86 protein-coding genes, 1 tRNA gene and 1 pseudogene (1 of these 88 only partly in view) are annotated in these 115343 nt (G+C 54.9%); 52 read left to right on the top strand and 36 right to left on the bottom strand.

Features of this window, described 5'->3' with window-relative positions; genetic code table 11:
• Window positions 1–205 precede the first annotated feature (205 nt).
• The 6 genes from Poly59_RS17730 (at window position 206) to Poly59_RS17705 (ending at window position 8138) form a co-directional block, all read left to right on the top strand.
• On the top strand, window positions 206–880 hold the full coding sequence (locus Poly59_RS17730; RefSeq protein WP_146535465.1) for a hypothetical protein: 675 nt from the start codon (window positions 206–208) through the stop codon (window positions 878–880).
• A gap of 801 nt (window positions 881–1681) precedes the next feature.
• Window positions 1682–3184: a vWA domain-containing protein gene (locus Poly59_RS17725; protein WP_146535464.1), complete on the top strand. Its 1503-nt coding sequence runs from the start codon at window positions 1682–1684 to the stop codon at window positions 3182–3184.
• 18 nt (window positions 3185–3202) lie between these two features.
• Window positions 3203–4840 (top strand): sensor histidine kinase, encoded by a 1638-nt coding sequence (locus Poly59_RS17720; protein ID WP_146535463.1) that lies wholly within the window; start codon window positions 3203–3205, stop codon window positions 4838–4840.
• Complete coding sequence (locus tag Poly59_RS17715) at window positions 4837–5544, top strand: response regulator transcription factor (protein ID WP_146535462.1); 708 nt, start codon at window positions 4837–4839, stop codon at window positions 5542–5544. Before Poly59_RS17720 ends, Poly59_RS17715 begins: the two co-directional genes overlap by 4 nt.
• Before the next feature lie 702 nt (window positions 5545–6246).
• Window positions 6247–6909, top strand: coding sequence for a PEP-CTERM sorting domain-containing protein (locus Poly59_RS17710; protein ID WP_146535461.1), 663 nt, complete (start codon window positions 6247–6249; stop codon window positions 6907–6909).
• 755 nt (window positions 6910–7664) lie between these two features.
• Window positions 7665–8138, top strand: a complete 474-nt coding sequence (locus Poly59_RS17705; protein ID WP_146535460.1) for a Crp/Fnr family transcriptional regulator — start codon at window positions 7665–7667, stop codon at window positions 8136–8138.
• Window positions 8139–8175: 37 nt separating this feature from the next.
• Here Poly59_RS17705 and Poly59_RS17700 read toward each other — a convergent pair whose 3' ends face one another.
• The 5 genes from Poly59_RS17700 to Poly59_RS17680 form a co-directional block, all read right to left on the bottom strand.
• Window positions 8176–9678, bottom strand: coding sequence for a TonB-dependent receptor (locus tag Poly59_RS17700; RefSeq protein WP_146535459.1), 1503 nt, complete (start codon window positions 9676–9678; stop codon window positions 8176–8178).
• A gap of 196 nt (window positions 9679–9874) precedes the next feature.
• The gene (locus tag Poly59_RS17695) at window positions 9875–12976 is read right to left on the bottom strand and encodes a DUF5060 domain-containing protein (protein ID WP_246151744.1); all 3102 of its coding nucleotides are present in this window, start codon (window positions 12974–12976) and stop codon (window positions 9875–9877) included.
• Between the two features lie 113 nt (window positions 12977–13089).
• The gene (locus Poly59_RS17690) at window positions 13090–13812 is read right to left on the bottom strand and encodes a 3-keto-disaccharide hydrolase (protein WP_246151743.1); all 723 of its coding nucleotides are present in this window, start codon (window positions 13810–13812) and stop codon (window positions 13090–13092) included.
• 105 nt (window positions 13813–13917) lie between these two features.
• The gene (locus Poly59_RS17685) at window positions 13918–15270 is read right to left on the bottom strand and encodes a replication-associated recombination protein A (protein ID WP_146535458.1); all 1353 of its coding nucleotides are present in this window, start codon (window positions 15268–15270) and stop codon (window positions 13918–13920) included.
• 64 nt (window positions 15271–15334) lie between these two features.
• The gene (locus tag Poly59_RS17680) at window positions 15335–15550 is read right to left on the bottom strand and encodes a hypothetical protein (RefSeq protein ID WP_146535457.1); all 216 of its coding nucleotides are present in this window, start codon (window positions 15548–15550) and stop codon (window positions 15335–15337) included.
• A 133-nt stretch (window positions 15551–15683) separates the two neighbouring features.
• Between Poly59_RS17680 and ygfZ the strand changes: the two genes are divergently transcribed.
• From ygfZ to Poly59_RS17665, 3 genes are read left to right on the top strand one after another with little or no spacing between them, the layout of a single operon-like run.
• Complete coding sequence (gene ygfZ, locus Poly59_RS17675; RefSeq protein WP_222436130.1) at window positions 15684–16676, top strand: CAF17-like 4Fe-4S cluster assembly/insertion protein YgfZ; 993 nt, start codon at window positions 15684–15686, stop codon at window positions 16674–16676.
• An 18-nt stretch (window positions 16677–16694) separates the two neighbouring features.
• Entirely contained in the window at window positions 16695–17342 is a 648-nt protein-coding gene (locus Poly59_RS17670; protein WP_146536071.1) for an ECF-type sigma factor, read from the top strand.
• Window positions 17339–20005 (top strand): protein kinase domain-containing protein, encoded by a 2667-nt coding sequence (locus Poly59_RS17665; RefSeq protein WP_146535455.1) that lies wholly within the window; start codon window positions 17339–17341, stop codon window positions 20003–20005. The genes Poly59_RS17670 and Poly59_RS17665 overlap by 4 nt, the downstream gene beginning before the upstream one ends.
• A gap of 11 nt (window positions 20006–20016) precedes the next feature.
• Here the strand turns inward: Poly59_RS17665 and Poly59_RS17660 are convergent, their stop codons facing one another.
• Entirely contained in the window at window positions 20017–21231 is a 1215-nt protein-coding gene (locus Poly59_RS17660) for a class I SAM-dependent methyltransferase (RefSeq protein ID WP_146535454.1), read from the bottom strand.
• 178 nt (window positions 21232–21409) lie between these two features.
• Between Poly59_RS17660 and Poly59_RS17655 the strand changes: the two genes are divergently transcribed.
• Together Poly59_RS17655 and Poly59_RS17645 are read left to right on the top strand one after the other, a co-directional pair.
• A complete protein-coding gene (locus tag Poly59_RS17655) occupies window positions 21410–22189 on the top strand; it encodes a DUF6690 family protein (protein ID WP_246151742.1) in 780 nt (259 codons plus the stop codon).
• Between the two features lie 410 nt (window positions 22190–22599).
• Window positions 22600–24507 carry a DUF4129 domain-containing protein gene (locus Poly59_RS17645; protein WP_146535453.1) on the top strand — a complete coding sequence of 636 codons (1908 nt, stop codon included), beginning with the start codon at window positions 22600–22602 and terminating at the stop codon, window positions 24505–24507.
• A gap of 48 nt (window positions 24508–24555) precedes the next feature.
• Here Poly59_RS17645 and Poly59_RS17640 read toward each other — a convergent pair whose 3' ends face one another.
• Entirely contained in the window at window positions 24556–25950 is a 1395-nt protein-coding gene (locus tag Poly59_RS17640) for a sulfatase family protein (RefSeq protein ID WP_146535452.1), read from the bottom strand.
• A gap of 356 nt (window positions 25951–26306) precedes the next feature.
• Between Poly59_RS17640 and Poly59_RS17635 the strand changes: the two genes are divergently transcribed.
• Both Poly59_RS17635 and Poly59_RS17630 read left to right on the top strand, forming a co-directional pair.
• Window positions 26307–26885, top strand: coding sequence for a hypothetical protein (locus tag Poly59_RS17635; RefSeq protein ID WP_146535451.1), 579 nt, complete (start codon window positions 26307–26309; stop codon window positions 26883–26885).
• Between the two features lie 283 nt (window positions 26886–27168).
• Entirely contained in the window at window positions 27169–32466 is a 5298-nt protein-coding gene (locus Poly59_RS17630) for a bifunctional serine/threonine-protein kinase/formylglycine-generating enzyme family protein (RefSeq protein WP_246151741.1), read from the top strand.
• 27 nt (window positions 32467–32493) lie between these two features.
• On the opposite strand, the gene Poly59_RS17625 is transcribed toward Poly59_RS17630, so the two are convergent.
• The gene (locus tag Poly59_RS17625; RefSeq protein ID WP_146535450.1) at window positions 32494–33981 is read right to left on the bottom strand and encodes a C1 family peptidase; all 1488 of its coding nucleotides are present in this window, start codon (window positions 33979–33981) and stop codon (window positions 32494–32496) included.
• Between the two features lie 206 nt (window positions 33982–34187).
• Between Poly59_RS17625 and Poly59_RS17620 the strand changes: the two genes are divergently transcribed.
• The 4 genes from Poly59_RS17620 (at window position 34188) to Poly59_RS17605 (ending at window position 37247) form a co-directional block, all read left to right on the top strand.
• A complete protein-coding gene (locus Poly59_RS17620; RefSeq protein ID WP_146535449.1) occupies window positions 34188–34655 on the top strand; it encodes a hypothetical protein in 468 nt (155 codons plus the stop codon).
• Window positions 34656–34680: 25 nt separating this feature from the next.
• Window positions 34681–36048: a glycosyltransferase gene (locus Poly59_RS17615; RefSeq protein WP_146535448.1), complete on the top strand. Its 1368-nt coding sequence runs from the start codon at window positions 34681–34683 to the stop codon at window positions 36046–36048.
• A 77-nt stretch (window positions 36049–36125) separates the two neighbouring features.
• Entirely contained in the window at window positions 36126–36797 is a 672-nt protein-coding gene (locus Poly59_RS17610; RefSeq protein ID WP_146535447.1) for a glycosyltransferase family 25 protein, read from the top strand.
• Window positions 36798–37061: 264 nt separating this feature from the next.
• Window positions 37062–37247 carry a hypothetical protein gene (locus Poly59_RS17605; protein ID WP_146535446.1) on the top strand — a complete coding sequence of 62 codons (186 nt, stop codon included), beginning with the start codon at window positions 37062–37064 and terminating at the stop codon, window positions 37245–37247.
• 120 nt (window positions 37248–37367) lie between these two features.
• Here Poly59_RS17605 and Poly59_RS17600 read toward each other — a convergent pair whose 3' ends face one another.
• Window positions 37368–38627, bottom strand: a complete 1260-nt coding sequence (locus tag Poly59_RS17600) for a DUF1559 domain-containing protein (protein ID WP_146535445.1) — start codon at window positions 38625–38627, stop codon at window positions 37368–37370.
• A 374-nt stretch (window positions 38628–39001) separates the two neighbouring features.
• The gene (locus tag Poly59_RS17595; RefSeq protein WP_146535444.1) at window positions 39002–42073 is read right to left on the bottom strand and encodes an FG-GAP-like repeat-containing protein; all 3072 of its coding nucleotides are present in this window, start codon (window positions 42071–42073) and stop codon (window positions 39002–39004) included.
• A gap of 489 nt (window positions 42074–42562) precedes the next feature.
• Between Poly59_RS17595 and Poly59_RS17590 the strand changes: the two genes are divergently transcribed.
• On the top strand, window positions 42563–43630 hold the full coding sequence (locus Poly59_RS17590; RefSeq protein WP_146535443.1) for a 3-deoxy-7-phosphoheptulonate synthase: 1068 nt from the start codon (window positions 42563–42565) through the stop codon (window positions 43628–43630).
• A 3-nt stretch (window positions 43631–43633) separates the two neighbouring features.
• On the opposite strand, the gene Poly59_RS17585 is transcribed toward Poly59_RS17590, so the two are convergent.
• The 3 genes from Poly59_RS17585 to Poly59_RS17575 form a co-directional block, all read right to left on the bottom strand.
• A complete protein-coding gene (locus tag Poly59_RS17585) occupies window positions 43634–44107 on the bottom strand; it encodes a hypothetical protein (RefSeq protein WP_146535442.1) in 474 nt (157 codons plus the stop codon).
• Window positions 44108–44233: 126 nt separating this feature from the next.
• A complete protein-coding gene (locus Poly59_RS17580; RefSeq protein ID WP_146535441.1) occupies window positions 44234–45826 on the bottom strand; it encodes a vWA domain-containing protein in 1593 nt (530 codons plus the stop codon).
• A gap of 78 nt (window positions 45827–45904) precedes the next feature.
• Complete coding sequence (locus Poly59_RS17575) at window positions 45905–47062, bottom strand: lysylphosphatidylglycerol synthase transmembrane domain-containing protein (protein WP_146535440.1); 1158 nt, start codon at window positions 47060–47062, stop codon at window positions 45905–45907.
• Between the two features lie 138 nt (window positions 47063–47200).
• On the opposite strand from Poly59_RS17575, the gene Poly59_RS17570 reads away from it, so the two are divergent.
• From Poly59_RS17570 to Poly59_RS29645, 3 genes are all read left to right on the top strand, one after another.
• Window positions 47201–48796, top strand: coding sequence for an AI-2E family transporter (locus tag Poly59_RS17570; RefSeq protein ID WP_146535439.1), 1596 nt, complete (start codon window positions 47201–47203; stop codon window positions 48794–48796).
• Window positions 48797–48916: 120 nt separating this feature from the next.
• Window positions 48917–50134 carry a DUF1559 domain-containing protein gene (locus Poly59_RS17565; protein ID WP_146535438.1) on the top strand — a complete coding sequence of 406 codons (1218 nt, stop codon included), beginning with the start codon at window positions 48917–48919 and terminating at the stop codon, window positions 50132–50134.
• Between the two features lie 124 nt (window positions 50135–50258).
• Window positions 50259–50417: a hypothetical protein gene (locus tag Poly59_RS29645; RefSeq protein WP_186776357.1), complete on the top strand. Its 159-nt coding sequence runs from the start codon at window positions 50259–50261 to the stop codon at window positions 50415–50417.
• 17 nt (window positions 50418–50434) lie between these two features.
• On the opposite strand, the gene Poly59_RS17560 is transcribed toward Poly59_RS29645, so the two are convergent.
• Window positions 50435–51430, bottom strand: coding sequence for a metal ABC transporter permease (locus Poly59_RS17560; protein WP_186776356.1), 996 nt, complete (start codon window positions 51428–51430; stop codon window positions 50435–50437).
• Window positions 51427–51783 carry a hypothetical protein gene (locus tag Poly59_RS29640; protein WP_186776355.1) on the bottom strand — a complete coding sequence of 119 codons (357 nt, stop codon included), beginning with the start codon at window positions 51781–51783 and terminating at the stop codon, window positions 51427–51429. Before Poly59_RS29640 ends, Poly59_RS17560 begins: the two co-directional genes overlap by 4 nt.
• Before the next feature lie 271 nt (window positions 51784–52054).
• Here Poly59_RS29640 and Poly59_RS17555 point away from each other — a divergent pair, with 271 nt between their 5' ends.
• The 5 genes from Poly59_RS17555 (at window position 52055) to Poly59_RS17535 (ending at window position 59860) form a co-directional block, all read left to right on the top strand.
• Window positions 52055–55417: a PVC-type heme-binding CxxCH protein gene (locus tag Poly59_RS17555; protein ID WP_146535436.1), complete on the top strand. Its 3363-nt coding sequence runs from the start codon at window positions 52055–52057 to the stop codon at window positions 55415–55417.
• Window positions 55418–55598: 181 nt separating this feature from the next.
• Entirely contained in the window at window positions 55599–55931 is a 333-nt protein-coding gene (locus Poly59_RS17550) for a hypothetical protein (protein WP_146535435.1), read from the top strand.
• Window positions 55932–56110: 179 nt separating this feature from the next.
• A complete protein-coding gene (gene cysC, locus Poly59_RS17545; RefSeq protein WP_146535434.1) occupies window positions 56111–56776 on the top strand; it encodes an adenylyl-sulfate kinase in 666 nt (221 codons plus the stop codon).
• A 164-nt stretch (window positions 56777–56940) separates the two neighbouring features.
• Window positions 56941–57210, top strand: coding sequence for a 30S ribosomal protein S15 (gene rpsO / locus Poly59_RS17540; RefSeq protein WP_146457964.1), 270 nt, complete (start codon window positions 56941–56943; stop codon window positions 57208–57210).
• Between the two features lie 346 nt (window positions 57211–57556).
• On the top strand, window positions 57557–59860 hold the full coding sequence (locus Poly59_RS17535; protein ID WP_146535433.1) for a polyribonucleotide nucleotidyltransferase: 2304 nt from the start codon (window positions 57557–57559) through the stop codon (window positions 59858–59860).
• Between the two features lie 267 nt (window positions 59861–60127).
• Here the strand turns inward: Poly59_RS17535 and Poly59_RS17530 are convergent, their stop codons facing one another.
• The 8 genes from Poly59_RS17530 to arfB all read right to left on the bottom strand — a co-directional run bounded on the left by Poly59_RS17530 (window position 60128) and on the right by arfB (window position 68250).
• The gene (locus tag Poly59_RS17530) at window positions 60128–61363 is read right to left on the bottom strand and encodes a M16 family metallopeptidase (RefSeq protein ID WP_146535432.1); all 1236 of its coding nucleotides are present in this window, start codon (window positions 61361–61363) and stop codon (window positions 60128–60130) included.
• A gap of 96 nt (window positions 61364–61459) precedes the next feature.
• The gene (locus Poly59_RS17525; RefSeq protein ID WP_246151740.1) at window positions 61460–62728 is read right to left on the bottom strand and encodes a M16 family metallopeptidase; all 1269 of its coding nucleotides are present in this window, start codon (window positions 62726–62728) and stop codon (window positions 61460–61462) included.
• Window positions 62729–62855: 127 nt separating this feature from the next.
• Window positions 62856–64274, bottom strand: a complete 1419-nt coding sequence (miaB, locus tag Poly59_RS17520) for a tRNA (N6-isopentenyl adenosine(37)-C2)-methylthiotransferase MiaB (RefSeq protein ID WP_146535431.1) — start codon at window positions 64272–64274, stop codon at window positions 62856–62858.
• A gap of 51 nt (window positions 64275–64325) precedes the next feature.
• The gene (locus Poly59_RS17515) at window positions 64326–64529 is read right to left on the bottom strand and encodes a hypothetical protein (RefSeq protein WP_146535430.1); all 204 of its coding nucleotides are present in this window, start codon (window positions 64527–64529) and stop codon (window positions 64326–64328) included.
• A gap of 133 nt (window positions 64530–64662) precedes the next feature.
• Window positions 64663–65286: a response regulator transcription factor gene (locus Poly59_RS17510; RefSeq protein ID WP_146535429.1), complete on the bottom strand. Its 624-nt coding sequence runs from the start codon at window positions 65284–65286 to the stop codon at window positions 64663–64665.
• A gap of 84 nt (window positions 65287–65370) precedes the next feature.
• Window positions 65371–66801 (bottom strand): sensor histidine kinase, encoded by a 1431-nt coding sequence (locus Poly59_RS17505; RefSeq protein ID WP_146536066.1) that lies wholly within the window; start codon window positions 66799–66801, stop codon window positions 65371–65373.
• Window positions 66802–66922: 121 nt separating this feature from the next.
• Window positions 66923–67660: a UvrB/UvrC motif-containing protein gene (locus Poly59_RS17500; RefSeq protein ID WP_146535428.1), complete on the bottom strand. Its 738-nt coding sequence runs from the start codon at window positions 67658–67660 to the stop codon at window positions 66923–66925.
• Between the two features lie 158 nt (window positions 67661–67818).
• Window positions 67819–68250 carry an alternative ribosome rescue aminoacyl-tRNA hydrolase ArfB gene (gene arfB, locus Poly59_RS17495; RefSeq protein WP_146535427.1) on the bottom strand — a complete coding sequence of 144 codons (432 nt, stop codon included), beginning with the start codon at window positions 68248–68250 and terminating at the stop codon, window positions 67819–67821.
• A gap of 69 nt (window positions 68251–68319) precedes the next feature.
• Between arfB and Poly59_RS17490 the strand changes: the two genes are divergently transcribed.
• From Poly59_RS17490 to Poly59_RS17410, 18 genes are all read left to right on the top strand, one after another.
• Window positions 68320–69702 carry an outer membrane protein assembly factor BamB family protein gene (locus Poly59_RS17490; RefSeq protein ID WP_146535426.1) on the top strand — a complete coding sequence of 461 codons (1383 nt, stop codon included), beginning with the start codon at window positions 68320–68322 and terminating at the stop codon, window positions 69700–69702.
• A gap of 157 nt (window positions 69703–69859) precedes the next feature.
• Entirely contained in the window at window positions 69860–70507 is a 648-nt protein-coding gene (gene folE / locus Poly59_RS17485) for a GTP cyclohydrolase I FolE (RefSeq protein WP_146535425.1), read from the top strand.
• A gap of 129 nt (window positions 70508–70636) precedes the next feature.
• Window positions 70637–73630 carry an FAD-binding oxidoreductase gene (locus Poly59_RS17480; protein WP_146535424.1) on the top strand — a complete coding sequence of 998 codons (2994 nt, stop codon included), beginning with the start codon at window positions 70637–70639 and terminating at the stop codon, window positions 73628–73630.
• Window positions 73627–73875 (top strand): MoaD/ThiS family protein, encoded by a 249-nt coding sequence (locus Poly59_RS17475; protein ID WP_146535423.1) that lies wholly within the window; start codon window positions 73627–73629, stop codon window positions 73873–73875. Before Poly59_RS17480 ends, Poly59_RS17475 begins: the two co-directional genes overlap by 4 nt.
• A gap of 29 nt (window positions 73876–73904) precedes the next feature.
• Window positions 73905–74354 carry a molybdenum cofactor biosynthesis protein MoaE gene (locus tag Poly59_RS17470; protein WP_246151738.1) on the top strand — a complete coding sequence of 150 codons (450 nt, stop codon included), beginning with the start codon at window positions 73905–73907 and terminating at the stop codon, window positions 74352–74354.
• Between the two features lie 7 nt (window positions 74355–74361).
• Window positions 74362–75525, top strand: coding sequence for an aminotransferase class V-fold PLP-dependent enzyme (locus Poly59_RS17465; protein WP_186776354.1), 1164 nt, complete (start codon window positions 74362–74364; stop codon window positions 75523–75525).
• Between the two features lie 25 nt (window positions 75526–75550).
• Window positions 75551–76003 (top strand): YkgJ family cysteine cluster protein, encoded by a 453-nt coding sequence (locus Poly59_RS17460; protein ID WP_146535421.1) that lies wholly within the window; start codon window positions 75551–75553, stop codon window positions 76001–76003.
• A 104-nt stretch (window positions 76004–76107) separates the two neighbouring features.
• Window positions 76108–76722 carry a hypothetical protein gene (locus Poly59_RS17455; protein ID WP_146536064.1) on the top strand — a complete coding sequence of 205 codons (615 nt, stop codon included), beginning with the start codon at window positions 76108–76110 and terminating at the stop codon, window positions 76720–76722.
• Window positions 76723–76802: 80 nt separating this feature from the next.
• A tRNA-Asn gene (locus Poly59_RS17450) sits at window positions 76803–76875 on the top strand.
• Window positions 76876–77301: 426 nt separating this feature from the next.
• Window positions 77302–77610: a VF530 family protein gene (locus Poly59_RS17445; protein WP_146535420.1), complete on the top strand. Its 309-nt coding sequence runs from the start codon at window positions 77302–77304 to the stop codon at window positions 77608–77610.
• Between the two features lie 936 nt (window positions 77611–78546).
• Window positions 78547–79200: a hypothetical protein gene (locus Poly59_RS17440; RefSeq protein WP_146535419.1), complete on the top strand. Its 654-nt coding sequence runs from the start codon at window positions 78547–78549 to the stop codon at window positions 79198–79200.
• On the top strand, window positions 79193–79846 hold the full coding sequence (locus tag Poly59_RS17435; protein WP_146535418.1) for a hypothetical protein: 654 nt from the start codon (window positions 79193–79195) through the stop codon (window positions 79844–79846). Before Poly59_RS17440 ends, Poly59_RS17435 begins: the two co-directional genes overlap by 8 nt.
• 378 nt (window positions 79847–80224) lie before the next feature.
• Window positions 80225–80887 carry a hypothetical protein gene (locus Poly59_RS29635; RefSeq protein WP_186776353.1) on the top strand — a complete coding sequence of 221 codons (663 nt, stop codon included), beginning with the start codon at window positions 80225–80227 and terminating at the stop codon, window positions 80885–80887.
• Window positions 80888–80925: 38 nt separating this feature from the next.
• Entirely contained in the window at window positions 80926–81237 is a 312-nt protein-coding gene (locus tag Poly59_RS29990) for a hypothetical protein (protein ID WP_222436129.1), read from the top strand.
• Window positions 81238–81306: 69 nt separating this feature from the next.
• Entirely contained in the window at window positions 81307–81513 is a 207-nt protein-coding gene (locus Poly59_RS29985; RefSeq protein ID WP_222436128.1) for a hypothetical protein, read from the top strand.
• Complete coding sequence (locus tag Poly59_RS17420; RefSeq protein ID WP_146535416.1) at window positions 81510–83540, top strand: nucleoside hydrolase; 2031 nt, start codon at window positions 81510–81512, stop codon at window positions 83538–83540. The genes Poly59_RS29985 and Poly59_RS17420 overlap by 4 nt, the downstream gene beginning before the upstream one ends.
• A gap of 94 nt (window positions 83541–83634) precedes the next feature.
• Window positions 83635–86604 (top strand): DUF7133 domain-containing protein, encoded by a 2970-nt coding sequence (locus tag Poly59_RS17415; RefSeq protein ID WP_186776352.1) that lies wholly within the window; start codon window positions 83635–83637, stop codon window positions 86602–86604.
• Between the two features lie 41 nt (window positions 86605–86645).
• The gene (locus Poly59_RS17410; RefSeq protein WP_186776351.1) at window positions 86646–87935 is read left to right on the top strand and encodes an outer membrane protein assembly factor BamB family protein; all 1290 of its coding nucleotides are present in this window, start codon (window positions 86646–86648) and stop codon (window positions 87933–87935) included.
• 693 nt (window positions 87936–88628) lie between these two features.
• On the opposite strand, the gene Poly59_RS17405 is transcribed toward Poly59_RS17410, so the two are convergent.
• Entirely contained in the window at window positions 88629–89015 is a 387-nt protein-coding gene (locus Poly59_RS17405) for a hypothetical protein (protein WP_146535413.1), read from the bottom strand.
• A gap of 256 nt (window positions 89016–89271) precedes the next feature.
• On the opposite strand from Poly59_RS17405, the gene Poly59_RS17400 reads away from it, so the two are divergent.
• Together Poly59_RS17400 and Poly59_RS30715 are read left to right on the top strand one after the other, a co-directional pair.
• The gene (locus Poly59_RS17400; RefSeq protein WP_146535412.1) at window positions 89272–89778 is read left to right on the top strand and encodes a TIGR02453 family protein; all 507 of its coding nucleotides are present in this window, start codon (window positions 89272–89274) and stop codon (window positions 89776–89778) included.
• A complete protein-coding gene (locus Poly59_RS30715; protein ID WP_390621492.1) occupies window positions 89750–89968 on the top strand; it encodes a hypothetical protein in 219 nt (72 codons plus the stop codon). The genes Poly59_RS17400 and Poly59_RS30715 overlap by 29 nt, the downstream gene beginning before the upstream one ends.
• 641 nt (window positions 89969–90609) lie before the next feature.
• On the opposite strand, the gene Poly59_RS17390 is transcribed toward Poly59_RS30715, so the two are convergent.
• From Poly59_RS17390 to Poly59_RS17380, 4 genes are all read right to left on the bottom strand, one after another.
• Window positions 90610–91602, bottom strand: coding sequence for a DUF6807 domain-containing protein (locus Poly59_RS17390; protein WP_146535410.1), 993 nt, complete (start codon window positions 91600–91602; stop codon window positions 90610–90612).
• A gap of 324 nt (window positions 91603–91926) precedes the next feature.
• Complete coding sequence (locus Poly59_RS30710) at window positions 91927–92082, bottom strand: nucleoside hydrolase-like domain-containing protein (protein WP_390621504.1); 156 nt, start codon at window positions 92080–92082, stop codon at window positions 91927–91929.
• A gap of 42 nt (window positions 92083–92124) precedes the next feature.
• Entirely contained in the window at window positions 92125–93510 is a 1386-nt protein-coding gene (locus tag Poly59_RS17385; protein ID WP_146535409.1) for a DUF1593 domain-containing protein, read from the bottom strand.
• Between the two features lie 157 nt (window positions 93511–93667).
• Window positions 93668–94039, bottom strand: a complete 372-nt coding sequence (locus Poly59_RS17380) for a hypothetical protein (RefSeq protein WP_146535408.1) — start codon at window positions 94037–94039, stop codon at window positions 93668–93670.
• A gap of 134 nt (window positions 94040–94173) precedes the next feature.
• Here Poly59_RS17380 and Poly59_RS17375 point away from each other — a divergent pair.
• From Poly59_RS17375 to Poly59_RS17355, 5 genes and pseudogenes are all read left to right on the top strand, one after another.
• Window positions 94174–94537, top strand: a pseudogene (locus tag Poly59_RS17375) (transposase); the annotation flags it as partial.
• A 429-nt stretch (window positions 94538–94966) separates the two neighbouring features.
• Window positions 94967–97690, top strand: coding sequence for a c-type cytochrome (locus tag Poly59_RS17370; protein ID WP_186776350.1), 2724 nt, complete (start codon window positions 94967–94969; stop codon window positions 97688–97690).
• 60 nt (window positions 97691–97750) lie between these two features.
• Entirely contained in the window at window positions 97751–100216 is a 2466-nt protein-coding gene (locus tag Poly59_RS17365) for a ThuA domain-containing protein (RefSeq protein ID WP_146535406.1), read from the top strand.
• 33 nt (window positions 100217–100249) lie between these two features.
• On the top strand, window positions 100250–102295 hold the full coding sequence (locus Poly59_RS17360) for a S9 family peptidase (protein ID WP_146535405.1): 2046 nt from the start codon (window positions 100250–100252) through the stop codon (window positions 102293–102295).
• 120 nt (window positions 102296–102415) lie between these two features.
• Window positions 102416–103954: a sulfatase family protein gene (locus Poly59_RS17355; protein ID WP_246151737.1), complete on the top strand. Its 1539-nt coding sequence runs from the start codon at window positions 102416–102418 to the stop codon at window positions 103952–103954.
• A 113-nt stretch (window positions 103955–104067) separates the two neighbouring features.
• Here Poly59_RS17355 and Poly59_RS17350 read toward each other — a convergent pair whose 3' ends face one another.
• From Poly59_RS17350 to Poly59_RS17325, 6 genes are all read right to left on the bottom strand, one after another.
• Window positions 104068–105450 (bottom strand): outer membrane protein assembly factor BamB family protein, encoded by a 1383-nt coding sequence (locus tag Poly59_RS17350; protein WP_146535404.1) that lies wholly within the window; start codon window positions 105448–105450, stop codon window positions 104068–104070.
• A 26-nt stretch (window positions 105451–105476) separates the two neighbouring features.
• Window positions 105477–107396, bottom strand: a complete 1920-nt coding sequence (locus Poly59_RS17345) for a YHYH protein (RefSeq protein WP_146535403.1) — start codon at window positions 107394–107396, stop codon at window positions 105477–105479.
• Entirely contained in the window at window positions 107396–108067 is a 672-nt protein-coding gene (locus tag Poly59_RS17340; RefSeq protein ID WP_246151817.1) for a hypothetical protein, read from the bottom strand. The genes Poly59_RS17345 and Poly59_RS17340 overlap by 1 nt, the downstream gene beginning before the upstream one ends.
• Before the next feature lie 63 nt (window positions 108068–108130).
• Window positions 108131–109144 (bottom strand): hypothetical protein, encoded by a 1014-nt coding sequence (locus tag Poly59_RS17335; RefSeq protein WP_146535402.1) that lies wholly within the window; start codon window positions 109142–109144, stop codon window positions 108131–108133.
• Window positions 109141–109662, bottom strand: a complete 522-nt coding sequence (locus Poly59_RS17330; RefSeq protein WP_146535401.1) for a sigma-70 family RNA polymerase sigma factor — start codon at window positions 109660–109662, stop codon at window positions 109141–109143. The genes Poly59_RS17335 and Poly59_RS17330 overlap by 4 nt, the downstream gene beginning before the upstream one ends.
• Before the next feature lie 277 nt (window positions 109663–109939).
• The gene (locus Poly59_RS17325; RefSeq protein WP_146535400.1) at window positions 109940–111049 is read right to left on the bottom strand and encodes a Ca2+-dependent phosphoinositide-specific phospholipase C; all 1110 of its coding nucleotides are present in this window, start codon (window positions 111047–111049) and stop codon (window positions 109940–109942) included.
• A 327-nt stretch (window positions 111050–111376) separates the two neighbouring features.
• On the opposite strand from Poly59_RS17325, the gene Poly59_RS17320 reads away from it, so the two are divergent.
• The gene (locus Poly59_RS17320; protein ID WP_246151736.1) at window positions 111377–113020 is read left to right on the top strand and encodes an alkaline phosphatase; all 1644 of its coding nucleotides are present in this window, start codon (window positions 111377–111379) and stop codon (window positions 113018–113020) included.
• A 52-nt stretch (window positions 113021–113072) separates the two neighbouring features.
• Here Poly59_RS17320 and Poly59_RS17315 read toward each other — a convergent pair whose 3' ends face one another.
• Together Poly59_RS17315 and Poly59_RS17310 are read right to left on the bottom strand one after the other, a co-directional pair.
• The gene (locus Poly59_RS17315) at window positions 113073–114251 is read right to left on the bottom strand and encodes a Gfo/Idh/MocA family protein (RefSeq protein WP_146535399.1); all 1179 of its coding nucleotides are present in this window, start codon (window positions 114249–114251) and stop codon (window positions 113073–113075) included.
• A gap of 53 nt (window positions 114252–114304) precedes the next feature.
• Window positions 114305–115343 carry the final stretch of an Ig-like domain-containing protein gene (locus Poly59_RS17310; RefSeq protein WP_146535398.1) on the bottom strand. Its footprint extends 11450 nt past the window's final position, so 1039 of the gene's 12489 nt are visible here — the last part of the coding sequence; the start codon falls outside the window, past its right edge — the gene reads right to left on this strand; it ends in the stop codon at window positions 114305–114307.

Below are 115343 nucleotides of genomic sequence, written 5' to 3'. Positions count from 1 at the left end.
CACAAACCATTTCGGGTACCAAAACCGTCGATGCAGAAGGCACTGTGATTGCAAACGTTTGCTATGGAGCGATCACCCGCGCACCGCCATTCGGTCGATATTGCGTGATTCGATTGAGATTCACTATGAACAACAAGCGACTTAGCGCCAGATCCAAAACTGGAAAGTTCTGGAACGGCAATTCGATCCCAGGAGATGTGACGCGATGCACCGCCCCGACAAGACACACCCCAAGAATGATGCGGATCACTCTACCGCAGCGAAAACTGAAACCGTCCATCCAAGCCAAGGAACGCTCACTCGCGTTAAATCATGGCTAAGTGACGGAAACGTTTTGGCCGCGCTGGTAACCGGTATTCTTGGGCTGGCGGGCTCCGCGTTTACGATGCTTGTATCTGATCGCGAGCCGAAGACCGTGAACGTCGTGCTTTCACGCGCAGCAGGAAACACAGTAGCTTCGGACGGACCTTCTCTCGAGCCCCCGACAATTCAAGATCAAACGACGGCCCACCAGCCCAACCTAGTCTTGAATTTTTCCGAATTTCAACACCAAGTGACGGATGCTACGTTGCAGGCAGACGACCGGTCTCGCCTAGTCAGTAAGCTAATAGGGCGACAGGTGATCTGGAAAGGTTATGTCGATGAAGTGGTCAACTCAAAAGAACCGACTGACGAGTTTGCAGTGACCGTGTCTCTCGTGGAGAACCAAGCCAAGACAGCTCAGTCAATGTTCAAGACGCCGGCACTATTCCGATTCAACCGCGACAGCTCTGGATCAGTCCAACATCTTCGTAGCGGTGATCCTGTCACGTTGTCGGGAACGTTCGTCGAACATTCGCTCGTCGCAACGGTTGTTGAAGATGGGCATCTGTTGCGATAGCCAAAAACCGATGCCATCGTTATTGCGTCTCGCCAGCAAACTCAACGCATGAAACGAGGGGCACAGAGCACGAATCGTGCACACAAAAACAAATTGGCGAATGAGGCTGGCAATAAGGCATCACAACCGCAGACACATCGTGAAAGCTACTTTGCTTGGCTGATGATGATTGCTTGTTCAAATCAACGAGAAGACGTCCACCACGACAGCAACTCGGATAGCCAGAATCATTCGGGAACGGCATCACCGAATGCGTCGCACTGCGTGACACAACCAACGGCATCGCCGGAGTTGCCAGCACTTTTCCCGACAATTGTTTACGAACAAAGCAGGCGGTGGAAATCAAACAGAGGACTTGGGGGCTTAACGGCTTCGGCAGTGCCCAAACAAAGACACGGATGGACTCGTCGACTTCAGCAACTTCGACCACCTCTTCGACTTCTACGCGACTTCAGGGATCAGGATGGCTCCGCCACACTAGGGGCACTTCCCGCGTCTGCCTGCCACTTCCTTGGCAACGCGAAGCGCGGCGTCACAGTCGCAAGCGATTTGCATCATCGCCAAAGCTCTCAATTCAGTCTGCATCCACATCAAAGCAAGACTGAACCGTAATGGATCGGCAGTTGCGAGTGGGTTTTGGTCCGGCCATATCGGTGCACCTCAATCGCACGCAATTCGCAAACCTAACGATTCAGGACATTTCTTTTACATTGTTTTGAAATCATTCGCACCTTTGAAACCACTTATCATCGTCCAATGGACGAGTCAAACCTCTCTCGTCCGTTTTAAAGGAACCCAGCGATGAAAACTTTTCGTTTAACCAGCCACCTAAGCCTGATCGCATTGACGTGCGTGATCGTCTCTCAAACTGCCAATGCCCAGATCTTCCCTGCCCTAAACGCTCGTGAAGGAAAAGGCAACCAAGACAGCAGCAGTGAACAGGTCAAGGAAGCCAACTCTGTCGACGTTCAAGTTCGGTTGTCAAACCCGACCATGTTGTCAGGCAAAAACGAAATTAACTATGTCCGCATCACTCTGACAGGCAGCGAACCAGCCGAAGCGCCCGCCGCACCTCCGGTCAATGTCGCCATCGTGATCGACACCAGTGGATCAATGCAGGGCAGCAAGATTGTGCAAGCCAGAAATGCCGCTATCGCCGCGATCGATCGATTGCGAAACCAAGACATTGTGTCCGTCGTGCTTTACGACTCGGTCGTTACCGTACTAGTTCCCGCCACCAAGGCGTCCGATCGGGAACTGATCAAATCGAAGATTCGTTCCATCAAGGCCGACGGCAGCACCGCGCTGTTTGCAGGCGTCGCGAAAGGGGCCGCCGAAGTTCGAAAATTCCTTTCCAACGGCAGCGTCAATCGAGTGATCCTGCTTTCCGATGGGCAAGCCAACATCGGACCAAGCAGCCCACGTGAATTGGAGCGTCTCGGCGCATCGTTAGTCAAAGAAGGCATCAGTGTTACGACGCTCGGACTGGGACTCGGCTACAACGAAGACTTGATGAGTGGCTTGGCGGCAACGGGCAGCGGAAACCACATTTTCGTCGAAGAAGCACAAGACCTAGTCGCTGTATTCAACAATGAATTCAACGACTTGATGAGCGTCGTTGCAAGTGACTTCAAAATTAAGGTTACGACGAACGACGGCGTGCGCCCAGTTCGTGTATTGGGCACCAAAGCTGACATCGTCGGTCATGACGTTTACCTTCCGCTTGCCCAACTGTATTCCAACCAAGAACGTTACTTTGTGCTGGAAGTCGAAGTGGATTCGGCTGAGAATGCCAAGCAAGCAAATCTATTATCAGTCAACGTCGACTACCAGGATATGATCAACGGATCGTCCGCAAGCTACAAGACCGACGTGGGCGTCAAATACACTCGCGATATCGCGGAAGTCAAAGCCCATCGCGACCATGAAACGTACGCTTATTGCAGCGTACAAATCGCCAATGAAAAAAACGTTCGTGCCACGGCGCTACGGGATGCAGGACAGATCGAGGAGGCGCAACAACTGCTGACCAGCAATGCCGCGACGCTAGAAGAAGTGATGAGAGAGTGCCAAGAAAACGATGCGTTAGGCGTATTACCCGAGCTTGAAATGAACATGAATTACAATCGCGACAGTGCAGAACTGGTCAAGAACAAGGACTGGAATCGCAGTCGAAAAGTCATGCGAGGAAAGCAAAATGAAATCCAATCCCAACAAAGCAGTGGCATGATGGACTACATCTTCGGTGGCAGCAAAACTCGTTCGAAGTCTGACACGAGTTCGGGTTCGAGTTCATCCAAGTAACGCTGCTGCTAGTCACCGATGCCCAAACTCCTATTCCTCGCACTGACCCTGCTCGTTGCCGCACCGCTGGTGCTGTTGGGATGGCTGTCCGCATCACAGTACCGTTCACAAGCGACGCTGGCACGCCAACGAATTGACGAATTGATGCAATCGCAGCTGGCGGATCTTGATTCGTCCGTTGCGGTTGTATTTGACGGTTACGAAGCAGCGTTGAAAGACACACCGACATTGATCAATGCGATCAGCCAGTTCGATCGTAGTATGCCGATGGTCCGCACGAGCATGGTCGTCGATCGACGAGGCAACTTGTTGTACCCGCCACCACCGATCATGAATTCGGGTGACGAAGTGATGCGGTACCGAGCATTGCCCGCGATCATCGAAAGTCGTCCACCGATGGGCGATGATGACAGCGCCAACACAAAAGCAACCGCCAACTACGCGACTTCTGCCGCGGTCAATTCGGCGTGGCAAGTTTGGTTCTTGGATGAAGGCATGCAACTGATCTACTGGCGACGTTCTGCCAATGGCAAGTCGGACATCGGCACGCTGCTGGAACGATCTCGCTGGATCGCCGACTTGACCGCAGCACTTCCAGATCGTGCGAAACAACCCGCGAGCACGTCTTCGCTTCGCAGATCGACTTTCCCCAACGGTGTGATCACTAAAATTCCATCATCGAAAGCAACCAACGCCCAAGGCTTTGTTGGTTTGGTCGATGAACGCCAGCGGATGATTTATCGCTGGGGCGATCGCTCGGATCGACGTCCGCGTCCGATCGCGTCGCGAAATTTGCCGCCGCCGCTGTCCGCGTGGCGATTCGAACTTCACGACGATGACCCGATACCTGCGGCCGGCTTGGTATCGACACTCGCGCCGCTGGCCGGTGCCGGAGTCGTGTTGTTGGCGCTGGGCGGTTACGTCCTGAGCAGTGTTCGTCGCCGAATGAAACAGGCCCAGGACCGCGTCAGCTTTGCGTCCCAGGTGTCGCACGAACTGCGCACGCCGCTAACCAACATCCGGCTGTACGCAGAACTCGCTGAAGCCGACTTAGAAAAATTGCCAGCGGGTGAGGTTCGCGAGAGTCTGGGCAAACGCCTGGGAGTGATCGATAGCGAAAGCCATCGATTGGGTAGGTTGGTATCCGGCGTCTTAGAAGTCATTCGTGATAGCAAAAAGCTAAGACCGCCACGACTTGTGACTGCCAATCCTGACGAGATCATCCATCAGACATTGACTCAATTTTCGCCGAGCTTCGTCGGCTCGGAAATCGAAATCGATTCGCAACTGCAATCCGATCGGGATGTCCTGATCGATTCAGACTTGGTTGAGATGATCTTGGTGAATCTGTTTTCGAACGTCGAAAAGTATGCAGCTGCGGGGCGTTACTTGGGCGTTCGCTCTCGGTTCGACGAAGATGACTTGATCATTGATGTCATCGATCATGGCCCGGGGATCGCACCGCGTCACCGGAGAATAATTTTTGACGCGTTCACCAGACTGAATGATTCAACAACGGCACCAAGTGGCACAGGCATCGGATTAACGATCGCACGCCGGTTGGCTCATCGTCACGGTGGCACGTTGAACTATTTGAATCATGACCAGGGTGCTGCCTTCCGTCTCCGTATTCCGACTAGTGGAACATCACAATGAAACTCACCATTTTGGTCGCCGAAGATGATCCACACACCCGAGCCGCCCTTTGCGAAGTGCTTCGTAGGGAAGGGCACAGCGTCATCGAAGCTGCTGACGGTAAAGAAGCACAGTTTCGATTCGACAAGAAGGCGCCAGACTTGGCGTGCCTCGATGTGATGATGCCCGGTGTTAGTGGTTTCGACCTGTGCCGCCACTTTCGCAAGACCCATCCAAAACTACCGATCCTATTCATCACCGCCAAGAGCGAAGAGATCGACAAGGTGGTCGGACTGGAACTAGGTGCGGATGACTACATCGTCAAACCATTTGGCACTAAAGAAGTGATCGCGAGAATTCGCGCTGTCGGGCGGCGCTGCATCAATGGCTTCGCCAACGAAACCGATGAAATTAAATTCTCACAAAATGATTTCGAGATGGCCGGCTTGATCGTGATGCCGCGCCGCATGCAAGCGTCACGCGATGAAACGACGATCAATTTGACGACCAAAGAGCTACGAATATTGCAGGCCTTGCACAGTCGTCCCGGCGAGGTGATTGACCGCGAAACAATCTTTCGGATCGGATGGCAAGAAGGACCGCCACCAAGCACTCGAACTCTTGACCAAACGATCAGCAACCTCCGCAAACGCATCGAACTTGATCCAAAGCACCCCGACATTATCGAGACCGTTTACGGAGTGGGCTACCGATACGAGCCTTAGTCGCGAGCACACTGCACCAGCAGAATTCGCAAAATAACGACCAATCACTTCAGCAACAGCACCGCAGGGATAGCCGTCAGAACGCTTAACGATTTCCGGTTTCGGTTACTTCGCACGAAGCTGCCTGCGTCCGCTACGAAACCTCCGCTACCTGCTCATGTCGGCTTTACGGCCCGATTTGCGAGCTTCCGTCAATAAGCACCCGCGACATCTCGGGACTCGACCCCGTACCTGTCAATCGGAAAGTATTCGGGAGGAGGCCCGTATGCAACCGGTTTCAAATGTCGCAAGCGCCAGCCACGGCCCCTGTTTTATCGCTGGCCGCGCGTCCCTGATCCAAATCTACTAAAAAACCTGTGTTCCGGGCTATTTCGGCAGCCGCCAGGGGCGCACGAAAACGCGTTAAAGGGCTTGTATCTGCAGGCCAGTCACGAAAAACCAATCACCGCAGCATCGTGAAGCTAGCAAATAAGTGCCGATTATCTCCCGTTAACAGCTTTTTTTGGTTGACACCTGAGCCAAATGTCTTGAACATGACCGAACTGCAACCGGTTTCATTTACAGATCTTCGATTGGCGGAATTACCCCGCAACGAAGTCGATCGCTAAAAATCGTTGCACTGCGGATCTCAAGATTATTCAACGAGTCCTTGTTGAGTCTTGCGGTCGCATGGTTTTCATTCGGTGAATTTAGAAATTCGTTATGAAGAAAAAAATGTTGATGACTTTCGCGGTCATCGTGTCTGTGGCTTTCCTTGGTGACTCCATCAATGCCGCAACTGTCAACGGCTTTGCCAACGGCGGATTCGAAACCCCCGGCGTCGGCACTCCAGCCGAATCATGGCCATCTGCCGCCGCGGGTTACACGCTGTCGTCTGATTCCCATACCGGTTCGTTCGCCGCTCAATTGGCATCGCCTGAGCTCAATGCCGCAGTGATCTTGCAAAACTCGATCGAACAAGGGGGGCTGCCGCCGCTAACCCCAGGCGACCACCCTATTTTGACGTTCCAGTCAAAAGGTTTTGCTGGCACAACAGGCAACGCGTTGTTTGCGCTGCGATATTTGGATCAAAGCGGTGCGATCCTGGCCAGCAGCGGAAACCAGTTCTTTCAGAATTTGATTAACCCCAACACGTGGACAGAGATCAGCTTCGACCTCGGCGTCGTGCCCGCCGGCGCGGACGCTGCATTCATCGAGTTCAGTCAAGGCATTGGTCCGATCGATCCCGGAAATGGCCTGCTCGCGGGACTCGTGCTGATCGACAACGTGAACCTGAGCGTTGTTAGCGCGGTCCCCGAACCAACCTCGGTCGCCATGCTGGGCTTGTGTGGCTTTGGAATGATTGTGCGTCGTCGCCGTCGCTAGACCGTGACCATGTCAAAGTGAGAGAAGATAGAATCCGGACGCAATCAAGTGCTCGAAACTATCAAGGACCAATGCTCCGACGAAGCCAACCCCTGCGATGTCGGAGCCTAGAGATTTTAAGTACAGCACAGTAAATACAGCACAGAGCGACGACGTCTGACGCCGCGCATTCCGAAGCGAGCCAAGTCGGCGATTGAGACTGGCATTCCGAATACGCTCTGCTGTACCAGAACAATTATTTGAGTTTTCGCCAGCACTAACTTCAGCGAAGAAGAGCTTAATCAACGAGCGGGGCATCGAGCGATGCGCATAATCCTTGAGCCACTTCGAGCGGTGCAACCGTCGTAGCGGAAGGCTTCGCTGAAATCTTTGCGGCGGCGGGCTGGCGATAGCCAAAGAAACCACGTTTTTAAATCAGCTCGGCAACTTCCGACGGCAGATGATCGATCCAGTTCGAGTTGCCACTTTCGATTTGCCGAAGCACTTCGCGAGAGAATGTCGAAAAGTGCGACGGATCGTGCGTGTCAAGTTGCTCGATGCCCCCTTGTCGACCAAGTACGGGCACAAGATGCGAATCTCATCGCCGACCTGCAAAACCGCATCGAGCTGAGACGCTGAACATGGATGCCTAGGACGACGTTTCAAAGAACACGCACGGTGCGGGGAACGTTCCGCCGCATTGCTTGGCCAATTTCGCAAGCAAAAAAGTGCAACCGAGCTGCCGGAGTGGTACGATTGCAAGCGGAGCACTGGACATGGTCGACGCTAAAATCGAGCTGCTAAGACGAATGCCGGCATTCGGCGGATTGAAGCCGCCGGTGATCGACTGGATCTACTGTCAATCAAGCGTCATCGCGGCAACGGCGGGCGAGTACTTTTTTCGAGAAGGCGAACCCGGTGAATCCCTGTTCGTCTTGCAGTCCGGTACGGTGCTAGTAACTCGCCAATGCTTGAGCGAATCGATCGAGCTTGGCAGACTACGTGAAGGCGACTGTTTTGGAGAAATGGCATTGATCGACTTCCGGCCAAGGTCGGCGACCATCATTGCAGAAACCGATTGCCAAGCCATCAAGGTGCCACGTCAATCGCTCGCATCACTCTACCAACAAGATGTTGAACAGTACGCGATCATCATGATGAACCTTGGCCGCGAAGTCAGCCGCCGCTTACGAATGGCGGACGACTGCTTGTTTCATCTTCAACATCGCGGCTTGATTCCAACGGTATGAAAGCTAGCCGATCAGTGCGCCGCTACCACGGCGATCTCTAACCAACGACCGGTGCATCAAGCGATGCCAACAAACCTTGAGCCACCTCGAGTGGCGGAACCGTCGTAGCGACTGGCTTGGCAGCAATCTTTGCGACCGCTGGTTTGCGATAACCAAAGAAACCACGTTGTTGAATCAGCTCGGCGACTTCCGACGGAACATGATCGATCCAGTTCGAGTCACCGCTTTCAATTTGTCGAAGCACTTCGCGAGAGAACGTCGATAAGTGCGATGGATCATGCGTGTCAAGTTGCTCGATGCATCCCTTGTCAACCAAGTATTGGTACAAGGTGCGGATTTCTTCGGCGACTTGTAAAGTATCGACAGTTGTCAGTTTGCCCGATTCGCGATCCAGCAGCGGGTAGATATACAGTTTCAAATCGTTCTTGAATAAGCGGCCAAACGATTCAAGGATCCCACCATCAAGCGTCGTGTAGTATTTTTCATCGAACAGTTCGACCAGGCTGGCCGCCCCCATGGTGATGCCAATCTTTCGCCTCGAATAGCGAGACAGGTACGCTGCCAAGCGATAGTATTCAAAGTAATCCGAAATCAACACCGTCATTCCGCAAGCTGCCAGCATGTCGACACGAGCCAAGAAGTCTCGCAGGTCGATGTCGCCGTTCGCTTTGAGATTACGCATCGTGATCTCAGCCAAGGAGACCACTTGATCGGCGTCAACGCCTTCCTCTTTGACGAACTTCGCCTTCGCTGCTTCCAACATGTCGACGTTGACGTTCGTGACAGGACGGAAACTGCCGCGTTCAACCAAAATCGGCTTCTTGTACAAAACTTCCGATGGCTGCAACACCTCGCCATCGGCCGAGAACATCGCGGCGCTGCTGAGTCCGAGTTGGACCAACCGCAAACTCATCACACGATTGTCGACATGACGGAACGCGATTCCCGAAAACTCGATCATGTCGATTTCGATACGGCGCGTACTCAGGTTATCCAATAGCGACTCGATCAATTGATCGGGTTCGTGATTCAAGAAGAACGCACCGTACAACAAGTTCACGCCAACGATGCCAAGCGCCTCTTGTTGCAAGGCATTTTCAGTGTCCAGCATTCGGACGTGGATGATGATTTGGCTGTCTTGATCGCGTGGATGGGCTTGAAAGCGAATCCCCATCCAACCGTGGCACTCGTTGGTGCCGTGAAAATTTCGAGCCGAAACGGTATCAGCAAACGCGAAGAACGCAGTCGTGTCGCCACGGCTTTCCTTCAAGCGTTCAAGATTCAGCGCATGTTCGCGATCGAGCATGTCTTGCAACCGTTGGCGACATACATACCGATCGCAATGACCGTAAATCGCATCGCTAACCGACATATCGTACGCCGACATGCTCTTGGCGATGGTCCCAGCCGCCGCTCCAACGCGAAAGAACCAACGAACAACCTCTTGTCCGGCGCCAATTTCTGCAAACGAACCATAGCGACGAGCGTCCAAATTGACAGCCAGCGCCTTGCGTTCAGTGTTTGGTCGTTCCGTGGTCATATCGCTATCCCCGTTAATGCTCTTTGAGTGAATCCAACGTGAATGAATGGACTACGCAAAGAGCCGGAGTTAGGAAAAACCAACGGTTCGCACCGAAAAAAACAGATGTGATCCCGCAGAATCGGCACACTCGGTTCTCCCCCGCCTAACCGCGCCGTCTAGATGGCGTTTCTAGACGACGCGGCTACCGCGAAATTTATCGGCGAAGGACCACTACCCAGTCTTCTTTCAAGTCGCTTGGTGGCAAACCGAGACTGGCACTGGCCCCACCTTCAACGGTGGCAACCGAACCAGTTTGCATGTCGCCACCGCTTCTTGGATTGAACCACTCGACTTTGAAAATTCCGGTTGCTTCGGAAAGATCAATGGCTGCCGAACCGCCCGATGACAGGTACACCACATAGACATCGTTCTGCTTTGCGAGGCAAAACTTTGAATTGTCGTGCTTGGCGTTTCCTACCAAGACATCTTGGTTGGTCATTTCCCAAAACGGAATCTTGTTGTTGCTGAAGAAGTTGATCGCGATCCGGCAGTAGTCCCAACTTTGGTCGCGACTGCGCCAGTCTTCGCACAACAGATCGTTCTCTTCGTATTGATATCCAAAGTAATACTCGACACCGGCACCACCGCCCATCAAGGTGCCCCAGAGCGTTTGCTTGCGAACTTCGTGCTGGGTGTACGTCATCTTGCCAGTTTTGTCGTGACCGTCAAAACCACGGTACCCAAGGTCTGGCGACTGGCCATGTCCAGCAGTCCCCGATTCGTCAAACGCGACAACCCACGGCTTGCCGGCCGCCGCGGATGCTTCGGTCCATTTCACAACTTGCCAGTGCGTGTCGGCGATCGCACTATTCTGTAAAGACACACCGGTCAGTGACGACTTTTCGCCGAGCAGCGGGACGTACTGTTTGTCTTGCTCGTTCGGGAATGTGTGCGTTACTCGGTTATGTTGATACGCATCGAGCCCGGCGATGTAATCAAGCATGGCGCGGATCTGTGCAGTCGACTGGGTGTTTTCTTCGCTGATGTTCCAGTTGAGCGCCAAGTTGTGCGCGTATCGAGCAATCAGTTCACGGCAATAAAGCTTTCGTTGAACGCCGAGATCGCCACCGTCGAGCGATTCTGGAATCTTGTCGTCATTTTCGGTTTCTTGCATTTTGAAGTGCAAGTACATGCCTTTGGCGGTACCGTGATCAAACACCACGCCCCATTGGTCAAGCTTGCTGCAGTCATAATGCAACTTGTCATCACGATGAATGAAGGGCCAAACATTGTCCCCGTCACCGCCTGCGTTGTAGGTCAAGAAAGAAAACGCGTTGCACCCCTTTCCGGATAGATAGTTGATTGCACCAATCAGCCCTTTACCCTTGTCACCTTGCCAAGTTGGATCGCCCGCCTGCCAATCCTTGACGTGCGGTGCCCATGTTTTCAGCGGCACTTTCTTCTTAATCTTGCTGGCGATCGTGTTGTCAAAATCGGCATAGCCGAGCAACGTCTCGGGCGCGTCCGCACCAGCTTTCAAAAAGTACTCGCCGCTTCCGGCGAACTTCAAATAATGTTTGCCGATGTAATCCAAACGGCCATGCGCGCGAAGGTCACGTCCCGACTTGTCCGACTCGGTGATCGTCAGCGTCCCCGACTTTGAGTCGAACGGCGCAAATGATTTACCACCGCCATTGAGCGCCGCCAACTTCCCGCTGCGGAACGAAACCGTGTAATTCCAAGTCCCAGTACGATCTGGCGCAAAGTGAGCTCGCCAAGCGGTACCGAATTCGGCGGATGTATTCACCGCGTCACCATCAGCGGCAAAATAACCGGGAACGGTGTACTCGGTTCCGTCGGAGTGCTTGAACGTTACCGACATTGAATGATCGGTGAAAGGATTCGGCGCGTTGTCTTGCTCGTGCGCATATGGGCCGTTCATCGTCAGCGTGACCTTGTGCCACTGTTTGGTTTCGCCGCTAACGGTTACCGAACCGTCACCGTCGCTTGACCGTGGCAGCATCAAAGGCAAATCGCTGACCGACTTTGTCGGACTCGATTTCCTTTCCGCCGACACATTGGGTGCATTTGGCTTATTGTTCGCCCGAGCGAGCGCCAACAGCGAGGCAGCAACCTTCCGAGTCGCATCATCAGCCGGCTTGAAATCGACCGCGGCCCATCGAGCACGACTGTACTCTTTGCCGTCATCCGAGGCGATCGTCGAAGTGACCGACAGAACCGTACCGTCAGTGACTTCAATGTTCTTCCACGTCGATTGAAAGCTTGAACCCTCTTCATAGGTTTGTGTGCTAAGCGGACAAGTGAAATCGCCCAAGACCTGATCATCCAGTTTCAACGTGTAGGTCGACTTGCCGTCGCTTTCCCCCACCGCGCGTAGCGTAACGTCATATCGGCCAGTGGGATAAGGAAGCGTCATCGATGCAGTACCGCTTTGACGCTTGTCCGGATTGATCGCCATCCATTTGCCTTGGTCCAGGTAGTAACCGGTGCCTTCGATGTTGAAATCCGCCGCTGCCAGAGTCAGTGTGCCGCCGATGTTTTTGGCTGGGTTCTGGGTGGCAGCAGTGTCTCGAACAGGCTTGGCAACAAGCGTTCCCGGTGCGGGCAACGTTCCCGAATGAAGCTTGGTTGCTGGACCGGCATCGTCAGGTCGCGCAAAGTCGCGATCCATGGTCATCAACCACTTATCAAATTCGAAACCGTCTTCTCGCATCGAAAATGAAATCGTATGTTCGCCTGCCGTGGCAACGTTCAAAAACAACTTGTAGGGTTCGCCACAGTGATCCTTTTCGGTCCGCTGCTTGCTTTCCCATCGCCAGCTATTCTTTCCCTCGCACCACTGCATGCGTTGCCCACTTTCGGGCCAATCACCGTCAATGCCAACGTGCAGTCCGTTATCTTCGCTGCCCGTGGAATAGGCGCGCACCCAAACGTAGTACTTACCGGGCGTTGCGAAATTCACCTTGTAATTCAGGACGGCCAACTTACCCGGCATCGGTGCGAAGTTCGTTCCGCGGATCAGTTTGTCCCCGTGTGTTCGCCGGGTATCGGGCAACACCTCTAAGTACGCACCACCGCTAGCGCCGGCAGCGTGCGATGGGTCTCCGTCTGGTTCGATTCCCGAATCTTCGGTTTCGCTAAATAGATAAAACGCGCGTGTATCGACTTGCGTTTGATCGGCGTAATGTTCCGCCTCAACAGCAACGATCCCACCGGTCTCTTGAAAAACCACATCGTCGGCGTGTGCCGATGTAGCCAGAACGAACATCGATAAAAATAGTCGCAAGCGTTTCATGCGTGAGTATCTCGGAGTTTGAAGTTGCAAAAATCAGAAGGCCATGGACGACGCCCGGTTGTTCGACACCGCGACGCCGTTGATCGCGATCAATGGTCAGAAGTCCAACGCGATCACTCAGCAAATTCCTTGATGAATAGATTGCGGAACTTGTAAGTCTGTCCCTTCTCGCCGTGGTGCTGGATGGCGATGTAGCCTTCCGCATCGGTTGCGTCATGCAAGTCGGTGACCTTAACGTCGTTCAACTTGATCACGATGTGATCGCCGCGGCAGATAACTTCGTAACGATTCCAATCGTTGCGTTTTAGGGCTCCGGCAATTTCAGGCTTCTTGAAGTAATCTTGCGACTCTTGCTCGTATTTCAAGAACTCGTCCTTCGATCGCCCTTTACGACTTGGCCAAATCCAACCACGTCGTCCTTCGTCAAATAGTCCTGCCGACCAGCATCGGTCCGAACCATCACATTCGGCTTGATAGCCGAACACCTTGTTCGGTTTGACATGACACCGAAACATTACACCCGAATTCGCCGGGCCTTCGGGAAGCTTGATTTCCACGACCACGTGAAAATCTTTGTAGGTCTTTTCGGTGACCAAGAAAAACTTTTTGCTGGCCAGCAAATTGATTTCACCGTCAACGACTTTCGCCTCGCCATAGTCGAAGGGATTTCGCCATCCGTCCAAATTTTCGCCATTAAACAGAGGCGTAAAGCCGTCGGCTATCATCTTTGTGCCGGCTTCGTCAACGGTCGCGGCCGACGCGTCATCGGCCACGACCGCGGCGGCAGATAGGACAAGAAAAGTCAGGACCGCGGCAGCATTGAGAACAATTTTCATTCGTCGATTCTTGGAGAGAGGCAAGGTTCCAAACGGAGGGAAGCGAACAAGTATATCTAATGAAGCGTTTCCGGTCGCAAACAAGCCAAACTCAATCTACTTTTCTCAATCTTGCTGAGAATCACCTTGGCTGCAGCCCTTGCCTTCATCCAGAATTTTCCGGATGCCTTCCATCCGCACCTTCAGCTCGGCTTCGAAGCCTCGATCGACCGGCTTGTAGTAACGTCGATCAACGCCCAGATAATCCAGCGCCACGACACCGCCTTCGACTTTATGAGCAGACCGATAGCCATCGCCGTTCCCGAGTTCCGATGCGCCTGCATAATGGGCATCCCGCAAGTGCTTTGGCACGGGCACGATTTTGTTTTCACGGACATCAGTCCGAGCATCGGCGATCGCTTTGGTCGCTGCGTTGCTTTTCGGAGCTAGCGCTAGATAGGCAACCGTTTGGCTGAGCGTAAGCTGCGCTTCCGGCAATCCGATGAACTCGCACGCTTGCATCGCCGCGACTGCGATCGACAATGCTTGCGGATCGGCGTTACCGATATCCTCGCTCGCCAGGATCACCAACCGGCGACAAAGAAAACGGATGTCTTCGCCACCTTCAAGCATTCGGGCCAACCAATAAATCCCAGCGTCGGCATCGCTGCCGCGGATGGATTTGATCATCGCACTGATCAAGTCATAGTGGTCGTCACCGGTGGCGTCGTATCCGCCCAAGCGACTGCCGAGCGATTCTTTCACGATGTCTCGCGTGACCGATCCTTTACCGCAACTGCGAACCGCAATTTCCAGCGCTGATAGTGCGCGACGTGCATCGCCTTCGCTTGCGTGCGACAGATACTCGATCGCGTCTTCGTCAACTTTCACGCCGATGTCCCCAAGTCCATATTCCGCATTGGTGATAGCACGGCGAATCAGACCTTCGATGTCGTCCGGCGATAGGGCTTCCAATTGGAACAACTGACTTCGGCTAAGCAGCGCTGCGTTGACTGCGAAGTAGGGGTTGCTAGTCGTTGCGCCGATTAACGAAACCACACCGGCTTCGACGTCGGGCAACAACGCGTCCTGCTGGCTCTTACTAAAACGATGAATCTCGTCGATGAACAACAAAGGCCTCGGACCGCCTGAAGCGATCAAGTCGCCGGCCCAAGCCAAGACATCTCGCACATCCTTCACTCCGCTGGACACCGCACTGAGGGTTCGCAACTGGCTCTTCGTTTCGATGGCCAACAGGTGCGCGAGCGTTGTTTTGCCAGTGCCCGGCGGTCCCGAAAAGATGACGCTGCCTAATCGCCCCGCGTCGATCATCCGCCGCAGCAGCTTGCCTTCACCCAGGATGTGCTGCTGGCCGACGTAGTCCGCTAACCGAGTCGGACGCATGCGTGCAGCTAACGGCTGTGCTTGCTTGAGGTTATCTTCTTCGGCGTCCGCAAACAGGGATCGGTTTGTGTTCATCGCCAGGCTTTGTGATGGACAGAGTTCGGTTAAACAACAAACCCGAAGCCTAGCTCAAGGACAATCAGTCGGCGACCGGATGAGTCGCGGGAAAAGCATCCGGTCCTTGTACGGTGACGGTGTGCTTGTCGCCGATTTCTATGGACGAGTGCTGCGATGCCTGGCGCTGTCGTAGATTTCGGATCAACCATGGCAACGGATCAGCCGTGATCGCATCGACTTTGAATTCCGATGGAACATCGGAAAAAGCGTCCGTTTCTGTTTGTTCTGGCGTCGTCATCAGTGTCTCCTGAATTTTAGAGATTGCGGCCACTCCGCTAACCAAAGGAACGACGTTCCCCCCAAATTTAAGACGCGTCAAATCGACGACATCCCCGCAGTCAGATTGGGGAGAAGTTGCTATGTTTGGCATGATGAAAACTTCATCCATCTATCGAATCAGCCCGCTTTCAATCGTCGATACGACCGGCGCCGACTCGGCGGCGATCGTGCACAACATCACCACGAATGAAGTTAAAAAACTTGTCGTCGGCGAAGGACGCGAAACCTTCGTGACAGATGTTCGCGGCAAAACCATCGGGCACGGCTTTTTGTATCGTCTCGAAGACCGGTTCCGCTTGATCGGAGCTGGCGGACAATCTGATCGAATCGTCGCTCACATTGATCGGTACACCATTCGAGAAGACGCCGTTCCGACGATTCGCGACGCGGATTTCGTTGCCTTGGTCCTTCGTCCCGGCGTTGCAGACGAATTAGGTATCAAACTTGACTCTTGTGACACCAATGCCATCACCACCGACGCTGCTGTGATCGGCGATGTCACGATTGGCAACATAAGGGTACAGCGATACCGAACTCGATGGCTTGGCGAAGGCACAGATGTCATTTTGGTTGCACCGGATGACATCGACCAACTGGAACAATGGCTAGCAAGCAAGGCAATTGACATTGGCGACGAAGCCGCCCTTCACGCTGCCCGAACGGCGGCAGGATTCCCTTGGTACGGTATTGACTTGACGGATGCCAACCTGCCTCAAGAGGCGGACCGTGACGATCTAGCGATTTCTTTCACCAAGGGCTGCTATCTGGGTCAGGAAACCGTGGCCCGGCTGGATGCACTCGGCCAAGTGCAAAAAAAATTGGTGCGTTGGTCCATTTGCGGTGCGACGCCCGAAAAAGATGCGACGCTGGTCGCTAACGAAAAAACGGTCGGCCGATTGACCAGCATTGCCGTGCTGACGACGAACCGCGACTCCGGCTCTAATTCCGCCCCGCCCATGGATGCAATTGCGATCGGATTTGCCCGCCGCAGCCATTTTGATGCCGCTGCGACGGCCAAAGGCACCACGGCGGAAGGCAAGGACTTTAACGCCACCGTACTGGACGCCAACGTACTGCGCGAATAAATCACTATCATGGTGAACATGGAACACTCACCCGAAGCCTTCGCCGAACTGTTGGAAAAAGTTCGCGACGGAGACGAACAGGCAACAACTCAGTTATGGGAAAGCTATTTCCAACAACTCGTTCGGGTCGCCGCCAAACGATTGCCCTTGAATCTGCGTCGCAGCGGGGACGAGGAAGACATCGCAATCTCCGCTTTTCATAGCTTCATCGCTGGAATCCGACGCGACCAGTTTCCTGATCTTTCCGGCCCCGAGAATTTGTGGGGACTGCTGATCACGTTGACCAGTCGCAAATCCCAAGCGCACCTGCGCCGCCAAACTCGTCAAAAAAGAGGCGGCGGAAAAGTCAGAGGCGAATCGGTGTTTCTGAACCATGCCGGCGAGCTTACGTCGGGTGGCATTGGTGGTATCACCGGCGGATCGGATGCAGCCGACATACACGCAGAATTAGCCGAGGCATGTGACGGGTTGCTCGACCAACTTGAAGACGAACAGCTAAAGCAAATCGCGATCATGCGAATGGACGGCTACTTGGTGGACGAGATTGCCACACGACTAGAGCTGTCCAAGCGCGCGGTTGAACGTCGACTGCAATTGATCCGGCGAACCTGGACAGAACAAGCTGACGAGAATAACAGTGACGACGAAATCGAGTCAAAAGCATGAGCCTGGAAGATCTGCCAGCAATCGAACTTGCACGCATTGATGGGGTCTGCTTGCAATACGAATCCGACCTGCGACGTGGTGAGTCACCGTCGATTGATTCGCTTGTTGACCAACATGGCGGCGAAAGCGCATTGGAACTCCGCCGTGAGTTGGAATTGGTTCGCGATGAATTGACCGAGAACCAAGGTTCGACTTTGCCGCCGACATCGATTCCCTTCGGATCAATGCCTACCCTGTCGAAAGGAACACCCGGCGATCAATCGATGGTGCTTCCAACGCCGGGCACAGTGATCGGTCCCTATGTGATCGAAGGCACACTCGGCCATGGTGGCATGGGCGTCGTTTTCAAAGCGATTGACCAACGGCTCGGTCGATCCGTTGCGATCAAAATGCTAGCCGGAAAAATCGCTCGTCGCCGCGACTTGAACGAACGATTCCAACGCGAAGCGCGAGCCGTTGCCAGTATCAGTCACCCTAACATCGTCGAACTCTTTGACGTCGGTTCGTACCAAGGACTTCCGTATGCAGTGATGGAACACTTGGATGGCGAGTCATTCGATTCGCGATTGGAACGACAACCGCTTTCAATCGACGAAGTCCGACGCTTCGGTGCTCAAATTGCCAGTGCGCTGGCAACGGCTCACGCAGCTGGCGTTGTTCACCGAGACTTGAAACCGCACAACATCATGCTGGTTCGGCGTTCTAACGCTACCGAAGACGCATGTGCCACGATCGTCAAACTGTTCGACTTTGGTCTATCGCGAGTGCCTCCCTCGGCCCTCGATGCCGATTCGGAACAAACACACGAAGGCATGATTCTTGGCACGCCGGGGTACATGGCGCCCGAACAGGCACGCGGCGAGCCCGTCACACCGATGGCCGATATCTTCTCGCTCGGTTGCATTTTGTACGAGTCCTTCTATCGAAAGTATGCGTTCGAAGGGACCACCAAAGCATCTCGAATCACAGCGACGTTGAATGATGATCCGCCAGTCGACCCGAGTCGCCGGCGCGACGATATCGACTTATCCAATCTGATCAGCCAATGTTTGCGGAAAGATCCTACCCAACGCCCCGCCTCGGCTGCCATCATCGCCGATCAACTGCGAGCCAATTTGGATTCTGATTCCATCCCCGGCGATCCATCAAAGCGCGTTGCCAGCCGACCATCAACCAACGCCATTCATTTCATCAGAATTGCTGCCGCAGCGTGTCTAGTCTTGTTCGGCATGGGAACGGCAATTTGGTACATGCAACAACCACGCACGGAACTTGGCGAAATCGAATCGCTTGCGGTCCTGACGTTTACCGATGCATCAGCGGCAAGCAGCGACGAGACCGACGCAAGCGAAAACGGCGAGCCGATGGGTGACAAGCCAATGCACCGGGGCGAAGAACTGTCGGCTTTGTTGGTACACGAATTGTCACGAATGCCAAGCGTGCGAGTCCCTCGATTCCGGCCGCTGACCGCGGACACGCCCGAGCAATTGCGCAGTATCGGACGCGAACTTGAAGTCGACGCATTGTTGAGCGGCAATGTTCAAAGCGTCAAGATTGGCGAAAAGCCTTTCGTCGAACTCGACTTGCAAATGATTTCATCGAGAACGGGTTCGCAGATTTGGGGCCGAAAAATCCAACTTCAGGCCGGCGACAACTTGCTGGAACAAAGTCGATTGGCAACCGAGATCGCCGCTGTCATCAACCAAAGCCTAACCTCAACGGCCGCCGACGTGACTCCACCCACTACGGAATCATTTCGATGCCTGGTCGATGGCGAAACACGATCTGACCCCGACAGCGTTTGTGGCCTGGCGATGGCACTTAAATGCTTTCAACGAGCACACAAAGCGGACCCTCGATTCGTTGATCCGCTAGCCGGCATCGCGTTAACATCAATCACGCTTGCTGGACAATCGCCAACCACTGAGACCGCGGAATTGGTACGCCAATCGCGTGCCCGTGCCGACGACGCTCTCAAACGAGACCCGACGTCAATCGATGCTCGACTAGCGATTGCAATGATGGATTGGCAAACACTCGGGCGATACAAACAAGCCGAGCAAGCGTTCCGTGAATTAGCAACCGTTGCACCCAATCGATGGCAAGTCCAACACCAGTATGGATTGCTGCTACTGGCTCTGGGACATCAACGGGAAGCCACCGTCGCGCTGCGCGAAGCGTCGCTTCTAAACCCTCTATCCATGACCGTAAAAGTTGACCGAGCCAGATCGGCGTGGTTCGCGGGTAACACCAAACGGGCGATTGCGGATGCGATGTACTTGATCGACCGTTACGACAACCATCCACTTGCCCGCGGGCTTTTAGTCGACATTTATGAATCACAAGATCGATTCGTCGAAGCCGCCGCGCTGCACGATTCATTTGCGACGAATTCGGTAAACAGCGGCACCCCGTTGTCAGCGGCCGACTATTTCAATGAACGAAAAAAACACCTTGCTTCGCTGCCGTATGGTCCGTTCGGCGAACAAGCCAATCAGGCGATTTGGCAAACTCGGAACACGCCCGGGATCGATGACACCGCACTCGCCGAATTGATCGACCCGATGCCTCCGATGATCCCGCTACTGTTGGCAGTTCACCCCAGCTTCTCGGCTGTCCGATTGCTTGACCGAGCGGCTGAGATTCTGCCGCCGCGGATCTAAAGATCCAGAATCTAAGTTGCCAAAATGGGTTCGGTGATCGCCGCGTAGACTCGCTCGCCCGCACGACTGAGCCAAAGTGTGACCGGACGTTCGCCGGTCGATCGATACCGACGCGTTAACGCGAGGGGATCGTGCTCGCTACCGCGCACTTTGATCGTCTCGGGATACACGTTGCGACTGCGAAGCTCGCGGCGCAACTTTCGATCGTCGGCCGCCCCACTCCAAATAACACGGCCCACCAACCCCATTCCCGAATTCAGAATCAAGGAAGCGACCGACTCGTCGCCGGTTAGAAACCCGGATGGCTTGCCTACCAACCGCAATCGGTTTTGATTGGCGAACGCAATCGTTAGACCGGCTGCACGAATTGCGCCATCAGGGTCAATCAAGCACTCGCCGATCGCCTGCGCGCCGTTTGATTTGCCTCGGTAGTGCGAAACTTCGTCAATCTGATCGTGCGAAACTACAAACCGAGACCAGACACCGTCCTGTCCGGCACGGTATGCCGCACGATGTCCAGATTGCAAACCTGATTGCCCGATCACCTCGCCCAACAGTAACGACTGTTCGCGAACCGATCCGGACAATGAAATCCAAAGCCGTGCGGTGTCCATCGTCGACGGTATTTCAGGCATTGCGGCGGGTGCCAGCTTGATGATCGCTGCCGGAACATGATCGATCATACGCAACACTTCCGACCAATCCGGTTCGTATTGATCCGGGTCGGATGTTCGTCGTCCTCCCGCTCGGCGATCGGGGTCGACATGAATCGCGGCGTCCGCCGGTACGTCAACTTGCGTCACATCATCACAGCGAGCTGACGCGTTTTTTACGTCACCAAGGCGACCCAGGTTCACCGCTGCCATCGCAGCCACCGTTTCATCGCGATCGACCGCAACGACTGGACCGCGGCGAGCCAACTGAAACGCATCGCCACCGATGCCGCAGCACAAATCGTAAACCGTCCGATCGCCAAACCATTGCGATTTCAACTGTGCAACCTGCCACGGAGTTGACTGTTGCAACGATTTTTCGCTGACCCACCATGGCCCGGGCCCCAGCTTCGATTCAGCTTTCGATTGCAGCGCGGCCGACGTGGTCATCAATTGAGCCAGATCGTCGCCCCATTCGCGCCGCAGTCGCGTGATCGTTTTCGCATCCGGCGCGGCGCCAGCCAGACCCTGCATCGCCTGTTCGCATTGAACCAATCGGTCGTACAAAGTCATGGTCGAGATATTCGGGGTTAGAACGATTGGCAGTTGGCCGCGGATTGTAAGCGATGATCCGGTACTTCGGGCGCGGTAGACGCCGGCAGCTTCAATCAAGACTAGCGCCGTGAATGTGCCGATAAAACAACGACAGTCGTTTCTCGCTCGTTTCTGCTTTCGAAACCAAGCCATCATCATGTTTTCACGAATCCAAACTGCCGCGCTGCTAGCCGCTGCTGCGGGCGGCCCCTACGTCGCTTCGGAAACGGATTGGGGACGCAGCGCGATGGGCATCCTAGGCGACACGACCAATGTCTCATATCACGGCGGAACCACCGCCCCGGCGTATAACGGTGCATCGCACGCTCACCACGAAGTCGAAACTTTGCGCGGGTCTGACGCCAGCCGTTATCGATTGGACGAAGACCTCGCCAGAAAACTTGGAGCGATCCCAGTCAATCCGGCCGCCGCACCGACGCTAGCGGGAACTCGCGTCAATGATCTACGTGAAGTAATACGGTTTGACATTTCACCGGACTGGGTCATCCAACGTTTCTCCCGCGTCAGCACAGTGCTAGCCGATCTGAAATTGGAAGGCCTGCGAGTCCCGATCGTCACTGGCATCCGGGCTGACGATATCGCCGGCACGTTGACCTACTACTTTGACCATCAAGGCAAGTTACAGCGTTGCTCCTTCCATGGCTTCACCGGCGATCCCAACAAGCTAGTTCAGACCATGACAGCAAACTATGGACTGGCCGCCGAGCCAGCGCTCGAGGCAGGCGTTTTCACCAAACGGTGGAACGGAATCCCCGTCCACTTCCTGCGATTGACGCACGCACCGGTCGTCTATTCCAACGCCGTCCATCAGAAATACACCGTCTTTATGGAACTGAATCAGCCCAGCTTGGTCTACGGCATCAGCGCCGAGGCCCGGCGAATCGTCGATGCCGACCGCCATAGCGGACGCTGGTAGGGGGGCATGATTGCCCAAAAACGCCCCCAAACGAGCCATCAGAACATTTAAATCGGTCTCAATTCGTATCCGTGCTGCACAATTGCCTTCCAATTACGACCCGAATCACTGTAAAGTGAGTGGTGAGGTTTGTCGGATTTCTGGGAGAATTGACGATGAGTGCGGGATGGTATTACATGGCTAGCGGCTGGCTCCGCAAAGGTCGAAGACTAGGTCCAATTACCGAACACGATTTGCTATTACGCATCGATAGTGGCAAAATCATGCCTCAGACGCTTCTACAAAGCGCTAAGACTAAGGGTAAATGGGTGCCGATGAAGTCGATCGGCCCCGCGATGGAGCGGTGGCGAAAGCTGCACCCCGAAATAAACGAGTAGGCAACGATCGAAACGTCTCAGTCACCTGCTTCATTGTCGGCATCCGCCAAACCATTACCCGCCAAGACAACGTCAGACTACGCGGCGATCGCCGTTGCACCGATTCTGATCTTCGTGATGATCAGCAGCTTGGCAAATTTCTTGATGCTTGTGCTGTATCACGGCGGCCATCCGGGCCGCGTATCGTGGACGCTATTGATGTTCACCATGGGCGCCGTTGGTATCGCCCGAGTCGCGATCGAAAAAGATCGCATGTACTCCCTTGGCTATGCTGGCATCTTAGGCTTGGTTACGTTCGCATCGATGCTGAAGTTCGTGGACTCGCCAATTTTTTCAGCCGCCATCTTAGTCGTGATCGCTTACCTAGCGGATCGAATCGTTCGCGACTGCACGTTGATCGATGACGACGTCGACGCCAGCGGCCAAGGCTTGATCGATTCAGGACGACTGTTCGTTCGCAAGAAAGTCCAGACGCCAGAGGTCGCAGTCGTCGGCTTTGAGAACTCCGATGCATCAAGTCGCAAGCTGGTTCATCAGCCCGGGCGAACGGTGATGTACTTGGCGATGGGCGCCTTGCCCTTGTTTGGTTTGGGCCAATTTTTTCTTCGCGAAGATCCTGCGACGTGGGATCGCGCCCAAAAACTGTTGGCGTTCTATCTGTTCGCTAGCCTGTCACTGCTCGTAACGACCAGTTTTTTGGGACTTCGCCGCTACCTTCGTCAACGCAAAGTTGAAATGCCCGCTGACGTCTCAGTAGCCTGGTTGGCAGGCGGACTCGCGCTCGTCGCATTGATCCTGTTCATCGCATTCATGGCCCCCGTGCCGGGCGAACTGTTAGCGTCGTTCGAATTGCCCAAGTTCTTGGACTCGCCCGGCGACACCGTCGCCAGCAAGAGCGGGAGCGGTGAAGACGCCGCCGATAAGACGAGTGAAGGAGCTGCGACGACGTCCGAGGACAAGAATAGCGCCGACAAAGAAGTCGAAGACATCACCGCTGGCGAAAATGCACCACCCGGAGACGTTGGCGACGGCAAACGCGACGACGGACCGACCGGCAAGCAGAAAGGCGATAAACCGTCACAGTCTGGCGACCCCGAATCGGGCGAACCCAAGAGCCGCCCATCGGAACAAAAGTCCGATCAATCCAAGCCGGAGGGTTCGAAACCGGATGATTCAAAGCCACCGGGCAATTCACCGAAGTCGGATTCCAACAGCGAATCGCAACCGAACGAAAGCGACAAACCCAGCTCAGACAAACCCAACCCAGACGAGTCCAATTCAAAAGACGATCCGAAATCAAAAGCGGAACCGCCAACCGATCAGTCTGAGCAAAAAAACGAAGAAATTGAATCGAAACAGGATTCGCAACCACCCAAGAACAAATCCAACAACTCGAATCCAGCAACAGGCAAGCCAAAGTCGTCTGGATCGCCGCCGCCCAATCCAGCCGAATCGATCGCCAATTCTCTGCCCGCGCTTTCCGATCTGTTGAAGTTCGTCATATTCATCTCGCTGGCGGTGATCGTTGGCTTTTTCGTCTGGGCCCACCGACACGCCATCTCGCTTTGGTGGAGCCAACTTTTTGAACGAGACGCGCCCGCAAACGAAACCACGTTTGATGAATTTCTAGCTGCAGAAACCCGAGTGCCGCCGCGGTCGTTTTCGTCGTTCACCAATCCGATCGGCCGCGAAAACGATCCACGACGAGTTATCGTGATCACGTTTGCCGCTTGGGAAGCATGGTGCCGTGAACAGGGCATTAGCCGATCACGCGAAGAAACGCCCAGCGAGTTCTTAGCCCGAACGGCCAAAGCATCCGGCGTGACGTCCGCACCGACTCGCCGATTGGTCGACGCCTATAACCGAATCGTTTATGGCCGAGGAAATGCATCGCAAGACGATGTCGCAGCCGCCAGCGAAGTTTGGGGCACCATGCGATAGCGCATCGCCGAGATCGTTATCGCCAGCACAGCCAAGCAAAGTCCTTGCTTAGTTCTTCTTTTTCTCGCGTTTCTTGTTCCCTCGTTTCATGTGTTCAAGGGCTGCCATTTCCGTGGCTTGACCTTCATCACCGCAGCGGTCCATCCAGTCGTCAAGTTTGCGTTTTAGGTTTTCCTTGATCTCGTCATACTGAGGATCACCGGCGATGTTGTGCAGTTCCAGTGGATCACTCACAACATCATAAAGTTCGACCTCGGGCCGATACTGATACCGTCGCACTTTTGCCGCGGCATCCTGGTCCCCTGCCTTGGCTTGTACGATCCAACTTTTAAACTCGGGCGATTCAGTACAGGCATTCTTAAACTGTTCGTTCGGCGTCAAATTCCAAATGTATTTGAACTTATCCGATCGGACTGACCGAATCCCAAAGTGATCCGACCCACTGTTGATCCCACGTGTCGTCATGATACCGAACACGTGCTGTTTGTGACTCTGCTTGCCCGCAAGCACGGCCAACAAGCTTTGGCCTTGCAGTGACTCATCCGGCGTTCCGCCCGCGGCTTCGATAAAGGTCGGCAACAAATCGATGTACTCGACCATCGCCGGGTTCACCGCGCCGGCTTCGATGTGACCGGGCCAACGAGCAATCATGCCCGACTGCAAACCATTGTCATAACAAGTCCATTTCGCAAATGGGAACGAGCTTCCCTGTTCGCTTACCACGACCAGCAGCGTGTCATCTGCCAGACCGTGTTTGTCGATCAAACCAACAGCTTGCCCAACTTGATCGTCGTAATAGGTGATCTCGGCCAAGTACTTCGACATGCTCGCCCGTGTCTGGTCGGTGTCGACGAAGTACGGCGGCAACTTGATATCGCTAGGCGGATATCGCGAGGCGTCACCTTTATTCCAAGGCGTGTGCGGTTCGTTTGAACACAGCAACAAACAGAACGGTTGCTTGGCCTGTGCACAGTCGCCAATAAACATGTCGACCTTATCGAATTCGGGATTGCCTGAACCAGGAATCTCCTCCCAATCAAACACTGCGGTCGGCGAGACGTGGCTCTTGCCGCTGTGGGCAACTCGGTACCCGAGTTCTTTCATGTACTGTGACACACACCGAGTTTCATTTTCGACAAAGGTGTGGTTCGGATAGGCTCCGCTAGTGACTGGAAACAGACCCGTGTAGATATTGTGACGCGTGGGCGAACACATCGGCGCGGACTGAAAGCACCGGGTGAACCGCATACCTTGATCGGCTAACGCATCGATATTGGGTGTGTGAGCTTGTCCGCCGTAACACCCCAAATCTCGAAAAGTGCAATCGTCAGCGATCATGAAAACGATGTTCGGCTTCGCAGAATCTGCGACAACCGCATTCCAATTTGCCTCACTGAAAAGGCAACTCGCAAGGAACAGAACGGGAAAAATAAAGCGACTCATGGAACTGTCTTTTTCAGAAAGGAACGTCACGCAAGGAAGTCACGCGAGGAAATGGTCATTGGCGATAAACAGCACGTCGGGCGGAGCATTCTACGCGACAAAGCGATCGCCAACAAAACGAAAGTGGATCCAATCGCATCTGAGCGGATGTTACCTGCGTTCGACCAACACGCAGCGGAAAGAGAGGAAGACGCGAATCGGAAAGAGACTCGCCTACATGCTTCAGAAAACCCCACCGGTCAAAATAAGATCGGCCCTTGTCATTGTTTCCAGAAAATAACGTTAAGGGCTCATGTGGTGCTTTTCGCATGGTCTGGTGGAAACAGAATTCGCCCCCACCGAACCGATGCAATTCAATGAAATCTTTCTACCTTTTCGCCGCTCTGATCTTTACTTCTGTTCTGGCAAGCGGCGTTGATGCGATCGGACAATCACCAGGATTTTATGGAGACTTGGTATCGCGAAATCCCAAGCCGGTCACTGCGGTCGTGATTGGCCCAAGCAATCCCGTCAACGCAGAGTTGATCGGGCGTTGGGAACTTGCAACTGTCGCTCAAGATAAGAAGCTAATCGGTGTCGAAATCACCGCTTCAGGTTTAACCAAAATCCTCATCCAGAACGAGGAAAAGCGAAAAAACAACGAAGTGACGCCGAATCAACTCTCAGACAAATCCTCTCAAATTGTTCCTTCGTTTCGGAACCCACAGTGGACTTACGATGAAGAGTTTAGCGAGTTTCGATCTCCTCGCGCCATGGCAGCAGGGTTGCATTCGTATCAGCCGATCATCCGTTTCGAATTGATTGGCGACCAACTGATCCTGTGCCCAGGAACCCTTTCAGTGACCAGAAAATCGTACCGTAACGACGGCGCACCCGCGTATGTACATCGAAGGTTCGGCGATGAGAAACTAACCCTTCGCCGCGTTAGCAAGTAGCAGCCGAAATCAACGCCAGCTTGATTCAGTTTAGAAACGGTCGTGACGCGAGATCCGATCCCAGATAGCCACGCTACTGGTCCACCATGCGACTTGCCAGGCAGGTTGTCGTATGTACAGTCACGCCATGGATCAAAACAGGTTGAGCTAACCAGAACGTCCGGATCGAGACTATTTGTGCAAGACGAACGCCGCATTGAAGTCCAGTGAATGCTGCAGCCGGGTACACTCACTTTCAGGGCAAACGTCTACAGCCAACCAGGTCGAGCAAGGATTCAATTTCGTGTCGGACGATAGCGAGACTACAAAACACGCCGACTTCACATCTGATGCTGCAGCGTCGGCCAAAGAAATCCCAATGCCGGACATGATTGGTCGCTACCGGGTTTCCGGAGTCATAGGTAGGGGCGGATTCGGAACCGTATTTCGCGCGACCGATGATTCGCTCGCGCGTGAAGTCGCGATCAAAGTTCCCCGTCGATTCACTAAGGAACAAGCACAAGCGTCTCATTGGAATGCCGAGGCAAAGATGGTTGCGATGTTAGACCACCCCAACATCGTGCCGGTATACGACGTCGGATCAACCGATGAGTTTCCGTTCTTTGTCGTATCAAAGTTCATCGAGGGCATCGATCTTCGCGAGCGACTGCAACGACGCAAACCGTCAATCGAACAGAGCATCGCCTGGATGCTTGACATGGCCGAAGCGTTGCAACACGCGCACGAAAAAGGCCTCGTGCATCGCGACGTCAAACCAAGCAACATTCTGATCGAAAAGAACGATCGGCCGTGGTTAACGGACTTTGGCTTAGCAATCCGCGACGACGACATCGCGCGACAAACCAATCGAAAGCTTTTGGTCGGCACGTTTTCCTACATGAGCCCCGAGCAGGCTCGAGGTGAAGGCCATTTGGTCGACGGCCGCTCGGATGTTTTTGCGTTGGGTATCGTACTTTATGAATTGTTGCTCGGCAAAAGGCCTTTCACTGGTGGATCGAGCCAACAACTGCTGCAAAATATTGTCCGTGCCGAACCGCGACCGCTACGACAATTGGATCCGACGATCGATGGGGAGCTAGAACGGATCTGCATGAAAGCGCTCGCGCAGCGATTGTCGGATCGTTACAACAGCGGACGCGATATGGCCGACGATCTTCGCCGGTTCGCAAACTGCGGTAGCACCGTCGACCATAGCGCTGACTTTTCGCTTTCGCTGCCAATGGAATCGGCGGCGTCGCCATCGCCTGGCAAAGTTGTGGTCGATACACGCGTAATCCCAAAGGGTCTACGCGCGTTTGACGAACACGACCAGGACTTCTTTCTGAAGCTGGTTCCTGGCACACGCGATGCCAACGGAATTCCCGAAGTCATCCGCAGACTAAAAATCCGAATCGAGTCACGCAACCTCGAAGAATCTTTTCGGGTCGGACTAATTTATGGTTCATCGGGTTCGGGTAAATCATCATTGATTCGCGCCGGATTGGCGCCATTATTAAACGATTCGATTCATGTGGCCTACCTAGAAGCCAACGCTAAGCACACGGAATCACGAATGCGAAGTGTGGCATTGCCGTTGCTGTCCGACCAGCAGCAGGATCTTTCATTGGTCCAGTGCATGGCTGCTATTCGAAAAGGCGCGGTCGCGGACGGGAAAAAGGTCGTCATATTCATTGATCAGTTCGAGCAGTGGCTTCACTCGCATCCCATCATGGAAGACACCGAACTTGTCAATGCAATTCGTCAATGCGATGGTATCCACCTGCAATGCATCGTGCTGATTCGCGATGATTTTTGGATGCCGGCAACGCGTTTCTTTCACGAACTTGATATCCGCTTAGTTCAAGACGTCAACAGCACCGCGGTCGATCGGTTCGAGCTCCGTCATGCACGATACGTGCTTACTGAGTTTGGCCGTGCCTACGGGTGCTTACCGGATGATCCGAGCGAACTTTCCAGCGAACAACAACAGTTTATCCATACGTTGGTCGATTCGGTTCAAGAAGACGGCAAAGTGATTTCCATTCACTTGGTGGTCTTGTCTCAAATGCTAAAAGGACGTGAGTGGAATCTTAAAACGCTCGCAGAACTGGGTGGCGCCGAGGGCGTCGACATAAACTTTTTGGATGCCACTTTCAATAACTCGATAGCATCGCCCCATCACCGATCCATGCAAAAACCGGCTCGCGCAGTTTTGACTGAGCTGTTGCCTGAGGTCGGTACCAACATCAAAGGCCAAATGAAGGATGCTGCGAGGCTGCGTGAAGTCTCGGGATTGAACCAGCGAGAGTTTGAAGAATTGCTCGCGGCGCTCGATGGAGAGCTACGAATGATTACCCCCACGGCAGCCGACGGAGACGCAGAAACATCGGCGAGATCGTACCAACTGACGCATGATTTTTTGGTTCCGCCGCTGCGAGAATGGCTGACCCGAAGCAATCGCCAAACCCCTCAGGGGCGAGCAAAGCTACGGCTCAGTGAACTGACACAGTACTGGCGTCGCAAAAAGGAAAAACGCTTTTTGCCAAGCGGCTTGGAATACTTAAGAATCCTGGCTTTCACCAGTGCGTCGAATCGCACTGCGGACGAGTCGAGCCTTGTGGCGGCGGCGACTCGATATTACGGATCGCGGTGGGCGATCGCCGCAATGATCGCGATGCTGATCGGATGGGGCGGCACGCAGATCAACGAGAACATTCGCGCGAACCTTGCCGAACAAGAAGTGAAGCTACAAGTGCAAAGGCTGTTGGCCGCCGATACCGATCATGTTCTCGATGAAATTTCAAGGCTGCAACCGATACAAAGTCAAGCGGAACCGCTATTGCAGTCGGTGATCAAAGACACAGATCGCCCCGACGACGAAATCCTTGCCGCACGCCTTGCATTGATTGGTAGCGACCCCACTCAAACCGAGCCGTTGATCGATGCTTTAATGATCGCCGAAGTCAATCAAATCTCGCTGATCAGTGATCGACTGGAACTACGTCAAAAGCCGGCGGTAAAGAAGCTCTGGGAAATTGTCCAATCAGGATCCGTCGACGAGATGCATTGGATTAAAGCGGCTTTCGCGACGGCACAGCTCGATCCTGATAATCAGCAATGGGAACATCTTGCGGAACGCTTGGCTGGAGTGATCGTCAACCAAAGCACGCCGCTTGTCGTCGAAATGGCCCCCGGCTTCGCAAAATTGTCAGCCTACCTGTCTAAGCCGACGCAAGCATTCTTTCGCGTTCCAGAACAAGGCGACGTGCGTCTCAATTCTGCAATCCTACTTTCAAAGTGCCTGAAGCCGACCGACACAGAACTGAAGGACTTGCTGAGCACTGCATCACCGGACCAATTCGAATTGCTTTTGCCGGTTGCAGCGCTTGACTCCCATGCGGTCGTTGCGGCACTCGAACAGGAATTGACAAAAGCCGCCATGCCGAAATGGCCCAAACTTCGCAACCGCGCCGCGAATGAAACGAACGTCGATGCGGCGACTCTTAAATCCATCAAAAACTTTGAAGGAATTGCGTCGGATGCCTTCATTTTCTGCCAACGATTGCCTCTAGATCAGTTCGAAGACTTTGCCGATCATCTTGACAGGTTCGGCTACCGCCCCAGTTGTGTTCGCGCTTACCGATTCGAGGATGCGGACTTCGTCACCGCAATCTGGATACGAGACGGATTGAAATGGAAATTCACTCGGCATCAGGGACACCAGAACGTGCCTGATGTTCAAGAACAAATGCACAAAGCAGGTCTCTTTCCAGCGGACTTCACTGCGATTCCTGCGTCGGACACCAACCTTGACGAAATCGGATTTGGAATCCTTTGGACTCAGGCGGTCGAGTCGATGATTGATTCAAGAATCTATGTCGGATTGAAGGAAGAAGACCATCAAAGCAAGGGTTGGGAACCACTCAACGATGGCGGATACGTGCCAAAGTCCAACCTAAAGCTTCGTTATCCAGATGGAACGGATCGGTACAGTTCCGTCCGCTGGCGAACGGTATCGAAACCGCGCTGCAACGACGCCTGGAACGATTCGGCCTACGCCTACGAATCGAGATTGCTCGATGGATGGCACCAAACGGATGTACGAATCAACCCTGCCGGCGAATTTGACGAGCAAGAAATCAGCTTCGCCGCGGTTTGGTGGAACGGCGGCACGATGCAATCGCAATCGTTAAACCGTGTCGATCACCAGGAACATCTACAACTATCGCAGAAACTTATCGAAAGAGATTTCCGGCCCGTCAGTATCTCTGTGGTCTTTGATGACAACACTGACAAATTGATCGTCGCATCCGTCTGGCATCGTCCAATCGTCTCCGATGAAATCAAGGATGAACTGGCAAGTCGGCAAGCCAATGCCGTGGTTGCGTTGCTGCGACTCGGCTCATCGGAAAGTCTCTGGCCGCTTTTGCAAAGCCGACCCGATTCTCGACTACGTTCTTACCTTATTGATCGAATGGCGTCACTTGGTGTCGACCCAGAAGTTCTCGTTCGACGTCTAATGATTGAACCCGATGAGTCGAGACGCGTCGCCATCATTGCCGCACTCGCCCAATATCGCCCGGAACAACTGCCATCCGACATTGCAATCCAACTGCGTGACGCAATCGGCCAGTGGGGATCCAATGATCCATCGGCTGCGATTCAATCAATTTGCAAACACCTTTGCGTACGATGGAAATGGCCGGAGATTCAAAATGAAATCGATCTCGCGCGGTCCCCCTCAGTCAAATCCAAATCATCGATTCCAACTTGGTACCGTAACACTGAGAACCAAACCATGGTTGTCGTCGCTGGCCCGGTTGAGTTCCGCATGGGTTCACCAGGCGATGAAGCTTTTCGCGATCATCACTTGGAAGTATCGATCAACTCACGCATTCCTCGAAGTTTCGCGATCGGTTCGACGGAAGTTACCGTAGCGGAATTTCAGCGTTACAACCCAACCGCTTTGTACGCAACGGAGTACACCCACAGCAAAGACTGTCCAATCACGGCCGTCAGCTGGTACGACGCGATGTTCTACTGCCGCTGGCTAAGCGAACAGGAAGGGATTCCCGAAGACCAAATGTGTTATCCGCCGATCGATCAAATGATCACTGGACTAGAAGCGTCCGATGGATTTCAGTTGCCGAACGACTTTCTAAAACGGATCGGATATCGGTTACCAACCGAAGCGGAATGGGAATATGCCAGTCGGGCGAAGACCACAACTCCGCGACACTACGGCAACGACGCCAAACTGTTACCCAAATACGCCTGGACGACCGAAAGCTCGGCTACAAACTCGCAGGTCCGCTTCCATCCGGTCGGGCAGTTATTGCCAAACGGATTTGGACTCTTCGACACCCTTGGTAACGTCATGGAATGGTGCGAAGCGTCACCGCCAAGGGACTTTAATTTGTCTGTGGTCATGGATGACTATGTGAATCCAAGTCGTTCACGCGCAGACATCAACATTCAACGCGGCAGCGCCGTCTTTTATGTTCCAACGACGATGCGAAACGCCAAACGCGAATTGTCACGAACAACATCGCATCATCCCTATTCAGGATTTCGTGTAGCGCGAACGATGCCCAATCAATAAAACGCGACAAATGCAAAGGGCATCGATCTACGGTGCCAGCGACCAGTGATTGCTCTGATCAAGAGTAAAAACGTCCCCAACGGATGTCGTTGCACAGATCTTACCCGCGGTGATGCGAACATCGACCGGTTCGGCATCCTTTTTCGGCAGCTTCACCAAATCCCAGCGTCCGGCACGCTGATCATACTGGAACATTTCCTGCCCATCCGTAAGAACCAGCAATTCAGTCGAGTGGTCCCCTGCCATCATGGTGACTTTTTTATTCGCCATGATGCCACCATCAAGGTGAGTCCAGCTATTCCCATACGCTTCATCGTTCAATCGATAAACCGTCTGATCGCGGCCAAGGGCATAAAGATTGTTACGGTTGCATGTGATGTCATCAAAAACCCATTGGTCAGGCGAAACGACTCTGCGTCCTTCGTAAATTTTTCGATCAGTACCGAGCCGAAATGTTCGCCCCGAGTAGTAGCTTGAACGCCCAAAACGCGATCGCCTACCTCCGCTCGATTCCATCGAAACGTAAATCGGAGCATAATTTTTTACACCAACGACGTGAGCTTCCGCACACCAACTTTGATCATCGATCTGGTCAAAGTTTTCATAGGACACCCAACAAAAACCACAGTCTTTCCACTGAGTCCCCCACGAATTCATAATCAAAAAAGCCTTTCTCGCATCATCGAAACCGACTGCGGCGATGGCGTGATAACCGGTTAATTTGTTTTGTTCGTCTCGCCAGTTGTACGGTGCATTGATTTTTGCATCGGACTGAAAGTCGCCTCCCATTTGAACGATCAACACGACGGGATAACCTTCATAAATATAACTCTTGATATCGCCAATTGAGGCAGCACGTTCGTGTCGCTGTGCCTTGAAGTTGTTCGCTTCGACACGATCTTTTCCGCCGACCTCACTTTTTGACAACGACATCGATGCCATGGTCGCGCATCCGGTGTTCTGCACAAAATTGATCACCTGCATTGCGTGAAGCCCGTTCGGATTTCCCCCAAGCTGTTCAAAAATGAAAGCCGGGCTGAACAGGTCACAGTCACTCGTCGGCCGCTTCCGACGCTCTTGTCCAATTTGACAAGAGTACGCCGAATGCGCGATCGCCCAGGCAACACAGTCATTGCGTGTCTGCTCGCCCGGCGTTGGTAAGTAATCGACTAAGTCAAACTGAGCCGGCAACTTGATTTCAGAGTCAGGTCCCCATCGCGGATCAATTTCAGGCGGTATGCTCTGCAGCAGGGGAGCTTCATCCACATTAAACTGAATTTCCGCATTATCTTGCAATTCACTGGGCGTTTGAGTTGAGGCCGTCTCTTCCGCCACCGGACTGGCGATTTCCAAGTTGAGTGGTTCAGATTCCGGTGACACCTCGCGTGCGGCTCGAGTAGGAATCGTTTGATAGAGCTGTGGGGGCGTTAGTTTTGCGCCTTGTCCTGCCACCTCATGCGCTGAGTATCCCGATAGAAATGCAATCGTCAGAATCATGTAGCTGAGATAGTTCATCAGTCTCTTCCCGGTTTATTGCTCAATCTTTGTTCTGGCAGCTCGCCTTTGATGATACACACGGTTAACTAGCGTGTTGGACTGAATAAACATGCTGTTTTATGAAAGAGACGCGAATGAAAACTTGCGTTTGGATTCGCGGAGACCTAGGTTGGTGTCGGGGCAAGAGGAAGATCCATTTGCAACCGACTCGATAGGCCAAAGACATGAGTAAGACTGAACAGCAACTTCGTTCGATGTATTTGTCAGGGACGGTTTCAATCCCGCCTCGCTTCCCTGACGTCGCAGAGATTTCGTTCAGCCAAATCAATCAAATCAATGGCCAGATCTTCATCACGGCGACTCAAAGACTTTCACCCAAGCTAGTGATCAAACGATCATTCTTTGCCGATGATGTGACGTCTCTTTTTATCCCCGAGTGCCCCAAACAGGTCGATCTTGATAAGGGAACCTGGTTGGAAGGAAAGGCGCTTGCCGACAAGGTGTTCCATTCGATGGACAAGGACGTTGTCCAGGGAATCATCTACGTTCGCGAACACGCCCAATCGATGCTTGAACTGGAAGCTGGTTTGACGGCAGCTGAAAGCGCCCAATACTATCCGCCGCTTCCAGAGGACCGCAGTGTCGATCACTACAGCATGAATCCGACAGGAAAATTGGCTGGCTGTTACTAGGTCGCTTCAGATCGGGAACGTTGCCATGCCACATGACGCACCGACGATCGACGTCGTAATTCTAACGCGGGAAGAGACGCAATTGCCGGCAGCGGTCGTTGACTCGCTTCGCGCTCAGGTGGGTGTTCACATCCAATTGCATCGCGTGGTGGGCACACCATCAACCGACGATGAAAATCGAATCGCCACGATCACGCGGGCGAGAAATGAGGCGATCGAAGTTACGACCAGCCCGTGGTTGATGTTCTTGGATGATGATGTCACGCTCGCACCCGATTGCATCACCCGATTGCATCATGCGCTAGCTTCACGTCCTGAATACGCCGCTTTTGCTGCCGATTATTTAGGGGAAGCCGCACGTCACGGATCGTCGCCGCATGTTTCGATGGGTGCAACTCTGTTTCGTCGACGGGCGCTCCGCCGCGTTCCCTTTCGTTGGGAGCCAGGCAAGTGCGAATGCCTCTGTCGTTGCGAGGACACACGCCGATCGGGATCTCGAATCGAGTACTTGCCCGGTGCGAAAGCATTTCATCTTGCAGGGGAGAATTCCGCGGACGCGTGCAACGACCATCTGCCGGCAACTGACTCGGCTGCAAATCCATTAGCAACAGACGATGCAAAAGTATTGGTCGCATTCAATCGTCGTGATGTGAACCGGTTTCGCGATGTCTTTCTACGAATGATGCGTGCGTCTGGCAACGAACAGGAAGTGATTGCCGTGGGCTACGGACTGTATCCAAGTGAAAGCCGTTTGCTGGCTGCCTGTCGTGGCGTGCGTGTAATTCACAAAGTCGCCAACGGCCAAATGCCGCCGGTTCGCCGATTGGCCGATTTTGCGGAAATCACGGCATCGCTCGATCCGCAGGTCCCGGTGGCCTATTGGGATGCCAGTGACGTGATTATCCAAGCGAAACTGGATCCGCTTTGGCGATTAGTACAGAGACATCCGAAAAAAATCTTTGGTGTTCGCGAACCTCTGGGCTATCCCCACAATGTGGCGATCGTCGGTTGGACTCGCACGATTCAACATCCAGCGATGCGACGTCGAGCATTTGAACTGTTTTCGACTCGTCCGTTTCTCAACAGCGGGTTTAGCGCTGGAACGGCCGGATCGATGCACAGTTACTTCAAAGAGGCCGCCCGTCTTCGTGACTCTTCAGAACTAAAGGGCACGACAGACTGGGGTGACCAATCGGCGTTTAACCTTTACTGCCACAGCGATCCCGAGCGGTGGAAAGAGATTCCCGAGAGCTGGAATTACTGTGTCCACGACCGGCCGGTCGGCGAAGTTCAAGTGATGCCGGACGGACGTATCACCTGTCGCAGCGGTACTCCGATCCATATCGCGCATGGCAATGCGCGTTCGCTGGCAAAATTGGCGATCGTTCATTAGCGATCTTGAATTGCAAATCCCAAGCAACCTTTTGCCCTCCATCCCATGTCGAGCACGGCTAGATCGGATGACCAATAATGAAGAACATCGACGCGAATACTCGGACCTTCGTGATCAGCACGCTGGACGATCGGGCGAGAGAAAGAATCAGACGCATCAGCAAGCACCTTGCACGTGCCGGATTTCAAAACGTCGATATCGTCCAGGCTCGAACACCCGAAACCGAAGACTTCGAGAATCAAGGGCTGCCGCCGGTGCTACAAGGAAGATGGCACACTGATTTGAGAGACTGGTGGGGAACCGCTGCTTGCGCCCTTTCGCACCTCGATTTCATGAAGTTAGATCCATCCGAATTTCCGATCATGGTGTTCGAAGACGACGCGATCATCGATTTCAACTTCTTCCGTTACTTAGCCGAGATCGATTTTCCCGAAGGCGTCGCATGGGACATCTGTCACCTTTCGTACTTCAACGAAAACCTCAGCAGTGCCAAATATCCGCAAGGAGTCGTTCATGAGAATCTCTTGCGCTGCGCTCCCAACGAAATCACATGTACTTATAGCTACGTTCTCAACCGACCGGTGTTCGATCGCCTTGTCCCACTTAACGAAGAGATCGATTGTCAACTGGCGCGCATGACCGACACCATCCAAAGCTTTGTCATCGAGCACCAACCACCACTAACCGCACCCGACTTTGCATTGCAAAGTGTGCGAATGGAACTGGACGACATCAGCTTGGCTGAATGAAATTAAATGAGTTGCCGGCCAAACAAGCAGTCCGATTCTACGTAGATACGTTAGTTGACCGATTGGCTGAGCTTCAATTCTCAGCTTTTCAATACGCCTGGGTTGTGCAAGTGAGAAATGAAAACGTTGCATCGAGAGGCAGACGTATAGCCGCGAACAAATTCACAACCAAAGCTACCGATGAATGTCCTCCCCTCGATCATCGCCTGCGGTATAATCGGGAGGTAGTTTCTCCCTCCGCCATTCCTACCGACAGGACATTCCATGAACCGACTATTCTTTAGCACACTTTTCGCATCAATTTTAGTTTTCAGCGTGACCGGTTGCGGCAAAGAATCGAACACTAGCATTGTTGAAAATGCGGACCAGACTGCAATCGAGAAGTACCAAGCTGCCGAAGCCGCCGAACAGGCTGCACTTGCTGGCACGATGGAAGATGGAAGCAAGTAATCCTTGCTTCGAAACTCGCGAACTTCAAAAGAAAGAAGCTCGCTTTCCAGCGGGAAGCGAGCTTCTTTGCATTTTAGGACGAGCGGCCGTTCCATCGAGCGGCCACTCGGATTTCCATGATCAGAATTCTTCGCTGATCACTTCCTTGCTGGCCTTTGTTCCAAGCGCACCCCAAAGCCCATAAGGACTGGCCGAGCCTGGCGGCGTCACGGTGTTGTTTTGCCAAACATTCGCTGCCCGTTGATTTCCGGCTTCGATGGAGCTGGTAATGAACTTGATTGCTCCGTCGCCCATCAAGATGTGGGCGCCACCTTGGTGACGACTTGATGGTGGAAACATACCGGTTTGTCCTGCGTTGTTACCACCACCAATTGCTGCGTTTGGCGGCGCAATCGTGTGAATGGCGGACCAGTTAGGACGGAAGTCGGCCCACTTGTAACCGCGGCCGTTGTTAGCACCCTCAGTGTTTTGCCCCGGCGCCCAGTACTGCGGACGAAGCGGGTCGACTTGGTTATTGTCAAGACAATACGAAGGGTTATCGCGGATCTCGTTTGGTGGGTTACCGTTGATTGACTGAGTTCCCCGCGTATCGCGGTCACCAAGGTCGGTGATCAATTCGCCCATCGCAATGGTGTTCGAAAGTCCGTCTAAAATGTCACGGAACTTTGCGTCGCCGTGAGGCACAAAAATGCCGCGGTCAGCGGCGCGTGAACGCTGGGACCATCCGCTGTGGTATTGCCATTTCCAGGCTGGCAATGCACCACCACCGGTTCGAGTTGGGTTATTTCGCGGACCGCGAACGGACCAATCGATCGAGTCCCCCATGCACAGACCGTAATTTGTACGTCCTTGTGCAGGCAGACCTTGACCGGGATCGCTAGGGCAACGCAGCATAGGCAGGTTTGTTACCCAAGGTTGGTACTGAAGAAACTGGACTGTCGGCCCCATCGCAGGCCACGGAGTCGTCAGTGGAGTGCTTGGGTCAAGCGCGTTAACAACGCTGGGATTGCTAATCTGTTCCCATAACGCTTGCTGTTCCATGAATGGAGTCAAACCAACCAGGGCACTCAAACGCCAGGCGTTGTTGCTGCCGTAGTTAGTCCACCAGTTAGTTGACGCACCCGCGTTGCCAAACGGTACAGGAGCGCCAGGTCCATCAGTGCCACCACCGTGAATCGGCAATTGCTTGTAGGCACTGTGGTAGTTGTGCATTGCCAAGCCAAGCTGCTTGAAATTATTACTGCAGCTCATTCGTCGAGCCGCCTCGCGCGCTGCTTGAACTGCGGGCAGCAGCAAGCCCACCAGGACGCCAATGATGGCGATGACAACCAACAATTCCACCAGGGTGAAACCGCGGGATGCGTTTGAACGCTGTCTCATACTTTGAAACCTCAAAAACAAGGAAAAACAACCCTTTTCATGATTTGCGAAAAGGCCGCAGACCATTGTTGCCGAATACGAGCTTCGATTACCACCTTAAAATCATTTCCAATCTCATTTACAGCAGTTTTTTGATCGCGAAAAGTTGCCAACGGAAATTTGCGCAAGCATGCTGACGCTCGCTCGAGAAGGATTCTCAATTCCACCGGCGATTTCTCAACGATTCGCAGTTGGCATCAGCTCAAACACTGGGTGGCATCGTGGCAAAAGTCGTCAAGACTTTCGGCGAATCGCCAACCAGGTCGAAACTCTTGACGAGCTTCGCTACCTCCGAAAACCAAGTTGATGCAGGACAGCCAGTGCGATTAATGCGGCTAGGGAAGTTGGAACGCGGTTTCGTCCATTTCGGTTACCGAATAGGACGCGTCAACGGCCAAACCAGGGTGCACTTGGCGTGATCCATCGGGCCACTGGATTGTCACGTCGCAAACCGGGCCGCTTTCCGGTTCGGCCAGCCCCAAACCGACGTGCAGGCCTCGTTGGTTGCTGCACATGTACCCATCGCCAGCCGATTGGAAGGTCGTTCGAGTTTGGCCACCGAACGCGACCGTGACAGTCGCGCCGATGGCGTCGCGGCCACACGTCCGTCCGCTCAATCGAATGTCGATCCAATGGCCGGCCGGTTCGCAGCGATTGATTAGCAACGAAACCGGCTCGGTTTGATGAGTCACGGCCAAATCCATACGCCCGTCGCGATCAGCATCGATCGTCCAGAGGGCTCGCCCAACGTGCGAATTTCGAAGGTAATTGCCGGCCACACTTGTTTCGGTTGCCGCAAAAAGTCCCGACTCGAGCCGCTGAAAAATTTGCATCGGTTGAGCGTACAACGCACGATCTTCTCCACGCGAAAACAGGTCAACGTGTCCATTCGATACGACCAGTTCCAAATTGCCGTCGTTATCAAGATTAATGGCTTCGGTTCCAAAACCGACCAACGGCATGGTCGGTTTGACCAAACCGCGACTGGACGTCTGGTCTTGCCACATCCCGTTGCTTCGTTGCTCGTGCAGAATGTTGTACTCGTTGTCGAAGTTGGTGACGTAAAAGTCCGCATCGCCATCGAGATCAAAGTCACCGGTTGCGATCCCCATGGACCCTTGGGCCAATGATCGATCGTCAGCGCCGACGCCACGCACCATCGCCGACTCGATCATCAACAACTCGGTCATCGCTTCCGACGATTTATCCGAATTCGTTTTACTGCATGACCAGTAATGGTTGTTGGTCATGTCGTTGGTGATCAGCACGTCGATGCCCGTGGTCGAATCAAGTTGCCCAACGACCACGCCCAAGCCTCGTCCGACAACGTCGGGTGCCATCGACCAAGCTTCGGTTTGATTGACGAACGTGCCGTCGCCGCGGGTTTTCAAAATCCAGTCGACATGACCAGGAAACTTTACCGGCGAACACGAACGAAAACTCTCGGAGTCAGCCATCGGACAAGTCTCGATTGATGGTTCCAATCCAGCGCAATAATTGACCACCACGACGTCCGACAACCCGTCACCATCGACGTCGGCGATCGCGCCGCTGGTGGACCAAGTGATCTGTGTATCAGCATCAAAGTTTAAATTCCACCGATCGGTTCGATCGCTGAACGAACCATCACCGTTGTTGATCAACAAGGCGTTGGGACCGTAGTTGAGCAACAGCAAATCGGGGAACCCATCTTCGTTGATATCGCCGACCGCGACGCCTTGCCCGAACCCGCGATGTCCGGTTTGCGACTGGCGCGTGACCTCGCCAAATTGTCCGGAATAATTACGAATTAATGCGTTGGCGGCGGAGTCCAATTGGCCCGGTTTTCCACCGGCTGCCATCAAATAAAGATCGCTCCATCCATCCAGATCAAAGTCGATTGTTCCACCACCACAGCCGAGCGTTTCGTGCAACATGATGCCGGCCTGGTCCAAATGGTCGCTCGTACGGCCAAAGAAATCCAAACCTCGCGCCGACGCCTCGTCTTCCAGTCGCCACGCTCGATTGATCAGGTCACCATCCCCAGATGCTTGCGAACCGGGCATTTGCGAAGACGATCCGTTCGATTTCGCCACATCGGCATTCCGATCTGAATTGATTCTGGCGATGCTCGGCAACCTAAAACGAGTCAGGTCGAGCTGCAATTCGGGGCGGTTGGTCGCGATCTGCCACGGTGTTTCATTGGTCAATTGGCGGATGACCGAACCTCGCAGTTCTGCCAGTGGTATGTCATCGTTTTCGGGTAATGACATGGCCACCGATGCCCAAGCTTCGGCTTCCCAAAGTCGTCCTAGATCGACCAAGATGCGAATGATGTCGGCAGCAATTTCTCGCGAAATGTTACCGGTCCGTTCGAAACGATTCTTCAGTTGGTTGAACTTGCTAAGCAGCGTATTGCGACGCTGAATCGCATCGAAGACATCATCCGAAATGGATGATGCGGCGGTCGAATCTTCGTCTCGCAATTGAGCGATCGACGTGCTCAGTTTCGACCACGATTCCATTGCATCGGGATCACGACGGGCTGCTTCCCAGTAGGCACGCATGGCCGGCTGGATCATTCCTTTGCCACGAGCCCAGTCGCCTAGAGCGATCCAATAACCAGGTGCAGCCTCGGTGCCAGGCGGCTGTGAGGCCGCCCACCTTTCGAGTTCAGCGAACCGATTGGATGCCGCATAGGATCGCCCCAACAATGACTGGGCAGGAACATAGTCGGGATGCCTTTCCGTGATCTTCTTCAGCTCGTCAATGGCGGCTTGATAGTCGCCTTCGTCAAACTTGGTTTTCGCGCTGCCGACCAATGGCCGAAGATCGTCGGCGTTTCGCGACGTCATCGTTTCCAGGGGAGCAGCTTCTAAAGTCCGCCTTTCAGTATTGCTAAGCGTCGTCAGAAGTTCCAAATCAAACTGTCGCTGTCGCACCAAGACACGCCCGTGATTGAGACCTCGCAGCCGTTCTTCGGTTCCCATCGTCAAATCGAACAGCAGCCGGCGGGTTCCCTGTTGATCGGGATTTCGCTGGACGGCTGTTTCCAACAACTGCATCGCGTCATGCAGCCGGCCGACACCAACGAACGCGATCATGGCTTGTTGGACACGCGAGGGATTCGCATAAGCTTCGGCCTCGCACGCCTGAGCTAACAGCTTGGCGGTCTGGTCCGGTTTCTTAATCTCGTACGCCAACTGCGCGATGCTAGCGATCACGTCGGCATCGTCGCCGTGAAGTTTCAAAACTTCTGGCGAAAGCTGCCAAGCTTGTTCGTAGAGGCCGCGTTTTAACAACGACTTCATCTTTCTCAGCGGCCGCTCTGGCAACTTTTGCGTTTCGCTTTGACTACCGCAGCCAACGATGCAGATCGCAACGACGGTGACCATCACGACCGACAACGAAGAGGCTAAACGAACCACGAGGTAATTCTCTTTCCAATTGATGGGAAGCTCGAACGATATGACGCAACCAAATATCAAGTTGGCACGCAATCCACTGCGGCGCTAAACATGTGACGGCCAGAGCATCCGGCCGTACCAGAATACTAACGTGAATCGCGGCGACGTGACGAACCGGTAAACAAGGATTCGTAATGGGTTGCTGCCAATTGCCGCGCCGCGAAATTTCGCCTGAAAACGGCAAAACCGAGTCGCAGCCACAGTTGTCTTCCGGCGACAGTCGCCACGTCGAACGTCGAACTGGCAAATCGAGCAATTCCGAATAAAAAAGCGACTCCCGCGGACAAAGTGGCTGGCCGAGCGTCACTGCTTAACTCGGTCGTTGCTCGCGTTTTCGGGTGTTCTGGGGGCCGAAAACGCAACTCGCAATCCGAACCCCGATTGATCTTTTTCGATCATCAACGATAGTCGAAGGACAGAATTCGACTCCAAAGCCAACCAGGCCCCGCGATGACCACTCCCCCCCCCACTGCGACGACCGATGACCTACGTATTCGGGCTATGAAACCGCTGATGCCTCCGATGGAGCTGATGGCCGAGATTCCGGTTGAAGCGGAAGTCGCCGAAACCGTCGCCAAGGCTCGCGGTGGAATCCAGAAAGTCCTTGGCGAAGAAGACGATCGCTTGGTCGTCGTTGTCGGCCCCTGCTCGATCCACGACCCCGAAGCGGCGATGGAATACGCTGGTTTGCTGGCTGCGGAACAGAAAAAGCATCAGGGTGAACTGCTGATCGTCATGCGGGTTTACTTCGAAAAGCCTCGAACCACGGTCGGCTGGAAGGGATTGATCAACGACCCTGGCCTCGACGACAGCTTCGAAATCAATCGCGGACTTCGCACCGCGCGAGGCCTGCTGAGGGATATCAATCGGATGGGTTTGCCGACCGGAACCGAGTTTTTGGACCTGATCAGCCCCCAATACATCGCTGACTTGGTCGGATGGGGCGCGATCGGTGCTCGCACGACCGAGAGCCAAGGGCACCGGGAACTGGCGTCGGGACTGTCTTGTCCCGTCGGATTCAAGAATGGAACCAGCGGTAACGTTCAAATCGCCGTCGACGCGATCTGTTCAGCTCAGCGTCCGCACCATTTCTTGTCGGTCACCAAAGAAGGCACGTCGGCCATTTTTGCGACCACCGGAAACAGTGATTGCCACGTCATCATGCGAGGCGGCACGCACACCAATTACGACGCCGCCAGCATTGATGCAGCATCCCAAATGCTGGAAAAAGCGAATCTTAAGCCGCGAATCATGATCGACACGTCACACGCCAACAGTTGCAAGAAACACACTCGCCAGCATTACGTGTGCCGCGATGTTTGCAGCCAAGTTGCAGATGGCGATTACCGCATCATGGGTGTGATGGTGGAAAGCAATTTGGTCGAAGGCAACCAGTCACTTAGCGACGCAGAACTCGTTCGCGGCAAGAGTGTCACCGACGCCTGCATCGGATGGGACGAAACAGTCGTCATCCTGCAAGACCTCAGTGACGCGGTCGTCGCTCGCCGGACCAAATGATTGCTAACGCAGCAACGATTCGAGTCCCTGCATTTCATGACGAAAGTCAAACTGCAGGTCGGGATGAACTTTGTCGATCGCTTTCTCGATCTTCTTCATCTGCGCCGCATACATGTTGGCGCTGACGCGGCAATTGCCGAATCGAATCCCACGGTCGACGAATTCACGACAGAAATGGATTCGCACATGCAACTCGGTTTCTTTGTCGCCCGAATAACGCAAACACTTTTCCATCGAGCGCACGATCTTGCGCATCGTTTTTTTGTGAATGGATCTAGCTGGCGGAATCTGTTCGTCGATGTCATCACAGACTTCGCGGGCGTACGCTTGCTCGTCAGCCGACTTCATCAGCAGGTACGTCAACAGTTCTTTATTGTCGACTTTGAACTTGGCCAAACGCAAACAAGCGTCTAACAGATCGTCATGATCCAGACGAACCAAAGCTTTCTTTAACTCGCTGACGGTGGCCGCTTTCATGATGTGTCTTTGCCAATTCGCTTTGGGTTTCGAAGGGGCCAATCGTAAGCCGATGGATCCCGACCAGCCAACCGGCCACCTTTTAAAGACTTGCAGCGTTTGAACGTTCGCGCACAGAGCCTCGCGTTAGGGCTTCGGCACGTATCGGTACTGACCTTGGTTCTGTTTGGCGATTCGCTGCATCCGACTTTCACCCACTTCGCTGTAATAGGCAATCGTGTGAACGATACTGATCGGGTTGCTTTCGCCGAAAAGATTGGTGACTTTGTTTTCTTCCTTTAGCAAGTCTTCGATGCCTTGCGGGAATTCGCCATCCGACAGCAAGAAGATCACGTCGGGGCGAAGCTTCAGCGCAAAACGCAGCGGGTCGTAGGGAGCCTTGCCGCGATCCTCGGTGATTCGCATCGCCCAACGTCTCAGCGCAGCCTTGTTTTCGGCCGTCGCAAAGACGCTGCGAGGCTCGTCTTGATTGGCGTTACTTAGCCGCATGTAATCCGGGTTGGCATCGAAGAACACGACGTAAAACCGCTGCTCGGGCGTCAACAGGTCAATCGATGCGAGCAGTGCCGCTCGGGCCGATTCAAAACCGTCGCCCATGCTGCCCGAACTGTCGACCAGGTAAACAAAGTGATTGCCGCCACCTTCGACGCCACAAAACTCCATCTTCTTGTTCGACACCGACTTCATCGACATCGCCGACGCAGCACTGGTGGAACTGCTAGACATGACGGCCGCCATCGCAGTCGGTGGTGCGGCCGGCGCATTGGGCGAGAACTTGGTGGCCGCTAGTTCGCCGATCGGGCTCAGTTCATATTCGGTTTCGCTTGGCACCGGTTCGGTGACTTCCACCTCTGGCATCGACTCACTGGTTTTGATTTCGAATGTCTCGACACTCTCTTCATTGGCCGACGCGGCTGATGCAGATAACGCGACTTGGTCTTTGGGAACGTGAGTCGAAAATCCGATACCAGCTAGCAGAATCAATACGACGACATGAACCACGGCACTGACCAGAAACGCGGCCGGCCGACGACGCTGTGTCTCGTCCTCCCGAGCGTCGTCATCGTCTTCTTCGATTAAGACGGGGGACGCGTCGAGCGATGCACCGAGTGCTGGCCGCGACTCGGCATCGACCACGAATGGCAACTCGGCGGGCTGATCATCGACGTTGGTTTCAACCTCGTCTTGATCGCTGGCCAAGAACCGCGGCCGGCGGACGCTGGCCGAACCCGCATCGTATCGAACGATTGGCGAGCTCGATTCAGGCTGTCGGTTAGGTTCGCGTTTGTCTCTGGGCGGCGATGGCAGAACCGGCGGAGTGACAACATCGCTAGCCGCGGGGACGATTGGTGAATCCGACTGCAGCGACCCCGCAGAGTGCGACATTGCCGATGCGATCGACTGGCCACGTGCCGCGCGGACGGCGTTCCAGCTCTCAAACCGCCGAGGCGTGGAAACTTGCAAATCGGGTGAATCAATCCGGCGAATTGACGCCGGTGCTGCGGCCGGAACCGACGCGTCGCCGGTAGGTTGATTCTGGCGTAAACGCTGAATCATCAACTCAATTTCGGCAGCTCTGGCCTCCAAACGTGCGGCAGAGGCTTCGCCGCGAATTTTGGCGAGCTGCAATTCGAGCATCCGCCGTATTTCATCGTTTGACATCGAACCCTCATCACGGCCACGGGCGTCGAACGGTTCGGGGCTCAGATCGTCAAACATTCAAACACAACGGCTCATTTCGAATACGGGCGAAATGCGATTATAGAGGCGCGCAGTTCAGCTTGCAGGAAATAACGATCAAGTTTTGATCCCGGCCTCAATCGAAACTCGCCGATCGTCATTTTCCGGCTTAAAACCGCTGGGATCCAGACGCAGATAAACCCAGCACAAACCGGCCAGCACCGCTTCGACAGCGATAAACATCAGTCGGGCGGCGATCGCTGCGAGCAGCCCGTGAGCCGTTCCGATCGCAATTCCCAGCACCGACGTCAGCACCAGCTCTCGCACGCCCGCGCCGCCCGGCAATAGCGAGGCGAAACCGATCACCATCGCCAAACAGATCGCTGCGGTTGCGATCGGATACAGCGTCGCGATCGGCGGCAACGGATCGGCCGACGGAACGGCGGTGATCAACACGGTGAACGAAGCGCCAATGAAAAGCCAAGACAACAACGACCACGCCCAACCGGCAAAGAACAACCGCCAATCGATGTCGGCCGCCAACGTCGCGGGATCCGCCCTGGTCACTTTCGCGGCCACAAATCGCAAGATCGGCGGCAACGTCGGCCCACCTGCGGCCACGCCCATCGCGACGGCAGCAACTGTAATCCAAGTCGGCACCGGCAAACCAGCGGTCGCGATCGCGGCGACCACCGCGCCGACGGCCATCATCAAGAACGTTTCTAAGAAGACACTGATCGCGGAAGTCATCGGCTTGACGCCGTCGCGTGCTAACACGCCACCGCGCAGCACCAACACCATCGCCTTGCCCGGCACATACTTACCGACATGACCGATCGTTTGGGCCGCGATGGCGGTGGACCACCGGGGACAACCGCCGAACGAAACGACCGCTCGCCGCAGCAGCATTGCCGAAGGCAACAAACCGATCGCATACAAAACGGCAGCAATCGCCATTCGCGACCAATGTAAATTTTCAGGGTAGGGCAGTGCGGACCGCAGTACCGCTTGCTCGTTCAAGATCGCTTCGCGGTGGTCACCGGAGGTCGCTTCGCCTTTTTCACCGGCGGCTGCCAATTCGTTGCCGAGAGCCTCGATTTGCGTTTCGATCTTTCCCGTTTCAGCCTGCCACTGTTTGATCGCTGACTTTCCGGCTAGGCAAAGCCCCACGACCACGACGATTGAAATGACCAGCTTGGCCAAGCGAATCCCAATCGACGCACCGGAGCGGCGAGGGACGGAATCGTCAGAAAGTAGATCTGGATCGGCAGTCAATTCTGATTCCTCGACAAGAAATTCGGTTGGCCGTCAGCAGGACGACAAAGGCTGGTCAAATACGGGCCGATCCGCCACAATCCCTGCGAATCCATCCTACTTCCTCGGCCCCGTTTCTTCCGTCCAGAGTTCGCCCCGATGACCAACCGACGACGCAAGAAATCGCCCGAAGCAAGTCCCCCCGAAGCAACGGCACCTCAAACCGCACCGTCGCCACCCCCAACGCTGGGTTCGAACACGACCACCGAATCGGACAGCGTCCCGAACTCGTTGAAGCTGATTGACCAGCTTCCGTCGCTGTCGCGAATTCTGTCGGTCGTGATGCTGATCCTGGGGATCATAGCGGTCGGTGCGTTGTTCTACAAAGTGATGGCAGGATTCTTTGTCCCTCTGTTCCTAGCTGCACTGCTGGTCGTGATCTTTCGTCCGGTTCACCAGTGGATCCTGATAAAGACAGGGCGTCGTCCTCGCGTTTCGGCTTTGGCGACGACGACTTTGGTGCTGGCCGTCGTGTTGATGCCGCTGATTTTGATCATCTCGGTCGCCACCAGCCAATTCACCGCCATGGTGAGCCAAGTGAATTTCCAAGACTTGAAGAAGGCCTTGGATCGTGGCCGCGACCAGTTGGGGATCTCGCTGCCACATGCCGAGCAATTCAGGCGTCTGGATGAACTGAGCGATTCGCTGGACACGGCCGACGAATCGGAAGCGGTGCTTCTGAACATTCAGGAAGCGTTCACGTTGGTCGATTTTCTGCAGACAGAAGTCGAAGGACCAGTTACCGCAGACGCGTTCGCCGACAGCGCAAAAGAGAGACTCGAAGAACTAAAGGCATCGGTCAAGAGGCAACTTAGCCCGGCCGAGGAGGGCGTGGTTGATCAATTGGACGCCGAGGAAACATTCCACCAACAGAGCCTGAATGCGTCGGCAGCGATTCGCAGTTGGATGCGAGCCAAACTGGGCGGCACTTTCACTAGCCAAATGCGATTGCTGGCCAACCCGAGTGCCGAAGACTTGAAGAACCTCTCATCGCGAATTCGCGAAACTCTGCAGCCTCGCTTTGTCAGCTTGACCAGCGCGACGGGCAGTTACCTGATTCAGATCCTGGTTGGATTAGCCGTGCTGGTGATCGCGGTTTACTTCTTTCTGATCGACGGGCCGGCGATGATCCAAACCTTGATGCGGCTAAGCCCACTGGACGATGCCTACGAAGAACGACTATTGATGGAATTCGATCGGACCAGTCGTGCAGTCGTATTGGCGAGCGTGTTGAGCGCGTTGGTTCAGGGCGTCTTATCAGCGATCGCATTTTGGTTTTGCGGATTCGAATCGATCATCTTGTTGTTTCTGATCACTTCTTTGATGGCACTGGTTCCGTTTCTAGGTGCCGCTTCGGTGTGGGTTCCGTGTGCCATCTACTTGGGCGCTGTTGACCAACGCTGGACCGCCGCGATTATTTTGGCAATCTACGGCGCGGCGATCGTGTCATCGATCGACAATGTGATCAAGATGTACGTGCTGCACGGCCGCTCGACGCTCCACCCGCTTTTTGCACTGCTGAGTGTCTTGGGTGGCGTAACGGTATTCGGCCCGATTGGGATCTTGGTTGGCCCAATGGTGGTGGTGTTTCTGCAAACGCTGCTAGAGATTCTGAACCACGAATTGGCTGGCCGAGACTCGAAGGTGGCACTCGAGTCAGCGCCGGAGTCGGACCAAGCGGACATTGCCATCTAAGTTGGCACGATAATGCTAATCACCGGCCCTTTCGTTAAGGTGTGAGGGCAGCCATCGGCCTACTATTGGGTCACTAGGCGGCATTACCGCCCATTCCTCAATTCTTGATAGGTGGTATCTATGAAATTGTCCCGAGACAGATCTGCGTTCACACTGGTCGAGTTGCTGGTCGTGATCGCGATCATCGGCGTTCTGGTTGGGCTCTTGTTGCCCGCCGTTCAAGCGGCTCGCGAAGCGGCTCGTCGGATGAGCTGCAGCAACAACTTCAAGCAAATCGGCTTGGCCGTCCACAACTATCACTCGGCGTACAAGCGTTTGCCGACCCAAGGCACGGGAACACCTAACCGCGGTGGTAATCCTGACGGGCCAACGGTTGCTGCCGCTCCAGGTGCAAGTAGCCGATTGGAATTGAGCTGGTTGGTTGGCCTGACCCCGTTCATCGAGCAACAAGCCATTTGGGAACAGATCAGCAATCCTTTCCAAGACCCGGCATCGGGCGCGATCTTCCCGCCGATGGGACCTGGTCCACGACGTTGGTTGGCGCATCACGCAGTCACGCGCTACGACCCCTGGTTGACGGAAATCCCTGGCTTCCGCTGCCCCAGCGATCCCGGTGTCGGCTTGCCCGGCCAAGGCCGAACGAATTACGTCGCTTGCCAAGGTGATTCAGCCGAACAAATCAACGGCAGCATCGGTGACAGCGGAAACACGGCAAGTACGCAGGCCGCAATCAATCGCCAAGCTTCTTGCCGAGGCGTATTTGTCCCCCGCGAGAAATCAGCTTTTCGTGACATCACGGACGGTTTGTCGAACACCATCATGGCCGGCGAGATCGCAAGTGACCTAGGCGACAACGACACCCGAACCCGCGGTGCTCACTCGCAAGGAAACGTCCGCCAAGCGAACGGCAACCTGCTATGCGACGATGAAGTGGATCCGCTGCGTCCGCAATTTTGGAGGCCCGGCTTCACCGTTGTGCCACTTCAAGGTGGTGGAACCGATGCCGAGCAACGGCGTGGTTTGAAGTGGGCGATGAGCCGCTCGATCTGGGGCGTTTTCAATACGATTTTGCCGCCCAACGGCCTGATCTGCATGGACACCAACAACTTCAACACCGGGCTGCTGCCGCCCAGCAGTCGCCACCAAGGTGGCGTTCACGTTTTGATGGGTGACGGCGCGGTCAAGTTCGTGACCGATTCGATCGAAGCAGGAAACCGCAGCAGCGCCCACGTTGGCACTCCAGCCGCGTTGGTGCCACCTGGCTCGAAGAGTCCTTTCGGGCTTTGGGGTGCTCTGGGCACTCGAGCTTCGAGTGAAACCGACGTCACGATCGAGTAGTTCGGTAACCTGCTTTCTGTGAGATTCGAGCAACGATGCACGGCCGGTAGCTTTCCGCTACTGGCCGTGCCGTGCTTTCCTGATCCCGGCCATTTCCCCGCTATACCTTTACTGAAATAACCCTATGAAACATTTTGCTTTCCTCGCATTGTTCCTGTTGTCACTTTCCACTCTCGTCGGCTGCGGCGGAACGCCAGAACCTGCGCCCGCAGCCCAACAAGACGAGCTAAGCCAATGGGTCGACGATAACCCCGCGCCCGAAGCGACCGAACTGGAAGAGTAGGGCGGTTACACCGTTTCTTACCGCGCCGTCTGACCGGCGGCGCGGAATCGGTCAACCAGAATTCCTCTTTCGGGACCGATCATCATCGCGACCAACATCTGCAAGGTCGCCGTGATCACAATCGCGCCCGCCGTCGTCACGCTTTCGACCTGCGGCAGCCCTAGGGCTTGAGTAATCGGCCCCGGCAGAGTGATCGCAGCCAAGTGTCCCAGCACACAGGCCGACACTCCGGCCCCCATGGAAACCAAAATCATGGGGCGAAGGCGGCGACTGATAAAGAAAGCCGTCGATGGAGGAATCACCAGCATGCCGATCGCCAAAATGCTGCCCACCACTTCGAACGCGGTCACGATGGTTGCCGTCGTGACGGTCATCAATCCATAGTGCATCCACTTGGGACGCAGCCCCAAGGTTCCTGCCAATTGCGGATCAAAGGTTGTCAGCAATAACTCTTTGAACAACACGGTCACCAAGACAATGTTGATCACCAAGATCACTGCACACGTGAGCGCTTCGGGCGGAACCCCGCGGGCCAGCCCAATCGTGTCAAGCTGTCCATAGAGCACGCATTCCAGATCGACGTCGCTCTTATCCGCAAACTGTCGCAGCAAGATCAGCCCGATCGCAAACAAAGTCGTGAAGACCACGCCCATCGCCGCATCGCCACGAATCCATCCCGACGCGGCAACCCACTCGATCAGATACGCCGTCAACAGTCCCGCCACCATGGCACCGCCAAACATCATCGACTGGCGGAACGCCCAACCGCTGTCGCCGGCAAAGACGCCGAACGCCTGCAAATAACCCGCCAAGATGAATGCAATCACGACGCCTGGCAAAGCCGCGTGGGTCAGCGCATCGGCGATCATGCTTTGCTTTCGCAAAAACAAAAAGCAACCAGGAATCGCGCTGGCTGCCGCGACCAGGGACGACGTCAAAATGATCCAAGTGTCAATCGACGACCAAACCGGCATCTCACCCATCAACACAAGACTGGACGGCGCATCGATCATTTCAAGGCCTGCCCATAATTGGCCACGAACAAAAACAGATGAACGGCCAACAGCCCCATCGCAGTGAAACGATAGACCGAAAACATGCCAAAAATTGACAACCCACATCCCAGCGCGGCGATCGCCGCGCCGCCGGCTGGAAACCATCCCCATGCTGCGGCGGCAAAACCAACGACCATCGCTGACGCCGCGGTCGCTCCCATCGCCGTGTAGCGCAGCGAGCCGACATCCATCACCGGTTCGATCACCGTCGGCGACGCCGTCAGATCGCCCGAAATGGGATCCGCGGCGACCGGATCGACGGCGAAAGGTGAACCGATGCGAATGGATTCGCCAGATTCAGAAGAGGTCATGCGAGAACGGTTGTGGGGCTAGGGCAAAGGATCAATAAAGTTCGTTGTCAATCGGATTGAAAGCCGACTATCCTAGGAGGGTCTTAGGAACCATGGCGATGCGATTGATCTTAACTCACTCGGACGTGCTTCGGTGGCGCCTTCACCCATCACGCGGTGTCACCGATACTATCGCTCGGTGTCACTATCGCCCGGTGTCCCTGTGCGGTGCGTCCCTGCACCGCGCCACTGATACTCGCAGCCATCTGAATGAACCAATAGGATCGATTGAATGCCGAAATCCACGTTCGGACACCACCTAATTCGTCTCGCGAGCTTGCATGCTGCAGTTTCGCTCGGAGCCTGTTTCGCTGCAGATTTCAAACAGCCCGCGCCGCTCGACCCCGACGTGGCCAGTGCTTCGGCCGAAGCCACTGAGTCGATGGCTGGCATTCGAATCCCCGAAGGCTGGACGATCGAACTTTACGCAGCCGAGCCTGATGTCGCAAATGTCGTCGCGTTTGATATCGACAATCGCGGCCGCATGTTTGTATGCGAAACTTTCCGCCAAGACCGCGGCGTGACCGACAACCGCGGCCACGACGATGCCTGGTTGTTGGCTGATTTAGCGGCTGAAACCGTCCAGGACCGGATCGACTATCACAAACGATTGCTCGGCGAGGCGGCTGTGACGTACGCCCAACATGACGACCGAATCCGCCGGCTCGAAGACACCGACGGCGACGGGCGAGTCGATAAAGTCTCGATCTTGGCCAACGGTTTCAACGGCATCGAAGAAGGCACCGGAGCGGGCGTTTTGGCTCGCGGCGACGCCATTTACTACACCTGCATTCCCAAACTGTGGAAACTGGTGGACCAAGACGATGATGGCATTGCCGACCAGCGAATCGCCCTTTCCGATGGCTATGGCGTCCACGTTGCGTTCCGTGGCCACGACCTGCACGGCATGATCGTCGGTCCAGACGGACGCCTTTACTTCAGCATTGGTGACCGTGGGTATCATGTCACGACCGCCGGTGGCGATGTCCTTGCCGATCCTCAATCGGGTGCCGTTTTTCGATGCGAAATGGATGGTTCGGGACTAGAAGTCTTTGCAACCGGCCTGCGGAACCCCCAAGAACTCGCATTTAACGATTACGGCGACCTGTTTTCGGTCGACAACAACAGCGACAGTGGTGACAAGGCTCGCGTCGTCAATATTCTCGAAGGCGGCGATTCGGGTTGGCGGATGCATTACCAGTACTTGCCCGACCGCGGCCCCTTCAATCGCGAGCGAATCTGGGAGCCGTTTCACAACGAGCAACCCGCCTACATCGTTCCCCCGATCACCAACTTTACCGACGGCCCCAGTGGCTTGGCGTTCTATCCGGGAACAGGCTTCGGCGACCAGTTGAAAGACAAATTTCTGATCAGCGACTTCCGTGGCGGACCAGCCAACAGCGGCATTCGCTCGTTCAATCTCGAAGCCGACGGAGCGTTCTACAAGTTCGGCGAAGACTCGGACCCAATCTGGACCGTCCTTGCCACCGACATAGCCTTTGGTCCCGACGGAAAACTGTACGTCAGCGACTGGGTCGACGGCTGGGTCGGTCTGGGCAAAGGCCGCGTCTATCAAATCAGCGACGCGAAAGAGCAGGGCAATCCGATTGTTGCCGAAGTCCAGTCGTTGTTGGCGAGTAATTGGAGCGAGCACGATTCAGCGAAACTGGGTCAATTGCTTAGCCATGTTGACCGCCGAGTTCGATTCGAATCTCAGTGGGAATTGGCCAAACGGGGCGACGCGGAAACGTTGCTGTCGATCGCCGGCGAAACGGAGTCCAAAACGACCACTCGCTTGCACGCGATCTGGGGCGCCGGCCAAATTGCCCGGCAAAACCCGGACATCGCCGATGCGATCGTCCAGTCCGTGCTAAACCTAGCTGGCGATGCCGATGCGATCGTGCGATCAAGCGTTGCCAAAGTGCTCGGCGATCGCGGCGCAACTGCGACCGCCGGACAACTTCGCGACATGCTGACCGATGAATCGGACCGAGTCCGTTATGCGGCGATGATTGCCTTGGGCAAGCTGAAAGACGGCGAAGCAATCGGTGAGGTAGTCGGAATCCTGGCCTCCAACGACAACGCCGATCCGGCGCTGCGTCATGCTGGCGTCAGCTACCTGGCCAGCGCGATCTCAAGCAAATCGATCGGCGAATTGACAACGCATCCAAACGAATCGGTTCGCCGCGCAGCTGTCGTCGCACTTCGCCGGCAAAAGAGCGGTGTTTTGTCGAAATTTCTAGCCGACGCCAGCCCGCTAGTTGTGCTGGAAGCAGCCCGCGCAATCCACGATCAACCCGTGCCGATGGCCCTGCAATCACTCGCTTCACTGATCGAAAAGGAATCGGCCGATCCCCAACTGACACGGCGAGTCTTGAACGCAAACTACCGACTAGGCAACGCCGCCAACGCAATCGCGTTGGCCCAATATGCCGGCCGCGTTTCGGCACCGGCCGACATGCGAATCGAGGCCCTCGACATGCTGGCCAACTGGGAACAACCCGACCCGCGCGACCGAGTCACCTGTGCCTACCGAGCAAGCAACGCTCGGCCTCGCGCTGACGCGGCGGCGGCGCTGACTCCACAAATTGACATCCTGATGACGTCGCAAGATACCGTGCGAGAAAAGGCGATTGAAGTGGCGTCCGGCTTGGGCATCAGCAAGATCGCACCGATGTTGACCCAGCGAATCGCTGACAACAAACAACGCTCTGCCAACCGAGCGACTGCACTTAAAGCGTTGGCCAGACTCGCCCCTGCAACTGCGGTGAAACTGGCAAGCGAGGTGCCGATGAACCCGCCGAATGAATTGGTCCAAGCGGCGTTGGGCGTACTTGCCAAACTTGACGCGACCAACTCGATCACGAAGTTCGTCGATGCCACCAACAGCCGCAGTGTCGAAGTCCGCCAATTGGGATGGGACATCTTGGGCAATAACGCAGCGCCCGAAGCTGCTGCCGCAATCAAAGCAGGCGTGAACGGCTACTTAGATGGCTCGATTCCTGCCGATGTGCAACTGAACGTTTTGGAAGCGGCACAGGCAAACAAAGGCGCCCTAGACGATGATCTCGGCAAGCGATTGGCCGATCACCAGAGTTCGCTGGCCGAGAACGATCCACTTGCCCAGTGGCTGACGTCGCTGGAAGGTGGCGACGTGGCTCGCGGCGGCAAACTGTTTTTCGAAAAGACCGAACTGTCGTGTTTGCGTTGTCACAAGGTTGACCGAGCCGGTGGCGAGGTTGGCCCGAACTTGACCGTGATCGGAAAGACGCGAGATCGCCGCTACCTCCTGGAAGCGATCTGTACCCCCGACGCGAAAATCGCCGAAGGCTTTGAAACCGCCGTGGTCGCCAACGATTCGGGACAGGTCTTTTCGGGCATCGTCAAGTCAGAGGACGATGACTTCATTGAACTGATTCAAAATGACGGCAGTCAAATCCAAATTCCGACCGAGGAAATTGAGGCTCGGCGAAAGGGCAAGAGCTCGATGCCAGACGACTTGACCAAGCATATGACAGCCCGCGATTTGCGGGATTTGGTCGCTTATCTGGCCAGCCTGAAAGTCGACCCGCGAGCCGCCACAGACGTCGAATAGCCCCCCAGCCCGTGCGGCAGGCTTTGGATGCTTGCGAATTTCGCGAACGATTCTTGGCAAAACACGGAACTGCGACCTAGAGTTTTGGAAAGAGACCTTTTCTTATCCGATGCCTAGGACGCCATCCGTCCTCCGGCCACACTTGAAACGAGTGAGCCGGGGAAAGCTGTAATCGCTGCCAATGACTTGTCACGAACTAGCCGAACGACTTCTCGCGTTGCAACCCACGTTGTCGCCGACAGACGTTGCGCGGCTGTCGCTGATGATCCTGACACAGACGAGCAATCCAGACGAACTGCACGATTGCGCGACACTGACCGCAGCCTGGAAGAACGCCAGCTTTCGATTGGAAGCCGCGTCGGACCAACACGCTGCCGTGGCGGAAGAACTGGACGCCCTGTGCGGCGATGGCCCGGTGCAATTCTCACCCGACCAGCTCTGGATCTTGCTGCGTGCTGTCAAAGTGCAGAGCCAAATCCTGGAACTCTACACCGACCAACCAGCACTGGCCTAAGGTCAAACCAGTGACAACGGTCGTCATGCTGGCTCTGCCGGCTGGCCCATGCACTTTCGCGGGCGACGTCCCAGTCGATCGAATGGCTGATACCGGCTGCCGCGTAGGCCTCGACGTCCGGCGGGATTATCATTGAGACTCGATTTCAAACCGAGCCTCTCCCATCGATCGATCCTCCCATGGTCAAGTCCGACATTGTTTGGCACCAACACACCGTCACCCGCGAGTCTCGCGAATCTCGCCTCGACCAAAAGGGAGTCGTTGTTTGGTTCACCGGTCTGAGCGGATGCGGCAAAAGCACGATCGCCAATGAACTAGACCGTCAACTCAGCGAACTTGGTCGCGCCACAATGCTGCTAGACGGCGACAACATCCGGCACGGCCTTTGCGCCCCGCCCGAGCGGCTTGCCGAAGAACACTCAGCCGAATTCGCCGACCGGTTTGGGCTCGGGTTTGGTGAGACCGACCGAGAAGAAAACATTCGCCGGATCGGTTCGTTGGCAGCCCTGATGGCGTCGGCGGGGCTGATTACCCTAACCGCGTTCGTCAGTCCCTACCTGCGAGACCGCGACCGAGTTCGCCGCATCATCGAGGCGGGCAGGGAAGGGGACTTCATTGAGGTGTTTGTCGATACACCACTCGAAATATGCGAAGCCCGCGACCCCAAAGGCCTCTACAAAAAGGCGCGAGCAGGCGAAATCAAGAACTTCACCGGCATCAGCGATCCCTACGAAGCCCCAAAATCCCCGGAAATCCACCTCGACGGCGGCAACGGCCAAACCCCGGCCCAGCAAGCTGCCGAAGTACTCGAAATCCTCAAAAACCGGGGTATTTTCGCTTCTTAAATCGTGTCGCCTGATGCCCCAACGACGAAACCCTGTCCCTTTCGGCCGCCTTATTTCCGCGTACTTGCGGGACTTTGATATTTGCGGTTGCCAAAACTTCCCCCGTCGGTAAACTACGCCCCATTCATGTGTGAGTAAGAACGACGTAACAGACAAAAAAACGAATGACGATCTCGAAAGAGCGAAAAACCGAGGCTATCAGCGAACACCGCAAATCGGATGCTGATACCGGCTCGCCTGAGGTGCAAATTGCCATCTTGACCGAGCGGATTAACGGGCTAACCGAACATATGCGGACTCACCGCAAAGACTTTGCCTCACGGCGTGGTCTTTTGGGGCTAGTCAGCCGTCGTCGGCGTTTGCTCGACTACGTACGTGGCGAGGATCCTCAGCGATACCTCGACATCATCGGAAAACTAGGCATCCGTAAATAGCCTGTCCGAGCCGCGACCAAGCGAAGATGGCATCAGCCGACTCGCCTGTAACGGGCGGCTCGGGTGCTTTCCCACTCTCGCTATTAGCGGCCCGGTTGGTTGCGGTGCTGGCAATTCGTTGCCGGCGCGCCTCTTCTGACGTACCTGGTCGGACGCTACGTTTTCGCCGAATCAATTCACGCGATCGCTTCGCGTGCAAATATCGGCGGAACGTCTCTTCTTGCGTGGTTGCCTGCTGTGACTGGCCACCACTCGCATGCCATTTGTCCACGGCTCTGCGCCCTCGTTGCCCAGCCCGTGGATGCTATCCAATGTAGTTTTTGTAGGTTGTAAGGAAAATAAAAAAGTGACTGAAAAGAAAATTCGAGTCGAAAAGCAAATCGGACAACACACGCTGTCGTTCGAAACCGGCCAATTGGCCAAACAAGCCGCCGGTGCGGTCTTGGTCCAGTACGGCGAAACTGTCGTCCTGGTCGCCACCGCAAGCAGCGATCCTCGCCCAGGCCTGGACTTCTTTCCTCTGACTTGCGATTACCGCGAACGACTGGCTGCGGCCGGCAAGTTCCCCGGTGGTTTCCTAAAAAGAGAAGGCCGCCCAAGCACCAAAGAAATCCTGAGCTCGCGTTTGATGGATCGCCCGATCCGCCCGCTATGGCCCACCGGTTTCAAAGATGAAGTTCAAGTCCAAGCCTGCGTCATCGCAAGCGACTTGCAAAATGACGGCGACGTCCTTGCCATGAATGGTGCCAGCGCTGCCCTGCATTGCAGCGCACTGCCATTCCAAGGCCCGATCGCTTCGGTCCGCGTCGGCAAAGTCGACGGAAAATTGGTCGCGTTCCCGACGCACGATGATCTGGAACAAAGCGAACTGGACATGATCGTCAGCGGATCGCGAGATCAAGTGGCGATGATCGAAGGCTTTGCCAACGAAATGCCCGAAGACGAAATGATGGAAGCCATCAAGTTCGCTCATGGCACGATCCGCGAAGTCATCGACCTGATGGAAGAGCTTTACCAAAAGGTAAACCCCGTCAAGAAAGAATGGATCGCACCAGCCGACGATGGACTCTTCAAGCGACTCAACGACGGCTACTACGATCGCTTCCGCTCTGCGATGCAGACTTCGGGCAAAGCCGCTCGAAACGCGGCTTGCAGCGAAGTTCGCGACCAAGCCATTGCCGACGTGATTCCGGACCCAAAAGCCGACGACGCGGTCTGCATCAAACGCCTGAAATCGGTTTGGCACGACCTCGAAGAAAAGGTCGTTCGCGATCTTATCTCCGCCGGCACCCGCCCGGACGGTCGCGACAACCAATCGCTGCGAGCCATCTACTGCGAAACCGACTTGCTGCCACGCGTCCACGGCTCGGCGTTGTTCCAACGTGGCGAAACTCAGGCGCTCGTAACGATCGCCTTGGGCACCTCGCGTGACGAGCAACGCGTCGACGGATTGGCCCAAGAGTACAGCAAGAAGTTCATGCTGGACTATAACTTCCCATCCTTCTCGGTCGGCGAATGCCGTCCGATTCGTGGCCCTGGCCGTCGCGAAATCGGTCACGGTTGCTTGGCGGAACGAAGCGTTGCACCAGTGCTGCCGTCGGCAGAAGACTTCCCGTACACGATCCGTGTGATCAGCGACATCCTTGAATCGAACGGTTCATCGTCGATGGCATCGGTTTGCGGTGCGACTCTTGCCTTGATGGCATCGGGGGTTCCGATCAGCAACCCAGTTGCCGGCATCTCGATCGGCCTGGTTCGCCAAAGCGAATCCGATTGGTGCCTGCTGACTGACATCCTTGGAACCGAAGATCACTTCGGCGATATGGACTTCAAGATCGCCGGTACTCAAAACGGTATCACCGGCATCCAACTGGACTTGAAGGTCACCGGAATCAGCGAAGACATCATCCGTGCGACGCTGAAGCAATCACGTGAAGCTCGTATCGAAATCCTTCGCAAGATGCTGACCACGATCTCGCGTCCTCGCCGCGAAATCGCTGCAACCGCACCGCGATTGCTCCGCACCAAGATTGCTTCCGACAAGATCGGTGCCCTGATCGGCCCCGGCGGCAAGAACATCCGCGGCATCCAAGAACGCACCGGTGCGATCATCGAAGTCGATGATGACGGCACCGTCTTGATCGCTAGCAGCAACAAGGAAACAGCCGAAGAAGCTCTGCGAGCCGTCGAAGCCTGCACCGCAACCGTTCAGATCGGCAAGATCTATGACGGTATCGTCAGCAGCATCAAAGAGTTCGGCGCATTTGTTGAAATCATGCCCGGCCGCGACGGACTTTGCCACATCAGCGAAATCAGCAGCGGCTATGTCAGCAGCATGGACAAGCTGGTCAACGTTGGCGATGCGATGAAGGTTTTGGTCATCGACGTGGACGAGCACGACCGAGTCAAGCTGAGCCGTCGCCGAGCCCTAGAAGAGCTAGGCCTCGAAGACGAATTGGCTGCACTCGTCGAAGCCAACGCGGGAAGCGATGGCGATGGCGGCGGCGAAGGATCCGACGAAGATCGCCCTCGACGACGACGCGGCGGAAGCGGCGGCGGTGGTGGTGGCGGCGGACGTGGACGCAGCGGTGGCGGAGGCGGCGGTGGCCGTAGTCGCGACGGCGGTGGCGGCAATCGAAACGATCGCTAAACCCGAAATGCCAAAACTCGATCGCTAAATATGGCGATCGCAAGTGAACCTAAAATAAAAGCCCGCTGAACAGTAAGTTCAGCGGGCTTTTTTATGGTCGCTAATTCGACATCGCCACTGGCAGAAATGTGCAGCAAGGGCATAGCAATCAACAACGCTCGCAACCGGAGACTGCGGTGCGACCGTAAGCCAATCCGTTTTGACGGCACCCCGGCAAGCGGCACCCAAACGTCAGCGCAGTGATGCACCTGCCGCCCAAGCCAAACCTCACTCGCAGGCGATGATCTCAACAGGCTCGTTGACGAGATACTGTTTCGCCACCTCCGAAACTTGTTCGACCGTGACGCCTCGCAGCAAGTCAAGCTGATCATCAAGACTGTGATACTTGCCCATCGTCAACCAACGACTGCCCAGCCCAAACAACCGATTGCTAGGCCGTTCACTTTGCATGATCATGCCAGCGACCGATTTGTTGATTGCTTGAGTCAGCTCGTCTTGCTCGATCCCTTTTTCAACCACGCCGCTGATCACACCGTCGAACAACTTGCGATTGGAATCCAAGTCCTCCGGCGCACACGATAGATACGTGAACCAAGCACCGGCGTCCAAGAACTCTTGCGGCCAAACCGTCGCCACCTCGGCGCGGCCCGTATCGATCAATTCCCAGAACAACCGACTGCCGCCCTCGTCACCAACCACCGACGCCAGCATCCGCATCGGGTAGCGATTTTGGTCCGCCATACTTGGGCCTGACGAGATCCGAATCAAATACGCCTGACTCGCATCGGGAATCGGCAACCGACGATCCAACTCGATTCCTTCGGGAACCGTGGCCAAATCGTCCGCGGCGGGATCCGTTCCGATCGGCCGCGCCGCCCAGTGCTCAGTCAGCGATTCGACCTGGGCCACCAACCCGTCAAAGTCAACGTTGCCGGTCGCGGCTAAAACCATATTTTCTGGCCGATAGCGACGATTAAAATAGTCTCGCATTGCACCAGCGGTGACCGCCTTGATCGACTCGGCCGTCCCCAACACCCGCCGCCCCAATCCTCGCGGACCAAAGTAAACTTCCATCGCCCGCTCGAACGCGCCGAACGGGGGCTGGTCTTCATACTTGGCAATCTCTTCCAAGATCACCTGTCGCTCGGTATCAAAATCATCTTCGGCTAGCGACGGGCTCAGCATGTCAGTCAGCAGGTCGACCAACCGATCCTGGAACTTTGGCAGCACCGTAGCATAGTAGACCGTCTGCTCTTCACTGGTATACGCGTTGCTATTACCACCCAACTCGTCAAGTTCGCGATTGACATCCGCTGCCGACCGCCGAGCCGTTCCCTTGAACATCATGTGCTCTAGGAAGTGACTGAGACCAGATTCGAAATCGACTTCGTCGCGCGACCCCGACCGAACGAAGTAGCCCATCGCTGCGGAGTAACCACGGGAATCAGTTTCAGCAACGATTCGCAGACCGTTGGACAAAGTCGCTTGTTTGAATTCAGGCATGTTGTTTTCGTAGCCTCGCGCCAGGCCCTGGCCGAGGTGCTGTCTTATTTCAATGTCCGCCAGGGCCTGACGGATGGACGACTATTTGCCAGACGACTAGTTAACGACGAGCGGATCCGGTCCGAGGGTCACGATTCGATAATCCGCTGGTGGATGATTCAACCAGTAGTTGCGGACATCTTCTAAGGTCAACGATTCAATGTCCGACTCGATTTCTTCCGTCGTCATCACGCGTCCAAGCTGGTACCAGTCCGACGCCAGCGACGATGCTCGCGACGCACTGGATTCTTGTTCCATGATCAAACCGCTTTGAATCCGCACCTTCCATCGATCTAGCTCGGCGACTTCTAAATCATCGACCAAATGCTCGATTTCTCGCAACGTCACATCTAATGTCTCTTGCGCTCGCTCGGGCGTGGTGCCCGCATAGCCGAACAATCCGCCACAGTGCTTTAGCGAATGACAACTTGCCGAAACGGTGTAACACAGCCCACGCTGTTCGCGAACGCGGTCAAACAAACGACTGCTCATTCCGTCACTCAAGATGCCGACACCGGCGCGCATCTTAAAGTAATCGGGATGACCGTAAGGAATGCTTTCGAAAGCGAATCCGATATGCGTTTGGCTAGACGGTGAGGTGATGTGTTCGTATGTCGCCTTACCTGTCGGCTCTGGAAGTGGGGCGGCAGTTCCAGTCTTCCAATCGCCAAAGTTTGCTTTTGCCCACTCGACCACGTCCACCACATCCACGTTTCCGGCGACGGCTAGAATCGCGCCGCCCGCGTGATAGTGATCAACATAGTGGTTTCGAACGTCGTCTTGAGTGATCGATTCGAGCCCTTCGATCGTGCCAAAAATCGATCGCCCCAATCGGTCACCGTAATGCAGTTCGCGAAGTCGCCGCATCACGCGGTGAGTGGGCTCGTCTTCCATCGAACGCAGCTCTTGCACCGACATCATCCGTGCATCGTCCAATTGGTCGGCCGGCAAGTGCGGACGCCGAACAATGTCAGCGTAAAGATCGATCGCCGGTTCAAGCGAATCCGCTGGCATCGCGCAAGTGAACGAGACCATCGCCGTCGATACCCCCGAGTTACGATCGATGCCCAAGTTATCCTGGATCGCAACCAAGTCACGGCTGCTTTGCGAACCAGCACCGCGTTGGACGATCTCGCAAACCAATCCGCTCAGCCCACCACGATCATCGGGCTCGGCCTGCACCCCGCTGCGCAGCGACAACGAAAAAGCCGCTGTCCGCTGCCACGGCATCGATTGAACCAAGACGGTCATACCGTTCGGGAATGTCTCGCGGTGAATCGGAATGGTTTCAGAAAGGGTGTCCAGGGAATCTTCCTTATCAGTCAAAGTGGAAAACTTAGCGTGTCGGCGAACGTGCCGAATCCGTCAGATCAGTGCAACCAGGTCGGCTCCCCAACAGTCTAAGCGGGCTAACGCAGCCTGAGAGGGCGACAAGTTACTAAAGCATTAGAGGTCAAACGAGCGAGCCGATCGAGACGACTTCGACTGTTTTGACTCGACCCACCAGCGTGTGGCTGCTGGCGTCGTCGATATGAATCGACATGAACTGGCCCGCCTGTCGGCGGTTGCCGTCGAAGACCACGATGCGGTCACAATGAGTGCGCCCGATCATCTGAATGATGTGATCACCTTCATCATTCTTGACACCCTTTTTGCTGGGCCCTTCGACCAAGACTTCGACGGTCGTTCCCACCAATTTCAGGTTGTCTTCTTTGGCGATCGCATCTTGAACGGCTAACAGCTCGACATTGCGACGTGACTTCACAACTCGCGGAACGTCGTCTTCCAAACGTTCCGAAGCCTTCGTGCCGGGGCGAACACTGTACTGGAAAATGAAGCTGTTTTTGTATCGACAACGTTTGACTAGCTCGACCGTCTTTTGGAAGTCTTCTTCCGTTTCGCCACAGAAACCCACAATGAAATCGCTGCTAATTGCGGCTTCGGGCAAAATACGTTCGATCCGTTCCATCATTGCCATGTAATCAGCAACGGTGTAACCGCGTTTCATTCGCTTCAGTACTTCGTCGGATCCACTTTGAGCGGGAACGTGCAAATAGGGAGATACCTTTGGCAGATCGCGAATCGTTTCGAGCAAACGTTCGGTCATGTCCTTGGGGTAATTCGTGACGAACTTGATCCGCTGGATCCCATCGATGTCATGCAACTGTTCCAACAGAGACGCCATGTCGGTGACAGTGCCGTCTTCGTGCTTGAATCGGTAACTGTTGACAGTTTGCCCCAGCAAGGTGATTTCTTTCGCTCCCTGTTCGGCCAAGATTTTAGCTTCGGCGTAAATCTGCTCCGGTGCACGGCCTTGTTCAGGACCACGAGTGTTGGGAACGACACAGTAAGTGCAGAACTTATCGCAACCTATTTGGATTCGTAGATACGCTTGGAACGGAGTCGGACGCATCGTTGGATCGCGCAGTGGATCGAACGTTTCGTGGCTGCGAGCAATCTCTAGTTGCGAGCCCGATTTTCGGCCGAGCGAGACGGCCATTTGGCGGCCTTCGCCGCCGCGTACTTTATCCAACAGCGTCGGGATCGTGTGCAACTGACCGGGGCCGACCACCAAGTCGACGTAGGGAGCTCGCTTGAAGACCAGCTCTTGATCCTTTTGCGCCATACAGCCCATCACGCCGATGACTTTGCTGGGATCCTTTTCCTTTTCTTGGCGAATGATGCCGAGAGCACTGTAGGTTTTCTCTTCCGCTTGCTCACGAATGCTGCAGGTGTTGTACAGCACACAATCCGCCTGGTCGGCCGAGTCGACGACGGTGTATCCGTGACGCTTTAGGTCAGCGATCACCATCTCGCTGTCCAACACATTCATTTGGCAGCCGACGGTCTTGATGTAGACGCGGTTTGACATCAGAGTTTCGTTTTTGAGAAGTCAGGGGTTCAGTATTGCAGATCGAGCAAGCTACGACGCATCGGGGGGGTCATCCGGAGGCAAATCCTTCTTCGGCACCGATTGGCTACGCTCGACGTAATCTTTCAAGGTACCCGTCAACTTGGCACGACGACGATTCGAAGCCCCCATCAGAATCGACGCGGCCATTGCAGCAACGACGAACCACAGTGCGGTCTTTGGCGTGAATAGCGTTTCGAGCATGTCCGCTGGCATGCCGTAAGGATACCCGCCGGCCAAAACGTAGGCCAGGACTTAACAAGCCCCAATAACAGAGAGGCTCAGCAGACGCTTTCGACCCGCGATCGATCGCCCAGTGAGCTATTTTCTGTGGCAAAATTTAGGGCAATCACTCTTCTTCATCGTCGATCAACTGTGGCATCGCTGGGTCTTCGGGAGCCCGTTTTCGCAGTTTTCGCTGCAAACTACGGCGGTGAATGCCCAACCGGCGAGCCGCTTCGCTGATATTGCCCCCGCAATCCGACAGCACCCGGTGGATATGCTCCCACTCGTTGCGGGCCAATGAGGGAGCCGGAAACGCCAGAGCACCTTCGGGGACCGATGGGTCATCGCCGCGGACAAAAGCCCCCAGAATGTCGTCCGCGTCGGCCGGCTTGCTAAGAAAGTTAACCGCGCCGGCCCGAACCGCATCGATCGAAGCCGGAATGCTGCCAAAGCCCGACAAAATGATCACTCTCGTCGTCGGCTTCATCTGCAATAGTTTTCGCAGCAATTCCAGGCCGCTCTTGCCCGGCATGCGCAAATCCAAGACGGCTAAATCCGTCGGGCGCATCCTGAAAATCTCAACCGCCTCGTCATAACTACCCGCCGTTTCGACGTGAAAACCTCGCTGCTGCATCGCCATCGACAACCGCTCGCGAAGCACAAACGTGTCATCGACCAACAAGATGCTCTCGGCCCCCACCATCGCCGTGTCGTAAACGGTGGCGTTCTCGGTGGGCTGATCAATCATGACAGAACCTTCAACTGAAAGGCGAATTTAGAAACGGGCAGCAACAAACCATCATTCTACTTGATTCGCCGGCCAAGCCGACCTTCAAACCGGTCGTTTTTGAACTCCGTTGACGGCTTCATCGCTAGTCGGCAAATCATAGTTTCGCGGCAAATCGTATTCGCGACGTGGGTTATCAAGCGGAATCCGCACGATCACTTGTGTCCCCGAACCCGGCTGGGAATGAAACTGCAATTCACCTCCCAACTGTGAAATAACGTTGCGGGTCAGAAACAGCCCCAACCCGATGCCGCGGCCAGGGTCCTTGGTGGTGAAAAATGGATCTGACGCTCGATCGAGCACTTCAACGGTCATCCCACTACCAGAATCGATCACCGACAACTGCAGAATCTCGCCCATCAACTTCGACTCTAACCGCACCCGGCCATCGGCTCCGCTGGCATCGAGCCCGTTGTGAATCAAATTCCGAACGGCCTGCGCAACGGCCTCTTGAGGCACCCACAGTGGCGTCTCTTCGACGGCATCGGTTCCGTCGGTCACGTCGACACGGTGCGGATCGCGAATTCCCTCCAGCACCGTATCGATCAATTCACCCACCGTCGTTCGATCCCAATGAGGTGTCATCGAATCGCCAGCCGCTGATCGCATCCGCTGCAAAATCTGCCGACACATTTCCAGTTGTTCGTCGATCAAACGCAAATCAGTGTCGACGGATTTCGGTTTTTCGCAGGCTTCCAAATGTCGCGACAATTCACGAACGATCACATCAATGGTCGACAAAGGCGTTGCCAGTTCATGCGCAGCGCCAGCCGCCAACGTCGTCAAACCTTCCAACCGATGGCTGGCGGCCTGATCCGCCTGGGCGCGCAGCAACTGTTGCTCGCGCTGCTTCAACTGACCTGCCGTGCGAGTCACAAAATAGATCACCACCGATGCACAGGCAGAAAACGCCAGCATCAAACCAATCGAATTCAAACCGACACCCACGGCGGTATCGCTGCCGACGCCGTCGATCCGCTTCGAAATGAACAGCAAGAACACGTATCCGACGATTGCCGTCGCCGTCAAACTCCAAGCCGCCGGCGGCCGAATCATGACCCCGCCAACCGCCAAGTTGACAAAGTAAAAGAAGCAAAACGGATTGCCCACGCCGCCGCTTAAATGCAACATCGCGGTCAATGTTAAAAGATCCAACAGCATCAACGCCAGCGCCACACTGTGACGAAGTCCAGAATCGTGCCCCGAATCATGACTCGGGTCCGACGAGATGGGCGAATTTGGCGAGTCAATTCGTACGAACGCATCTTCGTGCCCCTGACGACTTAGCCACCATGCGTAGACGACATTGGTAATCGCCGTCAAACCAACCAAAGCGATCAGCGCCGTGTAGGGCAGGGGTATGGCGGTCAAGAACTGAGTCGCCAAGATGGTCGCCAATTGCCCGGCGACCGCAAACGAACGCAAATGCAGTAACCACTTCGACGACCCTAAAGGTGCCGCCGCGATCAACGGAATCGAAAGAGAGTCACGAGACGATCGCATAAAGACCAAACTTGTTTCGGTGTCGCCGCGAATTCAATAGAAGTGCCCGAGCCGCTAATCATGCAACAACGACTCCGTCAAACCACCCCAACGTCTATGGATTCAGTTCGCGCTGCGTCAGCTCATCTCGCAGTCTTGCCGCCAACTCGTACTGTTCGCCAGCGACTGCGGCTTCCAGTTTTTCGTTCAGCGTTTGCCCAACCTCGTACTCGGTTCGCAAGGACTCGCGAAGCTCGACTAGTCGCACGACCAACTCGTCCGAATCAAAATGTTCTTCGGCGTCATACTTGGTAAAGAAATTGCGCATCGTTTCCAATCCGCGATTGATTGCTTGAACGGCTTCTTCGGCCGTATCGTCCTCTAGTTCACCAAGCGCATCAGCCTGAGTCCGATGGAACAAAACGAACGGTCGATACTGCTCGTGCGTTTGAGTCCACTCTTCCTCGGGACTCATTTGGTTCGTCACATCCATCAATCGCAGCGTGTGATCGGCGTCCATTACCGCACGAGCGTAGAACTCCAATCGCAACCAACAAATTCGACGGTGATAGAACTGCATGAACTCACGATCGACTTCATTACATTCGTCTTCGTTCAATATGTACGAAGGGTCATCCAATTGCTTTTGCAGCAACCATTCCAGTACCGTTTCGTGACCGTGGACTTCGCCGCCATCAGGGCGACCAGTGGTTTCAAACTGCAACACGCCCATATCGACCCGCATTTGGATCAAGTCGCGATCGTCTTTTCCTTTGACCATGCGAACATTCAGCGTCGCCGGATCAAACTTCCAAGTCGACAAAAGGTCATCGAGGTGTTTTTTTCGTTTCATCAATCCGTGTCACGGGAGAGAAAAGATGTCGGATAAGAATACGCGTGAAGTATAGCAGCCTGAGGGACTGAGCCTGTCCGGGGAACCGTCGATGCGCCATTTGGCTCATCCTGCCTGTCCCCGCAAGCACCCAATTTCTCGCTTCGCCAGTGTCTAGCCTAACTATCGTTCCCCCAAGATCCTCCACGCCCGCGTTTTTTTTGCGAGACACGTGTTTTTTGGTCCATTCGACGCCGTTGGCTCGCTCTGCTGGGGCGAGTTGCTTTTCGCGGAGTCGGGGCATCTTGGCATTCGAGCAATAAGTCGACCAGTTTTTGACGTGCATCGGCTAAATTTCGGACCTGATCCCGATACTTGTCGCTGTGCAGCACCAATTGGCCCTCACGATTGATGCGATTGGACTGGCGAGCGACAAAACGACGCCGCCAAGCAGGATCCAGCGATTCGCAAGCCGATGGCGACCAGTGCATCGTGACCTTCGAATTCACCTTATTGACGTTCTGACCGCCTGGACCGCTCGAACGAGCCGTTGTGATGCCGATCTCTTTTTCGGATATCGTCAAACGATGGTTGACATACAAATCGGGCATAATTCTGGTCTACTTTTCCGTTTCCGTGACATACTTGGTCGTTCAATCGAAGCTAGGCGAAAGCAAACGATGCCATCACCTTACCGCATAATGTTGATTTTGGGGCTCTGTTTTGTCTGGGCAGTTTGTGCGCATTCGCAGACTCCGCCCGAGAAAACCACCCACGACTGGCCTCGCTTGCTGGGCGAAAACTTCGACGGCCAAGCAGCCACCGACGCCGAACTGCAAAGCTCAATCGACTGGACTGTGCCGCCGACGTTCCAATGGTCCGCGAATGTGGGTTTAGGTTACGGACTTGGTGCGGTATCCCGTGGTCGGTACTTCCACTTTGATGCGGACGATTCCAATCGATCACAACCCACCGAACGCACAACCGCCCGTGACTTGCAAACCGGCGAATTGATTTGGACGGCCGCCCAACCGCTCGTCTATCGAGACCTGTTTGGGTACGAAGAAGGTTCGCGCAGTTCGCCCACGATCGATGGCGAACAGTTGTTTACATTAGGCGTGGCTGGCCGACTGGCTTGCCGAAACACTTCTGACGGCAAACTGAATTGGTCGGTCGATACGATCCAGAAATACGGAGTCGTGCAAAACTTCTTTGGTGTTGGATCGTCACCACTGGTGATTGATGACGCGGTGATCGTGATGATCGGCGGCAGCCCGGCCGCCGACCAAGACGTCGCGCCGATGCGATTGGACCGGGTCTCGCCCAATGGATCTGCGCTGGTGGCGTTTGACCGCAACGATGGTCAAGAGCTCTGGCGATGTGGCAATGACCTGGCAAGTTATAGCAGCCCGCGAACGATGCAAATCGACGGCCAGACCTACGTGCTGCTGTTCGCTCGTGGGGGTTTGATGTTGGTCGATCCGGAAACGGGCTCAGTGAAATGGCGATACGATCATCGCGCCGAAATCTTGGAGAGCGTCAATGCCATCGTACCGGTTGTCGACGGCGACGAAGTTTTCATTAGTGAGTGTTACCAGGTCGGCAGCGTGCTGTTAAAAGTCACCGCCGATTCTGCCGAACCGATTTGGATTGATCCCGCCGGTGACCGCAGACGCCAAGCGATGCGATCGCACTGGGCTACGCCCGTTCTGGCCGATGGTTTTCTTTACGGCTGCAGCGGCCGCAACGCACCCGACAGTGACCTGCGCTGCATCGACTGGAAAACTGGCGAGGTAAAATGGACCGACGACCGACGAACTCGATCGTCGACGACCCGAGTTGGCGACCATCTGATCGTACTGGAAGAACGCGGCGAAGCTCAGGTGATCCGCACGAACTCCGACCGCTTGGACGTGGTCGCGACCTGGCCGCTCAGCCGCTCCGACGGCGAACGACCGGCGCTGGCCTACCCATGCTGGTCAGCCCCCATCGTGGTGGACGACCTCGTCATGGTTCGGGGTGACGAGCACGTCGTTTGCCTAAAGCTGACGACATCAGAGTGATCCGGGCGGAAAGCAACCGCTCTGCGGCGACCACTAGCCGTCGCCGTAAAATCTTCGTGAATATGCCGAAGATGGCCTCGAGCAAGCATCCCGATGCAGAATCTAGGCACCTCGGCTAAGATACGACCGAAACAAAACGATAACCCGGAAACAAAACGTGCACGAATCTGCAACCGAAACGCCCTCCAACGGAAGCTCTGACCACCGTTTTTTTGCGGACCCGAATGAGCCCCGTAATGATTCGGTTGATTTAAAAGCGATCGAAGCCGCGGTACGGGTCATTTTGGGTGCGGTTGGCGAAGATCCCGACCGCGAAGGACTGCTTGAAACGCCGGCCAGAGTCGCACGTATGTACGCGGAGATGTTCGCGGGCCTGAAAAGCGATCCTGGCCGACACTTAGCCAAGGTCTTCACCGAAAATTACGACGAAATCGTCCTGGTTCGCGATATCAGCTTCTGCAGCATGTGCGAACACCACCTGTTGCCATTTACCGGTAAGGCACACATTGCTTATTTGCCAAGCGGCAAAGTGGTTGGACTCAGCAAGCTTGCACGAGTCGTCGAAGAAGTCGCCCGTCGCCCGCAAGTCCAAGAACGATTGACGCAAACAGTCGCCGACCTAATCGAAGACCGCTTGTCGGCTCGCGGTGTCGCCGTAGTCGTTGAATCGACGCACAGTTGTATGACGATGCGGGGAGTCCGCAAACCGGGCAGCCTCTGTTTGACCAGCGCGATGCGAGGCGCATTCCGTGACGACCCAATGTCCCGCGCCGAAGTCTTAGGGCTGATCAATCGAGTCGGTTGAATGACAACGACAGCGATGATGTGGCCTGTTTAGCGGTTGTCGCAATGGTCATCACCCGTGCTTATGATCGATCGATTCTTCGCTGTGTCGGCTTGACGGAATCCGCCCTGAGCGGTCGAACTACAATCCATGGACATTGATAGGCAACGGGTACAAGACGATTTGCGAGGCATTGTCGGTGGCGATGTCTTTTGCGATCCCTTGATGACGCAGCTCTATGCGTCGGACGCCAGCATCTATCAGATCAGTCCTTTCGGCGTCGTTCGGCCTCGCACTGTCGCCGATGTCATGGCAACGGCCCACTACGCAGCCGAACACGAAATCTCACTACACCCACGCGGTGCCGGTTCCGGTGTTGCCGGCGAATCGCTCGGCGGCGGTTTAGTCATCGACTTCTCGCGGTACATGCGGCGGATCTCAGTTTCACCCGATGGAACTCGCGTCGTCGTCCAAAGTGGCGCCATCCTAGCCGAAGTCAATCGCGCCCTCCGCCCCCAGGGACGTTGGTTCGGCCCCGACCCAGCCACTCGCAGCGTCACGACGATGGGCAGTGTTCTGGCCACCAATGCATCGGGCAGTCACTATCTGCGCAGCGGCTCGGCTCGCGATACGATCGAATCGATGCGAGTCGTCACAGTCCAAGGCGAACTGTTGGACTTGTCCGTTCATAGTACCGATGACGCGGGAACGCCCGGCCGATTGGCGCTTGGCATCGCCGAAATCCAAAGCCAATTCAAGTCGCTGCTCGAAGCATCCGGCGAATCCCCCAAGTCGCGTGGCGGTTATCGAATCGACGATGTTGTCGAGACCGGTCGCAACAACATTCACCCACGAGTCGACTTGGCCAAGTTCATGGTCGGCACGCAAGGCACACTCGGCATCATCGTCGACGCAACCGTCCGCACCGAAGCAATTGCGACCCACCGTGGCGTCGCACTTTGTTTCTATCATCGATTGGACATGGCCGCCCGCAGCGCCGTCGCGGCGCTAAGTCACGGACTAGTCGCCTGCGATCTGATGGACCGGCGGCTGCTGCAGATCGCGCGTGACACGGATCCTCGGTTCGCCGAACTGTTGCCCCGCGAAGCCGAAGCGATGGTGCTGGTCGAAATCCAAGGTGAATCGCTGCGCGACTTGCACGATCGACTGGCCATCATACGCGAATCCATGTCGACCGGTCACGATGCCGCGTTCGCAAGTCTGGGCACAGTCAACCAAGAAGAACGCGACTTCTACTGGCAACTTTCACGGCGCGTCATCCCGCGCCAGTATCGATTCAAGGGCACCGAGTCGCCAGTTCCGTTCATCGAAGACGTCTCGGTTCCCAGCCAGCGACTGCCCGACTTTGTCACCGCCGTCCAGGACACCCTGAAACGAAATCACGCGACGGCAACGTTCTTTTCGCATGTCGGTCATGGGCAACTGCACCTACGACCGTTTCTGGATCTATCAAAAGCCGAAGACCGAAAACGACTGCACTCGCTTTCCAAACAAATCGCCGAAGTCGTTTGGGCTCACGGTGGTCAAGTCAGCGTCGAACACGCCGCCGGGCTCAGCCGCTCGTACTTGCTGCCCAACCAGTTTGGTGACCTCTGGCAAGCGATGGGCCAGGTCAAACGGCTGTTCGATCCGAACCACCGCCTGAACCCCGGCAAACTGTTTGGCGCAGTGCTACAGAAACCTAACGAAAACCTACGCCCGGCCGACCAGACAATTGAAATCGCGGTCGACAATCGTGTCGTCGTCGAAGCCGACCAACCTCATATCGTTGCCGCGGCGGAAGAGCAGGGCAGGTCGGTGCCGCAACTGCAGGTCCTACAGAACTGGCCCGCCGGTCACATGATCACCTCCGTTGCACGCAGTTGTAACGGGTGCGGACGTTGCCGAACGACATCGCCGGGCGAACGACAATGCCCGGTCTTTCGCGCTACACCACGCGAAGAAGCTTCGCCCCGCGCCAAAGCAAACTTGCTGCGCGGCGTGATCAGCGGCCAATTGAGCGTCGATGACTTGGCCACCGAAAATGCAAAGGAGATTGCCGATCTGTGTTTCAATTGCCACCAATGCCGACTCGAATGTCCTGCATCGGTCGACATTCCCAAAATCGTTGGCGAATTAAAAGCACAGTACGTCGCGACCAATGGACTGCCCGTATCTGACTTGTTGATGGGTCGCATCGACACGGTCGCGGCGATGGCGTCGCGGATTCCCTGGCTGTCAAATATGATGATGCGTGGGCGTTTCCCGCGCTGGATCGCCGAAAAACTGTTCGGACTCTCAGCGGCTCGTGAGTTACCGCCGGTCGTTCGCGAAACCTTTTTGCGTCATGCCCATCGCCGACGATGGACCAAACCGTTGCCGCAAGGCGGCCTGAAAGTCCTGTACTTTGTCGACCATTACGCCAACTATCACGACCCGGATATTGGACGAGCACTCGGCGAAATTCTGCAGCAAAACGGCATTGGCATTTATGTCCCGCTCGCTCAACTTGGCTCGGGAATGGCTCGCATCACGTCCGGCGATCTTAAGGGTGCTCGCAAGATCGCGCGTCGAAACGTTCGACTGTTGGCCGATGCGGTTCGCCAAGGCTACACCGTGATAGCGACCGAACCCGCAGCGGTACTTTGTCTAAAACACGAATACCCGAACTTGCTGGACGATGAAGACGCCCACCTGGTCGCCGAACACTCACATGAAGCGTGCCAGTATCTGTGGAGCCTGCATCAAGGCGAACGATTGTCGCTGGAATTCCAAAACGTCGAAGCCAGTGTCGCGTATCACCAACCATGCCATCTGCGAGTGCTCGATCCCCATCAAATTGGTCCACAATTGCTGAGACTGGTTCCCGGCATTGAAATTCAACCGATCGAAGCCGGCTGTACCGGCATGGCTGGCACGTGGGGACTGCAACGAAAAAACTATCGGAACAGCCTGCGAATTGGCTGGCCGCTGATTTCGGCGATGAGGTCGGCACGTGTCTCGATTGCCACTACCGAATGCAGCGCCTGCAAAATGCAAATTGAACACGGCAGCGGCCAAAGTACGATCCACCCGCTCAAACTTCTCGCTTACGCATACGGCCGAATGCCAAAAATCGAAGAAGAAATCAGCCCATCACCATGATCAAACTGAAAATCCAAATGTTCGCCGGTGCCAAACAACTTGCCGGAAAAGACGTTGTCGAAATCGAAGTCCGCGAACCAATCCAAGCGAGAGCGATTTTCGACGCACTACAAATGGCCTCACCCGAGCTATCGCCGCTGATCCCATCGTGCCGACTTGCCGTCGATAACCGATACGTGATCGACCAAGCCATCATCGACGAAGACTCAACCATCGCCCTGATCCCGCCTGTCAGCGGCGGCTAAAACTAATCACAAACGCTCGCGACTCGAAAGTGCCCTCCCCACACCGCATTTATACCGAACTGGTCGACACGCCCATCGACATGCTATCGCTCGCCGAAAAAACTGGCGATCCCGACGTGGGCGCGCATGCATGGTTCATCGGTGTGACCCGGCGGACCACCGGCGAACAGATCACTCAAACGCTCGACTACGAAGCCCACCGCCCGATGGCGATCGAGCAAATCAAACAGATCGCTTTCCACGCGATCGAAAAATTCTCGCTCGCGCACGTTGTCATCGTCCATCGACTCGGCAGCGTTCCCATCGGCGAAGCCAGTATCGTGGTCGGCTGCAGCAGCGCGCACCGTGTCGACTCGTTCGCTGCACTTCCTTGGATGATGGACACGCTGAAGCAGGACGTGGCGATTTGGAAACGAGAAACGTATGCCAATGGCCAGCAACAGTGGGTTCATCCGGCGTCTGAACCACCCGAGGCTTAAACATCGAATGAGTCAGCGAAAACGCATCTACATGGACCACGCGGCGACTTCGTGGCCTAAACCTGACATTGTCCTCGACGCGATGGATTCCTTCGCTCGCCATTGCGGTGCAACGGCCGGACGAGGCGGATACGATTCGGCCGTTGCATCCAGCAACATCATCGCCTCGGCTCGGCACACCCTCGGCACCATCATCGGTGCGCCGTCGGATGACTGCGTTTCACTGCAACCCAGCGGCACCGCCGCGCTCAACGCCGCGATCCACGGCGTCTTGCGTCCGGGCGACCATGTCGTCACCACGGCCGCCGAACACAATTCGGTACTGCGCCCGCTGCACCATTGGCAACGAAATCACAACGTTCGATTGACAATTGTCCCGACTGACTCAGGTGGCCGTGTCGATGCCGACGAACTGATCGCGGCAGTGGCCGACCAAACGCGGCTCGTCACCCTGACGTCCGCCAGCAACGTGACAGGCGCGATCCAGCCCGTCGAAGCGGTCGGCAAACGACTAGCCAATCACTCGGCGATCTTCCTGTGTGATGCGGCCCAATCGTTCGGCACGATCGCCATCAATGCAGCCCATTGCTGTATCGATATGTTGGCCGCCCCCGGACACAAATCGTCCGGCGGTCCAGCCGGCACGGGCTTCCTGTATGTGGCACCTCGCATTCACGATCAGATCGTGCCAATGATCCAAGGCGGAACGGGCAGCCAAAGCGAGTCGCTAGAAATGCCAAGCTCGATGCCAACGATGCTAGAAGCCGGCAATCTGAACGTCCCCGCGATCGCAGGTTGGCTGGAAACATTAAAAGCCCTTTCACCAGACGAACTTGCCAACCGAACCCTCCACGCTGCCAAAACCGCAAGCCTGCTGCATCGCTCACTTCGCAAAATTAGCGGCATCACCTTGCATGCCAATTCATCCGATTTGCCGATCGCCAGCATCACATCGCCCGACTATTCTGCCAGTGACCTGTCGATGATTTTGGACTCGGAATTTGCCATCGAAACGAGGGCCGGGCTACACTGCGCGGCGCTGATCCACGACTGCATCGGTACCAGCCCCGAAGGTACACTGCGCATTAGTGCCGGACACACCACCACTACCCAAGAAATCGAGTCCGTCGTCGCCGCGATCCAACAGATCGTCCAGCCCGCGGCCCAGTGACTGCCTGCCCCCAACCGACCTAGCCATGAGCAAAAAGAACAAACGCCACGCCAAGTCCAAGGTCAATCAATTGCCGTGGTACGAAGACGGCCTGCAATTCGAATGCACCCAGTGCGGTGATTGCTGCAGCGGGGCGCCGGGATATGTCTGGGTCAACGACGAAGAAATCCAGGCGATGGCGGATGAAATGGATCTCGCCGTCGACGTTTTCTCGCACCGTTTTGTTCGCCAAGTCGGTGCCGCCCAAAGCTTGGTCGAGTATCCCGACGGCGACTGCATCTTGCTGGACCCGGACACTCGTAAATGTTCCGTCTATGCATCCCGCCCCGTCCAGTGCCGAACCTGGCCGTTCTGGGACTCGACACTCAAACGCCCCAAGGATTGGAAAGAAACCTGCGAAGTCTGCCCCGGCGCTGGCAAAGGCAAGCTGTACACGTTCGACCAAATTGAGTTCCAGCGAAAGAAAAAGTCAGTCTAACCCCGACCGCATCTCCCCCCCCTGCGTCTCCCCCGGATCCCGCCAGCGACTAAGATTCTGTTATGAAAAACATCCCACAAATACTTGCCCTTGCCGTCATCTGCCTGGCTGCCGCAACAACGACCGCCGCCGAACCAACGGTCGTCTTTCAGGACGACTTCGAAAGCGGTCTTGGCCGCTGGGAGATCCTCGATCCAGCAACCTGGCGACTCAATGAGCGGGATGGCAACAAGACACTCGAAATCACCGAACGCCAGAGCGAATACAAGCCGCCCGTCCGCAGTCCCGGCCACGTCGCCCTGGTCAAAGACCTGCAAGTCGGCAGTTGCGAGATCACTTTTCGGGTCCGCAGCACTAAAGACACTGGCAACCACCGCGACTGTTGCGTTTTCTTTGGCTACCAAGACGACCAACACTTCTACTACGTCCACGCCGGTGCCAAACCGGACCCGCATAGCGGCCAAATCATGATCGTCAACGAGGCCCCCAGATTGGCGCTGACCGAAAACACAAAATTGACGCCCTGGGACGACCTATGGCATACCGTACGGGTAACCCGCGACATTGAAACAGGAAAAATCTGCCTGTTTTTCGACGACATGACCACGCCCCACATGCAAATTTCCGACAAAACCTTCGGAGCCGGGCGAATCGGGATCGGATCGTTCGACGACCTCAACGAATTCGACGACATCCGGGTCACCACAACCGAAATCTAGACTCAATAGTTCCCCTTGCGACGTCCGCCCCCGTTAAGTAGATTCCTAGCTTCCAGCAGCAAATTGCCGCCGGAACCAATTCCCCTGTAGCTCAGTCGGTAGAGCAGGTGACTGTTAATCACCCTGTCGCAGGTTCGAGTCCTGCCGGGGGAGCCTTCGTGGACAGTAGCGAAATGCTGCTGCCCACCACTTAACGCCAAAGGCCGATGCACCCGCATCGGCCTTTTTGCGTTTAAAGCCGTGTTTTACGGCACTTTTTTGCCCGCCGACGTTAACGAGCTGGTTTCTGATTGCCGCACGCGAGCGTTCGGGAAAGTACCCTTTCCAAGTCGATCCCCCACCGGGATCGCCAGAACTCTCCCTCTCTCTCCGTTAACACCGACACGCCCGTTAACACAAATCGTCTCTCCGAGAGAGACATTGAGAGCCACCCGGCAAGCCGAGCCAGGTGTGCCAGATTGCCGACCTCGCTCGCGGGCCATTCGGCTAATATCCTCATTTGGCCTACGCCAATCAAAGCGGCGATTCGGACCAGACCGAGTTCGATTCGCCGGATGACCCGTCATCAAGCGAGCAAGAATGAACCAGCCACCCCAACCCAACAACCCGCTGCACGGCATCACATTGAAGGCGATCCTTGAATACTTGGTCGCCGAATATGGTTGGGAGCGTTTGGGCGAGCGAATCAGCATCGCCTCGTATCGCAACGAGCCGAGCATCAGCAGCAGTCTGAAATTCCTTCGCAAGACAGACTGGGCTCGAGCGAAAGTGGAGCGACTGTATCTGTACTCGGTCAGCTACGACGAGCGACATTTCAAGAACAACGCTGATCCCGATGAAGGAACGAGCGAGACAGGCAGTGTGTGGGATCGAGCGAGGCGAGACTAGCTGGACGGCGTCACCTATGAAGTTTCGGGCTCTACTCATCTGGGCGTGAAACCTCGAGTGACTTGATTCGGTCGGAGTCGATAACGATTGTAGCGAGCCGTTTTGTGTGGCTTCGCCGCCGATGCATTGCGGTGGAAGCAGTAGTTTTGTAGTGCCACTTCATCAGCAAATTGTTTCTCCCGGTCGCGTTAGCTCATCCCCATCGTTTCGATTACCAAATCCGTCGCGCGGCGAACCTGCTCCATCGTCAATAGTTCTCCGCTCAAGACATCTTCGCTTCGGATAATCTTTGTCAAGTTCGTGTGCAGAACAAGTGGCTGAGAATCGCCGCGCACAGATGTCGGTGAATGCAACGCCAGCCACGGAACGCGAAATGATCCGGTCTCAACTCCTCCTTTGCTTCGCGGAAGCAACCTTCGATGGGCCATCTTCCAAAAGCGACTCGCAGAATCCGTCGAAGCGTCCAGCCAACTCGTTGCGAGACTCGATTGGAAGGAAAGCATTTCACCTCGTCGGCCAGAACGTTTCTCGCGACGATCAGAGTACATTGCCCGCTGACTAGCTTTGATGTTTTGGTTTTCCACCAACACGCGTGCCCTTTGATTTCTCAGTCTTGCGGGCCGCGCGAGCCATCACGGGTCTTGTAAGATTGCGTCCGCTGCTGCGTGAAGCTGGGCGAGTATTTGGCAAGGTTGCGTACTTCGCTGGGGTCCTTCGCCGCGAGCGAAACAATCAGAGAAATTTACCGAGCAATTTCCCCAGCCATACTATATCCTCGATCGACATGAGACGGCCTTCTGTGATTCCGTTGTGAAACAAAATGAACAAGGAGGGTCGTATTTTTTTGCCTCGCTGTCAACGGAGATAAGTCGTGGCGAATACTCGACTAGATGCTCAATCGTCACCCGAACTTAACGCTGTCCAGCTAAGAGTACCATGCAACGTATCATCAACGTCTTACTCCTGTTGGTGATTGTCGTTGGTGTGGTGCAACTGGTGCGCAAGCAACGAAATTTAACAATCGTACAGGCCGAGCATTCACGATTGGCACAGCCGTACGGATTATTGGAGGTCAAAGACAAATCCAAATTTTTGATCAAGCGTGTGAAGACCGACGATCCGAAGCACTTTCTTTGGCATTGCTACTGCCCCACCAACGTGGAGCTAGAGGAACGGTCTGGGTTTGGCAGGCCAAAAAAGTGCGGCAGTTCGACCTTCGTCAACGATGACACCTACCTCATTCGCTGTCGATTTGATGTTCGCGACGGGGTGTTGAGAGCGCACATCATCGAGCGTATGGGGTACGGTCGACGTGATTTCGATCGCAAGCCAGTGCTGGAGTTTGTGAACCAGCATTGGAACGAACTTGAACTGGATGTTTTGGCCACCGCCGCCGACTTGACACTTGACACAACACAGGTGTTGAACTTTTTGACGATTCGTATTCCGGAATCATTGCGAGTTGATTTTACGCAGCAAGTTGGTGAAACCCTAGCGAAGCAATACACGGAGGAACCCTTCTTTCAAATGCTTTACGGAACACCGGAAGCGTTTGTGTCGTACGATCAGGAGCATACGCAAAGTGAATGATTCCAGACGAAAACGCCGCCGGCCGCAGGTTAGCCTTTTAGCCATCCTATTACTGATGGTCGCAATCGCGGTATGGCTGGCTTGCTATCGAACCGAACTGGCCACGCAGAAACTTGCCGTTCAGCTACCAGGGCTGCGGAGCCTCACTCGCGAATTGATCGTCGACGATCCGTCCAAGTTGACGACGATCGGAAGAAACCCCGAGTGGACCGATGATATGGACGGTGAAATATGGGTTCCCAATGGAAAGCACTATTCAGTTTGTATGGCCCTCGAGGGAATCTCTGAGGACGCGAATACCTTACCGGATGCCGAACTGCGAAAGCCAATCGGTTTTGGCAAGCACAAAATTCAGTTCCGTGTGGATCGTAGCGGCGATGAAAGCCGACACGAAGTCTGGCTCGATGATGAACTCTTCTTGCAGGCAACACGCCCCAAAGACTGGGGATTTGGGAGCTCCTACAGCGGATACGGCTTCTCAACGCTCAGACAGTACGGAGGTGCCCCGCCCTGGGAACTGTTTCGACGTCAATTCGAGTTGCCACGCAGCGAGAAGCCTTTCAAGGGTTTCTTAGAGAGGCCTGATGGCCCTGGCCCGGGCATGCAGGTTTGGATCGACGAGCAGCAAGAACCAACGCCGCTTTGAACAAGATGCGGTTCTGAGGGACTCGCGTGAGAGCTTCATTGACGTAGGTCGTTAGGCATCGCGTCGGCAACTTCAAAACCATGACGGAACAATAAGTTGAACTCGCAACGCGTCGGCCGACGGAGGGTGGCTTGGAGCTGTGAGGCGGCGCGTACCACGCTGTCGGTCAGGGCCGGCTTCACTTGAGTTGGGCTGCGCGAGTAGGCCGCTCCGCATTTGTACTTCGACAGCCCACTGAGTAAGTAGCACCGGCCTTTTACGACTTTCAGATTGGTTCGTGCACATTCGGTTTTCTCCAGTTGCTTTTGAGCTCGGTTGAACTGCTGAACAGGAACAATCGCCTCACAGACTTCCTCGCAAGTCTCCCCTCCCCATTCCATGGTTCCGGTACCGGGCGGGAACGCAGCGGATGCTGGCGTAGAGCTGCTGATTGCTGCAGCCGATCGTGACGATTCGCGGCCGATTTGGTACGGCAACGGGGGCCGCAACAGTGGTTCGACAAGTCATTTGCTGCGAGCATTCGATGAGGTGAAACAGAAACGTTCAGCCGTTCGAGTACGACGCGTTTGTTCGAAAGTTCCGCATCTGTACCTTGGACGGCCCAGGCCGCACGCGGCAGGGAACCGCGACAATACGGCGTCACGCTGCGATAATCTCCTGCCAAACGACTTTCGCGCGAGACTCGACTGGTGCGTGGCAAAAGACTTCGCCAAAGCGAATCATGCGCCGTTCGTAAACTGCCAGAACGACGATACAAAAGATGTGCTGCGACTCACTGCAACGCCCGGAGCCGAATTAACGCTGGACGCCGCCGGCACGAGCGATCCAGATGGCGACAAGCTGACGCGTGGCTGGTTTGTTTGTCCGGTACCAGACACATATCACGGCGAGGTCGCAGTGGAAGATAGCATGACATCGAAAGCGACGTTAGAAGTCCCGACGAACGCTCGCGGCAAGTTGCTGCATGTTATCCTGCAGGTTTCTGACGGCGGGACTCCTTCACTCGCTCGGTACCGTCGCATCGTCCTTGAGTGCCGTTGATTGGTATTCATAACAACAAAGTACGGAACCGGTAACAAATGACAAGACACCGCACCTCCATCCTGCTATTCGCTCTTCTCATGTCGAGTGCGTCGATCGCTCGCGCTGAACAATTCGAACTGTTCGACATCACATTTACGTTCACCAAAGACGACGCGGATAATTCGAAACCGAGCCAGTCGCACTACTACGTCAAAGGGGCAATGTTGAACGCCGAACGTCCGAAAGACTGGACGGTGCCCGTCGACTACCGCAACGGAACTGTGCATGTCCGTCTTGAAGTGTTGGAAAAACCGAAGGGCGGCGAACCAACGACATGGAGCGTTTGCGACATCCCGAACAAACGTTAGAACGGCGGCTACGGCTGCATCGGCACGGATGCCTATAAGGAAGCGGGCGTTTACGAAAAAGACATCGACATGACGAAGTTCTGGCAGAACGACGGCATCGTCTGGAGCGAAGGCATCAAGGAAATCCATCTCGTGATCAAAGACGATAGTGGTGGTCAGGGACACGCTCACAAACGCCCCGACCATGAAAATTTCTTCCCAACAAAGATCCGCTTGACACTGACTCAAGTCTCGAAGGGAGCTGAGTATGATCCGAAGCAGGTGCTAACGAAATGAGTTTAAACGTGCATATTGGTCTGATGTGTTCGGTGCTGCTATTCGCATCGCCGGCCCTCGCAGTCACGCACGAAGATGAAGTGCGTGACGGGGCGGCGCATCCGAATCCTGCCAGTGGCCGCGTTGAGATAGTCCTTGACTCCGACATGTTTAACGAAGTTGATGACCAGTTTGCGCTGGCGTATGCGCTGCAGTCTGCTGAGCGTATCAACCTCAAAGCCGTTTGCGCTGCACCCTTTCTTAATCATCGCTCGAAATCGGCAGGCGATGGAATGGAGCAGAGCTATCAGGAAACGCATCGAGTTCTCCAACTCCTGGAACACCCGGACAAGGACTTTGTCTTTCGCGGTGCGACACGCTTTCTTGTCGATCGTCACACGCCTGCCGATAGTCTGGCGGTGCGACGCATCATCGAATTGGCAAAGGCCGATCGCAAGGGACGGTTGTATGTCGTGGGCCTCGGTGCCGCGACCAACATTGCCTCAGCATTGTTGATCGAACCGTCGATTGCAGAGCGGATTATTGTCGTTTGGATTGGCGGCCATCCCTATCACTGGAATAACGCGCTGGACTTCAATTTGAAACAAGACATTGCCGCGGCTCAGGTGCTATTTGATAGCCGCGTGCCACTGGTCCATATTCCAGCCGGTGATGTCGCCGCGTCGTTGACGATCACGCTGCCGGAACTCGAAATCGGGTTGAAGGGTAAATCGCCAATTGCTACGAAGTTGTTCGACAACGTTGACCGCTACTACACCGAAACCGGCGCGAACAAGAAGCAACCTCGATCGGGCGAGAATCCATGGGAGAAAGTGATTTGGGACATCGCGACCATCGCGTGGCTGATCGCTCCCGAAGAGTTGGTCAAAAGTGAAGTCGTCGCTAGTCCCGTGTTGACCGACGAAGGAACGTGGCAACCATCCGCAGACCGCCATCCGGTTCGAGTTGCCGTAGGGCTCGATCGAGCGGCGATCTACAACGACTTGTTCGCCAAACTGGGAAAGCCGAATTTGCCCAGCCCGGTGATTGAGCGAGTTGAGTTTGACTGGAAGACTCACAAGCGACTTGCCGAAGGCAGCGACAATTGGCCGACAACATGGGCCGATGACGGAAGCATCTACACCGCATGGGGCGACGGTGGCGGATTCGGTGGCAGTAATTCCAACGGGCGTGTTACGCTGGGTGTTGCGCGGATCGAAGGTGACGCTGACAATTTTACAGCGAAGAACGTCTGGGGCGGGCATCAGCCGGAACACCCGGCGCGGTTCGGCGGGAAGAGCTACGGAATCATTTCGATCGGCAGCGATCTCTACATGTGGGTGGTGCCGCAACCTGGACCGCATCTTCGAGAATGTCGAATCGCGCGGTCGACGGATCACGGCGCAACATGGCAGCAGGCGGACTGGGCGTTTCGGTTTGCAGACGGTTTGACGATTCCTAGCTTTCTGAATTTCGGTCGCGACAATGCCGGTGCAGGAGACGACTACGTCTACAGCTACTTAATAGAACCATCATGGGGGCCGACGACGCCGACGGACAGTAAATTCGGATTCGAAGTGCATCAACCGGGACGCATTCATCTCGCTCGCGTGCCACAAGATGCTATTCTCCAACGCGACCGCTATGAGTTTTTCGCTGGAATCGATTCGCAACAGAAGCCAAAGTGGTCAACGGACGTCTCTGAGAAACGGGCTGTGTTTCGAGACGACAACGGCGTCGGCTGGAACGTGAGCGTCAGCTTCAACTCGGGACTCAATCGCTACCTGCTGGCCACCGAACACGCTGCCACGCACGCCGGGAAGTTTGGTCTGTTCGATGCAGCGGAACCGTGGGGGCCGTGGACGACGGTTGCGTATGAAGACAACTGGGGCAGCGGCCACATTGAGGTTTCCGCGTTCTACTGGAATTTTCCAACGAAGTGGCAAAGTGAAGACGGCCGGCATGGGACGATGGTCTTCACCGGAAAGAACAGCAATGATTCGTGGAACACGGTCAATGCAAGTTTTGTGCTGCGGTCGGAGGAATGAAATTGATGAACACTCTTGCGAGCAATCAACAGGCAAACCGTAAACGATGATGAATCCATTTGTATTTCCACTCGGTTCCTTCAGCCGAAGTTTGATGCGTGCTGGTTTCGCTGCAAGCGTGGCACTTTATCCGGCGTTGGCATCTGCGGCTGAAGAGCCGCAGGTGAAAGCACTTGTGCCGGGACTTACGATCCGGCAACTGCCGGTGAGCCTGACGAACGTGGACAGCGTCGACAACGGCCCAGACGGTCGACTCTATGCTGCCGGTTACAATGGCCGAGTTCATGTGTTGACGGACACGGACGGGGATGGTCTGGAAGACACGGCGGAGCTGTTCTGGGCAAAGCCGGGAGATTTGTTGACTCCCGTCGGAATCCTCGCGGCGAAGGAAGGGCTTTACGTTGCGGCTCGAGGCAAAATTGCTCTGTTGAAAGATACGAACGGCGATGGACTCGCAGACACCAGCGAAGCGGTTGTCTCGGGCTGGGCCAGTGAGACTCACAACAGCGACACTCGCAACGATGCAGCGGGCGTAGCGATTGATGGCGACGGCAACTTGTATTTCAGTCTTGGATGTATGTCCTATAACAAGGCGTGGTTGCTAGATAGCAAAGGGCAATCCAAATACGACATTACGAGCGAACGGGGTACGATCCTGAAAGTTTCCGCTGATCGAAAGCAACGAGAAATCGTCGCGACCGGATTGCGATTCGTCATCGGTCTGGACTTCAACAAACACGGCGACCTGTTTGCCACCGATCAGGAAGGGGATACGTGGTTCCCCGGCGGCAATCCTCGCGACGAACTGCTGCAAATCATTCGCGGTCGCCACTACGGTTTTCCGTTCCGACATCCGAAATATCTGCCCAGCGTAGTCGACGAGCCAGCGGTTGTTGACTTCTCACCACAGCACCAGTCGACATGCGGTTTCCGATTCAACGAATTGCGATCACATCGCAAGCCGGTTGGGCCACCGCACTGGGAAGGCAACGCCATCGTCACGGGCTTTTCGCGTGGCAAGCTGTGGCGAGTTCCGCTTGCCAAATCGCGTGCTGGCTACATCGGGAAGCAGGTTCAGTTCGCAGCCTTTGAATCGCTGCCGACCGATATCGCCATTTCGCCCAACGGCGACTTGCTGGTGACGTGCCACGGCGGCAAACCTGATTGGGGTTCGGGACCAGCCGCCAACGGACATCTCTACAAAATCAGTTTTGATGCAACTCAGCCACAACCGGTAGCTGCATGGTCGGCTAGCCCGTTGGAAGTGAAGGTCGCCTTTGATCGTCCGATTAATCCGCAGCAACTCAAGACACCGCAGATCGAGATGGGCGACTTCGTCTGGGAGGGCGATCGTCACGAATGGATCTGGCCCGGCTATGACGTTGTCAAGCAGGAAAAGGATGCGCTGCGACGTCCGTTGAACGTCGGTGCCGTTTCCGTCTCGGACGACGGTCGCACTGTGACGCTCACTACCACCGGACAACCGTGGCGAACTCGGTACGGTGTAGTGCTTCCCGGAGTCACGTCTAGCGATAAAAACCGCGACACTGACGCCAGCGATATTGAACTGTCTTTTGATCTTGGCGGTGTTCAGGGCGAATGGACGCGACAGGGCGATGCGCGACCAACCTGGACCGGTTGGCTTCCGCATGTTGATACGAATGTGATTGAAACAATGATGGCCGGTTCCGCAGAACATCAGCGGATCAGAAAGTTGTTGCAGCAACCGGGAACGCTGGTACTGCGGTCACGGCTTTTGCTGCCGGGAAATAGCGTGACGTTCCGTTGGGAAGCGAACAACACGTTTACAGTCAAGTGCAACGACGTCGCGACGAAGTCCGCCGCTGACGGGGCTGGCCATGTTGCCGAATTTACAATCGAAGCTAAACAACCGCGACGCGAAACTGATCCACGCGGTGGGCGCGAACAAGTTTTGCCCAGTGAAGAAGTCGAGCTGGAAGTGATTGTGCAAACCGGTGCAACTGGCGAAGCTTTGAAGCTCGACGTGTCGTATCACGCCGACTTTGATCCGCACGAGCGGCCCCTGCGGCTGGATCATCTGTTTGTACCGTGGGCACCCACGATCCGGTCTCCAGCGGACGAAACGCTCGACACCGTCTCCGCTCTGATCGCTGGCGATCCCGTGAAGGGACGTGAACTCTTTTTCGGCGATGAAGCAAAATGTGCTGTCTGTCATACGTTCGCAGGTCGCGGTGGAAAGGTGGCTGCGGATCTGACCGTTTCTGTGCGTCGATCACCCGAAGCTGTCCTGCGTGACATTGTCGAACCCAACGCTGCCATCAATCCGGACTACGTAAGCTACGTGGTGCTGACAGATTCAGGCCGAGCGTTGACAGGACTGTTGCAGTCGGCAAACCAACAGCACATCACGCTGGTTGATGCCGCCGCCAAACTGCATCGTGTCGATCGAAATGAAGTGGAAGACCTCCGTGCCAGTTCCGTTTCGTTGATGCCAACCGGCTTCGACAAGCTCGGCCCTGAAAAGCTTCAGGATCTCGTCGCGTTCCTCTGCACCGAAGACGAGGAAGCAATACGACAAGGACTTCCCACCGGTGTGATTTCTCGCGAGTTCTGGCTCGACCTTCCCGTCGGAGGACTCACTAGTTTAACTGCTCACGCCGACTATCCCGACGCGCCCGCGGGCACCGGTTTATTGACTCGGTTCGAGTCGCCCGTCAATTGGAAGGAGCACTTTGGCACTCGAATCCGCGGGTTCATTCACCCGCCACAAACGGGTGACTACGTTTTCTCGATGGCCGCAGACGACTTTGCGGAGTTGTGGTTGAGTCCATCCGAAGATCCTGCGGCCAAGTCTCGCATCATCAAGATGAATCGTTGGACACCGTCACGCATCTGGGAGAAGTACGCGGAACAAAAGTCGCAACCCATTCATCTGGAGGCAGGTAAGCGGTACTACATTGAAGCAATCCAAGTTGACGATACGTCTGACGACTGCCTGGCCGTCGGCTGGCAACTGCCGGACGGCTCAATGGAACTACCCATCTCCGGCACACGACTATCGTCAGCGAGCAAAGCTCAGTGAAGTTCAACCGCAACTCAACCAACGATTCTATGGACATGCGAATGATTCGATCCATACGACATGTGGCATTCTGCGTACTCATCTGCCTGATCGCGGGGCCGATTTGCGGAGAGGACTGGCCACACTGGCGCGGTGCCGAACGCAGTGACAGCGTTGCGGAGTCGTCGGGATGGAACGACACAAAATGGCCTCTTCACGAAAGTTGGCGCGTGCAAGTTCCCGAAGGCGCGTCGTCACCACTCGTCGTCAACGGACAGCTCTTCACGATGGGATGGCAACAAGATCAGGACCACGTCGTTTGTCTCGATGCGATGTCGGGCAAGGAAGTATGGCGAAAGAGTTATCCGTGCCCGAAATATGGCCGGCTTGCGACTGGCGACGAGGGCTTGTATTCCGGGCCTTCATCAACGCCCGAATTCGATACTGAAACCGGCCTTCTATACACGTTGAGTACGGACGGAGACTTGAACTGCTGGAATACACATTCCAAGGGACGACGCGTTTGGAACATTAACCTTTATGACACGTTTGACGTGCCACAACGTCCCAAGGTCGGACGAAGCGGATTGCGAGATTATGGCTACACGTCTTCGCCGCTGATTCATGGTGACTGGCTGATTGTCGAAGTGGGAGCAAAGCAGGGGAACTTGATCGCATTTGATAAACATACTGGCAAACAGGCATGGGCATCTCAATCGAATGCGTCCGCCGGTCACAACGCTGGTCCGGTGCAGATGACAGTCGAAGGTATGCCGTGCGTCGCGGTTCACAATCATGATGGATTGCTAGTGGCGCGAATGGATCGCGGTAGCGAGGGACATACCGTTGCGACTTATCCGTGGATCACATCATTCGCCAACAACATTGCGTCGGTCTCCGTTGACGATGATTGTGTCCTGTTAACTTCAGCCTACAACCAGAACAAGATCGCCAAACTGCGGATCACCCTACGGGGAGCCGAACTCCTGTGGGAGCAGAAAGCGGCTTCCAAGGTTTGCACTCCATTGATTCACAACGGTCATGTTTACTGGGCGTGGCAGAACCTTTTCTGCCTGGACTTCGAAACCGGACAAATCATTTGGCGGGGCGGAACGTGTGGTGACGCAGGGTCATGCATTGCTACTGCTGATGGACGCCTAGTTGTTTGGGCAGGCGATGGCGATCTATCACTTGTCGAACTGGCTGATCGCTCGCCAGAGAAATACACCGAGCTTGCTTCACTGAAACGCCTTGGCAATTCTGATGCATGGCCACATGTCGCGCTGAGCAACGGACGAATATATTGCAAAGATCGCGATGGCCAGATTATCTGCCTGAAGCTGCCGAAATGAAGTCATCGAACCGAGCAAAGTCGGCCTTCCCGAATCGAATGACCCAAGTTGCTGATACCTAACGCAAAAAAGCAGCAACGCCCCAGACACTTGCAACGGAGTCGCCACCTGTTAACCAAACAGCGGCTGGTCTTTTCAAAAAGACAAATCGACTCCCGGTGAACAGATCACTGTTATCCCGACCAGAAAAACTCCGCAGCCGACCGAGTCGCAAACAGCCTCGACCGAACCGGACGGATTTGCTGTAATCCGGATGCAGATACGGGCTTACGAAATTCCTACAACAGAGACTCTTTCCGGAGACGGTCGGGATCGGGGAGCTGATTTTGAAATCGCGAAAGCTCTCGCAAACCAGTTAACGCCCGTGGTCGCATGTCGGCCAGCGGGCGTTTTTCGTTTTGACCGCGTTTTTTGCGGTGAAACGACGCGGTGGGTGGAATTTGCCGCGGTCTCTGTTTCTGTCTAGAAGTCCGGGGTGGCGGGGCGAACCCTACCGATTGGCTTCGGACCCCGGACCCAACCGCGAAATGTCTCTGCTTTTCTGTTTGACACTTGGGTCTCGGTTAACACGATTGAGTTGACCGAATGCGGTGGATCGCAGAGACCTTTGCCAGACTTATGAGAGCGAGATCTGTGGCTTCTGGGCAGCGATGAGATGGTGCCGGCAGGGGCCGATCAGAGACTCAAAGATCTTTAAGTTGAATGCTTGGCGAACCACGATCTTTGCTTGGTCCAATTGGGTTCAGCCGCAATGGGGCGGACGTCGCGTTCGGCGAGAGGGGCTCGCCCTTCGGTGTAGGCCGGCAGGTGTAGAAGCTGTTCTTGGATGTCGGGGGCGAGGCAAGTGAGGTTGAGAATTTGAGTTAGGCGGGCGCGGGTGACTTGGCCGGCTCGGGCGAGGTCGGCTTGGGATTGGAATCGGCCGGTTAATAGGGCTCGGTCGAAGTGGATGGCCAGGGCCATGATTCGAGTCAGTCGCGGCAATCGGCCGGCGGTGGGCCGTGGTGGGGCGGCACCGGGTCGGATGCGGCGTTCCGCCGAGTAAAAGAGCACCAATTGTTTTCCTGGCGAGACAATCATTCGCCAATGATCGAAACTCCTGATCAAAAGCCGTCGTGTCCGAAAGAGACCGCGTGTCGGGCCTGCGGTGGAAGCTTGATTGATAGTCGCGGCAAGTTGCAATTCAACAAGTGCCATCGGATTTGTAAGACCTGCTGCGAAGGTGGTCACGGTTAACATGTTCATACGATTCTGAACGGCTCATTAAAGATTTGCTTTCGAATACGCTTTCGTCAGATGAGCCAATTTTTTCAAAAGAGCAACCAGGATCACTCGCATGAAATTTACTGAAAAGTCGTTTGATCTATTGAAGGGACTGAAGAAGGACAACAGTAAAACCTGGTTTGACGTGCATCGCGATGAAGTGAGGGAATCTTTGCAGGAGCCTTTCGCTGAAATGCTCGAAGCCGCGACATTGAAGCTAAAGCGATCGAAGTTTCCCGTTCAAGGCGGAAAGCAAACGATGTTTCGGATGAACCGAGATGTTCGCTTTTCGAAGAACAAGGCGCCCTACAACACCTACGTCAGTGGTTTGTTGACCGAATCGGGAATCAAGTCCGTGGCAGCCGCGGTCGTCTATGCCCAGTTGAGCGAAAGCGGCGGGTTCATCGCGGCAGGGTTTCATCAACTGGAAACCAAAGTCGTCAACCTCATCCGCAATCAAATATTCGAGCAGCCCAAACCGATTTTCCAAGATCGCCAAGAAGCTGGACAAAGTAGGTTACGAATTCATGTCGGAGGAAAGGTTACAGTCGATGCCGCGTGGGTACTCCGATCAACGTGAACACGCATTGGCCGAGTACATCAAGCTCAAAAGTTTCACACTGCACGAGCCTCAGCCCAAAGCGGCATGGCTAAGCGGCAGTATCGTCGACGAGATTGTCAAGCTCAGCAAGGCTGCGACGGATCTGATCATCTTCGGAACCGAAGCGATCGAAACTGGACGCAAATCACCGAATCGAAAATCCGTTTAGCGACCAACGCGAATGTACTAACGCGTTCCCCCCGGCATCCTAAGAACAATCCGAACCGTTTCTCGGCCGCTCGACACCACGGCAGCCCAGTCGTCGATCCCGCGGCGACCGGTCAGGTTCACACACGACCGCCCTCGCGATCGGGTGTGACGTTCGAACCAGAGAACTTTCAAGCGTGCCAAAGACAGAACCCGTTACACGCGATCGGCAAGAGGCCGAACGGGACGGGTAACATGCAAACACAAGCTATCTCTGAACTTTAACGAGAGAGTACTTTTCAAGTTTGTAATGAAGAGAGACCTGTACGGGGAGCGACTTATCTATCATTCGATCGTCTCTTTCCGAAGTTGGAACGACGCTTACAATGACATTCTTTTCCAATAGCTTCACAAACTCGACGAAAACGAACGCCGGCAATAGCTTCGGCACAGGCCAGTAGCGCGGCGGCGTCAGGTCACACTGCCCACAAAGCGGAAGTGGCTTCGAAGAGTGTCGCACAGCACAAAGTTTCGAGAACAGCGAAAAGTGAATTGCTTTGCATCATGTAGATGTCATTCAGTAGTAGTCGATATCTCTCAATCGCCTCAGATTGCCAAGCAGCGATTGAAACGCAAGCCGTACGAATAATCTGAATCGATGCTTTAACGTTTCGAGGCCGCATATGTCTTGTAGGCGTTTGCGATTCCGGCTGCCTCGGAATCACCTTCGTGGAAGATAATGCGATGGCGCAGGAAGACACTATCGCCAGTTTTCATCGTGAATGTGCCAGATTCAGCACTTTCGTGTAAGCTTTTCGGCCCAAATGCATTCGCCGTGAATAACCCGTAGTCGCGCACATGCCAGCGGGTCGGATGACGGAAGCTCGACGGATGGTTCAAAAACGCGACTCCAAGATGTTCGCCGTCGACGGGGCCGTGGTAATCGACCCAATCAGCCGCTTTTGACCACGTATCACCATCGCGATCTCCAGCACTATTGAGTATGTGGCCTTTGCCGTCGGTGAGCGACATCGATGTCGGAACACGAACATTCAACCCAGCGTCTTTCATGTCTTGCAGTTCGATGTCGCCGTACTCGCCAATCAGCGCAATGTCAAAATCGAGTACGAGTTGACCGTTGATCATTTGAAAGACCATCGCTCGCTCATCACCCAAGAGTTGCTTGCCAGCCGAATCCAAGTAGTCGTTTGTTGAGCGAATCACGGCGTGATCTTGGTTGGCCGAGATTTCCGTGAACGCGGTGTGAGTGATGGTGCCCAAGCTCGCCAAGAACTCTTGTTGCTTTTCGCCTTTGAGATTCTTTGATGCGGCCTCTAACCAAACATCTGTTCCTCCGACACCTTGGTGACCGAACCAAACGCCTCGATGGTGAGGATGGTCATGCTGCTCACCCTCGACATTCTCCATCGGAAACGCCCGCGTCATCGACTTGCCGGTTGGTCCGATCACTGGCCAAAAGTAAGGCTTCCTCGCCTCAGCGTCTCGGTAGTGATACTTAGTGACAAGCTTGCCGTCGTATTTAATCGCAACCTGCGACTCCTCACACGAAATTGAAAACCCATCCGCAAACGCCGAGCGATTCATGCCAATTAATATGGCGAAGGACATCAGTACAACGAAAATTCGAGCAGTCATGTTGGGTATCTTGGTTATTGGGCTAACTGAAAAACGCCACTATCGCGTCGCTACGCTCGCCAGAGCGTTGAAATCGCGGCACATCCACCGTCTAGCGACGGTGGCGACATCGAGTCGGCGAATCGCTGGAAATCTGTTTCAAAGTCGCGCCGTCTAGCTGACGTAACTTCGTGGGAATGTGGACTCTGAAACACACTTGAATCGCCAACCAAGATCATACTTGGTGCAAGGTCACTCTGTCACATCCACGATAGCTCGTTTGTATCGCGTAAGTATGAGTGACCACGGCTATCACGTCACGACCGCCGCGATCAGCAGTTCTGATCACGGCGAATCCTGTCCGTCGCCCACCGCATTTACACCGCACTTGGGCTTGCCTTGACGTACGACTGCAAGTACCGACCCTGTGGTCGGATAGTCGGGCTCGTGCAACAAGACGTTCTGCTGAACTTCGCCGCACGCGTTAACAATCGAGTGGATACGTTCCGGCGACGCCTAGTTCGGCTGGTGAATCGCGGTTTCTTATTTAATGGGCTCGAAAATGATTCTGCGGTAGCTAGTGAGACTTGGAACTCCGTCATCGGTGACTTCGCAGATCACGTGAAAGCTCTCTCCCGCTGAATTTTTCGGCACATTGATCAATGCAACACTCGAATCACTATTCTCGATCTTGATGTTTGAACCACACGTACCCGCTTGCGACAATACCCACCAATTGAAACTCAATTCGTTTCCATCGGGGTCAAACGATTGGGATGCGTCCAGCGTGACCGTCTTGCCTTGCCGTGGCTTCATGGTGAGAAATTCAACATCTAGATTCTCGTCGATAACAAGGGTCGGATTGCGATTGCCGCTTCCGTCTTTGGCCCAGTCCATGCGTGCGGCAAAGTTGTTGAATGTTGCTGGATAAAAATGAGTTTCGAGCAAGTAGCAAGTTTTGTTTGCTTCCCCCTTGAAATTCGTATAGCAGGACGTCTCGCCATCCTCACCAACACCCCAGACAAAGTAGCCGCCCCAACTACCTTGCCCGGCGACGCTGGGATCATTGAGACCGATCGGCAGCAAGTGCAAGAACGCGGGTGTGTCGCCTTCGACGCCGTACTTGTACTTCGGATAAACGCTGCCCAAGTGACCATGGTTCTGGATATGCGTTTTGTACTCCTGCCAATTCTTCTTGCCGGTTCCATTTTGATATTTCCACGCGCACTCGTCCCAGATGAAAAACAGATCCTTCGCGAACTCACGCCTGAGCCACTGGTGCGAGCTATCTGAGAACGGTATTTTTTGGTCGCGGTCTTGATCGGTGATCGTGTATACACGGAGCTTGTGTAAGAACGTCTTCAACTCCTCTTCACTTCGATCTTGCTTGACTCGCCAGACGGCCTGCGCGAGCGTATTGCCACCGCCCCACACCGTGATCCAAAGCGGGCGTTCGTCGTCTTCGTCAGCGAGCTTGATGATCAACTCACTTCCAGGCGAATCATTCCCGTCGCCCACATGCTCTGCGCCACGCTTCCGACTGCCAAAAACCGTAACATCGCGAAGCGACTTGGGGCTCGGCCAATAGCCGATTTCCTGTCGCGACTCGTCCGCCAGAAACTCCGTTTGCTCTGATCGCCTTTGAAGATTTGGCAAATCCTTTTCGTATGCGTCCACCGCGTCATGGATCAAGTCGATGAAGTCATCACGGACCTTGTCCAGGCTCCAGCCGGTTGTGAAAACGAGACCTTCGATCTCGAGCAAGTCCGCATGAGCCATCAATCGCACTAGCGACTCACTGTCATCCGTTTCCCAAGTCGACACATCGGTCAGAACCACCATACGTGGCTTTGGAGAAGCGGCTTGTGAACTCACGGCGATCGCGATAAACAGCAAGAACGAAGCCACTGACATAAATGGTTTGTGCATCAAAGACATGTCTAACCAGAAAAAGGAAACTCAAAAAAGTTGCTTGCGTTTACGGACTAACACACCAGTCCGCATGTTGCTGGAATTCGGCCTCGAAGTCCATCTTCCGCTGCGAGATGGTGGTTCCGCCGGGACGATCAATATAATGCCTAGACGATCATTGACGAACAACTTGTCCGCCGCAACTCGGTTGGGACAGATCTTCTGAGTTACTAATGCCTCGATTCGCGCTGACGAGATTGTCGTATTCATCGAGCAACGCGATGCCGAGCTTTGCCGTAAACGTTCTTGCCACGATGCCCGTTGACGACTTCATCGCCAACCACTTGGCAATGCCCCAGGGACAGAAACGATCGACCACGAATCTGCCGATGACACAGGCACGTTTTCGCGATGACCAACGCCGGTACGAGAAAAGCCGATGATAGGCCGACGGATTCACTGACTTGGCAAGCACGGACAACCGAATCACGCCCGAGACGGCTCGATCTCCGACGACGACGATGGCAGCTGCAAAGAAGAGGATCAAGCGTCTCGCATTTTGTGGCCGCGAGAGTGCACGTGACAGTTGATCCAGAAGTGGCTTAAAATCACGGAAATTGTCCACGAAAAGTTGACAGTGGATGGAGAGATGTCAGACTTTTCTGGAAGGAGATCCGATTCATGGACAAGCGTGGAACATTCAGCAGAGAATTCAAACTGGCTGCCGTCAAGAAGGTCATTGAACAAGGGCTGTGGTACGCAGCCGTCGCCAAAGACTTGAACATGCGTGAAACGATGCTCCGTAATAGAAGAAGTCCTTCGATGGTGAAGGGACCTTTCCGGACGCCTCGGCTGGCAGCCAGTCGGTCGAGGCCGAGTTGAAAAGGCTCCGTGAGGAGAACCGACAACTCAAGATGAAACGCGACATTTTAAAAAAAGCGACGGCGTTCTTTGCCGAAGAAAGCAAGTGAGGCTCAAGTTCATTGAAAAGCATCGCGACCGGTGGCCGATCGCGGTGCTCTGTCGAACGCTCACAGTGTCGAAGGAGCGAAGTCATGCTGTCGATGTCGCCAGCGGATGCGTGATTGCGATGCCCCTCCAGAGATTCGGCTCGCTCGGCCAGATGTAGCATGTTTTTTTCGCCCAAGCTGGTGCCGATTCGCGTTGCAGGTCAATTGCAATTGGATCAAGTACTATGATGGCGACTCAATCGAACTCTACGACCTGAAAAACGACATGGGCGAGTCGTGAAACATCGCAGAGAAAATGCCCGAGAATGCCAAGCAGCGTCGATCGGAATCGGAGCACGAGTTTCGTGACACCATTGTCAGCCAATCGAAGCATGCGGATTGATCGAAAAGAAAGGTGTTCGGAGATGTTGTACTGGAGATTTAATATAGTGTGGTTCTGTTATCGACTCGTCCTTGTGTTGTTCGTGTTCTGTTCTGTTTTGAGTTGCGTCGAGGCGCAGACATTGACACAGCAATTGAAAAAGGAAGCTCCCGAACAACTGGTTCTCGAGGCACGTGAGTCGGGGGACATTGTTCGCGGAGCCATTCTATTTCGCCGCGAGAACATCAATTGCGCCAAGTGTCATCAACCGGCGGCTGAGAAGGATCGCCTTGCCCCGATCCTCAGCGAATTAGGAAAGGAAGTCACTGACGCGTCGCTCGTTGAATCGATGTTGGATCCATCCAAGGCGATTTCAAAGGGCTATGAAACGCTAAGTGTGCTGACTATGGACGGCCGAGTTCTCAGGGGTCTTGTCGTTAGTCAGGATGACAGCACCGTCGTACTGCGAGATGGCCAGAATATCGACAAGTTGCATACGATCCCTCGCACGAACATTGCCGAAACGAATCCTGGCAAAGTTTCCATCATGCCTAGCGGGCTAGCGGACCAATTGAGCGGTCGGCAGCAATTCCTTGATCTATTGCGGTACGTCATCGACGTCAAAGAACGCGGGCCTGCCAAAGCAACATCTCAAGTTCAAGCGGCTCCGACGCGAGAACTCACATCTAAAATGAAAGGACTGGTACTAATCCGAGAACGCAACTGTGTGGCGTGTCACGAGTCGTCTTCAATTCATTCTTTGCCGGCCGTTCATCATGGCCCCAACCTCAAGTGGTCCGCACAACGACTGAGTCCACAATACTTGGCTCAGTTCATTGCGGATCCACATCAGACCAAACCTGGAACCAGCATGCCCTCGCTGATGGGGCAGATGGATCAAACGGAACGAATCGAGTCCGCCGAAGCGATCGTTCACTTCCTGTTATCGGTCTCTGGCGATCGGGTTCGTGACGAAGCAGGCGAGGTTGATCACGATTCGATCGAAAGCGGCCGCAACGTTTTCCATTCCGTCGGATGTGTTGCCTGTCATTCACCGCGTGACGAAACCGCTGTCGAGCAACCGCTAAATGATTCCGTTCCGATGGGAGAGATCCGAACGAAATACAGTTCGCAAGCGCTTATCGCATTCCTGGAAGATCCGCAGGCGGCGCGACCTTCGGGCCGGATGCCAAACATGCAGTTAACTCATCGCGAAGCGAGCGTTCTTGCCAGCTACTTGCTTCAGAATGACGAAATGTTGACATCCGTATTGGGGAAACCGTGGGTCGTTGACGCAAAGCTTGCCGACAAAGGAAAGCAACTCTTCGCGAAGCTTGATTGTGCCAAATGCCACGCGGATATTGTCGACTCAATTGGCTCATCGGCTCGTTTTGCGAAACTGTCGGACGTGAACGTCAGCAAAGGTTGTCTGGCGAGTGAACCAGGTAATTGGCCAGACTTTGGTCTGACGGAAGCTGAAACCAATAACATCAAGGCGGGACTTAGCAGCGGACTTAGCGCGTTGGATGCTCAGCAGACGATCGAGTTCACATTGGTGTCGTTACGCTGTACCGCATGCCATAGTCGTGACAACCTTGGCGGAGTCAGCGAACAACGCCGTGCACATTTCCAAACTACCAACTTGAATCTTGGCGAACAGGGGAGAATCCCGCCGCCGCTTTCTGGTGTCGGCGCCAAGTTGAATCCGAAATGGATGCGTGATGTTTTGGTGAATGGACGATCGATTCGCCCGTACATGAAAACCCGAATGCCGCAGTATGGCGAACAGAACGTCGCACATTTGGTTGAACTGTTTCAAGCATCGGACAAACTCTCCGAAACGAATTTTGCCACTGCAGGTGATCCGAATGAGAGCCGAAAACTTGGGCTGAAGTTGGTTGGCGATCAGGGGCTTAATTGCGCTGCCTGCCACACGTACCAGTACAAGTTGTCCGACACGATGCCTGCGGTCGATCTGACGGAGATGGCACAGCGGCTCAAGAAAGATTGGTTCTACCAATACATGCTGGCTCCCCAAAAGTTCAGTCCTAACACGGTCATGCCTTCGTACTGGCCCGGCGGGGTCGCGCTCCGGTCGGACATCGCCGGTGCCCCCGAAGATCAAATCGAAACCATCTGGCAATACTTGTTGGAAGGTCGACAGGCTAGGGCTCCAGCGGGTGTCATCAAAGAGCCGCTGGAAATTGTTGTCACCAACGAAGCGAGAATGTTGCGACGCCAGTATCCGGAGATCGGCAAACGCGGCATTGGCGTTGGCTATCCGGGCGGAGTGAATTTGGCTTACGACGCACAGCAAATGCGACTGGCCACGATTTGGAAAGGCAAGTTCGTCGATCCAGCTGCGGCGTGGTATGGACAAGGCAGCGGCAATGTTCGCGCGATGGGGCCGGCCATCCAATTGGCTAAGGGGCCCGAATTGTTTGATGGAACGAAACCGATAATTACCGATAACCGCCGGCCGTCGACCCATCAGTTCAATGGCTATTCCCTAGACAAGCAGCGCCGGCCAACGATGCGATACGAGTTCGGATCGATTTCCGTCGAAGATTACTTCAGTGAATTCAAAGACGACACATCGGGGCAGATGCAGTTGCGACGGCGAGTCACGTTGACGTCGTCAGAAGAACGCGACCAGCTTCGGTTTCGCTTGGCCAAAAGTGAGAACACCAACAGTGATAAGATCAAAGGCGAAACTGGCGCCAGTTATCAAGTCGGCAAAGGACTCACGATCAAAGTTGTCTCGGGGCAGGTGCCCGAAATCGCTGACGGTGGTTTTCTTTATCTGCCGTTGAAGCTTGCCCCGCGGCAGACCCAGGAAATCGTGATCGAATACCTCTGGGAATGACTGCGTAACGGCCTCGTAAACGCTTGCCTCCACGACAGATTGCCTACACCCAAGACGAACATGTTCACGATTTTAATAAAGACGATGGCCGCGATCACGTTTGCGTGTGCTCCTCAGACTCAGCCGCTCGGTGAGTACTGGGGAACCGGTGAAGAAGAGTCCGCATACTACGAACTGGTCGACGTTCCGCTGCCGAAGGAGCTTGCGATCGAAGCGGGCAGCTTTGAAGTCATGCCTGACAAGAAGTCGTTGGCAATCGCGACTCGGCGCGGTGACATCTTCGTCGCCGATGGTGTGTTTGACGAACACCCGGAACCGAAATTCCACAAGTTCGCCGAAGGTCTCGACGAAATTTTCGGGCTCGCCTATCGCGACGGTTCTTTCATCGTCACTCAGCAAGCCGAAGTGAGCCGAATCACAGATGTCGATGGCGACGAACGAGCCGACCAGTTCGACACGATCAGCGATGCCTGGGGATTTGGGAACTACCACGAGTTTGCTTTCGGTTCCAAGCCGGATGCCGATGGGAACGTATGGGTCGCACTTTGCTTGACGAAGTCTTATCACTCCGACGAACCGTTTCGCGGTTGGTGCTTGAAGATCACTCCCGAAGGCAAAGTGATTCCCATATGCAGCGGCATTCGCAGCCCCTGCGGCGTCGGCCCCAACGAACATGGCGTGATGTTCTATGCAGAGAGCCAGGGTCCGTGGAACGGATCGTGCAGTTTGAAAGTGTTAGAGCCAGGTGGGTTCATGGGCCATCCAATCAGTTTCAATTGGTACGAACTAGCACCTGAAATGGGACCAGTTCCGGTACAGCCAAACACGCCCTCACGGTTGGAGGTCGAACGCAAAAGAGTCGAACAGCTTGTGCCGTACGCAGTCGTCTTTCCTTATATCAGGATGGGCCGTTCGATTTCTGGTTTTCAAGTCGATCGTACCGGCGGAAAGTTTGGGCCGTTTTCCAATCAGATCTTCATCGGCGACTTTAGTTTAGGAGTCGTCATGCGGGCGACGACCGAAAAAGTCAACGGTGTCTGGCAAGGTGCGTGTTATCCATTTCGCGAAGGATTCGATACTGGACTGCTGGCCGTTCAGTTCACTCCGGACGGAAGTCTGATCGCCGGAGGAACCAATCGTGGCTGGCCGGTTCGAGGACCGAAAGCCTATGCCATCCAGCGACTCGACTGGACCGGGTTGATGCCGTTCGAGATCAAAGAGATCAAGGCAAAGCCGCAAGGTTTCGAGATGGCGTTTACAAAGCCTGTCGATCGCGACATCGCTGCGCAGCCGCAGACTTATCAACTAAAAACATTCACCCACATGTATCGGCAAGCCTACGGCAGTCCGGAAGTCGATCAGACCGAACCCAAAGTGTCGGCGGTCAGTGTGGCCGAGGATGCCATGAGTGTGGTGATCGAAGTGGATGGATTGGTTCAAGGTCATGTGCATGATTTCTTCTTGCCTGACATGCGGTCCAGCGATGACGACAAATTGCTGCACGCGAATGCGTACTACACGCTGAACGAAATCCCCAAGACTGATTCAGAACAGAAGCTTCCTTCTGAAGATTCAGGTCAGTCGAAACCGTGGTTGCATTTCAAGGGTGGCGATGGCCCTGGAAAAGGAAAGCATGTCGTTCTGATCGCTGCTGAACAGGAATACCGTAGCGAACAGTCGATGCCAATGTTGGCCAAGGTGCTTGCCAAGCGTCATGGATTCGATTGCACGGTTCTGTTTTCCGTCAACGAGAACGGCGAGGTTGACCCCACGCTGCCGGCCCCGTTCAAAGATAAGGAAAAGCGTCACTCGATTCCTGGTCTCGAAAAACTCTCAGACGCCGACTGTTTGATTTGGATGTCTCGGTTCATGCATTTGCCGGACGACCAAATGAAGCACTTTCATGACTACTTTGATTCGGGAAAACCGATCATAGCGCTGCGCACCGCCAATCACGGCTTTCAGCTTGGGAAAGATTACGTGGTCGACAATCGTACCGTCGGCTTACGAGAACTTCTTGGCGGTGCATTCTCGGGGCATCACGGCGGTTGGCATCGTGAGTCCACGCTGGGCATCCTGGTTGACGATCAGCAGACACATCCAATTCTGACGGGCGTCGACGAGATCTGGGGCACGTCCGACGTTTACCGCTGCCACACAGACAAGCATCCGTTTCCTGAAGACTGCACGGCACTGGTTCTTGGACAACCGCTGGTCAACCTGCAGCCGGGCGCACCGCCAAATACAAAGAAAGAACCACTGCCGATCGCTTGGACGAAAACCTGGAAGGGCAATCTGGATCGGTCCTCAAGAATCTTTCACTTCACAATGGGATCAGCTGAAGACTTCGCCAACGAAGGCGTTCGGCGGCTAACGGTGAACGCTGTGTACTGGGGACTCGGCAGGGAAGCGGACATCGATGCCAACCGATCGGTCGAATTCGTTGGCGAGTACAAGCCGCTTGCCGGTGGATTCAACTACGAGAAACTGGGCGTGCAGCCGCGGAAGCCGGCGTTCTACAAGTAGGCAGTTCGACCATTCACTTTTGGTGCAGTCACAATGAAACCGATCTTAAAGCACGTCATTTTCTTTGCAGCCTTTGCGCTGAACTGCGCCTGGTTCACCGAAGTTCGGGGCCAGGATCTGAACTGGCAGGACGAATCCGCCGAGAGGCTGCGCGCGATTTACGATCGCAACGAGTTTCGCGTTCCGAACGTTGAACCCGAGTGGCTTCCGGACAGCTCTGGGTACAAGCTTCGCGAAACTGATTCGAAGACACACAAGCCCGTTGTCGCTCTCTACGATGCCAACTCGGGAACTCGCAGCGTTGTCGAGGACACCGATACGACAAGCCTACTGTCACCCGACGGTAAGCATGTTGTGAAAATACGTAATCGCAAAGTCTTTGTGCACGATGTCGATGGTGACAAGAAAGTCCAATTGACCGAAGACGTCGGCGATCGCGATATCTCGTATCGCGACCTGCGTTGGAGTCCGAGTGGAAATTACGTATCGTTTGTGGAAGTTGATAACACCGACGTCAAACAACGATCGGTTCTAGTTCCGGGCGATCCGTCTTACCCCGGTGTCGCACAGCATCGGTTTGCCAGAGTCGGCGGAACGTTGGCATCACTTCGTGTTGGCGTGACCGCCGCTGGCGGAGGAATAGTCCGTTGGCTGCCAATCGATGTTCCTGACGAAGGCTTTTATCTGGGACAGGTCGATTGGATCAGCGATTCCGATGAATTGTTGGTAGAAACGATGAGTCGTTTCCGTGACAAACGCGAATTCTGGATCGCTTCGGTTAACGGAACACTCAATCGCATTTACAGCGAGGTCAATGATGCCTGGGCCGTTGGCAGCCACGGTATCAACTCGGGCGCCGAGTGGATTCGCGATGGCGAAGCCTTCGTCTTCATTAGCGAGAAGGACGGGTGGCGACACGCGTGGTTGCTCTCCCGCGATGGAAAGACCGAAACGAAGCTCACCCCAGGTGAATTCGATCTGATCGATCGAGCCCAAATCGATGAAGCTGGCGGTTGGTACTACTTCTATGCCTCTCCCGACAACGCGACACAAAAGTATCTCTACCGAGTTCCGTTGGATGGTAGCGGTACCCTGCAGCGTATCACGCCGGCGGACCAACCCGGCACGCACGAATACACAATTTCACCCGATGCGAAGTGGGCGACCCACACCTATTCGACTTTGAACGATCCTCCTGTGGTGGATCTTGTTGAGTTGCCTGATCACAAAGTGGTTCGCGTGCTGGACGATCACAGCGAGCTTCGTGAGAAATATCAGCAGATGGTCACTCACCCAACCGAGTTCGTACAGATCGACATCGGCGACGGGGTGATGATGGATGCATCTCTCACGAAACCACGTGACTTTGACGAGTCGAAGAAGTACCCCGTTTTCGTCTATGTTTACGGCGAACCCTACTTGCAAACGGTTCTCGATAAATGGGGTGCCGCGCAGATTGATTTTCTTCGTGTCGTCGCGGACAACGGATACATAACGGTGTCCATCGATAACCGTGGCACGGCGGCACCCAAAGGTGCGGCATGGCGACGTTCGATCTTCGGCAGCCTTGGCCCGTTGTCCACCGAAGAACAGGCTGCCGGTATCCAGAAGCTGGCGGAAATGAAACCGTACGTCGATCTGGACCGAGTTGGTATCTGGGGTTGGAGCGGTGGTGGTTCCAACACGCTCAATGCCATGTTCCGAAAACCGGAGGTCTACCACGTTGGCATCGCCGTGGTGCCCAAGCCACAACCCTGGCTCTACAACGCGTGGTTCCAGGAAATCTACATGCGAACTCGCGAAGTCAACGCAGATGGATACGAGCGGTCGGCGCCGATTAACTTTGCCGAGGGTCTCAAAGGTAAACTGTTGATCGTCACCGGTTCCGGCGAAACGAACACGCACATTCAAATCATCGAAGGGCTCGTGGATCGGTTGATCGAACTGGGCAAGCCGTTTGATTACATGGTGTACCCGAACCGTGACCATGGACTTCGAGAAGGGCCGGGAACGGTCGTTCACGTGCGAATGCTGATTCTGCGATATCTGATCGAGAATCTACCACCCGGACCACGGTAGCGAATCTTCCAATTGCCCGCTAAATCTATCAACGAGAGTACTGTGTTTGATCAAACGAGAGTTTCAAAACAAGTTTGGCTGACCGGTCAGCTTATGTGCTGGATCGTCGTTCTTTTGGCGATGAATGGCATCTGTCAGGCTGCGGACCATCCCAACATCATCATCGTTTATGCCGACGACTTGGGTTTTGGCGATCTGTCCTGTTACAACAGCGAAGCTCCCTACAAGACTCCGCGACTAGATCAAATGGCAGCCGAAGGCATTCGGTTTACGGATGCCCATAGTCCGTCAACGATTTGTTCACCGTCTCGTTACGGTTTGTTCTCGGGACAACAAATCTTTCGTTCCACCGGTCGCGGTGGTGGTGCGTTCGAGGGGCCCGGTGGACCAAGTTACCTAAAACCGGGAACGCTGACCGTTGCTCAAATGCTGCAGCAAGAGGGTTACCGAACCGGAGTTTTCGGCAAGTGGCACGTAGGACTTAGTTGGTTCGACAAGGACGGCAAACGTCTCGGCGGCGGCTTCGAAAATTCGCTGCTGATCGATTACGAAAAGAGCACTCCGTTGATTGATGGACCGAACACGCGCGGTTTCGATGAGTCTTTCGTAACCCCCAATTGCCCGAATACCGATCCACTTTACGTCTACATCGAAAACGGGATGGTTGCCACGCCTGCGAGCCAGCGGCACGATCCTAAGAGCCTGCCGAATCCCGGTGGCAAGTGGCGATGGGATAATGATGCCGGATGGATGTCACCGGGCTATGACTTCATGAACGCGGACCTATTGTTTTTCGAGAAAACGAAGGCTTTTATCACAGAACATCGTCAGGCGACACCTGACAAACCCTTCTTCGCCGTGCTCTCGACTCAAATCGCACACGCGCCGGTTTTGCCAGCCGAAGAGTTCAATGGAGCAACCGAAGCAGGGCCTCGTGCAGACTTTATTTGGGAGCTGGACGTGCTGGTTGGACGCGTGCTGGACTTGGTCAAAGAACTTGGGATCGATGAGCAGACTCTCGTGCTGTTTAACTCTGACAACGGCGCGGAAACCCTTCACGTCAATTGGATGCGACACGATCATCAGCACGATCCATCGGACGGATGGCGGGGAATGAAACGCGATGCGTGGGAAGGCGGGCACCGCGTTCCCTTCATTGCTCGATGGCCAGGACACATCCCGTCGCGGCAGGTGTCGGCACAAATGACAAACACGACCGACATCTTCGCAACGCTGGCTTCGGTCGTCGGCGTCTCGCTGCCGGATAGTGCTGCGACGGACAGCTTTGACATGTTGCCCGTGATGATGGGTCAGCAGAATGAATCGCAGTCCATTCGGCCGCACCTGCTGACGCAGAGCTTTCGCGGCGAGTTCCAGATTCGCCAGGGATCATGGAAGTACCTGGATCACCAAGGGTCCGGCGGGAACAACTATGACGTGAAAAACATGCAAGAGTGGGCCATCCCAGAGAAAGCTCCTGACGCAGCGGGCCAGCTTTACAACCTGGACGATGATCCCGGTGAAACGAACAACTTGTACTTTACGAAAGAAGCCAAACGGAAAGAGCTTCAAGCCTTGCTGGCGAAGCTGAAGGCGTCGGGCCGTAGTGCGCCCAAGAATCGAACTCCATTTCGCACGCTTGTTCCCAGTGCACGTTAGCACTTAGGGGCGGTCACGCTCAATCTCGGCCGGTAGGAACCGGCCCTACTTGACTGCGATTGCCTGACCGGCCAATCGTATCGTTGGCACGACCTCGACATTCGGGACGTTTCCTATTCAGCCGAACCGATGCAGTAGAGATGGGTGTTGGATCGTATGAATAGGTTGCCATCACTGATCGCTGGCGTGGCACCGAATCCGCTTTTGTCGAACGTCATGTCATTCGATGTAATCAGCTTGTACTCAGGTTTTGCTTCGACGACATGAATCATGCCAGCGTTGGTCGTGATATAGATCTTGCCGCTGGCAACGACTGGGGATGCATAGTCACCACCACCACCTCCACCGGGTCGACCGCCGCCACCATCCGGTCCGCCAAAGCCTCGGTCACCACGACCACCGCCTGATTCCCCGCCTCCGCGACGTTCTTCGTCACCGCCCGCGGGTGCGCCTGGCAGACGTTCCTGGAAAACCCTTTCGCCGGTCTTGGCATCAAGGCATTCGAAGACCGATCCACTCACCGAGTACAGGTGTCCGTCCAGTACGACGGGCGTGGCATAGCGAGGTCTTACACGACCTTCCCAGACCGTGTTTGATTCCGAAACATCGTCTTTCCCGCCAACGCGAACAGCAATGGCTTCTTCGCCTGTCGCGTAAACGATGCCGTCATCACCGGCGACCGCGCTGACCTGAGCGTTACGAGAATTGACTCCGTTGGCGTACCAAGCGAGCTTGCCGGTGGCGTTGTTCAATCCCCAAACTTCGCCGATCACGGAAACGATAACGTGATCGATGCCACCTTCGTTAACGACGATTGGCGTCGTCCAACATTCGCCTAGCCCATCGGCTGTGGCACGAAACTTCTCTTTTCCGGTCGCTTTGTCCAACCAAACGATCGCTAGCGATTCGTCAGCGGCGTTCACGATCACGCTGTCCTCGAACACGATCGGACTTGCCGCCGAACCGAATCCTTTGAAGCTAGGTTCTGCGCCGACGCTTTGATTCCAAACTTCGTTGCCGTCCATGTCATACGCGTAGACCCCCGACTTTCCAAAGAACGCATAGACGAGCGTGCCATCGCTCGTCGGGGTGTTACTTGCGTAACCGTGCGTTGTCACGCCTGGCGGACGATACTCGTCTTCCGGCATTTTGGCGTTCACGGTTTTGGTCCACAGCGTCTTTCCGGATATGCGGTCAACGCAAACGAGATGACGTTTTAGATCTTCTAGCGTTCCTTGACCGTCTCCCATGCCGTAGCCGGAATAGCAAGTGACAAAGACTTTGTCGCCAACCACGATCGGGCTGGAAATGCCGCGTCCAGGTAGCTCCAGTTTCCAACCAATATTCTTGTCAGCACCAAATTCGGTTGGAGCGTCCGATTCGCTGACACCGGATCCGTTCGGGCCTCGAAAACGAGTCCAGTCTGCATACGAGACCTGGGACGACGGTGTTAAGCTGGAGGCCAAGAACAGGAGCAAAGCCAAACGTCGAGACATAAACACAACCATTGAAAAAGAAAAGTCTAGAGAAGCACACAGCAATCGGTCTGTGCGGGAGCAAAGGCAGTTGCACGTGTTTGCTTTCGAGAGCTGAACCAGCGGGAACCGACCCACAATGAAACCGCGGCGAACACGATAAGTACCGCGCCGGGAAGGATTATCCCGGAAAGATTTCGATCTCGAGTGTATTGGAAGTCCAATGTGCCTTCGGCCAACGTGATTCCTGAGATACTTTTTAGCAATTCGTCGCGTGTGACGTTTGCGGAGGGGAAGTTTGGTGATTCCGACAACGCATAGACCGTGATGTGGTATTGCTTGGTACCAGGGCCCTTCGATTTCATCGGGTCGTAATCCGGTTGCCCTTTGTCGTTCGTGCCCGCCGTTCCAACACCATGAACATCTTGCGGCAAACTCGTGACATCTGCCGGGATGCCATGAAGTAGCCAATAGGATTTGACCTCACCCGATCCGGGGATATGCCAGAGATTGATTGCATAGCACTGTGTTCCAGGTGGCCCCTTCGTCCAAGCAATTGGCGGTGATTCGCCGGCACCATCGCCTGTGAATTCGATGGGCAATTCGTCGCCTGCCGCAAACGCCGGACTGGTGACACTCAGCCGAGGCACTGCTTTTACCGGTTTCCCGTCTGAATCAAGATTAACGCCCAATGCGTTGGATTGCGGCAAGAATGGTTTGCCCATTTTGCTGCGATAGGATTCGGTTCGCATTTTTCCGGACGGTTCCTGGAACGTAAAATCAATTCCGCCGTTGTCGTGCAGGAGATAAGTGACGGTTCCTTGACGGCCCAGCACGTCGTACTGCAGTTCGAATCGGTTGTCGATTCTGCTGAAGCCCGTGATCTTCGCATCGCGCAGTGGTCGCAAATCGGGGCGGACCGGCTCGGCACGCGGTTGCGGATCCACTTGACCACCGCGCTGGGTTACTTCGCCGTGGAAACCACCATTCAGATAGGGATAAGTTTTTTGCGCGTGATAGTGGTAGTTGCCTGACGCATCTTTGTGCCCACCGAGATTGTCGAGCAATGCGAAATCAGCCGCCTTCTCGTCTTGGTAACCCAAGATCGGATAGCCATCCAATGCGTAGGCAATCGGATTGCCCGATCCCGTTTTTTCTTCCAGATGAATGGGCGCGATATGGTAGTGGTAGTCATCGGCACGGCCGCAGTGACCACCGTATTCGTCCAATTCGCCGAACAGGTAAGCATCGTCGCCGCGATTGTTCAACGGATTGAAAATCGGCACACCATTGACCGCCAACGCGATGGCCCCGCGCAGAAAGTCGTTCTTGGTCGACATCGGATTCTTCGCTGGCACCGGGCGCAGCGGAATTCGCCAAGCGTTGGCGCCGAGGTACTTCTGTGGAATCGGAACCTGTTGCTGCCACGAGCGAATACCAACCATCATTGCGTGCTCCGGCAGCCCGTTGGATCCAACGTAAAAGTAGTCGTCGTCCCAGCGAAGCTGAAGCAGTTTCTCGAAGGGCTTGAAGTGTTGTCCCATCGTCGGCATTGAATTCGCGGTCATTGAGCTTTCCCCGGCGGACTGGGCCGATTGGTTCATCATGACAAGCTGCACGCCCTGTTGCCGATTCAGAACTTCCAGCTCTGCCATTCGATTTTTGACCCACGCTTGGTCGGAAGAAACCAGGCGATTGATCGCGATGCGTGCGAGTTCGCCGTTGTCCTTGCGAATCTGGACGTGGTCACCTGTCGCCGAGACAAACGACCCATGCACGTGTTCACTGTGCCCAACGATCGACCATGTTCGCGATGTCTTGGCCGAGCTGGAATCGTTAAGATGCCCACCTTCGTGCGCCGATAAATTCGATGCCGCTGTGACAAGCAAGAAATGCAAAACGACAGTGAAAAAGAAATGAGTGTTCATGAACTTGGGAGCCACTTCTTTAAAACAATGAATTCTCATTACCGTGGTTTCCTGGGCGGTGAATCGGGAACGATGTCATTGAGGTTCGAGAAATCGGGACGCGATTTTCCATCCGGCGGCGTGGTCACGAAATGTCGAAAGATGACCGTGTTGTCGAGTTCGATGTCATCGGTCCAAATGAATTCGGCACCTTGGAAATCATGCTCAAAGAACGGTTCCTTGGGGCCAACTTGTTGCTGTGTGTACACCTTGGCTTTGCCCCAAGAGCTGTCGTTAAAGTCGATCGCGTACCAGTCCTCAGGGATTGGAGAATTTTCAACTTGCGGGTTTTTCGTGTCGTGATCCATTGGCCCGCGAGAAAACGCTTTGGCTTTCCAGTTGGCGTTGGTGACCGTGCCGTCACCAAACTTCAAAATGAAACCAGCATCTCCGATATTCGTGTTGGCGTATTCCATCCCGGTCGTGGCATCCGCGTTGTCTTTCGCCATCACTGCAATCGTCATCGGATATGCCGGAAGGATTTCGACCGAGATGACGTTGTGCGGCATGAATTTGATCGAGTCGACCGCCGTCAACTCGCCATTGATGTACAAGACGAACCAATTGTCGGCGTACATGTTTGCTTTCACGGTGTCGCTGATTCGCGGTTTGCCGATTTTGGCTTGAGATGTCTGGCTGAACGCGGGCGCGAGCCATGCGTGCTGGGCCATTAACGCCGCGCAGATGAGAGCGATGACTCCGAAGGTCATAACCGCGGTTTGTTTCTTTTTCATTTACTCAAGTTCCACGATGCGATGGGGGTCATGATGGGATTGGTGACCAAAGTAGTCTGCTGCAAGAGCGTGCTCGTTGATCAGAGTCATTGTTAACGTGACATCTTCAGGCCCGTACGGCATCTCGACGAATCGCAATTGGCGAATCTGACCACTCGAGGCGGTATAAGTGATTTCGACTTCAGCGGGCCCCAGGTACCCATGCTTCTTCACGGCAATCATCCGCCGGGTCTGGCCGTCATTCGATCCGTCACCTGATTCGCTCACCTCCGCAGGCAGCAAATTCAAATCGTAAGTCGTGCGCAAAACCCCGAGTCCATCGTGAAGGTTATTGATCGGTAACGAGTATTCGTGTCCGGGCACGTCTCGGTTGAATCGCGTCAGATCATTGCTGAATCGAACGGGCCCGTCGGGTCGGACGGCCCAACTGGTGACGCCATTGCTGCCTGTGACGAAGAGTTCGCCTTGCCAGGTCTTCCGCTGAAGGACGAACTGATCCGATCCACGCACGTCTAGAATGGCTTGGTCGAGAGAAGGTTTGGGTGGACGTCCGGACTCTGGCGAATTTCGTCCTGGGCCTCGTTGAGGAATGCTTGTCGTCTGGACCGAGATTGCAAACGTACGATCAAGCGAACGGTCGTTCGCAGCCATGATTCGATTGAGTTCAAGGATGGCAGCAGACGCAGTCGAAGTTCCCAAGCTTTGCCAGAAAAGTAAAGTGGATAGCAACACGAGGCACGCCGTCGCCGCCCAGACGATGGTTGGTTTCATTTGCGACCGACGATCGATTGCTTTTGCTTGCGAAACCAAACACGGTTCACCGAGTTCTTGGCCCGTATGATTGTCGTTCGCAATGAACTGATTTCGCAACCGGTCATGCAGCATCAAGGCCGACGCAAACTGCCGAGCGTGCCTTGGGTCGGACTTGATCCAATGGCTTAGCTGCTGCAACTGTTTGTCGGACAGCGATTCATCGAAATATCCGTCGACCAGATCCTGAATATCGGGACTCATGAAACACCAGTCTTCAAGTGTTTTTGATCGACACACTTGCGCAACCGGTCTCGAACTCGCTGCAGCGCCTTGGCAACTGCGTTTGCCGTCATGTCAACGCGATCTGCGATCGCGGCCGGCTTCATGTCACTCTTGTATCGCAGTTTAAGCAGCAAACGCGCCCGGCCTTCGATTGAATGGATGCAGTCGTCTAGGTGTTCCATGCGATTCGATTCTTCGTGTGCTACTTCCGCAACGGCAATCGCGAGCGATGCCACGGTATCGTCATCGAACACCAACCGGTCTCGCCGTCGTTCCCGCAAATACAGCCTCACTTGATTGCGGGCAACGCCGATCGCCCAGGCAACAAAAGGAAAGTTGGGGTCGTAGGAGTCAAAGGATTCGATCACTGCCACGGCGACATCTTGCAGCACATCGTCGCGATCGCGAAAATCACGTACAACCGACGTGACGAACGCCGAAACCGCTGGCTGAGCCAGAGTCCATTGCCGAGTTGCCTGTCGGGTTGTTTCGTCCACGCGTTTTTCCATCGAAAGAGTGCTCTCTATCTGTACTTATCCGGGCGAGCTAATTTGTGACCAAGAATCTCGGAATTATCTGCGGAAATGGCCTGAGGAGGCTGCAGCCGAGCAGACGCCACCGCTATTGCCGCCTTACCCGCGCCGGGGATTCAGCCAGTCTTCTATCGGAAGCGTCCGCGATCAACCGCACCTCGCGATCGAGATTCCACTCGCCCGACCCGTTCTCGCCCGCCGGCTTCACAACTTGACCAACTTGACCAATTTGAACGGCCGTTCATTCTTTGGGAGCACGGTCGCGCAGAAGGCTTCGCGGAATAACGCGGTACTCTGCGTGATCAGGCAGATTTACTTGGTAGTCCGTCCAGCGGGGATCTGGAACCGGATAGTCGGTGCTGATGTATTGCGCACCGCTTTGGAAAGCTTTGTCACGCCGCGCCGTGTCACCGCTGCGTGCCTGACGTGTTTCCGAGTCCGCTCGAGTGCGTACGATCAAGCCGCCACGAACGGCTCGTTGAATTTCGCGGAATTGTCCGACCGGGTCGTTCAGTTTTCGAAACGCTGCCGCCGAATGTTCTGGTGACACTGAAACGAACATCGCCCGCCCCCGAAGTGATGGATGGTCTCGAAGGTACAGGTTACGGATGTCGCCTTCGTTGTCCAACGCAAACCAGACTTGCCCTCGAACGTCATCGAGCAGCGGCCATCCATTGGCAGCGACGGCATCACGAAGATGCTCGTGCATGTCGCGAATTTGGTCGGGTGAAATGAATTCGTCTTCACCAAAGACCGATCGTATTTCCCGGTCGACGGCATCTAAGTGTTCGCGGTCAAACGAGACCGGAGTGACCAGCACCGGTCCCACCGCGGACTGTTTGAGTTCGACCAAAACCAGGATGGGAATGTGCAACTGATGTGACCTTGACCATTGGCGGATCGACCGTAACGCCGCAACAAAGGTTGGTTCGGTGCTGCGATAGTCAAATCCCGGTGAGTGAAGCACCTTCATTCCAGGGGAGTCCATTGCCCCGTCAGCGTTGGGGTGCGGATGTGTTTGCTTCTGGTCCAGCGACAGAGTTGCGTAACCAATTGGATTAGCGAACAGGCCACCGTCGGGGTCCGCATACAGGTCGAGTTCGAGCTGCCGAATGTTCAGTGCATTCAACTGATCCACGATTGGCAGATGAGAATAATCAAGTGCTTCGGACTCTTTGGGTGATCCAATCGCAATCAATGTCAGCAGTTCGCGTGGCGGGGCGAGTCGATAGGAATTGTGGGTTCCGATCGCTTGAATATGGTTCATCCGCAAGCGGGGCTCTTGAGCATCAGCAATGCACGTCGTCGACAACAAAACAACCAACCATGCAATCCAGAATGATTTGGCCATCAATGTCCACTCGACTCTTCTCAAGATAATTGTGTTGTTTCGTTTGAAATCAAAGATCTGCCCATCGCTAGGCTGATCCGATGGAAATGAGAATCTACCATGCCCCGAAAACGCCAGCCATCTCGGGGGCGTGTCGCGATCGATCAATCGATGGCAGGCGGGGTAGACTTCGATGGATTCGGGGTTATTTTTCCAAGTGCCTGCTGGTCAACAATCCTGGCCAGCTTGCGCTCCCCTTCGGATTTGGTTCGACTATTATGATCGATCAAATCTTCTGCACGAAGCTTTCCCACCTCAAATTCCCGCCTACGTTACAAAGTACAAGCGATGCATCCGAATTCCGGCCTCAGGTTTTGTGTATCCGTCTTCACCATTCTGCTTGTTTCGAACGCGTCGCGGTTTGCGGCAGCGCAAGTCGCCGATCCGATCGCGAAGATGCAAGCCGACGCGGTTGCGGCTCGCCAAGCCGACTGGGGTCACTGGGGACCGAACCCGAAGACATACTCGAGTTGGAAAACGCACAGCAACCGTTTGATTCCCGTTTACACATATGGAATCGATCTCAAGCCAGTGATTGGTGTAAACAGTGTTTACCGAAATGAGTCGGCGGTCGAAAGTCTGTACGGCTACCTGCCTGAAAAGACGTTGAACCCAAAAGCGGAATACTTTGATCAGACCGACGTTTTTCGGCTACAGAAAATGGCGATCGCATCAGGCAAGAAGCGTGTGATCTTGTTTGTGTTCGACGGCATGGATTGGGATACCACTCGAGTTGCTGCGATTGCAAAATCTGGAAAGGTCTACCGCGAAGGTCGTGGTGAGGGATTGCAGTTTTTGGACTACCGAGGCACGACAACGGATTACGGCTTTTGCGTCACCAGTCCTCGTGCCGAAGGCACCAAGGTAAATGTCGACCAGCAGACTGTTGTGAATCCCGAAGGAAAGCTTCGCGGTGGTTATGACGCTGTGTTGGGTGGCGACTCGCCTTGGCGGCCTTTCACCGACGCGAATTATCTGATCGGAAAGAGCAAGGAAACAAAACATGCTTACGCCGAATCTTCTGCTACGGCGACGTCGATGACGTGTGGGATCAAGACTTATAACGATGCGATGAATGTCGACTTTATGGGGCGTGAAGTGCTGCCGATTGCCAGAACGTTACAGGACGATGGGTTTGCGATTGGGGTCGTGTCGAGCGTTCCGATCAGCCACGCGACACCAGGCTGTGCGTACGCGAACAATGTCCATCGAAACGACTACCAAGATCTGACCCGCGATTTGATCGGTCGTCCGTCGATTTATCACCCAGGTGGACTGCCAGGCGTTGATGTGCTGATCGGTGGCGGTTGGGGAATCGATAAAGACAAGGATGCCGCGCAAGGCAAAAACTATGTTCCCGGTAACAAGTACATCGCCGCCGACGATCTAGAAGCGATCGATGTCAAACGCGGCGGAAAATACGTCGTGGCTCAGCGAACGAGCGGAGTGGCGGGGCCCGATGTGTTGAGCATCGCTGTGCAGGAAGCGAAGAAGAATCACCAGCGTTTATTCGGATTTTTCGGAGCCGAGGGCGGCCACTTGCCGTTTCAAACGGCCGATGGAAATTACAATCCGGTGGCCAGTTTCGGGAACCCCAATCCAGCAAAGGCAGAGGTCTATAGCGAAGCTGACTTGCACGAAAACGTCAAATTGAAAGACATGGCTGTTGCCGCAATCGACGTTCTGGATTCACGGTCAGACCGATGGTGGTTGATGATTGAAAGTGGTGATGTTGACTGGGCAAATCATTCCAACAACATTGATAACTCGATTGGTGCCGTGCTGAGCGGTGACGATGCGTTTGCAGCGGTGGTGGCGTGGATCGAACAGCATGGTGGTTGGGATGAAACTGCATTGATTCTGACTGCTGATCACGGCCACTATTTTAACCTCGATCGCCCCGAAGCGTTTGTGCGAAGTTCGGCCGAGTAGCGGAAGTCACCGGACCATGCGTCCCAATCCTTATTCCATCGCGAGTTGCAGGTTAGATGAGTTCAGGTACGTCGACCCATTTGCGTTCCTTCCAGCTTTGCATTCCAAGCTCGGCCAGTTGAACACCCTTGGCGCCTTCCATCAGCGAATAGCTCCATGATTCGCCGAGGACAACGTGCCGGATAAACATCTCCCACTGAATCTTGAAGGCGTTGTCGTATTCGATGTTATTGGGTACGTCCTCCCAGCAGGCAAAGAGATCGATCGGCTGCGGAATGTCTGGGTTCCAGACTGGTTTCGGCGTGTTGGCTGCGGACTGAGTTTTGACTTCGCGTAGGCCAGCAACCGCCGATCCGTTGACCCCGTCAACTTGAACGGTCAGCAAGTCGTCGCGACGGACACGGGTGCACCAAGAACTGTTGAACTGGACCATGGTGCCGTCTTCAAGCACGAACATCGCGTAGGCGGAATCGTCTGCGGTGCATTTGTACGGAGTGCCATCTTCGGCGCGGCGCTCGTCCAGATCGATTGCACCGTAGGCCACCAAGCTCTTCACCGGTCCGAACACATGGTCGATGACGTAGCGCCAGTGGCAGAACATATCGATCATCATTCCGCCGCCGTCTTCGGCACGGTAATTCCACGAGGGACGTTGGGCCGGCTGGTCGTAGTCCATTCCACTGAAAACCCAGTAGCCAAAGTCGCCTTTGACGGAGAGAATTTTTCCGAAGAAACCGAGTTCTTTCAGCATCTTGATTTTGCGGAATCCAGGCAGCCACAGCTTGTCTTGGACAACGCCATTTTTTAGTCCAGCCGTTTCGACCAACTTGGCAAGACGAACCGCTTCCTTAGTTTCAACCGCGGTTGGTTTTTCACAGTAGATCGCCTTGCCGGCCTTCACCGCCATTTCGATGAAGCCTGCGCGATGGAGCGTGCCAGAGGCATCAAAGAAGATTTCGTAATCGCCAAACTTTCCGTCGAGTGCGCCCTGCAAGTCGGTGGTGTACTTGTACGATTCGCCCCGCGCCTCGTTGCCGTACTTTTCGGCGAGCATTTTCAATGCGTGGTCGCGTCGACCGGTCAATATCGGGTCGGGCATGATGGTCAGGTCGTTGCTGACCCGAATGCCGCCCTGATTGATGATAGCAGTGATCGAGCGCGCCAGATGCTGGTTCGTGCCCATGCGTCCGGTCACGCCGTTCATGATGATTCCAACTCGCTTGATTTCCACGTCTGTTTCCCTCGTTGGATGTTGATTCTAGATCGACGACACCAAAGAAATGATCATCGATCGAGTCCGTCCAGAAAGGATTGGTCCGACAACAGTTGGTCAACCGCTTCAAGTGCTTCGTCCGACTCCGCTGCATTTTCGGTTAGCGATACCACCGGAGAGGTGGTTGGCGTGTAAGGAATTACCACGGTACTGGTCCACGAAAGGTGCGGCGCCGTCGACTCGAATGGTTGAAGATCAAGCAAATTTTCCTGTTTAGGTTTCTGTGTTTCCCGATCCGGCCGCGTGAGCAACCGTGTCGCTTCGCCTTCACCCGATCCTTCGACACGCGTTTGCCGCGCCAAGTCGTTGATCACTCGAAGTGCATCGAGCGCCGTCGCACGGCCGTCTGAGTTTTGATCAAAGTAAGCGTTCGGCCACTCGGTCACAGTACCGGGCTTGTCGAGGTCTTGAGTGCCAGCGTCTGAGAACGAACGTCGGCCAAGTTCGTTGATGATCCGCAGCGCATCGAGCGCCGTCACATTGCCGTCGTTGTTGACGTCGCTAGCGCGAAGGAAGTTGTGCCAAGCCTGTGCGAGCCGTGCCTTGATCGTCTCGCCGCTGCCGTTGATGTTTGTCGCCGTCAAATAGAACTCGCCATTTTCATGGACTGGTTCCGATAAACGCCAATCGACGGCGTCGCTGATTTCGACGTTGTCACCTTTGCCTGCTTGAATTCGGATCCGTCGCGATTCCGGCGAAAGTGCGGCAACCGAAGCTGTACTGAGTCTGACTAAGTTCTTGTCGGCACTCGAGAGATCCAACAGCTCGAAGTTCTCGGCCGTGACCTTCGAGCCACTCAAATCAAGTTCGCCACCGTCGCCCATCACCACCAACGAATTGGCACCATCGCCGCCATTTAGATTCACGTTCGTTGCCTCGGCCAAACCGCTGGCCATGTCGATAGTTACCGATTCATTTGGTGTGCCACCGGACAAGGCGACCGTTGCAACGGTGTCGGTTGGTGCTCGAAATAGTTCCATTTCCCCAGCACGAACAACAACCTCGCCCGCCTCGACCATCATTCCGACCGACACGCCAGCCAAGTCGACG

The organism is Rubripirellula reticaptiva, assembly GCF_007860175.1.
In the GTDB taxonomy this organism is placed as follows: Bacteria; Planctomycetota; Planctomycetia; order Pirellulales; family Pirellulaceae; genus Rubripirellula; species Rubripirellula reticaptiva.
Note: the sequence above shows the minus strand (reverse complement) of the source record. Positions and strands in the feature narration are given on the sequence as shown.

What these genes read in the sequence shown, in the direction of transcription:
- Poly59_RS17730 (WP_146535465.1), top strand. Translation starts at nt 206, where the DNA reads ATGCACCGCCCCGACAAGACACACCCCAAGAATGATGCGGATCACTCT.
- Poly59_RS17725 (WP_146535464.1), top strand. Translation starts at nt 1,682, where the DNA reads ATGAAAACTTTTCGTTTAACCAGCCACCTAAGCCTGATCGCATTGACG.
- Poly59_RS17720 (WP_146535463.1), top strand. Translation starts at nt 3,203, where the DNA reads ATGCCCAAACTCCTATTCCTCGCACTGACCCTGCTCGTTGCCGCACCG.
- Poly59_RS17715 (WP_146535462.1), top strand. Translation starts at nt 4,837, where the DNA reads ATGAAACTCACCATTTTGGTCGCCGAAGATGATCCACACACCCGAGCC.
- Poly59_RS17710 (WP_146535461.1), top strand. Translation starts at nt 6,247, where the DNA reads ATGAAGAAAAAAATGTTGATGACTTTCGCGGTCATCGTGTCTGTGGCT.
- Poly59_RS17705 (WP_146535460.1), top strand. Translation starts at nt 7,665, where the DNA reads ATGGTCGACGCTAAAATCGAGCTGCTAAGACGAATGCCGGCATTCGGC.
- Poly59_RS17700 (WP_146535459.1), bottom strand. Translation starts at nt 9,678, where the DNA reads ATGACCACGGAACGACCAAACACTGAACGCAAGGCGCTGGCTGTCAAT.
- Poly59_RS17695 (WP_246151744.1), bottom strand. Translation starts at nt 12,976, where the DNA reads ATGAAACGCTTGCGACTATTTTTATCGATGTTCGTTCTGGCTACATCG.
- Poly59_RS17690 (WP_246151743.1), bottom strand. Translation starts at nt 13,812, where the DNA reads ATGAAAATTGTTCTCAATGCTGCCGCGGTCCTGACTTTTCTTGTCCTA.
- Poly59_RS17685 (WP_146535458.1), bottom strand. Translation starts at nt 15,270, where the DNA reads ATGAACACAAACCGATCCCTGTTTGCGGACGCCGAAGAAGATAACCTC.
- Poly59_RS17680 (WP_146535457.1), bottom strand. Translation starts at nt 15,550, where the DNA reads ATGACGACGCCAGAACAAACAGAAACGGACGCTTTTTCCGATGTTCCA.
- ygfZ (WP_222436130.1), top strand. Translation starts at nt 15,684, where the DNA reads ATGAAAACTTCATCCATCTATCGAATCAGCCCGCTTTCAATCGTCGAT.
- Poly59_RS17670 (WP_146536071.1), top strand. Translation starts at nt 16,695, where the DNA reads ATGGAACACTCACCCGAAGCCTTCGCCGAACTGTTGGAAAAAGTTCGC.
- Poly59_RS17665 (WP_146535455.1), top strand. Translation starts at nt 17,339, where the DNA reads ATGAGCCTGGAAGATCTGCCAGCAATCGAACTTGCACGCATTGATGGG.
- Poly59_RS17660 (WP_146535454.1), bottom strand. Translation starts at nt 21,231, where the DNA reads ATGACTTTGTACGACCGATTGGTTCAATGCGAACAGGCGATGCAGGGT.
- Poly59_RS17655 (WP_246151742.1), top strand. Translation starts at nt 21,410, where the DNA reads ATGTTTTCACGAATCCAAACTGCCGCGCTGCTAGCCGCTGCTGCGGGC.
- Poly59_RS17640 (WP_146535452.1), bottom strand. Translation starts at nt 25,950, where the DNA reads ATGAGTCGCTTTATTTTTCCCGTTCTGTTCCTTGCGAGTTGCCTTTTC.
- Poly59_RS17635 (WP_146535451.1), top strand. Translation starts at nt 26,307, where the DNA reads ATGAAATCTTTCTACCTTTTCGCCGCTCTGATCTTTACTTCTGTTCTG.
- Poly59_RS17625 (WP_146535450.1), bottom strand. Translation starts at nt 33,981, where the DNA reads ATGAACTATCTCAGCTACATGATTCTGACGATTGCATTTCTATCGGGA.
- Poly59_RS17620 (WP_146535449.1), top strand. Translation starts at nt 34,188, where the DNA reads ATGAGTAAGACTGAACAGCAACTTCGTTCGATGTATTTGTCAGGGACG.
- Poly59_RS17615 (WP_146535448.1), top strand. Translation starts at nt 34,681, where the DNA reads ATGCCACATGACGCACCGACGATCGACGTCGTAATTCTAACGCGGGAA.
- Poly59_RS17610 (WP_146535447.1), top strand. Translation starts at nt 36,126, where the DNA reads ATGAAGAACATCGACGCGAATACTCGGACCTTCGTGATCAGCACGCTG.
- Poly59_RS17605 (WP_146535446.1), top strand. Translation starts at nt 37,062, where the DNA reads ATGAACCGACTATTCTTTAGCACACTTTTCGCATCAATTTTAGTTTTC.
- Poly59_RS17600 (WP_146535445.1), bottom strand. Translation starts at nt 38,627, where the DNA reads ATGAGACAGCGTTCAAACGCATCCCGCGGTTTCACCCTGGTGGAATTG.
- Poly59_RS17590 (WP_146535443.1), top strand. Translation starts at nt 42,563, where the DNA reads ATGACCACTCCCCCCCCCACTGCGACGACCGATGACCTACGTATTCGG.
- Poly59_RS17585 (WP_146535442.1), bottom strand. Translation starts at nt 44,107, where the DNA reads ATGAAAGCGGCCACCGTCAGCGAGTTAAAGAAAGCTTTGGTTCGTCTG.
- Poly59_RS17580 (WP_146535441.1), bottom strand. Translation starts at nt 45,826, where the DNA reads ATGTTTGACGATCTGAGCCCCGAACCGTTCGACGCCCGTGGCCGTGAT.
- Poly59_RS17570 (WP_146535439.1), top strand. Translation starts at nt 47,201, where the DNA reads ATGACCAACCGACGACGCAAGAAATCGCCCGAAGCAAGTCCCCCCGAA.
- Poly59_RS17565 (WP_146535438.1), top strand. Translation starts at nt 48,917, where the DNA reads ATGAAATTGTCCCGAGACAGATCTGCGTTCACACTGGTCGAGTTGCTG.
- Poly59_RS29645 (WP_186776357.1), top strand. Translation starts at nt 50,259, where the DNA reads ATGAAACATTTTGCTTTCCTCGCATTGTTCCTGTTGTCACTTTCCACT.
- Poly59_RS17560 (WP_186776356.1), bottom strand. Translation starts at nt 51,430, where the DNA reads ATGATCGATGCGCCGTCCAGTCTTGTGTTGATGGGTGAGATGCCGGTT.
- Poly59_RS29640 (WP_186776355.1), bottom strand. Translation starts at nt 51,783, where the DNA reads ATGACCTCTTCTGAATCTGGCGAATCCATTCGCATCGGTTCACCTTTC.
- Poly59_RS17555 (WP_146535436.1), top strand. Translation starts at nt 52,055, where the DNA reads ATGCCGAAATCCACGTTCGGACACCACCTAATTCGTCTCGCGAGCTTG.
- Poly59_RS17550 (WP_146535435.1), top strand. Translation starts at nt 55,599, where the DNA reads ATGACTTGTCACGAACTAGCCGAACGACTTCTCGCGTTGCAACCCACG.
- cysC (WP_146535434.1), top strand. Translation starts at nt 56,111, where the DNA reads ATGGTCAAGTCCGACATTGTTTGGCACCAACACACCGTCACCCGCGAG.
- rpsO (WP_146457964.1), top strand. Translation starts at nt 56,941, where the DNA reads ATGACGATCTCGAAAGAGCGAAAAACCGAGGCTATCAGCGAACACCGC.
- Poly59_RS17530 (WP_146535432.1), bottom strand. Translation starts at nt 61,363, where the DNA reads ATGCCTGAATTCAAACAAGCGACTTTGTCCAACGGTCTGCGAATCGTT.
- miaB (WP_146535431.1), bottom strand. Translation starts at nt 64,274, where the DNA reads ATGTCAAACCGCGTCTACATCAAGACCGTCGGCTGCCAAATGAATGTG.
- Poly59_RS17515 (WP_146535430.1), bottom strand. Translation starts at nt 64,529, where the DNA reads ATGCCAGCGGACATGCTCGAAACGCTATTCACGCCAAAGACCGCACTG.
- Poly59_RS17510 (WP_146535429.1), bottom strand. Translation starts at nt 65,286, where the DNA reads ATGATTGATCAGCCCACCGAGAACGCCACCGTTTACGACACGGCGATG.
- Poly59_RS17500 (WP_146535428.1), bottom strand. Translation starts at nt 67,660, where the DNA reads ATGAAACGAAAAAAACACCTCGATGACCTTTTGTCGACTTGGAAGTTT.
- arfB (WP_146535427.1), bottom strand. Translation starts at nt 68,250, where the DNA reads ATGCCCGATTTGTATGTCAACCATCGTTTGACGATATCCGAAAAAGAG.
- Poly59_RS17490 (WP_146535426.1), top strand. Translation starts at nt 68,320, where the DNA reads ATGCCATCACCTTACCGCATAATGTTGATTTTGGGGCTCTGTTTTGTC.
- Poly59_RS17480 (WP_146535424.1), top strand. Translation starts at nt 70,637, where the DNA reads ATGGACATTGATAGGCAACGGGTACAAGACGATTTGCGAGGCATTGTC.
- Poly59_RS17475 (WP_146535423.1), top strand. Translation starts at nt 73,627, where the DNA reads ATGATCAAACTGAAAATCCAAATGTTCGCCGGTGCCAAACAACTTGCC.
- Poly59_RS17465 (WP_186776354.1), top strand. Translation starts at nt 74,362, where the DNA reads ATGAGTCAGCGAAAACGCATCTACATGGACCACGCGGCGACTTCGTGG.
- Poly59_RS17460 (WP_146535421.1), top strand. Translation starts at nt 75,551, where the DNA reads ATGAGCAAAAAGAACAAACGCCACGCCAAGTCCAAGGTCAATCAATTG.
- Poly59_RS17445 (WP_146535420.1), top strand. Translation starts at nt 77,302, where the DNA reads ATGAACCAGCCACCCCAACCCAACAACCCGCTGCACGGCATCACATTG.
- Poly59_RS17440 (WP_146535419.1), top strand. Translation starts at nt 78,547, where the DNA reads ATGCAACGTATCATCAACGTCTTACTCCTGTTGGTGATTGTCGTTGGT.
- Poly59_RS29635 (WP_186776353.1), top strand. Translation starts at nt 80,225, where the DNA reads ATGGTTCCGGTACCGGGCGGGAACGCAGCGGATGCTGGCGTAGAGCTG.
- Poly59_RS29990 (WP_222436129.1), top strand. Translation starts at nt 80,926, where the DNA reads ATGACAAGACACCGCACCTCCATCCTGCTATTCGCTCTTCTCATGTCG.
- Poly59_RS29985 (WP_222436128.1), top strand. Translation starts at nt 81,307, where the DNA reads ATGACGAAGTTCTGGCAGAACGACGGCATCGTCTGGAGCGAAGGCATC.
- Poly59_RS17420 (WP_146535416.1), top strand. Translation starts at nt 81,510, where the DNA reads ATGAGTTTAAACGTGCATATTGGTCTGATGTGTTCGGTGCTGCTATTC.
- Poly59_RS17415 (WP_186776352.1), top strand. Translation starts at nt 83,635, where the DNA reads ATGCGTGCTGGTTTCGCTGCAAGCGTGGCACTTTATCCGGCGTTGGCA.
- Poly59_RS17410 (WP_186776351.1), top strand. Translation starts at nt 86,646, where the DNA reads ATGATTCGATCCATACGACATGTGGCATTCTGCGTACTCATCTGCCTG.
- Poly59_RS17405 (WP_146535413.1), bottom strand. Translation starts at nt 89,015, where the DNA reads ATGATTGTCTCGCCAGGAAAACAATTGGTGCTCTTTTACTCGGCGGAA.
- Poly59_RS17400 (WP_146535412.1), top strand. Translation starts at nt 89,272, where the DNA reads ATGAAATTTACTGAAAAGTCGTTTGATCTATTGAAGGGACTGAAGAAG.
- Poly59_RS30715 (WP_390621492.1), top strand. Translation starts at nt 89,750, where the DNA reads ATGCCGCGTGGGTACTCCGATCAACGTGAACACGCATTGGCCGAGTAC.
- Poly59_RS17390 (WP_146535410.1), bottom strand. Translation starts at nt 91,602, where the DNA reads ATGACTGCTCGAATTTTCGTTGTACTGATGTCCTTCGCCATATTAATT.
- Poly59_RS17385 (WP_146535409.1), bottom strand. Translation starts at nt 93,510, where the DNA reads ATGCACAAACCATTTATGTCAGTGGCTTCGTTCTTGCTGTTTATCGCG.
- Poly59_RS17365 (WP_146535406.1), top strand. Translation starts at nt 97,751, where the DNA reads ATGTTCACGATTTTAATAAAGACGATGGCCGCGATCACGTTTGCGTGT.
- Poly59_RS17360 (WP_146535405.1), top strand. Translation starts at nt 100,250, where the DNA reads ATGAAACCGATCTTAAAGCACGTCATTTTCTTTGCAGCCTTTGCGCTG.
- Poly59_RS17355 (WP_246151737.1), top strand. Translation starts at nt 102,416, where the DNA reads ATGAATGGCATCTGTCAGGCTGCGGACCATCCCAACATCATCATCGTT.
- Poly59_RS17350 (WP_146535404.1), bottom strand. Translation starts at nt 105,450, where the DNA reads ATGTCTCGACGTTTGGCTTTGCTCCTGTTCTTGGCCTCCAGCTTAACA.
- Poly59_RS17345 (WP_146535403.1), bottom strand. Translation starts at nt 107,396, where the DNA reads ATGAGAATTCATTGTTTTAAAGAAGTGGCTCCCAAGTTCATGAACACT.
- Poly59_RS17340 (WP_246151817.1), bottom strand. Translation starts at nt 108,067, where the DNA reads ATGGCCCAGCACGCATGGCTCGCGCCCGCGTTCAGCCAGACATCTCAA.
- Poly59_RS17335 (WP_146535402.1), bottom strand. Translation starts at nt 109,144, where the DNA reads ATGAGTCCCGATATTCAGGATCTGGTCGACGGATATTTCGATGAATCG.
- Poly59_RS17325 (WP_146535400.1), bottom strand. Translation starts at nt 111,049, where the DNA reads ATGGCCAAATCATTCTGGATTGCATGGTTGGTTGTTTTGTTGTCGACG.
- Poly59_RS17320 (WP_246151736.1), top strand. Translation starts at nt 111,377, where the DNA reads ATGCATCCGAATTCCGGCCTCAGGTTTTGTGTATCCGTCTTCACCATT.